Genomic DNA, 114,530 nt, shown 5'->3' on the forward strand with positions numbered 1-114,530 from the left:
CCGCCTGACCGCCGTGCCACGTGGTGCCAGGACTGCCCCGCCAACGGTTGGTCGGCGCGGGTCACGTGGTGTCAGGCACCAAGTGGCCGGGGATCGCCGGCCCCACCGGGGTGGGCAAGGCCACGTGGTGCCTGACACCAAGATGACCGTCTCCCCGCGCGCTGGGCGACATTATCGGCGCCTCAAGAGCGCACGCGGCGCAGACCGTCTCCCCGCGCGCTGGGCGACATTATCGGCGCCTCAAGAGCGCACGCGGCGCAGCCGCCTCCCCTCGGAGGCGCCGATAATGTAGGTTCTGTCAAGTAACCCCACCGGTCCGGGGTTCGATCCAGAGGGCGGCGGCCGGGCGGGCGTTGTCGAGGAGCCAGGCGATGGCTCGGCGCAGCTCGGCGGGGTCGTCGCCGGCGTCGGCCAGGTCGGCGTCGGCGTCCTCGATGGCGGCCTGCAGGCAGTACAGCGCGCCCTGGAGCTCCTCGACCGCCTGGCGGGCGACGATGACGTCGTCGTCACCGAGCCCGTGGACGGCGGCCAGCTTGCGGGCCATGTGGGCCTGCTGGCGGCACCCGGGCCGGCAGTACCTCCGGGGCCGGCCGGTGCGGGCCCGGTCCGGGAGCCGGCGGCCGCACCACCGGCAGCGCTCGTCGGCGCGAGGGTCGCGCCGGGGGGCGGATCCCCCGCCCTCGTCCCCGACCGGTCGTTTCGTCACGTGACGAAACGTAGCCCGATGCGGAGGGGCGGGCGGTGGATGCTCCGTGCGCGACTCCCTAGAGCGATCGCACCCGCGGGCCCCGGACCGCCCGCTCGACGGGCGTCAACGGCCGCTCGTCGGCGTGGTCGACCAGGTCGACCGGCTCCGGGTCGGCGTCGGACGCCGGCTCATCGGTCGGTGCTGCCGGCGCATCGGTCGGCGCCGCCGGCTCGTGCTCTGCGGCCACCTCGTCGGTCGTCGCCGCGGGCTCGTGCTCTGCGGCCACCTCGTCGGTCGGTGCCGGCTCGGCCTCGGCGACGGGCTCGGGACCGGCGCCGCCGAGCGCGGTGCCCTCCCCCGGCGCCGGGGTCTCGGCCGGGTCGGGGACGAGGGCCGTCCCCCGGATGGCGGTCTCGGTGACGACGGTCCCCTCTCCCCCGCCGTCGGTGGCAGCGTCCGTCACCTCGTCGGCCGGGGGGACCGGGGCCGGCTTGGCCAGGTCGACGCCGCCCGGGTCGTGGCCGACCTCGTGCTCGACCGGCTCGATGACCCGGTGGGCGGACCGGGCCTCGGCGTCGTCGTAGCGCTCGCGCAGGGCGACCAGCTCGTCGGTCCGACCGCTGTCCTGGTAGAGGTCGGCCAGGGTCAGGAAGAAGGTGGGGTCCAGTTGGACGCCGAGCTCGTCGACCTCGTCCTCGACCACGTCGAGCAGGCCGAGGAGGAGCTCCTCGACGGCATCGACCTGCCCGAGGGCGAACATGGTGGCGATCTCGTCCCGGTAGGTGCTGTGGTGGCGCCCGCCGAAGGTGCCGGGGGCGCCGACGCCCGTGATGCGCCGCCGGATGCGGTTGCGGGCCCGGTCGAGGGCGTCGTCCTCGGACGGCTCGTCGGACCGCCGGAGCGTCGCCGGCGGCGGGATGGGCACGTCGGTCTGGCCGCTGGCCATGGCGGCGAGCACCCCGAGGTCGACGTGGGCGGCGGCGGTGTCGCCGGCGAGGGAGTAGAGGTGCGACCGCTCCTCGAGTGCGGCGGCGATGACGGCGCCGCTGCGATCGGCGTCGGACAGGGCCTCGCACACGGCGTCGAGGGCGCCGGGCAGGTCCTGGAGCGTCCGGCAGGCGACGCTGCGGGCGACGAGGGCCAGGGCCGACAGGTCGTCGACGTTGGGCAGCGCCGAGGTGATCTCGAGGACGCGGGCGTGCTCGCCCTGGGCCAGCAGGGCGGCGGCCTTGGCCAGCACGACGGCCGACCGCGGCGGGTACGTCTCGAGGAGTGACAGGGCCTCGCCGATGCGCCCGGCGTCGACGAGCAGCTCGGCGGCCAGCAGCCCGAGCGCGGTGCGGCTCAGGCGGAGCAGGACGGGGACGCTGGGGGCCAGGTTGACCTGGACGGTCAGGTCGCCCCAGTGCTTGCGCAGGAGCTTCGACTCGGTCGGCTCGTGGGCCGCCGTGGCCAGGGGCTGGAGCAGGTCGATGGCCGACGGGCCGTCGATGGTCGCCAGTCGGAGGGCGGCCAGCACCCAGGCCGGGTCCTGGGCCGGTCCCGGCTGGGTCGCCAACCGGCCCAGGCCGTCGACGTCGTCCTTGGCCACCGCTGCGACCAGCGCCCGCTCGGCCCGGTGGGCCATCGGCGACAGCCGGAGGCCGTCGGCCGCCGTCGTCGGGTCGATGGGTCCCCGGGGCGAGGGCAGCCAGGCCCGCCAGGGCGAGGCGGGGAGGGTCGCAGGAGGCTGGCCGGGCGCGCTGAGCAGCAGGTGGACCTGCTCCCCGTGCTCCATGTGCTCCTCCATCTTCCGCGCCACGGCAGCGCGTCCGGAGGGTCCATCGGCGGCGGACCGGCCAGATCCAGGCCTCGGCGCGTCGGATTGTCGGCCCGGCGGTCGGATCACCAGGTGCCGGCCCGCCGATCGCCCGAACGGGCTACCCGGCGAGGTCGGGCTCGACCGCCTCGATCCAGTCGAACAGGGGTTGGGCGCTGAACCAGCCGGCCAGGTTGGTGCCGACCTGCGAGCGGGTCAGGGCCGCCACCTCGGGATCGATCTCGTGGGGCTCGCCGGCGGCGCGGGCCGACAGCTCGACCTCGCAGGTCCGCTCCATCGTCACGTACCAGAAGAGGGCCTCGTCGACGCTGTGGCCGACGGTGAGCAGGCCGTGGTTGGCCAAGATGGCCGCCTTGGCCCCGCCCAGGGCGGCGGCGATGCGGTCGCCCTCGGCCGGGTCGTCGACCACGCCGGTGTAGTCGTCGAAGAGGACGTGGTCCTCGAAGAAGATGCACGAGTCCTGGGTGAGGGGCCGGAGCGGGCGCCGCAGGGTGGAGAAGGCCCGCCCGTACTTGCTGTGGGAGTGGGCGGCGGCGACGACGTCTGGGCGGGCGTGGTGGATGCGGGAGTGGATGGCGAAGGCGGCCCGGTTCACCGGCCAGGAGCCCTCGACCACGTTGCCGTCGTGGTCGCAGAGGATCAGGTCCGACGCCTTGATCTGCTTGAAGCTCATCCCGAAGGGGTTGACCCAGAAGTGGTCGAGCCGCTCGGGGTCGCGGGCGGTGATGTGCCCGGCCACGCCCTCGTCGAACCCGAAGCGCCCGAAGATCCGGAACGCCGCCGCCAGCCGCCGCTTGCGGTGGGCGCGCTCCTCGTCGGGCGTGCGCTCGACGAAGGGGCTGGCGGGCATCAGGTCGGTCATGAGGTTCTCCCGGCGGGCGGAGCGATGTCGTCCACCCTACGCGAGGGCGTCAGCCGAGGGCGGTGAGGGAGTAGGTCACCGACACGGGCCCGCCGATGCCGCTGACGTTGTCGGCCACGACCACGGCGGCCGTGAGCTCCGGACCGGTGGCGGCGAGGGTGCCGCTGGGGCCGGTCGGCCCCTCGGCCAGGGAGTCGGTGTCGATCGTGAAGCCCGCCGCCGTGAGCTGGGTCTTGATGGTCTCGTAGACGGCCGGCACCTCGCCGTCGACCGATCCGACGACGTTGAGCGAGAGCACCGGCGTGTCGGTCGAGGTCGACGTGACGATGGCCAGGCCCTCGGGCACGGCCAGGTCGGCGGGCCACTCGGCGGGCAGCTCGGCGTCGCCGGAGACGCTGGCATCGAACCCGTCGCCCGAGCAGCTGCCCGACACCGCGCCCTCGTCGGCGTCGATGTCGATGTCCTCGCAGTCGCTGTTGCGCTCGATGGCCTCCTCGGCCACCTTCTCGCCGATCTTGCCGCACCCGGCCGTGCCGGCCACCAGGGCCAGGCCCACCAGGCCTGCGGCCACTCCACGGCGAACGTCCATCTCCACCACTCCTCATCGTCAGCGTCGGGCCCCGGTCGGGGCCCGACGCTCACCATGGTCGAGATCGGCGGCGGCCGGATGAGCGGTCACTACGCAACCGCCGGGGGGACCGGACCCCCGGGGGCCACCCCCCCGCTGGTACGCTCCCCGGGCTGCCGACACCGTGCGGGAGAGGCCCAGCGTCGGGCCGCCGAAGGAGCAAGTCCCTCCCCGGAATCTCTCAGGCCCCAGGACCGCACGGACGAGGCGACGCTGGAAAGCGACCGGCCCCGACCGGTCCACCCAAGGTGCAAGCCGGTCCGCCGGTGAACCTCTCAGGTGCCGATGACAGCGTGGGGAGGACGATCCGAGGCCGCCCGGCCGACCCCGTCCCACCGCCCTCCGGAGGACCCATGTCCGACCGTCCCCGCCTCACCTCCGCCGGATCCGGCGTCCCGTTCGCGGCCCGTCACATCGGCCCCACCGACGACGAGCAGGCCGCCATGCTGGCCGCCCTCGGCTACGGCTCGCTCGAGGAGCTGGTCGACGACGCCGTCCCGGCCGGCATCCGCGAGGCGGCGCCCCTCGACCTGCCCGAGGCCGTGGGCGAGGAGGAGGCCCTCGCCGAGCTGAGGGCCCTGGCCGCCCGCAACCAGGTGGTCACGTCGATGATCGGCATGGGCTACCACGGCACCGTCACCCCCCCGGTGATCCGGCGCTCGATCCTGGAGAACCCGGCCTGGTACACGGCCTACACGCCGTACCAGCCCGAGATCTCCCAGGGCCGGCTCGAGGCCCTGCTCAACTTCCAGACCCTGGTCACCGATCTCAGCGGGCTGGCCCTGGCCAACGCCTCCCTGCTCGACGAGGCGACCGCGGCGGCGGAGGCCATGACCCTCGCCCGCCGGGCGTCCAAGGCGCCGGCCGACGCCCCCTTCGTCGTCGACACCGGCTGCCACCCCCAGACCTTGGCCGTGGTCGCGACCCGGGCCGAGCCCCTGGGCATCCGCATCGTCGAGGCCGACCTCGGCGCCGGGTTCCCCACCGCCGACGAGCTGGCGAGTGGCGCAGGCAGCTCGGGCGACGCCTTCGGGGTCCTCGTCCAGTACCCCACCACCACCGGCCTGGTCCGCGACGACGCCGCCCTGGTCGCCGCGGCCCACGAGCGGGGCGCCATCGTCGCCTTCGCCGCCGACCCCCTGGCCCTGTGCCTGCTGCGCCCGCCGGGCGAGATCGGCGCCGACGTCGTCGTCGGGTCGGCCCAGCGCCTCGGGGTCCCCATGGGCTTCGGCGGTCCCCACGCCGGCTACATGGCCGTGCGCGACGGCCTCCAGCGCTCCCTGCCGGGCCGCCTCGTCGGGGTGTCGATCGACGCCGACGGCGCCCCTGCCCTGCGGCTCGCCCTCCAGACGCGCGAGCAGCACATCCGGCGCGAGAAGGCGACCAGCAACATCTGCACGGCGCAGGTGCTCCTGGCCGTCATCGCCTCGTCCTACGCCGTCTACCACGGACCCGACGGCCTGGCGGCCATCGCCGAGCGGGTCCACCGCGCCGCCCGGACCCTCGCCCGGGCCCTGGCCGACGGCGGGGCGGAGGTCGTCCACGACACCTTCTTCGACACCGTGCTGGTGCGGGTGCCGGGCCGGGCCGACGCCGTCGTCGCCGCGGCCCTCGAGGGCGGGGTGAACCTGCGCCGGGTCGACGCCGACCACGTCGCCGCGTCGTGCGACGAGCAGACCACGGTGGCCCACCTCGACGCCGTGCTGGCCGCCTTCGGGGTGCCGGCCGACGCCGCCCGCACGGCCGACGAGGTCGGCGACGGCGCCCCTGCCGTGCCCGACGGGCTGGTGCGGACGAGCGGGTTCTGCGAGCACCCGGTGTTCTCGTCGTACCGGTCGGAGACGGCGATGATGCGCTACCTGCGCCGGCTGTCCGACCGCGACATCGCCCTCGACCGGGCCATGATCCCGCTCGGGTCGTGCACCATGAAGCTCAACGCCGCAGCCGAGATGGAGCCCATCACCTGGCCCGGCTTCGCCGGTCTCCACCCCTTCGCCCCCGCCGAGCAGACCCAGGGCTACCGCCGCCTGATCGACGACCTGGAGTCGTGGCTGGTGGCCATCACGGGGTACGCGGCGTGCTCGGTGCAGCCCAACGCCGGGAGCCAGGGCGAGCTGGCCGGCCTGCTCGCCATCCGCGCCTACCACCGCTCCCGCGGCGACGAGGGCCGCGACGTGTGCCTGATCCCCTCGTCGGCCCACGGCACCAACGCCGCCAGCGCGGTCATGGCGGGCATGCAGGTCGTGGTGACGGCGTGCGACGACGACGGCAACGTCGACCTCGACGACCTCCGGGCCCAGATCGACGCCCACGCCGGCCGCATCGCCGCCCTGATGGTCACCTACCCGTCGACCCACGGCGTCTTCGAGCAGGAGATCCGCGAGATCTGCGCCGCCGTCCACGACGCCGGCGGCCAGGTGTACCTCGACGGGGCCAACCTCAACGCCATGGTGGGCCTGGCCCGCCCCGGCCGCTTCGGGGCCGACGTGAGCCACCTGAACCTGCACAAGACCTTCTGCATCCCCCACGGGGGCGGCGGCCCGGGGGTCGGCCCGGTCGCGGTGGGCGAGCACCTGGCCCCGTTCCTCCCCAACCACCCGGTCGTGCCCGAGTGCGGGTCCGAGACGGGGCCGGGGCCGGTGTCGGCCGCGCCCTGGGGGTCGGCGGGGATCCTCCCGATCCCCTGGGCCTACGTCCGCATGATGGGGGGCGAGGGCCTGCGTCGGGCCACCCAGGTCGCCATCCTCAACGCCAACCACATCGCCCGCCGCCTGGCCGAGCACTACCCGGTGCTCTACACGGGGCGGAACGGCCTCGTCGCCCACGAGTGCATCATCGACCTCCGACCCCTCACCAAGGCCACCGGCATCACCGTCGACGACGTGGCCAAGCGGCTGATCGACTACGGGTTCCACGCCCCGACCATGAGCTTCCCGGTGGCCGGGACCCTCATGGTCGAGCCGACCGAGAGCGAGGACCTGCGGGAGATCGACCGCTTCTGCGACGCCCTGATCGCCATTCGGGCCGAGGTCGACGAGATGCCCGGCGTCCTCACAGGCGCCCCGTGGACGGCCGAGTCCGTGCTGGGAGACGACTGGGAGCACCCGTTCACCCGGGCCCAGGCCGCCTTCCCGGCGTCGGTGTCGAAGGCCGACAAGTACTGGCCGCCGGTGCGGCGCATCGACGGCGGCCACGGCGACCGCCACCTCGTCTGCTCCTGCCCCCCCGTGTCCGACTACCAGTAGCGGTCGCTGCGGTCGGAGTGGGTCTGACCCACTCCGACCGGCGAGCGGCGTGACCTCGTCAGCTCGTGGTCAGGAAGGGCGTCTTCACGACGGTCGCGGGGACCTCGGTGCCGCGGACGTCGATGGCCAGCCGGTCACCGATGGCGACGTCGGGGGGCACGAAGGCGAGGGCGATCCCGTGGCCGAGGGTCGGCGAGAAGTTGCCGCTCGTGACCTCGCCGACGGGCTCGCCGTCACGGACGACGGCCTGGCCCTCGCGGGGCGGGCGCCGGCCCTCCACGACGAGCCCGCGCAGCCGGCGGGAGATGCCCCGCTCCTTCTCGGCGGCGAGGGGCTCGCGGCCGATGAAGTCGCCCTTGTCCCACCGCACGACCCAGCCCAGCCCGGCCTGGAGCGGGGTGATCCCGGGGCCCAGCTCGTGGCCGTGGAGCGGGAGCCCGGCCTCGAGCCGGAGGGTGTCGCGGGCGCCGAGGCCGGCGGGGACGACCCCGGTGCCGACGATGGCCTCCCACAGGGCGTCGGCCGCCTCGGCCGGGACGGCGACCTCGATCCCGTCCTCGCCGGTGTAGCCGGTACCGGCGGCCACGCAGTCGACCCCGGACCAGACGGTGCGGGCGACGCCGAACCGGGGCACGGCCGCGGCCTCGGGGATCACGGCGGCGACCCGGGCCCGGGCCTCGGGGCCCTGCACCGCCAGCACGGCCCGAGCGGCGGTGACGTCGACGGCCCCCTCCCCCAGCGCCCCGGTGACCCGGTCGGTGTTGGAGGCGTTGGGCATGACGTCGAAGCGCTCCTCCCCCACCCACCACACGATGATGTCGTCGAGCACGGAGGCGTCCTCGGCGTCGAGCAGGTGGGTGTACTGGGCCCGGCCCGGGCCGATGCGGCGCAGGTCGTTGGTGAAGGCGGCCTGCAGGCGGTCGAGCGCCTCGGGCCCCTCGATGCGCACGGTGCCGAGGTGGCTGACGTCGAAGACGACGGCGTCGGTGCGGCAGGCCTCGTGCTCGGCGAGGGTCCCGCTGGGGTAGCTGACCGGCATGTCCCACCCCCCGAACGGGACCATGCGAGCGCCGAGGGCGCGGTGGACGGCGTCGAGCGGGGAGGTGCGGGTCACGGCCGGAGCGTACCGGCGGACGGGATCAGGCCTGGGCGACCTGGGGGACGGCGTCGGCGGCGGGCGCGATCGTCGGCCGCAGCTGGTGCACGGCGGTGTCGAGCTCGCCCTTGAGGCCGTCGAGGGTGACCAGGTTGAGGTTGAGCACGCCCTGGCCGTGGTACCGGTTGACCACGTCGATCATCTCGACGTCGTCCTTGACCAGCACTGCGGAGGTGCCGGCGATGACGAGCCGGGCGGCGGAGATGTCGGTGCCCTCGGAGCGGAGGTAGCCGAAGGCGTCGCGCACGGACTCGAGCTTGATGCCCGAGTCGAGCATGGTCTTCACCAGCTTCAGCTCGAGCAGGTTGCGGTACGAGTAGCGCCGGCGGGACCCGCTGCCCTTGGCCTCGGCCAGCTCGGGGCGGATCAGGTCGGTGCGGGCCCAGTAGTCGAGCTGCCGGTACGTGATGCCCACGATCTCGGCCGCGGCCTTGCCGCTGAACCCGGGGTCGGTCGCGACCGCACCCGTCGTCGCTGTGTCGTCCGGCTGTCCGTCCATCCCGCTCCTCCGTGCCCCAGCGCATCACACGGTCGTAGTTACGGCGCTGTGGGCCGTCCACCGTACGCCCCGAGCGCGCGCCGGTCAACGAGGTGCGCCCCCACCAGGGGGCGGCGGGCTAGGAGGCGAAGTCCTCGGGGCTCACGTTGTCGATGAACTCCTTGAACTGCTCGACGACCTCCTCGGCCTCCTCCTCCTCGACGGCCTCGTCGTCGTCTTCGTCCTCGGCCTGGAAGGCGGCTTCGTCGAGGACCTCCTCGGCGGCGTAGATCGGGGTGCCGATCCGCACGGCGAGGGCGATGGCGTCGGAGGGGCGGCTCGACACCCGGTGGACCCCGTCGGCGGCGTGGAGCTCGATCTCGGCGTAGAAGGTGCGGTCGCGCAGCTCGGTGACGGTGACCGACTCGATGCTGACGCCGAGGTCGTCGAGCAGGTTCCGCATCAGGTCGTGGGTCATGGGCCGGGGCGTCACGACCTCCTCGAGGGCGAAGGCGATCGCCGTGGCCTCGGGTCCGCCGATGAAGATCGGGAGGACGCGGCGGGCGCCGGTGCGCTCTCGCAGGAGCGCGATCGGGGTGTTGGAGGGGAGCTCCACCCGCACGCCGACGAGATCCATCTCGACCATCCCCCGCACCCTACCGCCGCCCACCCACCGCGGGGCGGGCACCTCGGGGTGGTCTCGCCTACCCGAGGTCCTTCGACAGGGCGGTCCGGAGCAGGGCGGCGCGCAGCGACTGCGCCAGCCCGGCCAGCTCGACGACCGTCTCGTGGGCCTGCTGCTGGCCGTCGGCGTTGCGCTGCTTCACCAGCGGCATCACCAGCTGCTCGAGCAGGGCGGCCTCGCGCTCGGCCGCGGTCTTGAACATCCGGAGGTGGCGGGCCTCGACGCCGTGGGCGAGGAAGCCCGCGGACTTCTGGGCGATGACGAGGTCCTCGCCGTCGTAGTACCGGTCGTCGGCGACGGCGTGGCCCTGCACCAGGCCGTACTCCTCGAGCGAGCTCAGCTGCTGCCGGGTGAGCCCGCTGGCGGCCAGGAGCTCGTCGACGGTGAGGCTCACCGCGGTGGCCTCGTGGGCGAGCGGGTCGGGACCGTCCCCCACCGCCGGCCGTCCGGACCGGCCCCGGTCGACCTTGGCCCGGGCGGCGTCGGCCATCCAGATGGGCAGCGGGGCGGGCTCGGGCTCCGGTGGGGCCGTCGCGGGGGCGGGCTCGACCGGAGGCGGTGCGGTCGGGGTCGGGTCCGGGGCCGCTGCGGTCGGGGTCGGTGCCGTCGGGGCGCCGCTCGCCGACGGGGCGGCCGTGGCCGGCACCGCGGCCGCGGGCTCCTCGCCGCCCTGGCCCAGCGGGACGGCCGCGGAGGCCCCGTTCCCACCGTGGTCGGGCGCGGCCAGCTCGGCGTCGACGCCCTCGTCGAGGCGATCCTTGATGACCTTCAGCGGGAGGAAGTTGTCGCGCTGCTCGGTGAGGATCCACCGCAGCCGGCGGACGTCGGCCTCGTAGAACTTGCGGTAGCCCGACGGGGTCCGCTCCGGGTCGAGGAGGCCCTGGCTCTCGAGGAAGCGGATCTTGGAGATGGTGACGTCGGGGAACTCGTCCTGGAGGAGGCTGAGGACCTCGCCGATCGACAGGTGCGACCGTTCCGCCACGGTCACGCCCCCGCCCCGGCCGGCACGGGGGTCACGACGCGGCTCCGCCGGCGGCCTGGGCCCCGGCCACGAACACAAGCTTGAACTTCCCGACCTGCACGGTGTCGCCGTCGGTGAGCTCGGCCTGCTCGATGCGCTCGCGGTTGAGGTAGGTGCCGTTCAGCGAGCCCACGTCGGCCACCACGAGCCGATCCCCCTCGTTGCGGACCTCGGCGTGGCGGCGCGACACGGTGATGTCGTCGAGGAAGATGTCGCTGTCGGGGTGGCGCCCGGCGGTGATGACGTCCTTGTCGACGGCGAAGGTCGACCCCGCGTTGGGCCCGGCCCGGACGACGAGCACCCCGATGCCGGGCAGCTCGTCGAGATCGAGGCTGACCTCGTCGGACTGGCCCGAGGGACCGTCGATCTGGAGCTGGATGGTCGGGCGGTCGTGGCCGTCGTCGTGCTCGATGGGCGCGCCGCAGGAGGAGCAGAAGTTCGCGTCTGGGGCGTTGTGGTGGCCGCAACGGCCGCACTCGGTCTCGGCCACGTCTACTCCTCGATCAGGCTCCGGTAGCCGTCGGCGTCGAGCAGGTCGTCGAGCTGCGCCGTGTCGCTCACCTCGAGCTCGCAGATCCACCCCTCGCCGTACGGATCGTCGTTCAGCCGCTCGGGGGCGTCGCCCAGGTCGGCGTTGACCGCGACCACCGAGCCGGTGACCGGGGCGTAGATCTCCGACACCGACTTGGTCGACTCCACCTCGCTGATCGTGGCACCGGCGGCGACCTCGGCGCCGGCCTCGGGCACCTGGACGAACACCACGTCGCCGAGGGCGTCCTGGGCGTAGTCGGTGATGCCGATCCGCACGCGGGAGCCCTCCACCCGCACCCACTCGTGGTCCTTGGTGTAGCGCAGGTCCTCGGGGAGGTTCATGGTCGCAACCTACCTCAGCCGCGCCCTCGACCTCTCCGAGAGGGTTCGCCCCCGATCCGCCATCTCGTGCTAGCGCACGAGCTGCCGGATCCACGTCCGCCGACCCCACCCGCCGCCCTGGAGGTTTCGGCTGCGCCGACGCCGTCCCTGTTGCCGACGAAACTCCGCCATCTCGTGCTAGCGCACGAGCTGGCGGATCCGTCGGCCGTACTCCTGGGCTCGGGTGCGGGCGGCGGAGTCGGTGGCGCCCTCGGCCCAGACGTGGGTGAGGGGCTCGGCCGGGTCGGGCAGGGCCAGGGCCCAGCCGTGGTCGTGGAGCACCTTGACCCCGTCGACCAGGATCAGCCGGTCGGGGTCGGCCCGCTCCACCAGCGACCGCATGACCAGCCCCTTCTGCTCCCACGGGGTCACGACCGTCTCGTGGGCGATGTGGGGCCGGGGCAGGTCGTCGACCACCGACGAGAGCCGGACGTCGTGGCGGGCCAGCAGCTCGAGCAGCTTGACGAGCATGGCGGCGGCGTCGAAGGCGGGGAGGAAGCCGGGCAGGATGTAGCCACCGTCGGTGGTGGCGGCGAAGCCCACCCCGGGCTCCTCGGAGGCCGCCATCAGGGCCGCCGACGACATCTTCGACTCGACCACGGTGATGTCGTGGCCCTCCAGCATCTTCGCCACCTGGATGGTGGCGTTGACCGGCACGGCGATCTTGTCGCCGTCGATGTGGTCGGCCACCAGGCGGACCAGGGCGAGGAGGGCCTGGGTGTCGGTCAGGACCCGGCCCTCGTCGTCGATCAGGGTGAGCCGCTCGCCGTCGGGATCGAGGACGGCGCCGACGTGGGCCCCGGCGGCGGTCACGAGCGGGGCGGCCGCCTCGGCGCCGCGCTGGCGCACGAAGCTCATGGCGCCCTGGGTCGAGGCGTAGGGGTTCACCGACAGGACCTCGGCCCCCAGCTTGGCCAGCACGTTGGGCATGGTGAACGAGGTCGAGCCGAACCCGTAGTCGGTCACGATCTTGAACCCGGCCTCGCGCACGACCGCCAGGTCCACCGTCTGGCCCAGGGCCGTGGTGTAGTGCTCGAGCACGCGGGGCGGGAAGCCGATGTCGCCGATCTCCTCGGCCGGCACCCGTCGGAAGTCCTCCCGGGAGAACTGGCGCTCGATCTTGCGCTGCGAGGCCTCTGAGATGTCGAGCCCGTCGCCGTCGATGAACCGCAGCCCGATCGAGTCGGGGTCGTCGCCCTCGAGGCGCACGCTCACCCCGCCCGACACCACCGGCTGGCGGATGGCGAAGCGGGTGACCGGCACCGACGCCACCTCGAGGTCGAGGACGTCGACCCCGCCGGCGTTGAGCCCGGCCATCAGCGCCCGCTTGAGCATCCGCGACGCCCGGCTGGAGTCGCGGGAGGTGACGACGGTGCTGCCCCGCGGGAGCGACGTGGCCCAGGCCATGGCGATGCGGGTGGCCAGCTCGGGCGTCATGTCGACGTTGGCCAGGCCGGTGGCCCGCGAGAGGCCGAACAGGCTGCGCGCCCCGCGCGACTCCAGGATGATCGACGAGTTGACGGTGGCGCCGGCCTCGATCGTCTTGAAGGGGTACACCTTGACCCCGGCGCCGACGACGGCCTCCTCGCCCACGAAGCACTCGTCGCCCAGCACCGAGCCCTCGTCGGCGCGGGCCGCCCGGCGCAGCTCGGTGGAGCGGCCGACGACCGACCCGCGCAGGCGCGACCCCTGGCCCAGGTACACGTTCTCGTGGACGACCGACCGCTCGATCACGGCGTCGGAGCGGACCCGGGTGTTGCGCCCGAGCACGGCGTAGGGACCGACCCGGGCCCCGGCGTCGACCCGCACCCCGGCACCGACCACGGCGTTGCCGACGATCTCGGCGTCGGGGTGGACCTCGGCCCCCTCCCCCAGCCACACGCCGTCGCGCAGCTGGAAGCCGGGCACGTCGACCTTGACGGTGCCGTCGAGCACGTCGCGGTGGGCCCGGACGTAGGCCTCGAGCGTGCCCACGTCCTCCCAGTAGCCCTCGGCCACGGCGCCGATCATGGGCTTGCCCTCGGCCAGCAGCTGGGGGAAGACCTCGCCGGAGAAGTCGACGGGCCGGTCGGGCGCGATGTAGTCGAAGATCTCGGGCTCGAGCACGAAGATGCCGGTGTTGATGGTGTCGCTGAAGACCTGGCCCCAGGTCGGCTTCTCCAGGAACCGCTCGATCGAGCCGTCCTCGTGGGTGATGACGATGCCGAACTCGAGGGGGTCGTCGACGGCGATGAGCCCGATGGTGGCCAGCGCCCCCTTCTCCTCGTGCTCGGCCACGATCTTCGACAGGTCGATGTCGGTGAGGACGTCGCCCGAGATCACGAGGAAGCGCTCGTCGAGCACGTCCTTGGCGTTGCGGACCGACCCGGCGGTGCCGAGGGGCTGCTCCTCGGTCGCGTAGACCATCTCGACGCCGAACTCGGACCCGTCGCCGAAGTAGTTGCGGATCTGGTTGGCCAGGAAGGCCACGGTCACGACGATCTCGGTGTAGCCGTGGTCGCGGAGGAGGCCCACGATGTGCTCCATCATCGGCCGGTTGGCCAGGGGCAGCATGGGCTTGGGCGTGTGGGAGGTGAGCGGGCGGAGGCGTGAGCCCTCGCCGCCCGCCATGATGACGGCCTTCACGGGTCCGAACCTACTGGCCGGCGGTGGGCGTCTCGTCCCCCGGGGCGGCCGGCTCACCCGTCCGGGCGGCCCGGCCCTCGCGCAGGGCCCGCAGGCCGATGGGCACGTAGAGGCCGAGGGCGACGTAGCCGAGGACGAGCCCGGGGACGGTGAAGGCCCAGGCGAGCACCCGGGCCTGGTCGCGCCAGAACAGCTGGCCCTCGGAGGCGAGGAACATGGGGAAGGCGAACATCACGCAGAACGTGCCCGCCTTGCCGAACCAGGTGACGTCGATGCGCTTGGCCCCGGCCAGGGCCAGCCCGACGGTGGCCATCGACACGACGACCTCGCGGATCAGCACCAGCCAGGCCACCCACAGCGGGATGCTGCCGTCGATGATGATCGCCAACCCGCCGACGAAGAACAGCAGCCGGTCGGCCACGGGGTCGAGGATCTTCCCGATGTTCGAGACCTGGTGCCAGCGGCGGGCGATGTAGCCGTCGAGGAAGTCGGTGGCCCCGAGCGCGCCCAGGACGCTGGCGGCCCAGACGCGGTCGTCGCGGGCGAACAGGAGCCACAGGAACACCGGCAGCATGCAGAGCCGGACGACGGTGATCAGGTTCGGCAGGGTGACGACGCGGTCACCGCCCGGCTCGGGCGCGTCCGGCGGGGCCGGGCTCCCGTCGGGCGGGTCGGGTGCGGTGACGTCGCCCACGGGCGGACCATAGAGCGTCGTAGGGTCCGGCCCCATGGCCACGCTGTTCACGCGCATCATCGAGGGCGAGATCCCGGGACGGTTCGTCTGGCGGGACGAGAGGGCGGTCGCCTTCCTCACCATCGCCCCCCTCGCCCCCGGCCACGTGCTGGTGGTGCCGATCGAGGAGGTCGACCACTGGATCGACCTCGAGCCCGACCTGCTGGCCCACGTGATGGAGGTGGCCCGCACCATCGGCCGGGCCCAGCAGGAGGTCTTCCGGCCGACCAAGGTCGGCGTCATGGTGGTCGGCGAGGAGGTCCCCCACGCCCACGTCCACCTGGTCCCCTTCACGGGCCTCGACCAGCTCGACTTCGCCCACGCCGACCACGACCCCGATCCCGCCGCCCTCGACGACGCCGCCGCCCGCCTCCGCGACGCCCTCCGCGCCGCCGGCGCCCCCGGCGTGGCCGACGCGTAGCGGCCCGGCCTCCTCAGCGCAGCAGGAGGATGACGCCGGCGCCCTCGTAGGCGACGTCGTAGGAGAGGCCGCGGAGGTTGGCCAGCACCGTGATCTGGTCGCTGTCGGACCAGATGCGGTCGCCGTCGTCGTCGACCGCGGTGGTGTCGAGGATGATGGCCGGGACGGTCGGGCGCCAGCCCCGGTCCGGGGGCCCGACCGGTAGCTCGTGGACGGCCCACCGCTCGGCCACCAGCGCGGTCAGCTGGGGCGACACGGCGACGGCGCCGGTCAGCCCGTAGCCCTCCTCGAGGGTGTCGACGGCCTGCATGCGGCCGCCGTCGACGGCGTCGCGGCCGCCCCACGACCACGGTTCGTTGAACGGAGATGCCGGCGCGACCTGGACGAAGATGGCGACGGTCGCCAGGACCATGGCGGCCACCACGCGGTGGTCGACCCGGATGCGGCTCACGCTGGGCTGGCCGATGCGGGCCAGGGCGACCACGGCGGCGAGGGCCAAGGGGACGACGGCGAGCATCAGCACCGACGGGAGCAGGTCGGCGCCGGGGCCGGGCTCGAGCCCCTGCCGCACCGCCTCCTCCCCCACCAGGCCGAGCACGATGGGCGGGAAGGCGGGGAGGGCGAACCGGGGCACCACGAAGGGCAGGAAGAGGAACGGACCCACCAGCAGCACCAGGGCCCCGACGTTGGGCTGCAGGACGAGGTCGGTGACGAGGCGCAGCGGGTCCCGGAGGACGGCGAGCGGTGCCTCGCCGCGGGCCAGGACCGCCTCCCCCGAGGTCAGGGGCCCGCTGGGGACGGGGGGCGCGACGACGATGAGGTAGGCCGCCGTCCAGACCGTCCCGAGGGCGGCGGTCAGCGTGCCCGAGCGGCGGTCGCCCGAGGTGATCCCCAGGAGCCCGAAGGCGATCAGCAGCAGGCCGACGTCGGCGCGGGACGCGACGGCGATCACGACGCACACCCCGTAGGCGACCCAGCGCCGCCGCTGGCCGAACCACGAGGCCCACGCCAGGGCGGGAACCGCCGGGACCACCGCGCTCCAGCCGCTGAGGTTGGCGGTGTAGAGGATGGGCGCGGCGGCGTAGGCGAAGCTCAGGGCGACGGTGACGCCGAGGCGGAGGCGGGCGACCTCGCGGGCCATGCGCCAGATCGGGACCACGGCGAGGCCCAGGCACACGGGCTGCACGACGGCGAGCATCGGGCCCATGGGGATCCAGCGCCCCAACCACAGCAGGGGCAGCGACGTGAACGCCCACTGCCCGGTGATCACGTTGCCCCCGGCGATCGACGACGAGGCGCCGTGGCCGTTCTCCAGGTTCCACGCCGCCTGGGTCCACACCGCCAGGGTCGGGCCCCCGTCGAGCTGGCGCTGGACGGCGAAGCCGATCGTGGCCAGCAGGACGGCCAGCACGCCGCCGATGGCCCACGGGAGGGTCCGGTCGACCCACGGCGTGTCGAGCCGGGCCTGCCACCGCAGCGAGGACGCGTCGAGGCGCCGGCGGAGACCCATCCTCCTCCGTCCGCCGCTCATAGCCCCCCTCCCCTGGTCACCGTGGTGACCTCGGCCGTCACCCGGGGTCGCCGCCGTGCTCGACGGTGGCCTCGGCCGGGATCGCCTCGATGAGGTGCGGACCCTGGTTGCGGACGTTGCCCACGTCGGTGCTCACCGGGTGCATGGTGATGAGCGACGGCGGCGCGGGGACGAGCAGGCGGCCGAGCGTGTCGATGTCGTCGTTCTCAGGGTCGAGCCAGGCGTCCCAGGCCGACGGGGGCAGCACGACGGGCATGCGGTCGTGGATCGCCCGCATGGGCTCGTTGGCGGCCGTGGTGATGATCGTCGTCGAGCGCAGCTGCTCGGTGCTCTCGGCGGCACCGTCGTCGCCCTGGGGGCCCCGCCACACCTCCCACAGGCCGGCGAAGGCGAAGGGCTCGTCGTCGGGGCGGTGGATGAAGTACGGCTGCTTGCGCTTCTGGCCCGGCAGCTTCTTCCACTCGTAGAAGCCGTCGGCCGGGACGATGCAGCGCCGCCGCCTGAACGCCGGCTTGAAGGCACCCTTGGTGGCCAGGGTCTCGGCGCGGGCGTTGATCATGCGGTTGCCGACCTTGGGGTCCTTGGCCCAGCCCGGGACGAGGCCCCAGTGGAAGGCGTCGACCCGACGGACCCCGCCGTCGGCGTGGACCACGTAGACGTCGGTGGTGGGGGCCACGTTGTAGGTCGGCTCGAGCGCCTCGTCGACGGTGCCCTCGGCGCCGAAGTAGGAGGCCAGGTCGGCCGGCGAGCTGGAGGAGACGAACCGGCCGCACATCGGGGGCGACGCTACCGGCCCCGCCCGGCCGGGGGGCTGACGGGTCGCGGCACGCGCTGCCGTGACATCGGTCGCATCTCGCCCGAAAGGGCTTGTGCCTGGATGCACAAGCGGTGGAAGGTGGTTCCCTCCAGTCCCCCCGCCTGTCGCCGATGGAGTCGCAGATGTTCGCTCGCCTGGGTCGTTGGTGCCACGACCGCCGTTGGATCGTCCTCGGCCTCTGGATCGTCGCCCTCGTCATCGCCGGGGCGGCGTCGGGCGCGCTCGGCACCGAGTCGGAGTCGAACCCGTCGCTGCCCGGGGAGGCGCAGCGCGGCCTCGACATCCTCGAGCAGGGCTTCGACGGGGGCGGCGGGGACCAGGCCGGCTCGATCGTCTTCCGGTCCGAGACCGAGGTGACCGATCCGGCCGTGCAGGGCCCGATGGAGGACCTGCTCGCCGAGGTCGAGGAGGTCAGCGGCATCACCGTCGTCAGCCCCTACGGCGAGGGTGGTGCCCGGCAGATCTCGCAGCAGGGCGACGACGCCGGTCGCATCGCCTTCGCGTCGCTCCAGGCCCCCACCGGGTGGTCGTTCGAGGACTTCACCGCCGCCGGCGAGGAGATCCGGCCCCTGGTCGAGGAGGCCGACGTCCCCGGCACCGAGGTGTACCTGGGCGGCGGCAGCTTCGCCGAGTTCGAGGAGCCCTCGTCGGAGATCCTCGGCGTCGGCTTCGCCATCGTCATCTTGATCCTGGCCTTCGGGTCGGTGCTGGCCATGGGCCTGCCCATCGGCGTCGCCCTGTTCGGGATCGGCGTGGGCACCTCGATCGTCGGGATCCTCTCCAACGTCGTCACCGTGCCCGACTTCGCCACCATCCTCGGCGTGATGATCGGCCTCGGCGTCGGCATCGACTACGCCCTCTTCATCGTCACCCGGTACCGGGAGAACCTGCACCACGGGATGGAGCCGGCGCGGGCGACGAGCGTCGCCATCGACACCTCCGGCCGGGCCGTGGTGTTCGCCGGGGCGACCGTCGTCATCTCGCTGCTCGGCATGACCATCATGGGGCTGAGCTTCGTGACCGGTCTGGCCATCGGGGCCGCCAGCGTCGTGGCCGTCACCGTGGTCGCGTCGATCACCCTGCTCCCCGCGCTCCTCGGCTTCGCCGGCACCCGGGTCGAGGTGACCCGCTGGCGCGGCCTCGTCACCGCCGGCCTCGTCGCCCTGGCCCTCGTCCTGTTCGGCCTCGGGGTCCCGAGCGGCGTGTCCTCGGTGCTGCTGGTCGCCGGCGTGGCCGTCCTCCTGCTCGGCCTCGTCGTCCGGCCCCTCAAGCGCGAGGTCAACATGCGGTCGCGGCGGTCGGCCGAGGAGACCTTCGCCTACCGGTGGAGCCGGGTCGTCCAGCACCACCCGTGGCGGTCCGCCGTCGCCGGCACCGTGTTCCTCTGCGTCCTCGCCATCCCGGTGTTCGGCCTGCGGCTGGGCTTCTCCGACGAGGGGAACTACCCCGAGGGGACCGACACCCGGACCGCCTACGACCTGCTGGCCGATGGCTTCGGGCCCGGCTTCAACGGCCCGCTCCTCGTCGTGACCGAGATCCCCGAGGGCACCGACCCCGCCGTGCTCGAGCAGATCAGCGCCGCCCTCGCCGAGACCGAGGGCGTGGCCTTCGCCTCCCCCGCCATCCCCAACGACCCCGAGGACCCGAGCGCGGCCACGGCCGCCCTGTGGCGGGTGATCCCCACCACCTCGCCACAGGACGAGGGCACCACCGAGCTGGTCGAGCGCCTGCGCGACGACGTCCTGCCGGCGGCGGTCGGCGACTCCGAGGTCGACCCGCTCGTCACCGGCTCGGTCGCCATCCTGGCCGACTTCTCGACCTACCTGTCGGCCCGCCTGCCCTTCTTCTTCGCCGCCGTGCTGGCCCTGTCGTTCCTGCTCCTGATGGCCGTGTTCCGCTCGATCCTGGTGCCGCTCAAGGCGGTGCTCATGAACCTGCTGTCGATCGGGGCCGCCTACGGCGTCGTCGTGGCCGGGTTCCAGTGGGGCTGGCTCGGCCCGCTCCTGAACATCGACGGGGCCCCCATCGAGCCCTTCCTCCCGATGATGCTCTTCGCCATCGTGTTCGGGCTCTCGATGGACTACGAGGTCTTCCTCCTGTCCCGCGTCCGGGAGGAGTGGCTGCGCACCGGTGACAGCCACGAGTCGGTGGCCAACGGCCTGGCCGCCACCGCCCGGGTCATCACCGCCGCCGCCTTGATCATGGTGTTCGTCTTCGGTGGCTTCCTCCTGGAGGACGACCGGATCATCAAGCTGATGGGCGTCGGTCTGGCCACCGCCGTCCTCCTCGACGCCACCGTGGTCCGCATGCTCCTGGTGCCCGCCACCATGGAGCTGCTCGGCGACCGCAACTGGTGGCTGCCGTCGTGGCTCGACCGCCTCCTCCCGAACATCGACGTCGAGGGCCACGTCGAGTACGACGACCAGGACGACGCCGGCGACCCCGACGCCGCCGGCGAGCCCGAGAAGGAGCTCGCCCCGGTCTGACCGGCCGGCACCCGCCCCTCCCCCGCTGTTCACCGTGCGTTGACGCGGTGGACCAGCACGGCTCACGTCGATGGCGTAGACATCGCCGCCATGCGCACGCTGCTGACCCGGGACCTCGCGGCCTGGGGCGGGACCGCCGCCCTCGTCGCCACCTGCATCGCCCTCTGGGCGGCCGTCCTCCTCGGCTGAGGCTCGCCCTCGGGGTCTCCGTGCCCCGCGACCGCCGAAGCCGGCGCCGCCCGCCCCCGTCGTGGGAGACTGGTGCGACGCCGCTCGCTGCGCGAGGTGGACGGAGGCAGGATGTCGACGCTTCGACGTTCGATCGAGGGAGCGAGGGACCTGGTCGATGACGCCCTCGTCGAGGCGGACGAGCAGTGGCGGGTGGCCAGGCCGATCGGCCTCGCCCTCCTGGTCACGCCCCTCCTCGCCGCCGTCGCGGTCGCTGCGACGCTGGTCCATCGTCCGCTGTTCAGGTGGCTGACCGGCGAGGACGGGATCCTCGAGTGGAGCCAGTTCGTCGCCGACGTCATCGGCGTGGGTGCCGCCGTCGGGGTGGTGTCGCTGCTCTGGAGGCGGCGGGAGGTCGCTCCCGCGCTCTTGTGGGTCGCGTTCGCCGCCGCCCTGGTCTTCATCGCCGGTGAGGAGATCTCGTGGGGTCAGAGGGTGTTCGACCTCGACACCCCGGCCGCGCTCGAGGGGCGGAACCACCAGGGCGAGTCGAACGTCCACAACATCCGGGTCGTCCAGGACTCCATCAACGTCGGGTTCATGCTGGTCGGCCTCTACGGCAGCGTGGTGGCGGTGACCCTCCGCCGTCGGCTGGAGGAGGTGCGCCGCCCGCCGTGGTTCGACCTCGTCGTGCCGCCGATGGTCCTCTCGAGTGCGTTCCTGCTCGTGTTCGCCTACAAGCTCCTGCGCCTGGTCGCGCTCCAGTCGCCTCGCTTCACGATCGTCAAGTACGGCGAGGTCATCGAGCTGTGCACCGCCGGCGCTCTGTCGCTCTTCGCCATCCTCAGCGTCCGTCGCCTGTCCGGGCCCGGGGTGGCGCGTCGCGACGGGTCAGCGGGGCCGGTGACGATCGACCTCAGGGATGGCGTCGCCGCCCGGCAGGGCGCGGCGCGACCCCAGCAGCGCACGCACCGGTAGCGGAGCCCCCTCAGACGGCGTCGGCCCGGAGGGCGTCGAGCTCCTCGATGGTCCAGTCCCGCTCGCTCGTCCCCTGCCACTGCAGGCGCTGGTGCGACCGCGCTCGCGACCGGCGCCGGAGCAGCGCGCCCACGGCCACGATCACGACGAGCAGCACGGCACAGATCACCGATGGGTCCACGTCATCGCCCCGAGTCGTCGTCGCCCGCACGCCGACCATCTCACGTCCGAGCGTCGTCGTCGTCACCCGGCCGGGGGTGATGCGGATCAGCGGGGCTCCAGTCCTCCCCCCGGAACACGCTGCGTGGCGGCACCGCCGCCCGGGGTCCCGGATCGCCCCGGCCGGCGGTGCGGCGGCGACCCCGGCTCAGCCTGCGGCGAGCTTGGTCGCGATGTGGTCCATGACGGCACCGTGGCTGTCCTGCGGGCTGAACAGGACGAGCTCGGCGTCGTCGTCGACGCGCACGCTGTGACCCGCAGGCCAGTGGAAGACGTCGCCGGCCGAGCAGCTCTCGGTGCCGCCATCGGTGTAGGTGACGACGACCTGGCCCTGGATGACGTAGCCCCAGTGGGGCGAGGCGCAGGCGTCGCCGTCGAGGCCGACCAGCAGCGGGGCCAGGTCGGTGCCGGTGGCCAGGCTGAAGTACTCGGCGCCCATCGCCCCCTCGGCCGTGCCGAAGTCGGGGACCTGGCGGGCGACGGCTCCGGGGGCCTCGAGGCGGACGGGGATGTCGGTCTTGGTGATGTGCATGGTGATCTCCTGGTTCGTGAGCGGCGGGGCTCTCAGGAGAAGGACGTGATGATCGTTGTCACAATGGGACGGTGAGCGAGCCGGCAGAGATCGAGGCGGCGGTCGCCGAGGGGCGGTGGGCGGAGGCCCTGGACCTCCTGGATGCCGAGCCCGGCGCCGCCCGGTCGCCGGCCCTGCACGAGCTGCGGGCCCGGGCGGCCTACGGCAACGGCGACTTCGAGGCGTCGATCGCGGCGTGGGAGGCCCAGCACGGTCTGCTGTGCACCGCCGGTGACCACGTCGGCGCCGCCCGTGCGGCCGCCATGATCGCCATGTTCCTGATGATCGACACCGGCCTCATGGCCCCGGTCCGGGGCTGGCTGCGCCGGGCCGTGCACCTGCTCGACGGGCACGACGAGGGTCCGGTGCACGCCGTGGTCGCGGCGATCCGCGCCTACGAGCGGTTCATGTGCGGCGACATGGCCGCGGCGAGGGAGCAGGCCGACATGGCCATCGCCCTCGGCCGACGGCAGGACTCCTCGGCCGCCGAGGTCATCGGTCGGACCGCGAACGCCCGCATCACGATCCTCGAGGGCCACGTCGCCGAGGGCCTCGACCAGCTCGACGAGGTCGGCGCCGTGCTCATGTCGGGGGAGGTCGACCCGCTCACGACCGGGATGATGCTGTGCGAGCTGGTCTGCGCCGCCCAGGGCCTGGCGCTCCACGACATGGCCTCCGAGTGGACCGACGCCATGGAGCGATGGCGGCCCGACGCCGCCTTCGGGGGGCTGCACGGACGGTGCCGCGTCCACCGGGCGGAGATCCTGCGTGTGTCGGGACCGTGCGCGGCGGCGGAGCACGAGGCCCTACGGGCCTGCGACGACCTCAGGCCGTGGATGCGGCGCGAGTTCGGCTGGCCCCTCGCCGAGCTGGGGAACATCCGGCTCCGCAAGGGCGACCTCGCCGGCGCCGAGGAGGCCTACCGCGCCGCCCACGAGCACGTCTGGTGCCCCCACCCGGGCCTCGCCCTCGTCCGCCTCGCCCAGGGCGACCTCGACGCGGCGACGAGCCTGATCGCCGACGCCGTGGACCACCCGTCCCAGTCCCCGTCCAAGGAGCGGCCGCCCTTCGGTGACCTGGTCCTGGCGCCCCTGCTCGAGGCGCAGGTCGAGATCGCGGTGGCGGCCGGCGACCTGGCCACCGCTCGACGGGGGAGCACAGCCCTCCGTTCCATCGCCACCGTCTACGCCAGCCCCTGGCTGGACGCGTCGGCGTGCCTGGCCGAGGCGCGCGTCGACCTGCTGGCCGGTGACCACGACGGCGCCGTCGGTGCGAGCACCTCGGCGGCCTCCGTCTGGGCCGAGGTGGGGGCCCCCTACGAGGCGGCGGTGGCCCGGTTGGTGCTCGGTCAGGCCCACGCCCGGGCGGGGCGACAGACGACAGCCCGCCTGGAGTGGCAGGCGGCGCAGTCGGCCTTCGCCGCGTTCGGTGCCGAGCTCCAGGCGGCGAACGCTCGCCGTCTGCTCGACGGGACGGCCCCCGCGGATGCGCACCGAGGCAGCAGCCCGGTCGCCGAGGCGACGTTCCGGCTCGACGGTGACGTGCGCATCGTCGCCTTCGCCGGCCGGTCGGCGACGGTCCGGGACCTGAAGGGCTTCCGCTACCTGGTCCGGATGCTGGCCGACCCCGGGCGCGAGTTCCACGTGCTCGACCTCGTCGCCGTCGAGCAGGGATCTCTGCCGACCGGGCCGCCAGCCGGCGTGGGGCCCGGCGACGCCCTCACCTCCGGCGGCGCCGGCCTGCCGGCGCTGGACGATGAGGCCCGGCACGCCTACAGGCGGCGCCTGGCCGAGGTCGACGAGGACATCGAGGACGCGCTCCGGTGCAACGACCCGGCGCGGGCCGAGCTGGCCCAGTGCGACCGCGACTACTTGGTCGCCGAGCTCGCCTACGCCGTCGGCCTCGGCGGACGGCTGCGCGCCGTCGGCAGCGATGCCGAGCGAGCCCGGGTCGCGGTGGCCCGCACCCTCCGCTACGCGACCGCTCGGCTGGCCGAGCACGCCCCGGAGCTGGCCGCCCACCTCGCCAACTGCCTCCACACCGGCACCTACTGCTCGTACCGGCCGGACCCCCTCGCCCCCGTCGCCTGGTCGCTGTGATCGAAGCGCACGCGTGCCGACACCTCGGTGCCCTCTTCGGCCACCGCCCGAGACCGGTGCCGGACGGAGGGATGTCGAAGACAGGCGCCCGGCTCCGTCCGGGGTGTGAGCGAGGGCACCGGCCCTCGCCGTGAACCCAGGAGCCTCGATGCCTCGCACCCCCGCCCGCACGGTCGTCGCCAACATCACCCTGTCGCTGGACGGTCGGATCAACGGACCCGACGGTGAGCACGACATGGGTTGGATCGTGCCCCACGCCCTGTCCGACGGCGCCCGCGACCACATGCTGCGCGTGACTGAGCCGGCGACGACGGTGCTGCTCGGGAGGAAGAACTACTCCGGCTTCGGCGAGTTCTGGCCGAGCGTCGCCAGCATGGAGCTCGCCGATCCCCGCGACCGCGCCTTCTCGCGATGGCTCGACGCCACCGACAAGGTCGTGTTCTCGTCCACGCTGACCGACACCCCGTGGCGGGGGTCCCGCCTCGCCACCGCCGGGCCGGCGGCCACCGTCGCCGAGCTGCGGGAGGGAGCGGGCGGGGACATCGTCGTGCTGGCCTCGGTCAGCATCATCCGCCAGCTGCTCGAGGCCGACCTGGTCGACCGGCTGAGCATCATGCTCTGCCCGGTCGTGGTCGGCGGGGGCGACCGCCTGTTCGACGCCACGACCCCCGCCTCGGACTGGACCCCGGCCGGCTCCTGGCCGACCGAGACCGGGGCGACGGCGCTGCTCCTGGACCGCACCCGCACGGCCTGACCGGTGGGGTCGAGGGGGGCGGACGGACCACCGCCGCTCACGCCGGCCGGTACCGGACGGCGACCGTGCCCGACCCGAGCTCGCGGCGATCCACGAGCTCGAGCTGGATGCGCTCGCGCAGGCCGGCGAGCAGGGTCGGCCCGTGACCGGCGAGGACCGGCTGCACGAGGAACTCGTACTCGTCGATCAACCCCAGGTCCGCCAGGGCCAGAGGGAGCGTCACGCCCCCCACGAACAGGCCCTCGCCGGGCTCCTCCTTGAGGCGCCGGACCGCGTCCCCCAGGTCGCCTCGCACCAGCTCGGCGTTCCAGTCGACCCTGCTCAGCGTGCTCGACACGACGTGCTTCTCGGCCCGGTCGATGGTCTCGGCGAACGGGATCTCCCACTCGTCCATCCAGTCGGGCCACGGGCCCGCGGCCGGCCGCCGCCACGCCGACTCCATCATCTCGTAGGTCACCCGCCCGAACAGCAGGGCATCGGCCCGTCCCATCTGATCGGTCCAGTAGCGCATCGACTCCTCGTCGGGCGGGAGCCCGGCCTCGTGGTGGCAGCAGCCGTCGAGCGTGACGTTGATCGAGTAGCGGAGTGGTCTCACCTGGTTGCTCTCCCTCGAGGGCGCGACGCGTTCACCGGACCGTGCTCAGACGGGCCTCGGCGCCGCTTCTCATCGGTGTCGGGCGGGGGGAGAACCCCCTGGCCCGTGCGCGGCGTAGCGCGCCGTGAAGGTGCGGACGGCCTCGTCGATCACCTGGGCGACGCGCTCGGCGCTCACCTCCCAGCCCGGCACCAGGAGCGTCGGCCAGAAGACGTAGTTGGAGATCATGCCGAGGAACTGGGTGGCGGCCAGGTCCACGTCGTCGACCTTCACCGTCGCCGCCTCGTGCTCGGCTCGGAGGTAGACGCGCACGGACTCGAAGGCGGGCATCTTCCCCTGCGAGAACTGCGCATCGGCCAGCTCGGGGAACCGCGGCAGCTCGGCGATGACGATCCGGAACAGGTCGGTCATCTGGGGCCGCCGCAACAGCTCGGCGTAGCGGTGACCGATGGTGGTGAGCCCGTCGACGACGTTGCCTGCGGGCGGAGGATCCTCCTCGTCCGCGGTCGCCCACGACTCGGTGACGATGGCGTCGAACAGGTCGGCCTTGCTCGGGAACTGCTTGAACAAGGTGGCCCGCGAGACACCCGAGCGCTCGGCGATCCGTGCCAGCGACGTGCGGTCGTAGCCCCGCTCGAGGAAGAGCTCGGTCGCGGCCGCCACGATCACGGCGCGCTTCTCCCGGGCGACGCGCTGGTGGTACGTCGGCACGACCGTGGCCATGGATCGAGCCTACGAGGTGAGTGGGTTGTCTCACCACTGCCCCCGCCCTAGCGTCGAAGAAGAGGTGAGCCACTCGGCTCACCGCTCGTGAGAGGAACCTCCATGAACCGCTTCGACGACCAGACCGTGCTCGTGACCGGTGGGACCGGTGGCCAGGGCTCGAGCCACGTGCGCGCCTTCCATGCCGAGGGCGCGAACGTGGTGATCGCCGACATCGACGCCGAACGCGGCGTCGCCCTCGCCGCCGAGCTCGGCACCCGTGCTCGCTTCACCCGCCTCGACGTCACCGACGAGAGCTCGTGGTCCGCCGCCGTGCAGGAGGCCGAGAGCGCCTTCGGCGCCGTGCACGTGCTCGTCAACAACGCGGGCGTCCAGAACCCGCCGGTGCCGATCGAGGAGACGGACCGGGCCACGTGGTCGCGGATCCTCGACATCAACCTCACCGGGACGTTCCTCGGCATCAAGGTCGCCGCCCCCGCCCTGCGCCGCGCCACAGGGGGAGCCATCGTCAACATCGCCTCGACGATGGGCCTGGGCGGCACCGCGCACTACGCGCCGTACGTCGCCAGCAAGTGGGCCGTGCGCGGTCTCACCCAGACGGCGGCGCTCGAGCTCGGGCGCGACCTCATCCGGGTGAACACCATCCACCCGGGCGTCATCGCGACCTCCTTCATCCAGGAACCGGCCGCGGGCGCCACCGTCGCCATCGCCGACGTCTACTCCCCCGAGCCGTTCGCCATCCCGCGCCTGGGAGAGCCGAGCGACGTCACCGGGCTGCTCCTGTTCCTCGCCTCGTCGGACGCGTCGTTCATCACGGGGTCGGAGTTCGTCATCGACGGTGGGCTCCTCCTCGGGCCCGCCCTCCCGGCCGAGGCCGCATGAGCGGCCCGGACACGACCGGAGGGGACGACTCCGCCCCGGACGCGCCCTTGTCGCACCTGCCAGACCACATCCGGCGGACCATCGAGATCACACCCGCCGCCGGCACCCGCGAGAGGATCATCGACATCACGACGCGGGGGCGCCGCACCGGCCGACCACGCCGCATCGAGATCTTCTTCTACCGAGCTGCGGGCCGCACCTACCTCTGCAGCGGCGCCGGCGGGTCCGCGACCGACTGGCACGCGAACCTCCTCGCCGATCCCGACTTCACGTTCCACCTCAAGAACGGGGTCCGCGCCGACCTGCCGGCACGGGCCACGCCGGTCACCGACCCCGTCGAACGCCAGGCCGTGCTGGAGGAGATCGTCGCCGACCTCAACCAGCCCCACGACCCCGGCACCATCCGGCCGACACGGCTCGAAGACTGGGCGGACAGCCGACTGATGCGCATCGACTTCGGTCGCCGGTCGTGATCGCCTCGGCCCAGGAGGCAGGAGACGCCGGCCCGGTGGTCAGGGAGCGGCGCCCTCGTGGATCATCTCGCTCAGCCCCTGCCGCAGCTCAGGGCCGTCCTCGTGGCCGTGGACAGCGACGGCGTGGGCTGCGGCCGCGTCGAGCAGCTCCTGCTCGCTGTCGGCCGAGATCGAGAGGGTGCAGTCCGCCTCGCTCGGCATCTCACGGCAGTCGACGTACATGCGCGTCATCGCGATCTCCTCGGGTTCGCGGGCTCCTCCCATAGGCGCGCTCGAGGGGCCCCCTGTCAACCAAGGAGGATGACCGCCCCCGACCCAAGGCCGAGGCGGGCGTGAGCGCACGACAACGAGGAGAGCCCTCCGGAGAGCCACCCTCCCGTCGTCTTCCAGCCGTCGTGGTGGACGGGCTGGCGCCTTCGTAGGCGACATTGACCGCGAAGGTCCCCTCCGCATCCATCCGGCTGCCTGCGATCTTGTCCTCGCCGAGCAAGCCCTGACACGAGAACGTGCCCCTTGAGGTTCCCTTCGGCCGATGAGATCGTCGGCTACCGGGCCGCCATCCACGCCACCTGGGCACGGGGACGACGCCCCAGGGCCTGCCACCTCCCCTCGCTCGACGAAGACCCTCGCGACCACGGAGCCCGCGACGGCGCCTCGCCGGACTTCCTGGCCGGCTGGCGAACAGGGATCGACGCCGCCGGCTGGTGACGGGTCGCGCCACGCCCCCCGCTCCGAAGGCCCGAGGGATGGTGGCACGGGGTTCTACCGATGCCGTACCGGAGCTGACGCCGGCACAGTCTCCGCATGGCCCGGCTGTCCCAACCCAAGACCGCTGACCTTTGCGCCCGACACCGAGGGACGCTCCTGCGCGGACTCGCATTGGTGGCAGTTGCCGGCGTGGTGGCCTGTGGGTCAGGAGGCGACGACGTCGACCCGGTGACGGCGTACTGCGATGGAATCGACGAGTACATCGCCCGCTACGACGAGCTCGACGAAGAGGAGAGAATCCGGTTGGGGACAGAGTTCTCCAACGCGGGGGAACAGATCGAAGGTAGGCCCGCCCGGGCAGAGGCGTGCAAGGCTCGCTATGACGAGTTCCGGGAGCAGAACCGACCGCCTCTCGAAGGGCAGTGACGCGGCCTTCCAAACAGACGCGGCACCGCCCCCGACCCGAAGGCCGAGGGCCGAGGGCGGCGCAGGTGTCCGGTCTGAGACAGGTGGGACCTAGGCGCTCCCGGGACGGGTCCCTCCCTGCAACTCGCACAGGGCCCACGCCTCCTCGTTGCGAGTCGCCTGGTCGGTGTCCTGCTCCACCCATCGGGCGAACAGGTCGAGCCACTCCTGCGTCGCCGGCGTCACCTCGACGCTCGGGTCAAACGTGATGGGTGTCGTCTTGGGTGTGGTCACTGCTGCCTCCTGGCTGTAGGTGCTGACCGGGTTGGTCACCCGGTTGGTCACCTCGGCTGAGGAAACAGGAGAGCCGGCCCTTGCGGACCGGCTCTGACCTGCGGATTCGGTGGTCGGGCTGGGGAGATTCGAACTCCCGACCTCTTGACCCCCAGTTCAAAGTGCCTTGCTTTTTCTGGTGTCACTGCGTGCCGCGCAGTGCGCTGACCTGGGGTTTCATCTCTTGTTGAGTCCACCGAGACCGGTCTCGTCCACCGCTTCCGCCGGCGGCCACGTCGTCATCCCTGCGAAGGATCTCGCGCAGCTCGTCCCCGGGCGAGCGAAGGACATCGGGGCCTTGACGAAGCGGGAGCGAGAGGTCCTCCATCTCGTCGCCGAGGGTCTGACCAACCAGGCCATCGCGGCCGAACTCGTGCTGAGCGTCCACACGGTCCGGACCCACGTCCAGACGATCCTCACCAAGCTCGGGGCCCACTCGAAGCTCGAGGCCGCCGCCGTCGCCAAGCGTCGTCGCATCCTTCGCTGAAACCTCACCTACGACTGATGTCGTACTTGCGAAATGGCTCTCGCGCCGGTGTTCTCGCATCGCTCGAGGCACGAACATGAGTCATCCGCGCGCTGCTGCGTAAGCCGCGCCACACCTGCCTGCCGCGGGGAGAGACACCAATGGGACCTGACATCAGCACCGAGGCGCCAATCGGTGCCTCGCTGTCCATGGAGCTGATCGAGGCTGCCTTCCGCGCCACGCCGAACGGTGTCGTGATCCAGGATCCGTTCGGCGTGATCGTGGCGGCCAACCGGGCCGCAGAGGTGATCCTGGGTCTCACCGCCGATGAGATGCTGGGCCGCACGAGCCATGATCAGCGGTGGGGGACGATCCACGCCGACGGGACACCCTTTCCCGGCGAGAGCCACCCGTCGATGGTCGCACTGCGCACCGGTGAGCCGGTTCGCGGCGTCGTCATGGGGGTGTACACCCCGACCGCACAGCTCCGATGGCTGCGTGTCGACTCGACACCTCTGGTCATCGGGGAGGTGGTCGAAGGCGTGGCCACGTTCTTCGTCGACATCACCGAGCAGCGCCGCGCCGAGGACGGCAGGCGAGAGGCGGAGGACCACCTCAGGATCGCCACCCACGCAGGTCGTGTGGGCGTGTTCGAGTGGGACCCGGCAGAGGAGACGATCTGGGTCGACGAGGAGGCCGCTCGCATCTGTGGCTGCCCAGGACTCGCCAAGCGCGGCCCGATCGAGGTGCTCCTCACCGCAGTGCATCCCGAGGATCGGAGCCGAGCCGAGCGCCAGATGCGCGAGGCCTTCACGGGTGGGGGCCCGGCCGGGGGAGCTTTCCGAGTCGTGCACCCGGACGGGACCGTGCGGTTCGTCCTCGTGCAAGCCGACGTCCGCTCCGACGCCGAGGGTGGATCGCGGCTCACGGGTGCGGTCGTCGACGTCACCGATCTCCACGGCGCGAACCAGCGGGTGGTCGACCTGCTCGAGTCCATGCCCGAGGCCTACTTCTCCATCGACCGCGACTACCGGTTCACCTACCTGAACCCTGCTGCGGAAGCGCTGCTCGGCCGCGACCGGTCCGTTCTCTCCGGTCGAATCCTGTGGCACGAGTTCGGCGAGCTGATCGGCTCCCAGTTCGAGGAGCTGTACCGATCGATCATGGACGAAGGAGGTATGGGGGAGGTCGAGGCGTACTACCCGCCGCACCGCCGGTGGTACGAGGTCCGCGCGCACGCCATCCCCGAGGGAGTGGCCGCGTACTTCCACGACGTGACGGATCGCCGGATCGCCGCCGCTGAACGCGACCGCCTGCTGGCTGCGGAACGGGAAGCCCGCGTCGTCGCCGAGCATGCTCGCGTCGAGCTCGCGTTCAGAGCGACCCACGACAGCCTCACCGGACTCCCGAACCGGGACAACCTCCACACCTGGATCGTTGGGCGGCTGGAGCTCAAGCGTCCCACCCGTGAGTTCTGCGTGTGTCCGTTCGACCTCGGCGGCCGGCAGATCGTCGTCACCGCCAGCGCCGGCCTCGTCTTCGCGCACTCCCACCGTGACGCCGAGTCGCTCATCAGGGACGCCGACGCTGCGCTCTTCCGCGCCAAGGACGCGGGGAGGGATCGGATCGTCGTCTTCGACGACGAGATCCGAGCGGCAGCGCTCGCCCGCGTCGAGATCGAGGCCGATCTCCGCGAGGCCCTCGGTCGCGGCGATCTCGTCGCCCACTACCAGCCGGCCTTCTCGATGAGTACCGGTGCCGTCCTCGGCCTGGAGGCACTCGCCCGATGGACCCATCCTCTTCACGGGCTCATCCCTCCGAGCAGGTTCATCCCGGTCGCATCCGAGACCGGACTCATCAACGTGCTGACGACCCGGATGCTCGACCAGGCAGCGCGCGACGCGGCGGAAGCAGCAGCGATCACGGGCAACCCCGAGGTCGTGATGTGGGTGAATGTCACCCCGCAGCAGCTCACCGAACGGTGCTTCGCCGACGCAGTGCTGGGAGGGCTCGACGAGCGCGGACTTCCCGCACGGCGGTTCGGGATCGAGGTCGTGGAGACCGCGCTCCTCGACGACTCCGACTCCGTCGCGGTCACGCTGCGCCGTCTCGCCTCGAGCGGGGTGCAGATCGCAATCGACGACTTCGGTACCGGTCACTCGTCGCTCCACCGCCTGCACGAGTATCCGGTCGATCTGCTCAAGATCGATCAATCGTTCGTCGCTCGTCTCGCCGACCCGGCGGGCCGTCCGATCGTCGCCACCATCGTCCACCTCGCTCACGCGATCGGCGCGAGGGCGTGCGCCGAAGGCGTCGGACCGAGGAGCAGCTGCGTCTCCTGGGTGAGCTCGGTGTCGACTGCGTATCTGGTTTCCACCTCGCCGCGCCCGACCGCCTCGAGAACCTCTGGTAGCAGCGCGGACCCGGCGGCCCGAGCGCGCCGCCGACGGGGGGTTCGACCGGCTGGAGCTACGGCAGATGCAGTACCGGCGAGTTGGTGCGCACAGCGCTGTCTCGAGCGACGCCATCTCCTGATCCAAGTGGGAGCACCTCGCGAACACAGGAGACAGCCGTGAGCATCTTGCGATCAGCGCGACAAGCGTCCGTGGCCACGAACGGTCACACGGAACGTCCGCAGCAGCGGACGAGCGGTGGGAGTCCGGCGGCACGTGCCGGTGGTCACCGCGCAACCGTGAGCGTCCCCCTCATCGTGGCCGCCGACGTCGCTCCGATCCACGATCGGCGAACCATTCATCTGGGTGAGACGCTCGAGATCAGCCCAGCAGGCGTCGAGTGCGTCCTGCCTGAACCGATCCCGGCGGGCGAACGCGTCCGGTTCCGATGTGAGATCCCTGGACGCAGACAACCCCTCGCAGTGGATGTCGAAGGCACCATCCGATGGTGTCGCACCGTGCGTGCGAACCACCTCGTTCTCGGCCGCGACGTCGTTCACCACTACGTCGACTTTGCCCCGATGGCGAGCTCGGTCGAGGACGCCATCGTGTCGGCGCTCTTCTTCCTCGAGACGAACCGATCGTGATGATCCGGGTCAGGGAAGTCCCCTGCCGGTGTGACAGGGGCTACGGAAGCTTGGATGCGAGGACGTCGGCGGGGAGGATCTCGGGCGCCTGGGCGAGGAGCCTGTCGGCGTTCTCGGTCAGGGCATCGACGATCGCGCCGGTGGCGTGGGCGTTCCGGTCGTCCTGGGTCGGGAACGCATCGAAGATCCAGAACGTGGACTCGTCGGTGCGCACCGCGAACCACACGATGGTGCCGGGCTCGTCGTTGGCGAGGGTGAGGGCCCCTCGCAGCAGCTCGGCGAGTGCGTCTCCTTGGTCGGACTTGGCGACGATCTTGGCGACGAATGCGTAGGGGAGATCAGTGGGTGCGGACATGGTGTGCTCCTTGTCGTGCCGGGAGGCTGTCTCCCGAGCGATGTCCTGACCGTACGACGGACCAGCCTCGGGTGATAGTGGCGCATCCGGCAGGATTGCTACCATTTGCGCCATGCGGATTGGCATGGTCGTCCAGGACGGTTGCTTCGGTTCCGCGGTGGCGTCGGTGATCGACATCCTGGGTGTGGCAGATGCGGTCCGAGGCGACGTCGACCCGAGGACCGCACCGATCACGCTTGCGATCGCCGGGCCCAAGCGGCGGGTGGTCACGACGACGTCGATGACCTTGGCGGTGGAGCACCCCCTGTCGGATGTCGCCGACTTCGACGTGGTGATCGTGCCCGCGCTCGGCACGCTCACCGCCACCGACACGGCGCAGGCCCTCGAGCAGCGGGCCGCGAGATCGGTCGTCGAGGCACTCGGCCGACTCGATGACTCGACCACCCTGATCGCTGCCGCGTGCACCGGCGTGTTCGCCGTCGCGGAGGCCGGCCGCCTACATGAACGCCGAGCGACGACGAGCTGGTTCCTTGGGCCAGCGTTCCGGCGGCGCTACCCGACGGTCGACCTCGATCTCGACACGATGGTCGTGTCCGACGGAAACCTCATCACCGCGGGCGCTGCGTTCGCTCACATCGATCTCGCACTGTCGATCGTTCGATCGGTCAGCCCTGACCTCGCGCAGCACGTCGCAAAGCTGCTCCTGATCGACGAGCGCCCTTCCCAGTCCGCGTACGTCGCGTACGAACACCTCAGCCACGAAGATCCGATCGTGATCGAGTTCGAACGCCACGTCCGAGCCAGTCTCGACGAACCCTTCGACGTCGCCCGAGCGGCTCGAGCGATCGGAACCAGCCGACGCACGCTCGAGCGACGACTCCGGTCCGCTCTCAACCTGACACCGCTCGCGTTCGTGCAGCGCCTCCGCCTCGAACGGGCCCGGCACCTCAGCGCGACCACCCAGCTCAGCACCGCCGACATCGCACAGAGGGTCGGCTACGCCAACGCAGAGACACTGCGAGCGCTCATGCGCAGAGAACAACGATCGTCCTAGCTGAACCACCGGCGGCGCGCACGGGCCAGATCTGCTTGCCTTCCGAAGAGAACGAAGGGGCTCATACCGAGGCTGGCGGCATGGCCGTCTCCTATCGCCGGTTGCGCGACAGGGGTGGGACGCTCGGACTGTCCCCGAACTCCGCCTGCGAGCGTCCCTCATCTGCGGCCGAGCCGACGACGAAGTCACCTGCCGAGGCCAAGGCTGCGGCCGAGCGAATGGTCGCTCGGCGGATTGAGCTCTCGGCCGGCGAAGCGGGCGTCCTGGACAACGCGTTGGTAGTCGGCGGCGAGGTCAGGATCGTCGTGGTGTGCTCCCAGGAGCGTGTCGGTCGTCGTGACGCCAGCCTCGATGCGGTACGTCTCGATCTTCGCGACCTCTCGCCACCACCATGCTGCGGCTTCTTTCCTGTCGGGGATCGGACCGAGGACTCGGGTGAGGTATCCGTGCGGATGCCGGCCGATCTGAGCGAGGTGGACGCTGAGCTTGGCGTCGATCAGCTGATCCAGCGCCTCGCGGCGCTCGGTGTCGGAGCGGTGCTGCTCCTCGAAGGAAGCGAAGGCCGCGCGCTGGCCGTCGATCTGCGCGATGGCTACGTCGATTCGCTGCAGCGCCGTGTGTGCGCGTTCGACACGGTTCTCTGCCACGACGCGGGCGGGGTCGGTTCGCCCGACGCGTTCGCGCAGCCGGAGTGGGCCGACCGCCTGGAGCTGTCGTTCGGCGTCCCGGATCTCGCCGAGGGCCATGTCCCGTCGCTCGGTGAGGGCCGCGTCCTCGATCGTCGGGTCCACCGGAGACGCGGCGAGGATCCGGTCGAGCCGGCGGCGCTCGACCAGCAGCTCCCTCAGATCATCCGTGCTACGCCCCCGGTCGTTCTGGGCGACCACTTCGGTGTCGATGGCGAGGGTCTGCGCGGTGGATCGCCGGAGGGCGGCGGCGACGAGTTCGAGTGGGTCTTGTCGGTCGCCGCGGGTGCGGGTGGCGGTGTCGTCGCGGTCGGGGTTGACGACGTAGAGGTGGTTGCCGAGCCGGCCGCGGGACATGCCGACGTAGCCGAGCTCCCGGTACAGGGAGTCGTTGCCGAGCAAGAGTGCCCGGTCGCAGGTCAGGCCCTGGGCCTTGTGGGCCGTGGTGGCGTAGCCGTGCGCGAGGTGGCCGGCGTCCAGGTACTTGGTCGTGACGGTGGCCAGGTCGCCGGTGTCGAGCCGCACCCGGAGGGTCCGCTCGGCTGGGGCAAGGTCGGTGATGGTGCCGAGGCTGCCATTTGTCAGTCCGCGGCGCTTGTCGTTGCGCAATGCGAGCACCCGATCGCCGACTTGGAAGACCCGCTCCCCTGCTTCGAGTTCGGGGCCGGCGAGTTGGTCGGTGGCGAGCATGCGAGCTCGGGCGCGGTGGTTGAGGTCGTCGACGTCGGCCCACCGGGCGGCGATCATCAGCGCCTGTTCGCCGGCCAGACCAGCGGCCCACCAGTCAGCGACGAGCCGGTCTCGCACATCGGGTGCCGTGGCGGCGGTGACGACCCGACCCTGCTCCGCGTAGGCCGCCAGTGCCGCGTTCACGTCGCCGGAGCGGAGCTCGGCGAGCGCGTCGCGTTCCCATGGGTGGATCTGTCGTCGGTTCTGCTCGAGCGTGTACGCGCCCAGTCGCCGGGCGAGTCCACGGAAGGCGCCTCCGGGGCCGATCTCGTGGAGCTGCTTCTCGTCGCCGACCAGCACCACCTTGGCCCCGGCACGCTCGGCGTGGTCGAGAAGGCGGGCCAGGGTTCGGGAATCGACCATCGCGGCCTCGTCACAGACCACGACCGTGTTCGGCTCGAACCCTCCGGAGCGGTCCAGGTCGCCGAGGAGGCGGGCCAGCGTGGATGACGGGATCGAGGCGGAGTCTTCGAGCTGCGCCGCGGCCCGGGCGGCGAGCGCGCAGCCGACCACGCGGCGGCCGGCCTTCTCCCAGGCTTCGCGGTCGGCGTCGAGACAGAACGTCTTGCCGGTCCCCGCCGCCGCCGACACCACCTCGACCCCCGCGCCGGATGTCGTGAGTCCGGCAACCAGCGCGGCCTGCTCGTCGGCCAGAGTCGGACGGGCACGCAACGCTGCGGCCAAGTGCGACTCGTCGACGAGGCCGACCGTGTCGAATCGGCGGGACACGGCACCGGACACCATCCGCTCCTCGAGCGCGAGCAGGTCACGGGTCGAATACATACCCGCCTTCGCATCCCCTGCCGACGCCGGGTCCGAACCATCGGACACGGTGACCAGTGACACGACCTCGGGCCGGGCGAGGAACGCGTCCGCCGATGCCTCGACGAACTCGACGGGCGCGCCTTCGGGAAGGTGGTCGGTCCAGGCCATCACGATCTTGCGGCGATCGAAGGTCGACGCTCTCCCGGTCAGGCCGTCGGGGCTCTCGAGGAACCGCTGGACGGCCTCGACCTCGGCGGCCGACAGCGTCAGGGCCTCTTTCCCCGGCCCCATCGCCTGGTCGAGTACGGCGAGGTCAGCGCCGGCGTCGGTGGCCTCGGTTCGCCAGACCTCGCGGAGCGACACGGTGGCGGTGCCGGGGGTCTTGGCCCGACGGGTGTCGAGCGCAGCGATCTCCGCCGCCCGCGGTGAGGTGAAGCCGAGCTGGTCGAGCTGGGCCTTGATCTGCTTGCTCCGCTTCGAGAACAGCCCGAGCAGTTCCTCCGGCACACCGGCGACATCCGCGATCCCGTTGATCACCGGACCCCACTCCACCCCCAGCCGCTCGGTGAGCCGCATCCGTAGCTCGGCCTCGTACAGGCACCCGGCGGTCTTGGCGTGGGCCCAGAACAGCTGGGAGTGCAGCGTCCCCCAGCTCCCGTCCTCGGTGCGGGTCAGGTTGGCCGCGACGGCGTGGGTGTGCAGATGCGGGTCTGCCTCCCGGCTCGTGCGATGTCGGAATGCCGCCACGACCAACTCACCGGTCTGTACGTGCCGGACACCGTTGCGGCCCTTCCGGGTCCATGTGACCGACCGCTCCAGATACCCGAGGGCAGCGTCGACGGATTCGTCGTGGCACTCCCCCACGATCCGGGCCGTGTCCGGATCACCGAGTCCGAACAACACCGACACCGACTTCGGCGCCCGGAAGCACAGGTCGTAGCCGGCGTTCTTCCGGTTGGCCGCCGCCAGCATCTCGCCCGTGTTCGGATCACGGCCCTCGATCAGCGCGCGGAACACGTCCTCGTCGACCTCGCCGGCCAGTCCGAACACGGCCTCGGCCGAGCCGGTCCAGCGGCCCGCGGCTTCACCGTGTCCGAGGTAGTACTCCTCGGGGCTCCGGGCCAGAGACGAGATCGGGTACTCCGCATCCACGAGTACGCCGATGCTCAACATGATGAGCCGTCCTCGTGTTCACCTTGGCGCTCACGCTCGAGCGCAGCATCCGAGGATGCAAATTCGTGTATGGCTCTTCGGTCGGGTGACGGCGCCGTGTGAGTCACGTCCTCGCGCTTCGGGTCGGGGCAAGGTGAGCCGGCTTCGGCGGGCTCGGCGGCCGGGATGAGCGACAACTGCTCGACGGGTTCCAGGGCGCTCGGTTCGGGTCTCGGCCTGAGCGGTCGCCGGGTTGTCGGCATCGGGGTCGACGTCGGGTCGGTGGAGGCGAGGGTCACCCCGGCCGGCAGCGCGACCCGAAGGCTCGCGGCGCCGAATCGACCGTGCCGTCGAGCCTGCGGCCGCCGAGCGACCAGCCCCAGCGCCGCGAGCCGTCGGATCGCCGCGGCTGCCGTGTCCTTGCTCACCGACACGGCAACCCCAATGGACCGGGCCGTCGCCGAGGACTCGAGGTCGTCATCCGCGGCCAGGGCCAGGTGCTCGAACACGAGCCACGCCGTGGGCCCGACCGCTCGCTTCACGAGGTCCGCGTCGCTCGTCACGACGAGGCCCGCGGTCACGACGCGGACCTCACCGCCTCGTCCAGCCACCGGTGGAACGCTCGGCACGGGATGAGTACCCGTCGGCCAAGGCGGATCGACGGGAGCTCCCCGCGGTTCACCATCTCGTAGGCGAGCCCTCGGGAGATCCCGAGCATCTTCGCCACCTCGTCGACGGTGTAGGTCAGTCGGTCATCGGGCATCAGTCAGTCCTCCCAGACGTGTCCTGTTGCCCCACTAGGCTTTTTCAGACCCCAAAATCGATCACGCGATCTGCGATCGTCACAGAACTGCAACGTCCCCGTGCCGTCTGGTACTGCCCCATGTCGTCCTGTTCGGACGGCGATCGGGCCGGGGAGCAGCCAGCGGGAGCCCCAGACGCCAGTCTGGGATGCCACACACCGCGAGTCAGCTCGAGACCGCAGCGATGAAGGCGTCAGCCTCTTCCGGCGTGAGGTCATCGATGACATCAACCCCGTACGGCGGATGAATCGGGGCTCGTCGAAGGAGCTCCTCGACGGGAAGCTCCAGGTGCTCGTTCGGTTCGGGATCCGAGTCGCTGGTGAACATCTCGAGGATCAGGCTACGGGCAGCTGGGCCTACCTGGCCGAACGCCGAGCAACTCCCGATGAAGGTCGGCGTCGCCCGGGAGGACGCGCAGCAGGATCACACCTTCAGCGGATACGGACACGACCCGCGCCACAGCGGGATCGGCGTCCGCGTCACCCACGACGAGATACTCCACAAGGTGGGCCTCGGCGTCAGACGACAGATCGTCGACGTGGGCGTGGGTGAGCCCGTCGACGTCAACCCATTGGAAGTCGACCAACAGGTCCCAGGCCGTCGTCGGATGTCTCCGTCAGCTGTGGGCGAGCCGGTCGCTGACCAGTCGGTTCAGGCTCACCCGTTGTTCAGCCGCCTCGAGGACGAGGTCGCGATGCAACGCTTCGGGCACGCGCACATTGAACTTGCCGGAGAAGCTCCGCTCCGCGATCGGCTCGGGCACCGGCTCGCCCGATGCCTGCATGTCTTCGATCACGTCGGACACGAGGGCCACCAGGCCACGAAGTGCCTCGGCCTGGTCCTCGTCCAGCCACGACAGCGAGGGAAACTCGGCAACGGTGGCGACGAACTCGCCATCGTCGGCCGACCACCGAACCCGGTAGGCGTAGTGCGTCGTCTCGGTCACTTGGTCTCCTCCTTGCTGAGCTTGTCAATGGCCTTCAGAACCTGCGTCACCTGATACGGCTTCGCCTTGCCGCCCTTGGACCGTTGGATGTTCACCCGCGGATCGCCGGGCCACGGCGTCTTGAACACGGCATGCGAAGTGCCGCTCTGACGAGCCGCACCGAAGTAGTGCTCGCACACGGTCTCCAGATCCGAGTACTTCACATTGGTCTGCGAGTTCTGCATGGCGGCCACGAGCTTGTCGATCTTGGCCACGACGAGATGGTACCGCTATTGGTACCACTCGACAATGGTCATTCGAACACCCCGTCGATGAGGTCGCCAGCCGCCCGGTGCTGCTCGGAAACGAGGTGCGTGTACGTGTTGAGCGTCACCCCGATGTCGGCGTGGCCGAGGCGCTCCTGCATGATCTTGTCGTCGCCTACAACGACCCGGCCGATCGACTGGGCGGTGTGGCGCATCCCTTTCGGGGTGAGCTGGAGTACATCTTCCATACATCGACCGAATCTGCCCGGGAAACAGAAGAGCCGGTTTCCGAAGAAACCGGCTCTGACCTGCGATTTTCCGAGTCGGGCTGGGGAGATTCGAACTCCCGACCTCTTGACCCCCAGTCAAGCGCGCTAACCAAGCTGCGCCACAGCCCGTGGAAGGGACCACCATAGGCGGCCCGGGTGGCGGGGGCCGAACCCGTTCGCCGGCCCGGACGGGGTCAGAAGATCCAGCGGATCAGGGCATCGATCCCCTGGAGCAGGCGCCACCCGAGGTACACCACCACGCAGACGACGAGCACGTAGAAGTGCCACGGCGCCCGGCTGCTCTCGGTCTCCTCGGGCTCGTCGTCGATGCTGGCGATGAAGCGCCCGCACTGCTGGCAGGTCCCGTCGGGCCCGAGGCTGCTCGGGTTGTAGAAGCGGTCGCAACCCTCGCACCACGGCACGGCGACACCCTGCCCCAGCCCCCGGGGGCCGAGCCATTCGGGGTCAGCCGGCGGCCCGGGTGCGGGGTCCGGCGTGGGCCACGCCGCTGGGCACCGGACGCCCGACGAGGGCCTCGACCCGCAGGGCGACGCCGGCCAGGGCCTCGACGTCGATGCCGGTGGCGACGCCGAGGTCGTCGAGCAGGGCGACGAGCTCCTCGGTGGCGAGGTTGCCGCCGGCCCCGTGGGCGAAGGGCGACCCGCCCAGCCCGCCGACGGCGGTGTCGAAGCGGGTGAAGCCCAGCCCGAGTGCGGCGTAGGCGTTGACCAGCGCCGTGCCCCGGGTGTCGTGCAGGTGGAGCCCGACGCCGTCGACCGCGCCGCCGAGGGCGCCGTGGAGCTCGGCCACCCGGAGCGGGGTGGCCATGCCGGTGGTGTCGGCGTAGGTGACGTGGGTCGCGCCGCCGTCGGCCAGCCGCCGGCCGAGGGCCACGGCGTCGGCCGGGGTGAGGTCGGCCTCGTAGGGGGAGCCGAACCCACAGGAGACGACGGCGTCGACGGGGACCGCACCGGCGGCGGCGACGACCGAGGCGATGACGGCGACCGACTCCTCGACCTCCATCCGCACGTTGCGGCGGTTGTAGGTCGGCGAGGCCGAGATGGTGACGGTCAGCTCGTCGACACCGGCCTCCAGCGCCATCTCGGCGCCCCGGAGGTTGGGCACGAGGGCGGCGTAGGTGACCCCCGGGCGGCGCTCGATGCCCGCCACCACGTCGGCCGCCCCGGCCATGGCCGGCACCGCCTTGGGCGACACGAAGGCGGCGACCTCGACGCGGGTGAGCCCGGCGTCGACCAGGGCGTGCACCAGGGCGATGCGGTCGGCGACGGGGATCGGCTCCTCGGGCTGGAGGCCGTCGCGGGGCCCGACGTCGCGGATCGACACCCGCGCCGGCAGCTCCGGGAGGGCGGGGCCGAGGCCGGACATCAGACCGGGGGGACGCCGTGGCGGCGGTCGGAGAAGTGCCGGTCCTTGCGCTCGGCCCGCTCCAGCCGGCGGACGAGCTCGTCGCGCAGGGCCTCGGGCTCGACGACGGCGTCCACGACCATCTCGGAGGCGAGCCGGACGATGTCCACGTCGGTCTCGTAGATGGCGCGCTGCTCGGCCACGAACGCCTCCCGTTCCACGGGGTCCTCGATGGCGGCGATCTTGTTGGCGAAGACGGCGTTGACGGCCGCCTCCGGCCCCATCACCGCGATCTTGGCCGTGGGCAGGGCGAGGGTGGCCTCGGGGTCGAAGGCCGGCCCCGACATGGCGTAGAGACCGGCGCCGTAGGCCTTGCGCAGGACCACGCACACCTTGGCGACGGTGGCCTCGGAGATGGCGGTGACCATCTTGGCGCCGTGGCGGATGATGCCCTGGGCCTCGACCTGGGTGCCGATCATGAAGCCGGGCACGTCGGTGAGGAACACCAGCGGGATGTTGAAGGCGTCGCAGCACCAGACGAACCGGGCCGCCTTGTCGGCCGAGTCGACGAACAGCACGCCGCCCTTGACCGCCGGGTTGTTGGCCACGATGCCGACCGGGCGCCCGTCGAGCAGGCCCAGCCCGACGACGAGCTCGGGGGCGAACAGCGGCTTGAGCTCGAAGAAGCTCTCGGCGTCGACGATCCCGTCGATCACGGCGTGGACGTCGTAGCCGGCCCGCTCGTCGTCGGGCACCACCCCGGTCACCAACGGCGCCGACGGGGGCGCCGGGGCGAAGTGGGGCGGCTCGTCCTTCCACGACGAGGGGAAGTAGGTGAACCAGGCCTTGGCCTGCTCGATGGCGTCCTCGTCGTCGTGGGCCAGGTTGTCGCCGCACCCCGACACGGTGGCGTGCATCCGGGCCCCGCCGGTCTCCTCGAGCGTCGCCGTCTCCCCGATGACCATCTCGGCCATCCGGGGCGAGCCCAGGTACATCGAGGCGTTGCCCTCGACCATGATCACGATGTCGCAGAAGCTGGGGATGTAGGCGCCGCCGGCGGCGCTGGGGCCGAACAGGCAGCAGATCTGCGGGACCCGCCCCGACAGCTTGATCTGGTTGTAGAAGATGCGCCCCGCGCCCCGCCGACCCGGGAACAGCTGCACCTGGTCGGTGATGCGGGCGCCGGCCGAGTCGATCAGCCAGAAGATCGGGAGGTCCTGGCGCAGGGCCAGCTCGGTGGTGCGGATCATCTTCTCGACGGTCCGGGCGCCCCAGGAGCCCGCCTTCACCGTCGGGTCGTTGGCGACCACGCACACCGGCCGACCGTCGATGCGGCCGGTGCCGGTGACGACGCCGTCGGCCGGCAGGTCGGCGGCCGAGGTGTTGGCCAGCAGGGCGTCCTCGACGAACGACCCCGGGTCGAGCAGGAGGTCGAGCCGGTCGCGCACGAACAGCTTCCCCTGCTGCTCGAGCTTGGCGCCGCCCTTGGCCAGGTTGCCGGCCAGGGCCCGCTCGGCGGCCGCGGCGACGCGGTCTGCCGCGCTGGGCTCGTCATCGCCGGCGAGGTCGCTCTGCTCCACGACCCGAGACTACCGAGAGGTCTGGAGCCACCTCGGTATACTGCGGGTATGGCGACGACCATCAAGCTCAGCGTCGAGACGCGGGATCGGATCAAGGCCATGGGCGGCGAGACCTACGAGGACACGATCATTGAGGCCCTCGACGCCCTCGACAAGCAGCGGTTCTGGGCCGAGGCCGACGCCTACGCCGCGTGGCTCCGCAGCCTCCCTGCCGAGGAGCAGGCGCGCATCCAGGAGGCCGAGCGGCAAGAGTCGGCGGCTCTCGACCGGGCGTTCGACGGCCTCGGCTGATGGACACCGGCGACGTCTACTGCGCTGATCTGGGCGAGGAGACCCGTCGTCACGTGCTCGTGCTCTCGGGAGCCCAGTTCCACCGCCGGTCGTCCCGGGTGCTCGTCGCCCCGGAGTTCCGAGGAGCGGACGTCGAGGAGCTCCTGCCGTGGCGCATCCGGGTGGGCGAACTCGTCTTCGCCGTCGACCACATCCGCACCGTCGAGGCCGATCTCCTGCTGGACGAGCGTGGCGCAGCCCCGTTCCAGGCCGTCGCGCGGGCGCGGCGGGCGTTGCTCGCCATCACCTGACGGCGGCCCCTACAGGCGACGGAGGGCGAGGATGGCGACGTCGTCGTCGAGGGGTCGGGTGGCGAAGTCCTTGGCCGCCTCCAGGAGGGTCTTGCAGAGGACGTCGGGGGCGATGCCGGGGTCGCGCCGGAGCAGGTTGCCGATCCGCTCCTCGCCGTACTGGTCGTCGCCGGCGCGGGCCTCGGCCAGGCCGTCGGTGTAGAGCAGCAGCAGGTCGCCCCGGTCGAGGGGGAGCTCGCGGCTGAGGAACGTGCCGTGGGGGTCGAGCATCAGCAGGGGCCCGGTGTGGCGGAGGGGGCGGACCTCGCGGTCGTGCCACAGCCACGCCGTGGGGTGGCCGGCCGAGGCCCACCGGAGGGTGCCGGCCTCGGTGTCGAACACGACGACGCACAGGGAGATGAACTCCTCCAGCCGCTCCAGGGCCGACATGCGGTCGTTGAGCTCCTCGAGCGCCTGGCCCGGGTCGCGGTACTGGCGCAGGAACACCCGGAGCAGGTACTTGGCCTGCAGGGCGGTGATCGACGGTTCGATCCCGTGCCCGGTGACGTCGCCGATGACGGCGGCCACCCGCCCCCGACCGAGGTCGTACACGTCGAAGAAGTCACCGGCCATGAGCCCGGTGCCGGCCTTGTACACCCGCCCGATCTCGAAGCCCGGCAGGGTCGGCAGCACGTCGGGGGCGAGGCGTGCCGCCCAGCGCTGGGGCGCCAGCTGGTCCTGGTCGAGGACCTCCTCGGCCCGGCGCTCGATGTCGTAGCGGTCGTCGGCCAGGCGGGACTCGCGCACGAAGTCCCGGGCCGACAGGACTGACACGACGACGGGCACGAGGATGAGCCCGAACATCAGCTCCACCCCGGCCGACCGGGACAGGGCGAGGGCGGCGCAGGAGAACGACAGGACCGCGTAGAGCGTGGTGGTGTGGACGTCCTTGCGGTAGGCGGAGCGGGCCAGCACCGAGGCGTCGGCCGCGCTCCCCCGCTCCAGGGCGACCCGCCGGTGGACCCGGCCGAGGCGGCGGGCCGAGCGGGCCCACACGAGCGCGGCGATCCCGCACGCGACGGCGGTGATGGCGAGGATGACGGTGGCCATGGGTCAGGTCCCGGGACGGCAGCGGCCGCCATCCGGTCGCGGGATCGTACCGGGTGCACATGACGGCCACCGGTCGATCGGGTGTCGATGCGTCAGAGCAGGACGTGGGGGTTCATGACCCCGTCAGGGTCGAGCGCCGCCTTGACCGCGGCCATGGCGGCCACCGCGTCGCTCCCCCGCTGGCGGGCCAGCCAGGCCCGCTTGGCCGTCCCCACCCCGTGCTCGGCGCTGATGCTCCCGCCCCGGTCGAGCACCAGGGCGAGCACGGCGTCGTCGACGGCGTGGTCGTCGGGGTCGACCCCGGACACGTTGACGTGGAGGTTGCCGTCGCCCAGGTGCCCGAACAGCCAGGTGCGCGCCGCCGGGGCGACCTCCGCGACCCGGGCCGGCACCTCCTCGGCGAAGGCGGCCAGCGCGGGAGCGGGGAGGGAGACGTCGAGCTTGTGGTGGGGGCCGAGGGTGGCGATGGCCTCGGTCAGCGACTCCCGGTGGCGCCACAGGGCGGCCCGCCGGGGGCCGTCGGTGGCGACCACGGCGTCGACGACGCCGTCGAGGCCCGCCACCGCCGCGGCCAGCTCGTCGACGGGGTCGTCGTGGCCCGCCGCCTCGACCAGGACCGTCACCGGCGGCGGCGGGGCCAGGGCCGGCGCCACCCCCAGGTGGCCGGCCACGAGGTCGGCCTCGGCGGCCCGGTAGGCTTCGGCCGCCTCCAGGCCCGGGAGGCCCCGGCGCAGCGCCCCCACGGCGACGACGGCGTCGGCCATCGAGGCGAAGGCGAGGGCCGCCAGGGCCCGCTCGGGAAGGTGGGGCACCAGCCGGAGCCTCGCGGCGGTGACCAGGCCGAGGGTGCCCTCGCTCCCGCAGAGCAGGCCGGACAGGTCGTACCCGGTGGCGTCCTTCTCCAGGCGCCCGAGGTCGTCGAGCGGTGCGCCGCTGCCCCACACCGCCTGGACGCCGAGGACCTGGGCGCGGGTCGGGCCGTGGCGGACGACGTGCAACCCCCCGCCGTTGGTGGCGATCGACCCGCCGACGGTGGCCGAGTCCCGCGCCGCCCAGTCGACCCCGTAGGCCCACCCCGCGGCCCGGGCCGCGGCGTGGACGGCGGCGATGGTGGTGCCCGCCCCCGCCGTCAGCAGGCCGGCGTCGGGGTCCACGGCCGTGACGCCGGCCAGGCGGGCGGTCGACACCACCACCTCCCCCGCCAGGGGCACGGACCCGCCCACCAGGCCGGTGTTGCCGCCCTGGGGCACGAGGGCCAGGCCCTCCTCCCGGGCCACGGCGACGATCGCCGCCACCTCCCCGATCGACCCGGGTCGGACGACGGCGGGCGTGGCGCCCCGGAACCGGCCGGTCCAGTCGACGGCGTGACCGGCCGTGACGGCGGGATCGGTGAGGAGGTGCTCGGGTCCGACGACGGCGGCCAGGGCCCGCGCCGCCGATGGCGCCAGCGGCCTCACGGGCTGGCCTGGGCTCGCTCGCGGCGCTCGTTCACCGTGGGTCGGTGAACCTCGGCGGCCGGCCCTCCATCTCGGCCATGACCGCCTCGACCTGGTTGGGGCTGCCCATCAGGGCTTCCATCCGGCGCGACTCGTCGACGAGCGAGTCCTCCAGCGGGCGGGTGCCGGCCAGGTTGAGGAGGACCTTGGCCCCCTGCACGGCCTCGGGGTTGCGCCCGGCGATCTCGGCCGCGAGGGCGCGGGCGGCGGCGACCGGGTCGTCGACGACGTGGGTCACGAGCCCGAGGGCGTGGGCCTCGTCGCCGCTGATGCGTCGGGCGGTGAAGACCAGCTCCTTGGCCACGTCGAGCCCGCACAGCCGGACGAGGGCCTGGGGCCCGGTCATGTCGGGCAGCAGCCCCCACCGCACCTCCATGACCGACAAGGTGGCGTCGGGGGTGCTGAAGCGGATGTCGGCGCCGAGGGCGACCTGCAGCCCGCCGCCCAGGACGTGGCCGTGCAGGGCGGCGACCACGGGCTGCGGGAGCGACTGCCAGACGTTGGCCGCCTCCTGCGGGAGGTTCGACGGCCGGCCCGGCATCCGGTCGACGATCGACGAGCCGACGACGTCGGACGCGCCCCCGCCACCGTCGCTGCCGCCGCCCTCGCCGGACGCAGCCATGGCCGAGAAGGCCCCGAGGTCGAGCCCGGCGCAGAACGACCGGCCCTCACCCCGCAGCACCACGGCCCGCACCGACCGGTCGGCGGCCACCTGGTCCCCGGCGGCGACCAGCGAGGAGAACATGCGCCCGTCGAGGGCGTTCATCTTGTCGGGCCGGGACAGGACGACCTCGGCCACCCCGTCGGTGACGGTCACGGTGACCCGGTCCGGGTCGGGGCCCCGGGCGGCGGTGGACGAGGGCGACGAGGACGGGCTGGCGCTCACCACCGGAAGGGTAGGCGGCACCGCGCCGCCCACCGCCGAGCAGGAGCGGAGGGCCTGTCGTCGTAGGTGTGGGGGGCCGTCCGGTCGTGCTCGTCCACCCTCAAGACCAGGGGCGTCGCGGCCGACAGGACCTGAGTCGATGTCACGCCGCAGCCCGCTCCGCCCCCTCCGTCCCGGCCCTCGTGCCGCGGCCCGCGCCCTCGTGGCCGTGGTCGCGGTGTCGGCCCTGGTCACCGCGGTGCAGCCCGCCGGCGCCGCCCGGCTCTCCGCCCAGGCCGACCCGACCACCCCGGTCGACCCCACCACCCCGACCGTCCCGGAGGAGCTGCCCCCGCTCGGTGAGCTGCCTGCGATCAGCCCCGCCCTGGCCGAGGTGGAGCTCACCAGCGACACCTACGACTCCGTCGCCGCCCGGCGGGACCGGGTCGCGGAGCAGCGCGAGGACGCCGCCCGACGCAAGGCCGACGAGGAGGCCGCCATCGCCGCCCACACCGCCCGCGACGCCGAGCTGACCGAGCAGATCGCGGCGGTCCGCGAGGAGGCCGAGCACTGGGAGGGCGAGGCCGCCCGCCTCGACGAGGAGGTGCGGGCCGTCGCCGTGGGCTCGTTCGTCCGGGGCGCGGGGGCGAACCTCGACCCGCTGTTCGAGCTCGACCCCGCCGCCCACGACCTGGAGGCCACCGCCGCGGTGACCTCCGACAGCCTCGCCCGCCGCCAGATCCGGGAGCTGGAGCGGGCCCGGGACCGGGCCCGCCGGGCCCGCAGCGAGGAGGAGCTGTCGCTCGCCATCCGTGGCGGGGTCCGCGACGCGCTGGCCGCGGCCCGGATCGCCCGGGACGAGGCTCGGGCCGAGGAGGTGCGCCTGGACGCCGAGCTCCTCGAGGCCACCGCCGCCCTCGAGGACGAGCGCCGGCTGGCGACGGTCGTCGGCACCGACTTCCCGCTCGTCGTGCTCGACGCCTACTGGAAGGCGGCCGAGCTCATGAGCCTGCTGGCGCCGGGGTGCGGCATCTCGTGGTGGGCCCTCGCCGGCATCGGCAAGGTCGAGTCGGGGCACGGCACCTACGGCGGGGCCGAGGTCCGGGCCGACGGGAGCCTGACCAAGCCGATCATCGGCATCCCCCTCACCGGCTCCGGGGGCACCGCCGCCATCGGCGACTCCGACGGTGGCCTCATCGACGGTGACCCCACCGTCGACCGGGCCGCCGGGCCCATGCAGTTCATCCCCCAGACCTGGGTCGCCCACGGCGTCGACGGTGACCAGGACGGCGAGGTCCGCATCCAGGACATCGACGACGCCGCCGCCAGCGCCGCGGCCTACCTGTGCGCCGCCGCCGGGTCGATGACCGACGTGGCCGGCCTGCAGCGGGGCTACTTCTCCTACAACCACTCCGGCGAGTACGTGGCATCGGTGCTCGGCCACGCCATCCGCTACGGCAACGCCGTCGAGATCGAGGGCGCCCCGCTCCCGCCGGTCCCGCCCCCGCCGCCCCCAGCGCCGGTCGTCCCACCGGCCGGCGGCCCACCCGCCGACGGCGCGACCACGACCGCACCCGCCCCGCCAGGCTGAGTCAGGCGTCGCTCGGGGGCCTCGGCGGGACGTCGTCGCCGAGGTCGACCGTCTGCTCGGGATCGAGGTCCTCGGGGGTCAGGGCGGCCTCGGGGGCCACCTCCGCCGGGACGGCGGGCACGCCGCTCGGGTCCGTCGGCGGGTCGAGCCGAGCCGCCACGCCGATCAGCTCGGGCGGGACCTCACCGAGGTCGCGGAGGACCGACAGCTCGGCCGTGTCCGGGTCGACCAGGCCGTCGAGGACGTCGAGGTCGTGCTCGGCCTGCTCGGCGTCACGGTCGCGACCGAGGTCGCGGAACACCGACCGGGCCCGCCGCAGGGCCCGCCGGGCCTCGTCGGAGCGCCCGACGGCGTGGAGGGCGACACCGAGGTTGAGATCGCAGCTGGCCTCGTCGCCCCGGCGCCCCAGGGAGGTGAAGATGCCGCGGGCGCCGAGGAAGCGCTCGATGGCGTCATCGGCCCGACCCCCGTCGAGGAGGGCGACCCCGAGGTCGAAGTCGCCCACGGCGGCGAGGTCCGGGCGTCGGTGGTCGAGGAACGTGGAGCGGGCGGCGTCGAGCAGGGCGATGGCGTCGGCCACGTCGCCCTCGTCGTGGTGGAGGACGGCCCGGTCGAGGACGCACATGGCGGCCCGCACGGGCATCCCCGAGGCGCTGTAGCCGCGCTCGGCCCGGTGCAGGGCGCGGCGGGACTCCTCGACGTGGCCCAGCGCCCGCAGGCTGCGAGCGGCGGCGGCCTCGGCCCCGGCGGCGTCGGGCCCGCTCGGGTCGGCACGCACGAAGGCGCGTCGGGCCCGCTTGAGCAGGGCGAGGGCGTCCTCGTGGCGGTCGGCGTCGGCCAGGCTGTCGGCCGCCAACCGCTGGGCCCGGGCCGCGGCCAGCTCGTCACCCTCCTCGCGCCAGACGGCAGCGGCCCGACCCGCGGTCTCGGCGGCCTCGAGCGGACGCCCGTCGGCGCGCTGGTGGCGGGCCTGGTCGATGAGGTCACGGCCGTCCGGGACGGCGGTGAGCCTCACGCTCTCCTGGGCATCATCGACCGGTCCGGCCACGGTCCGGAGACTAGGGCCGACGAGCGGGTCGGGCCCCACGCACCCGCTCCGACCAGCATTGTTGACGCCGTGCCAACCCGGGGCCTAGGTTGCCGCCGCGCTGGCGTCATGACGCCGGTCACAGACAGATCCCGCCCGGCTCACGGTCGTCCGAGCCGCTCCAACCCGCAGGGGGAAACCCAGTGATCCACGCTCGACGGCGCTCTCGCCGGTACCTGGCCCTGGTCGTCGTCTTGGCTCTCGTGGCCGGAGCCTGCGGCGGCAAGAAGGGCGGAGGAGGCGGCGGCAGCGGCGAGGACGCGGCCGACGTCGAGCCCGTCCGCGGGGGATCGGCCACCTACGGGGTCGAGGCCGAGACCGGCGACGGGTGGTGCCTCCAGGAGGGCCAGCTGGCCATCTCCGGCATCCTCGTGGCCCGGTCGATCTACGACACCCTCACCGCCCCCAACGAGGACGGCGAGTACGTGCCGTACCTGGCCGAGGCGGTCGAGCCCAGCGAGGACTACACCCAGTGGACCATCACGGTCCGCGAGGGCGTGACCTTCCACGACGGCACGCCCCTCACCGCCGAGGTGGTCAAGAACAACCTCGACGCCTACCGCGGCGCCGAGGGCCAGCACGCCCGGTCCCCGCTGCTGTTCCTGTTCGTCCTCGACAACATCGAGAGCGTCGAGGTCACCGGCGAGCGCGACGTCACCGTCACCACCAAGGTCCCGTGGGTCGGCTTCGACGGGTTCCTCTACTCCAGCGGTCGCCTCGGCATCACCGCCCAGGCCCAGCTGGACGACACCGAGAGCTGCAACACCGACCTGATCGGCACCGGCCCGTTCATGCTCGAGGACCCCTCCGACTGGGTCGAGGGTCGTGAGTTCCGGGCGGTGAAGAACCCCGACTACTGGCAGGAGGCGCCCGACGGCGAGCCCTACCCGTACCTCGACGAGCTCGTCTTCCAGCCCATCATCGAGTCCGAGCAGCGGGTCAACGCCCTGCTGAGCGGGGACATCGACCTGGCCCACTTCTCCGGCGCCCAGGACATCCTCGACCTCCGCGAGGAGGCCGAGGCCGGCACCGTCCGGGCCTACGAGACCAACGCCAACGGCGAGGTCGGCTTCCTCCAGCTGAACAACTCGAAGCCCCCGTTCGACGACGTGCGGGTGCGGCGGGCCATGGCCCTGGCGATCGACCGCGACGACTACCGCGAGGTCATCAACAAGGGCGCCGACTTCGAGAACGCCTCCGGCCCGTTCGCGCCCGGCTCGCCCGGCTACGTGGAGGACAGCGGCTTCCCGATGGCCCAGGACCTCGAGGAGGCCAAGCGCCTCATCGCCGAGTACGAGGCCGAGGTCGGCCCGATCCCGTCGCTCACCTACCAGGCGACGCCCGGTGCGGCGACCCAGGAGCTGGCCCTGTACCTCCAGCAGACCTTCGCTGAGATCGGGCTGGAGATCGACCTCCAGACGGTCCAGCAGGACGCCCTCATCGACAACGCCATCAGCGGCAGCTACGACATGATGGGCTTCCGGAACTACCCCGGTGGCGATCCCGACGAGCTCTACGTCTGGTTCAAGGGCCAGTCCCCGGTGAACTTCAGCCGGTTCGACGACCCCGAGGTCAACGAGCTGCTCGACCGGGGCCGGTCCGAGACCGACCCCGAGGCCCGCGCCGAGATCTACCAGGACCTCAACCGGCGCATGGGTGAGCAGGCCTTCAGCCTCTGGTCGACCTACACCACGTGGATGATCGCCTCGCAGCCCGGCGTCTACGGCTACGACGAGGCGACGATGCCGGACCTGCCCGACGGCAGCCGTCCGTCGCTGGGGCTGGCCGCCGGCCATCCCATGTACGGGCTCTGGATCACCGAGTAGCTCCGGCTCGACGCACGGAACCAGACCATGAGCCCCACCGCCTCCCGCATCCTCAAGACGATCGCGCGCAAGCTGATCCAGCTGTTCGTCGTGCTCTTCGCCGTCACCTTGTTCACGTTCCTGCTCGTGCGCTTCCTGCCCGGTGACCCCGAGGACCTGCTGGTCCCCGGGGCCGACAACACCGAGGACGAGCGGGCGAACCAGATCATTCGTGAGCAGAAGGAGGAGGTGCGGGAGGACATGGGGCTCGACGAGCCCCTCCCGGTCCAGTACCTCCAGTGGGTCGGTGGGGTGGCCACCGGGGACCTCGGCTTCGAGTACGGCAAGCAGAGCAAGGAGCCGGTGAGCGAGCGGGTCGGCCTGGCCCTCCCCTCGACCCTCCAGCTCGTCATCTACTCCCAGATCCTCGCCCTCGGGATCGCCATCCCGTTCGGCGTGCTGTCGGCCTACGGCCAGGCGGGGGTCAACTCGAAGTCGAAGGCGGTCCGCAAGGCGGGCAAGGTCTTCGACCGGGTGGCCAACGCGACCGCCTTCGGCATGCTCTCGCTCCCGAACTTCGCGGTGGCCCTGCTGCTGGCGTTCTGGGTGGGCGTCAAGCTGAACCCGTCGCTCCCGGAGTGGATGGACATCAGACCCCAGGGCTACGTGGCCTTCGGGAAGGATCCCCTGGACCACATCTTCTCGATGCTGCTGCCCTCCCTCAGCCTGGCCATCGGGCAGATCGCCGTCTACATGCGGGTCCTGCGCAGCGACCTCATCCAGACGCTGCAGGAGGACTTCATCCTCATGGCCAAGTCGAAGGGCATCTCGAACCGCCGGGTGCTCTGGCGCCACGCCCTGCGGCCCTCGAGCCTCACCCTCGTCACCATCGCCGGGTTGCAGATCGGCACGCTCATCGGCGGCACGGTGGTCATCGAGGTCATCTTCAACATCAAGGGCATGGGCTACCTGATCTTCGAGTCGATCCTGACCCGCCAGTACCTGATGCTGCAGAGCTGCGTGGCCATCGTCGCCGTGGGCTTCGTGCTGATCAACGCCCTCCTCGACATCCTCTACACCGCCCTCGACCCCAGGATCCGCCATGCCGGTTGACGCTCCGCCCGCCGCCGTCGACGCCGACGCCGCCGTCGGGGGCACCGGCGACGCCGCCGCCCCCGAGGGGTCCTCCAGCAAGCGGGGCCTTGGCACCGTGGGCTGGATCGCCGCGGCCTGGCTGATCTTCGTCGTGCTCATGGCGCTGCTGGCGCCGGTGCTGCCCATCGACGACCCCATCAAGCCCGACGCCGAGGCCGGCGCCGGTGCCCCGATCCTCACCGAGGGCCACCCCCTCGGCACCGACAAGAGCCGCCGCGACGTCCTCTCCCGCCTCGTGTGGGGGGCGCGGACCTCGCTCATCGTCGGCGTCGGCGCCGTGGCCGTCGGCCTGCTGATCGGGGGCGCCCTGGGCCTGGTGTCCGGGTTCCGCCGGGGCCGGGCCGACACCGCCCTGTCGAGCCTGTTCGACATCTTGCTGGCGTTCCCGCAGCTGGTGCTCGCCCTCAGCCTCGTCGCCTTCTTGAAACCGCCACCCCCTCAATCGGTGGGCGAGGGGGAGGCGGTCGAGGCCGCCGGCGGTCTGACCGCCGTCCAGATCCTCATCATCGCCATCGGGATCGTCGCCATCCCGCTGCTGGCCCGCATCACCCGGGCCACGAGCCTCACCTGGTCCCAGCGCGAGTTCGTCCTCGCCGGGCGGGCCCAGGGCGCCCGCGGCCTCCGCCTGATGATCCGCGAGGTCCTGCCCAACGTGCTGCCGGCCATGTTCTCGGTGGCCCTGCTCAGCATCGGCATCGCCATCATCGCCGAGGGCGGGCTCAGCGTCCTCGGGGTGGGCATCGAGGCCCCGCAGGCGTCGTGGGGGAACATGATCGCCGAGAACCGCAGCGTGTCCCGTGACCCGCTCAACGCCCTGTTCGCACCGATGTTCGTGGTGTTCCTCACGGTGATGGCGCTCAACTACCTGGGCGACGCCGTCCGCGAGCGCTTCGACGTCCGGGAGAGTGCACTGTGAGCGAGCATGCGAGCGTCCGGGAGACAGACACATGAGTGAGCCGATGCTCGTGGTCGACTCGCTGTCGACGACCTTCTCCAGCCCCAAGGGGCCCATCCGGGCCGTCGAGGACGTGTCGCTCGACCTCCGACGGGGCGAGACCCTCGGCATCGTGGGCGAGTCGGGGTCGGGCAAGTCGGTCCTGTCCCGCTCGATCATGGGCCTCGTCCCCGGCTACGCGACCCGCACGGGGAGCATCCGCTACGAGGGCACCGAGATGCTCGACGCCGGGCCCAAGGAGCTCCGCAAGATCTGGGGCGCCCAGATGGCGATGGTCTTCCAGGACCCGATGACGGCGCTGAACCCCGTGCAGAAGATCGGGGCCCAGATCACCGAGTCCATCCGCGAGCACCTCGACTACTCGAAGACCCAGCGCAAGGAGACGGCCATCGCCCTCCTCCGCTCGGTCGGCATCCCCGAGCCCGAGCGGCGCCTCAAGCAGTACCCGCACGAGCTCTCGGGCGGCATGCGCCAGCGCGTCGTCATCGCCATCGCCCTCGCCTGCGGGCCCCACCTGCTGTTCGCCGACGAGCCGACCACGGCCCTCGACGTGACGGTGCAGGCCCAGATCCTGGACCTGCTCGAGGCCCAGCAGGCCGAGCGCAACATGGCCGTGATCCTCGTGACCCACGACCTCGGCGTGGTGGCCACCCGAGCCGACCAGATCGCCGTGATGTACGGCGGTCGCATCGTCGAGCAGGCGCCGACCCGGGTCCTGTTCCGCCAGATGCGCCACCCCTACACCGAGGCCCTCCTGCGCTCGATCCCGCGCCTCGACCTGCCCAGCCACACCCGGCTGGAGGCGATCAGCGGCCGGCCGCCGGACCTGCTCAACCCGCCCCAGGGCTGCCGGTTCGCCGCCCGCTGCCCCCATGCCCAGCCCCAGTGCGTCGCCGAGGAGCCTCCTCTGATGGAGGACAGCCCCGGCCACTTCCACCGCTGCTGGTTCCCCGTCGGGATCGCGTCGGAGCAGACGACGATCGACTCCGTCGCCGCCGAGGCCCACGTCCGCCACGTCGGCGACGACATCGCCCGGGACTCCGACGTCGCGGGCGGGGGCGTGGCCCCGGGCCCCGCGGTCGACGGTCGCCCGCCTGCGGCCCCGGCCTCCGGGAAGGTCCCGATCGCCAAGGACAGCAACGCCGACACCACCCCCGAGGAGAACGCCTGATGGCCGGACGAGGACATGCCCACCTGGGCGATCCGGCCGAGGCGCTGCTGCGGGTGGAGGACCTCCACGTCCGCTTCCGCACCGGCCGGGGCACGGTGTACGCCGTCACCGACGTGTCGCTCGACATCCGCCGGGGGGAGACCCTGGGCCTCGTCGGCGAGTCGGGCTGCGGCAAGTCGACCACCGGTCGGGCGGTCATGCAGCTCCCCCCGCCGACCGAGGGCCGTGTGCTCTACGAGGGCGAGGACCTGGCCCAGCTCAGCGGCGAGGACCTGCGGCGGAGCCGCACCAAGCTGCAGATGATCTTCCAGGACCCGATCTCGTCGCTGAACCCGCGGCGCAAGGTCGAGGACATCGTGGCCGAGGGGCTCAAGATCTGGCAGCCCACGGGGTGGACGACCCTGGCGATCGCCGCCCTCGTCTTCACCGTGGTGGGGGCGCTGGTGACCCTGTCGATGTTCCTCGGCGGCGGCATCAGCACCATCGGCTTCTTCGGGGTCGTGGCCCTGCTGATCGGGATCGCCCTGGGGCTGATGCACTTCGCCGGCTTCGGGCAGGCGGAGGATCCGGGGATGGCACACCTCGTCGACGAGATCCTCGACGCCGTCGGGCTCGACCCGACCACCGCCCGGGGACGGCGCCCGCACCAGTTCTCGGGCGGCCAGTGCCAGCGCATCTCGATCGCCCGCGCCGTGGTGACCGAGCCCGACCTGATCATCTGCGACGAGCCGGTGTCGGCCCTCGACGTGTCGGTCCAGGCCCAGATCCTGAACCTGCTCGAGGATCTCAAGGCCCGCTACGGGCTGACGCTGGTGTTCATCGCCCACGACCTGGCCGTGGTGAAGAACGTCAGCGACCGGCTGGCGGTCATGTACCTGGGGCGCCTGTGCGAGGTCGGGACCCCCGACGTCATCTACTCCAACCCGGCGCACCCGTACACCAAGCTCCTGCTCGAGGCGATCCCCGAGCCCGACCCGGACCACCGGGACAAGGAGCGGGCGCCGCTGCAGGGCGAGCTGCCCTCGCCCCTCGCCCCCCCGAGCGGGTGCCACTTCCGCACCCGCTGCCCCCGGGCCGAGGAGGACTGTGCCGAGCTGGTCCCGGAGATGGCCCCCACGGGCGACGGACGCTTCGTCGCCTGCCACCACCCGCTGGTGGAGACGGTGGTCGACATCGGCTCGGCGACGCGCCAGGCCTGATCGAGCCATCGGGGTCGTGGAGGGCGCCAGGCGATGACGACACGGAGGGGCCACCGCGCGACCCGCCTCGATCCCGAGGTGCGCCGGGAGCTGATCCTCGACGCGGCCGAGCGGGTCCTCACGTCTCGGCTGCCGGCCGAGGTCACCTTCGAGGAGATCGCCGACGCCGCCGACGTGTCGCGCGGCCTCGTCTACAACTACTTCAAGGACCGCACCGGGCTGCTGGTGGCCCTGGCCGAGCGGACGCTGGTGCGCCTCGACCGGGAGGTCGACGGGGCCCTCGACCCCGGCACCGACCTGTCCGAGCAGGTGATCGCCCTCGGCCGGGCCTACGCCCGCCACGCCCGGACCAACGCCGACACCTGGAAGATGCTCTCCCGCAGCGGCCTGCTCGACCACCCGTCGGTCGTCGGGGCCCGCATGGTGCGGGTGGAGCGGATCGCCGTCCGCTGGGGCGGCACCCCCGAGGCGCACCTGGCCGCCTGGTCGGTGACCGGGCTCTACGAGCTCACCGGCTTCAACCCACTCCCCTCCGAGGTCTCCGGCGAGGACCTGGCCCACTTCCTCTGCGACCTGCTCGCCCCCCTCGAGGCCCGCGGCGTCGTCCCGACGTAGGCCGCGGACCCGCCCGTCGCGGCGGGGTCAGGTGATCTCGGTGCCGTCGGGTCTGGTGATGTGCCAGGTGCCGGTGGGGTCGCGCCAGGTGGTGTAGCCGTGGGTGCGGAGTCGGTTGTGCCTCCCGCAGGCGGGTCCCCCGTTGCGGGGGTTGGTACTCCCGCCACCGTCTCCGTTGCGTCCTCCCTGGTCGCTCCAGGGGGTGAGGTGGTCGCTTTGGCAGTCGGTGACCGGGACGTGGCAGCCGGGCCAGTAGCAGGTGGTCGATGAGAGCTTGACGGCCAGGGCGGCGGGGCCGGTGAAGAGGCGGCTCTTGCGGCCGAGGTCGATCACGACCGAGTCGGAGCCGACCACCACCCGCCGGACGTGGCCGATGAGGGCCTGGGCGACGGCGGCGGTGGCCTCGATGGGGTTGCCGTCGAGGGTGGAGCACCGCCGGCCGATGGCGGGGAACAGCTTGAAGGCGTCGTCGACGGGGGTGGGGTCGATGCCGGCGAGGCGGGCGGCGATGTGTTCGAAGGTGCGGTGGTCGATGACCACGTTGGTCACCACCTGCGACCCACCGGTGCTGGTGGCGTGGTGGGCGGCGGCGGAGCGGAAGATCTCCTCGAGGGCGTCGAAGCGGCGCTGGGCGTCGGTGCGGGGCAGGTCCGCCTGGGTGGCGGCGTCGCCGTGCTCGGCCCGGGCCTTGTCCCAATCAGCGAGGGTCTCGGCCTTGAGCTGGGCCTGGAAGATCGACCACAGCTCGGCCCCGACCAACGAACCACACCGCCCGGTGATCTCCCAGCCGCCGTCGAAGTTCTGGTGCAACCGGGCGTCACGCTTGTCGTGGGCGGCCTGGTCGCGGTCGCGGGTGCCGTCCTCGTCGACGAGGCTCACCCACTCCCGGACCTTCTGATCGAAGACCCGGTACGTGTTGGTCTGGGCTTCGGTGGCGAAGGAGGCCTCGTTGGCCTCCACCGCATCCCGGACCCGCGGGTTGGCATGAGCGCGAGCGATCCGCTCGACCTGGCAGCGACCGATCGCCCCCTCGGCGAACGCGGCCCCGACGGTGGGCAGGGACCGGAGGGCCTTGGCACACGCGGCCCGCCGGGCCGCCTCCCGGGTCGAGAGGTTGGCGTGATGGCGGACCATCACCTTGGCCGACGCATGCCCGTCGCCGGCATGGAACCCGCTGCGGTCGATCTCGGCCACCAGGTCGATCTGGACGGACTGGACCTTGCGGCCCAGGGTCTCCACCCCGACGGTCAGGGCCCGGGCCTCGGCGACATCGTCCGGGGCCACCCCGACCCGCTGGAGGGTGTCGACCGCCGCGATGGCAGCCGCGAGCGCCTCCGCCCTCGTCGGATCGCACACCGTCTCCATGCCCCCGACCCTACGCCAGGGGTGTGACAGTCAAGCGGCCGCAAACCCAGTCCCCACAAGGGTTTGGGGTGAACCAACACCCCACCCGGGACCCGGGACGTGAAGGCCCGCTCGACGTCCGCCGACCACCTCGTCGCACGACCCCGATCCGGCGATAGGGGACGGTCGGGCCGGGTCTCGAGTCGGTGGCTGGCGTTGTCGGGCGCACGTTCGCCGATTCCCACGCAGGCACGCGCGACCCGGCGTCTACTGTCCGAGCCGTGACTCCCGAAGAGGTCCTCGTGCTCTATGGCCGAGCCTGGTTCGAGCGCGATCGGGACCAGCGCATCGAGGCCCTGCGGAAGGCGTGCACCGAGGACATCCTCTTCGTCGATCCCCAGCTCGGGCGGCTCCACGGGTTGGAGGCTGTGGCCGACATGATCGGTGGCTACATGAACGCGCCAATGGAAGGCCATGAGGCCGAGGATCGAGAGTAGCGCGCTCGAGGGATGTCGGGCTCCGGGGTCTCGGTCGAGGTTGTCACTCCGATCGAGTCGTTCCACGACTTCTACCGCTACTCGTACATCTGGCACTTCCCCGACGGCTCCAGCTCGGGCGGCACGTCGTTCTGCGAGCGCGCATCCGATGGGCGGATCCGTCTGATCACGGTCTGGCCGGGGTCACGCCACTTCCCCATCCCGCCGTCCTCGCGGACGGACGATCCAGAGGTCTGAACTCAGCCGATGCGGCGGCGCCACGCCCACCGAACCGACGTCATGGGGCAGCGACGAGGCCGAGAGAAGGCAGGTCCGCTCGAAGCTTGTCGTCGTCGACGAACCAGTAGCCGGCGCCGCCGAGTGCCTTCCATGCCTCGACGAGGTCGAGGCGGTTGTCGATGAGCAGGGCTTTCGATCGCGAGCCGGTGAAGGCGAGTCGTTGGAGGGCGATGTTGCAGAGTGCGGACTTGTCCGCGGTCCCCTCGGCAGCGGAGGTGACGATGACGTCGAACACCACGTCGAGCCTGTGCGCGGGCACCACGACGTCGGTGAGGAGGTCGGGGTTCACGGTCACGAGGGCTTGCGGCAGAAGGCGCGCCGATGCCATGCGCCAGGCTGTCTCGTTGAAGTCGATGCTCTCGCAGCAGCGACGGGCGTGGGATCTGACCGCGGTGGCGGTCATGCCACTGCGGTCTGCGAGCTCCCGGAAGATCTCGTCGGCTCCGATCTGTCCGATGTTCCAGGCGTCAGCTTGAGCCGCCATCACATCCATCCAGACGGAGTCCCAGGTCGGACACTCGAGTGGTGCACGGCGCATCCACCGCTCGTCAACGAGAGTGTCTCCGAAGTCCCACAGCAAAGCAGCCGGAGTCATGGAGGCAACGTCCCACGCAGGACCCTCGAGGGCGACCACCCGATACGGTCCCGGGCTCGGCGGTCGTCGATAGCGAGGTGCCGGGGCCGGTTCGCCGACAGCGGAGTGCCCTCCGCTCTGATCGCGGTCGCGTCGAGATCCAGTGCTGCGATCACCCGCTGCGCGATCTCGTAGCGGCTCAGGGTCTCCGGGCCCGGCAGGTGCCATGCTCCCGCCCGGTCGGCGGGAGCGAGCAGGGCGATCCGCCACAGCGCGTCGGCGAGCTCCGGCGCAGCGGCGGGCTGACGAAGCTCATCGTCGAACCAGGCCGTTGGCTCGTCGAGGGCTGCGCCGCGACGGATGCGCGCCACGACGTGATCGTCGGGGTCGATCGAGACGATCAACGGCAGGCGCACGATGGCTGACCCCTCGGCACGCTCGGCCACGACCGCTTCGGCCTGCGCCTTCCACCTGCCGTAGCTCCAGATCGGGTCCGGCCTGGCGTCTTCACCCCGTGGTGAGCCGTCTCCAGAGAACACGGCGTCGCTCGAGACGAAGAGAACTGCTGCCCCCGCTCTCTGGGCCGCGTCGACGACGTTCTCGGTCGCGCCGACGATCGATTCCTGATCGTGCGAGTACGCCGCATGGAGCATGAGCGACGGTCCAACCGTGTTCACAGCAGAGACGACGGCGATCGAGTCTCGCAGGTCGGCGATGACACCTCCGGCCGATCCCAGGCCCGTGCGGTGGGTCAGCCCGACCACCTCAACCCCCTCGGGGGCCTTCCGGCGAAGCCATGTCCCCAACAGTCCGGAAGCGCCCGTCAACAACACGGCCCCGGTCATCGCCAACCAACCTACGAGGCGGGCTTCAGCGCGGGCGGTCAAGCGCTCGACCGAGGGCGTCGACGACCGGTGCGTCCACTCAGTCTGGCTGTTGCCCCACCCGCGGCAGGAGACTGCTAGGGGTGTCCCCCATGTGCCGTTGGGGGACGGCCCGGGCGTTGGCTGACGCGGCGCTCGACACAGGTGACGGCGGGCCGTCTGCGGACGTCGCCTAGATGCCGAAGCTGGCTTCTTCGACTCGGGCGAGGGCATCGGGCTCGCCGGTGAGGGTCACGTCGGCCTGGGGCTTGCGGCCGTAGAGGTAGAGCAGGATCTCGACGGGGTCGCCGGTGACCACCGCTCCCCCGTCGCCCTTGCCGCTGGCCTGGACCGGGTCGGACCCGGGGCGCACGAGGCGGAGGCCCGTCCCACCCAGCTTCCCGGGGGCGACGAGCAGCCGGGCCCCTCGGCGCAGGAGGGCCCACACGGCGTCCTGGAGCTCGACGTCGTCGGGGCGGGGGCCGAGGCCGGCCGGGCGGCGAACGTCCTCGTGGTGGACGACGTACTCGATCGTGTTGGCCAGCCTGCCTACGGGGCGCAGGGCCATGGGGCCGATCGGGGGGCCGGTGCGCACCCGCTCGACGACGCCCTCGTAGCCGTGGCGGTCGAGCTCGCGGGCCATGAGCTTCTCGGTCGTGCCCTCGAACCGGCCGCCGAGCAGGATCCCCGGGGCGGAGAGGGGGTTGCGCTCGCGCACCACCAGGTGGGCCGCCAGGTCTGCCGTGGACCACTCGCCGCACAGGGTGGGGGCATCGGGCCCCTGGGCCAGGAACAGGTCGCAGAGCGCCGCCCGTTCGCGCTGGTCGACGTCGGCTGCCATGGGGGGAGCGTACGGCGCACGTGGCAGGATCGACAGATGGCCAAGCAGCCCGACATGCAGATCGACGAGAGCACCCGCTACCAGGTGGTGATCGCCACCGACAAGGGTGACATCACCATGGTCCTCGACCCCGCCCTCGCCCCCGTGACCGTCAACAACTTCGTGGTCAAGGCCCGCGAGGGGTTCTACGACGGGCTCACGTTCCACCGGGTGGTCCCCGGCTTCGTCATCCAGGGCGGCGACCCCAAGGGGACCGGCACCGGCGACGGCGGCTACAAGTTCGCCGACGAGCCGGTGCGGGCCGACTACATCCTGGGCGCCGTGGCCATGGCCAACGCCGGGCCCAACACCAACGGCACCCAGTTCTTCATCTGCATCGAGGACTGCACCCGCAAGCTCGACAAGCTCTACAACCTCTTCGGCTTCGTCACCAGCGGCATCGAGGTCGCCCAGGCCATCGAGAAGGGCGACAAGATGAACACCGTGACCGTCACCGAGAAGACCGACTGACGGACCGAGGCCGTGAGCGGTCTGAACCTGGCGGCGGCGCAGCACGCCATCGCCGCCGCCGTCCCTGACCGGCCGGCGCTGATCTGGCGGGGCACGACGTGGACGTGGGCCGAGGTGGCCCACCGCACGGCGTGCCTCGCCCGGGTCCTGCGCGCCCACGACATCGGCCTGCGGGAGGCGCCGGCGGGCGAGGGGTGGGAATCGCCCCACGACCACGTCGCCCTCGTCCTCCTGAACGGGAACGAGTACCTCGAGGGCATGGTCGGGGCCTGGCGGGCGCGGGCCGCGGCCGTCAACATCAACTGGCGCTACACCGCCCCCGAGATGGCCGAGGTCCTCGCCGACGCCCGGGCCGCGGCGGTCGTCTACCACGGGCGCTACGCCGAGGTCGTGGGCGAGGCCCTCGCCCTGCTCCCCGAGCAGCCCCGCCTGCTCCTGCGCGTCGCCGACGGCACGCCCGGCTCGCTCCTCCCCGGAGCGCTCCCCTACGAGGACGCCCTCGCCACCGCCATCCCCCTGGCCCCCGACCCCGCCTGGTCGGGCGACGACCGCTACATCGTCTACACCGGCGGAACCACGGGACGGCCCAAGGGGGTCCTGTGGCGCCAGGACGACTTCGCCGCCACCTGCCTCGGGGTCCGGGGGACGCCCCAGGACCTGGCGGCCCGGGCCGCCGCCCGAGGGCCGCTGCGCACCCTCCCGGCCGCCCCGTTCATGCACGGCGCCGCCCACTGGAACGCCCTGAGCGCCTGGCTCGCCGGCGGCACCGTGGTGGTGCAGGACGTCGTCGACCGCTACGACCCCGCCGACGTGATCGCCACGTGCGTCCGCGAGCAGGCCACCGCCCTGTTGATCGTGGGCGACGCCTTCGCCCGGCCCCTGGTCGAGGAGCTCCGGGCCCGCCCGGCGTCGCTGCCCCTGCGCCACCTGCTCACCGGCGGGACGATCCTCTCGGCCCCGGTCAAGCAGGCCCTGATCGAGCTGATCCCCGGGGTGCGGATCGTCGACGTGCTGGGCTCCTCGGAGACCGGGCGCCAGGCGGTCACGTCCTCCGACGAGCGGGCCGCGGCCACGTCGGGGACGTTCCGACCCGAGGAGACCACCGTCATCGTGTCCGAGGACCGGACCCGCGTCCTCTCCCCCGCCGAGGACGACATCGGGTGGATGGCCCAGGCCGGGCGGGTCCCGCTGGGCTACCTGAACGACCCGGAGAAGTCCGAGGCCACCTTCCCCACCATCGACGGCGTGCGGTACTCCGTGGCCGGGGACCGGGCCCGGTGGCGCCCCGACGGGACCCTCGAGCTGCTCGGCCGGGAGGCGGTGGTGATCAACACCGGTGGCGAGAAGGTCTACGCCGAGGAGGTCGAGATGGCGCTCGCCCACCACCCCGGCGTGGCCGACTGCCTCGTCGTGGGCCGACCCCACGAGCGCTTCGGCAGCGAGATCGTCGCCGTCGTCGCCCCCCGCCCGGGGGCGACGGTGGACGTCGAGGGGCTCCGCGCCACCGCTGCCGACCACCTGGCGGCCTACAAGCTGCCCCGCGCCGTGGTGCTGGTCGACGCCATCTCCCGGAGCCCCAGCGGCAAGCCCGACTACGCCTGGGCGCGCGAGCAGGCGGTCAGCACCGCTCGTAGAGGACGTAGTAGTCGTCGGGGTCGTTGAGGGGGCAGAACTGCTCGGCGACGACCTGGTTGGGGGCGTCGGAGCCGAACAGGCGGGAGTCGTTGGGCTCGACCCAGGCGTCCCAGACGTGGGAGAGCACCAGCCAGTCGGCGCTGGCCACCTCGTCGGCCAGCCCGGAGTCCTCGGCGTTGGCGATGCCCGGGTCCATCTCGATGTAGTACGTCGCCGGCGTCGTCTCGGGGAACAGGAAGTAGAAGTAGGCGTCGCTGTAGGGCGTCTTGCGGAGGTCGGCGGTCCCCACGAACAGGCGGTCACCGGGCTCGACGCGGGCGGCGAGGGCGTCGGTCACCTGCTGGGCCGACTCGGCGATCTCGGGGGCCCCCAGGTAGAAGGTGCGGTCGCCGTTGCGGACGGCCCAGCCGAAGTAGTCGCCCTCGAGGTTCTGCCGGGTGAGGTCGACCCAGGTGCGGGTCGTGTAGGCGGGGAGCACCAGCACGACGAGCAGCAGCGGCAGCAGGGCCAGGGCCGCCCGGCTCGGGCCGCGCAGGCGGCGGGACCGGGCCGCGGCCCACCACTCGCCCCACTGGACGAAGGCGACGGGCAGGAAGACCATCGACACGCACGAGACCCAGGCCAGGTGGGTGGTGTCCGGGCGCTGCACGGCCTGCGGCAGCAGCCCGACGCCGAAGGCGCCGACGACCACCAGGATGCGGCTGCGCCGGGAGGCGGGGTCGCGGCGGACGGCCACGATGCCGGTGACGAGCAGCGCCACCGCCGCCAGCGGCAGGGCCAGGAACCACAGCGTGACCTGGGCCGACGCGTCGACCATGGGGATCGGCCAGTCGGGCACGCGCAGCTGGGCCACGGCCTGGAGGACGCCGTCGTTGCGGTCCCACGACGGGGGGATGGGCAGGTGGCGCCCGCCTCGCAGGTCGAAGACGGGCTGGAGGAACATGCCCTCGACCACGTTGCCCGGCCCGGCCATGGCCAGGTGCACGACGATCGGGGCCACCCCGGCGAGCACGCCGACGACGAGCGGCACGAGCAGGTCGCGCCCCCACCGCCGCCAGAGCAGCGCCAGGCCGGCCAGCCCGATGGCCAGGACCAGGTCGGGCCGCCACAGCAGCGCCAGGCCGAGCACGACGCCGCCGAGGACGAGCCGCAGGCGGGCACCGCTCTCCCCCGCCTCCAGGCGCCGGGCCCCGGTGAGGGCGACGGCGATGCCGAGCAGCCCGAGGGCCACCCCGCCGTTCCAGGCCAGGGCGGTGAGGCCGATCGGCGTCACGACCAGCAGGACGCCGAGCACCCCGCACACCGTCGCCACCCGCCGCCCCCACGGCAGGGCCAGGTGGAACAGCCCGAAGATGATGCCCAGGTGCTGGACCAGGCCGTAGAACCGCTCGGCGGCCAGGGTCGTGCCCGCCACCTCGAACCAGGCCGCCAGGCTCCAGAGGCTGGCCGGGCCGTAGAGGTGCAGGAAGTCCCGGTTGGGGACGTCACCCGCCAGCACCCGCTCGGGGAAGACGAGCATGAAGCCCTCCTCCATGGGCGGGCCCTGGTACTGGAAGAGGGTGGGCAGCGGGAGGGCGACGGCCAGCCCGACGAGGACGACGGCGAGGACGGTGCCGCGGCGCCCGGCGACCAGCGAGGTCCGCACCCGTCGAACCGCGTCCCACGCGGCGCGGGGCGCGACGGTCTCGGGGACGTCGTCGCGCCGACGGTCGAGCGGGCCGGCCGCCGTGTCGGTCACGACGCCACCCGGCGGTCGGCCACGTGCACGATGGCCACGGCGGCGGCGATGAGGAGGGCCAGCTCGAGCGGGGTGCGGAAGCGGATCGCACCGTAGGCGTAGACGGTGGTCACCAGGACCATCAGGCCGAGGGCCACCAGGGGCCACACCAGGACGTGGCGCCGCCGCAGGAGGACGAGACCGGCGACGCCGATCGGGGCCGTGGCCCACCACGCCCACTGGCCGACCCGCGACGCCTCGTCGGGTCGGCCCTCGATGCGGAGCAGCACCACGTTCTGGCCCGGGCGGAACAGGTCGACCTCGCGCAGGATGCGGGCCGCCACCACCGTGGGGATGCGGTCCAGGTTGTCCCGGGCGTAGGCCTCGCCCTTGTCCCGCCAGTAGCGGGCCTTCTCGGCCTCGTTGCCCTCCGGCTCGCCGGTCCGGGCCCGCTCCTGCTCCTGGCAGTTGAACGACCAGTAGCCGAGCAGCGGGCCGTGGTAGCTCTCGGGGCAGTTGGCGTAGTACAGCACCTCGTCGCCGTTGGTCGACAGGATCACGAAGGACCCGAAGGCGCGCTGGTTGCGGATCGTCCAGGGGGCGAACAGCACCAGGCCGATCAGGCCGACGAGGGCGATCGAGCGCACCTTGGGCCCCCAGCCCAACCCCCGGCGCACCAGGACGAGGGGGGCGACGAGGAGGGGGTAGAGGAACAGGGCTTCGCCCCGGGTGAGGGCGGCGAGGGCGATGGCGAGCCCGAGGAGGCCGGCCCGGGGCAGGTCCGGGCGCTCCCACCAGTGGTAGGCGGCCAGCACGGCGAAGCCCACGAAGGCGGAGTACACCCCCTCGGGCCACAGGGCCCCGTCGATCACCCACAGGTTCGGGTAGGCGGCGACGAGGACGGCGGCGACGATCCCGGCGCGGTCGCCGGCCAACCGGCGGGCGATCAGCCCGGCGGCCACGACGACGAGGACGCCCAGCAGGGCGGCCATGGTCTTGTGGGCGAGGTAGGTGCGGGCCCCGGCCATCGACGCCGTGGCCAGCCAGGTGGACATCAGCGGCGGGTGGATCGCCGACGGGATGGCCAGGCCCTGCTCGACCCAGCGGAACGGCTCGGAGTAGCCGACCCGGTCGGCGAGCATGTTCGCCTGGTGGTGGTAGTAGTACGGGTCCCCGCCGGTGGGGTTGGCTCGGTTGATCGAGACCAGGGTGAGGAGCCGCCAGGCCAGGGCGCCGCTGGTGACGAGGGCGAGCCTCCCGCCGAAGGGGGGCCAGACCCGACCGAGGTCCGCCCCGAAGAGGCGGCGTCCGAGGCCGCCCACGACGAGCCCGGCGGCGACGGCGCCGGCCACGGTGACGATGACCAGGGGCCCGAGCCGCTGGGTGCCGGGGGCGCCGCCGGCGCGCAGGGCCCAGAGCTGGGCGACGAGGGGCACGGCCAGGAGGGCCGGCCACGCGGCGCGGCGCGCCGCGGCGACCAGCGGGGCGGCCCGGAGCGGGGGCCGGGCGGTCAGGCCCAGGAGCGCCAGCCCCCCGCCGAGGGCGACGAGCAGCACCCGGGCCAGCGCCGTGCGCCCCACGCCCCCGGGGTCGAGGACCGTGCCCAGGTCCGGGCTGGTGACCCCGACGACCAGCACCACCGTCACCACCGCGACCCCCGCGGCCACCGGCCGCCGGTCGACGGCGGCCAGCGGGCCGGTGCCCCTCCGGGCGGCGGCGACGAGGGCGCCCACCACGATCCCGGTGCCGACCAGGTCGAGCTGGGCCGGCGGCATGACCCGGAGGACCACCCCCCAGCGCTCGGCGTCGGTGGCGGCGACCAGGACCCGCCCGGCCAGGCCGAGCCCGGCGAGGATCGCGCCCGCGCGCACGGCCAGGGCGACCGGGTCGCCCCCGATGCGGCGCAGGCCCCGCTCCCACAGCGGCAGCAGGAGCGCCCCGGCGGCGACCGTGGTCGCGATCCACCCGAGGCCCAGCCGGCCGGCCGAGGCCGGCGGCCACCCGCCCCGGCCGTCGGGCGGGGCCAGGCTGCCGGCCAGGAGCCACTCCCGCACCACCACGACCCAGGTCGGGACGGCGGCATCGGTCGGGACCAGGGCCCCGGCGGCGGTCGGGAACAGGAACAGGGCGACGGTGACGACGAGCCACCAGGGCACGAGCACCCCGCGGGCCGCGCCCACCCCGGCGGCGCGCAGGCCGCGGACGGGCCGGCCGGCCAGGGCGCGGGTGGTGACACCGAGCTGGGCGGCGGCGGCGGCGGCCACGAGCAGCACCGCGGCCCCGCCGTCGAGGCGCCCGAGGACCCGCCCCAGGGTCGTCGTCGACGCCCCCGACCGTCCGGCCGCCCAGGCCACGGCCACGGCCACGACGGCGCCCCCGGCCACGAGCCACAGGCCGTCGGTGACCCCGCCCGGGCGGTCGGACCCGGCCGGCGCCGACGCGCGGGACGGGGTCGAGGCGGTCACGGGCACGGTGCCCGATCCTACGAGCCGCCCTCGCCCCGACCCGGCATCACCGGGCGGCGCGGGAGGACCCCCGGCTCCCGGCGCCGAAACCCCTCCCACGTCCCACCCCGGAGGCCCGATGCCCGTCCCACCCCTGCCCGACATGGTCGACGTCCTCGACCGCTCGATGGCGATCGACGTCCGCCCCGGCTTGCGCGACCACGCCCGGCTCTGGCTGCTCTGGGGGCCCGGCGCCCGCGCCCGGGTGGCCGAGGAGGCCGCCCTCCTGGCCCAGGCCTCGCTCCGGCCCCGGACGCTCCACGCCGTGGGCCGCACCGGCGTCGACCTGGCCCGCGGGGTCGCCCCCGGGCTCCGGGAGGATGCCCGCCGGCGGCTCCTCGACGGGCCCCTCGAGGAGGGGGCCGCCATCCGCCACGTGCAGGAGCTGGTGCGGGCCGGCGGATCGACCTACATCAAGCTGGGGCAGTTCGTGGCCACCGCCCAGGGGCTCCTCCCCGACGAGTGGGTCGACGCCTTCGGCTGGTGCCGGGACACGGCCACACCGCTCCCGGAGGGCATGGCCGAGGAGCGCTTCGAGCGGCGCTTCCAGGTGCCCGTCGATCGGGTCTTCGCCGAGCTCGACCCCGAGCCCATCGGGGCGGCGTCGATCGCCCAGGTCCACGCCGCGACGCTCCACGACGGCACGCCGGTGGTGGTGAAGGTCAGGCGACCCGGTCTGCGGACCCAGTTCGACCGCGACCTGCGGGCCATGGCCCTCGCCGCCGCGGCCGCCGAGCGGGCGTCGAAGGCGGCGCGGGTGGCCAACCTGACCGGGTTCGTCCAGCTCTTCGCCCAGATGGTGCTGGAGGAGGTCGACTTCCGGTTCGAGGCCCTCAACCAGATCGAGATCGCCCTGGCCTCGGAGGCGGCCGGCCACCACTTCACCCACCTGCCCCACCCGATCCCCCACCTCACCGCCGAGGACGTCCTGGTGATGACCCGGCTCGAGGGGGTGCCCTACACCGACGCCCTGACCGCCTACCCCGACGTCGTCGACGGCGAACGGCTGCTCAACCTGGCCATCACCGCCACCCTCGAGCACATGATCGCCTACGGGATCTTCCACGGTGACCTGCACGCCGGCAACGTGCTCATCAACGCCCAGGGCGACTTCTCCCTGATCGACTTCGGCATCGCCGGCCGGATCGACGCCGAGCAGCGGGCGGCGACGGTCCGGTTCCTGTTCGGCTTCGCCCGCAACGACACCCTGATGCAGCTCGAGGGCCTCCAGGCCTTCGGCGCCGTGCCCCCCGGCTGGGACCTCGAGGTCCTCCGCGACCAGGTCGAGGGGGAGCTGGACGCCATCGACCCGGCGATCCTGGCCCGCACCGGCACCATGACGGTCGAGTCGCTGGGCCAGGCGCTCGGCGCCATCATCCGGGTGCTGGCCCAGAACGGGTTCACCCTGCCCAAGGAGCTGGTGCTGTTCTTCAAGAACCTGCTCTACCTGAACGGGTTCGCGGCGACGCTCACCCCCGACGCCGACCTGTTCAGCCAGATCGAGCCGGCCTTCGGCTACTTCGTCACGAAGTACCCGCAGGAGCTGAGCCAGATCGTCGCCGACGTGCTGTGACGGTCTCGACGCCGACTACTGTGGTGCCCCCGTCCGAACAGTCGTTCGCCAGTCGCCGCCACCACCCGCCCCGCGAGGCCGATGCCACCGAACCCCGACCTCCGGCAGACGATCGACGTCGCCCCCGGGCTCGACCTGGCCGCCACCTTGGGCCCGCTGCGCCTGGGCGTGTCGGACCCCTGCTGGCGGGTCGAGGCGTCGGGACCCTGGTGGTGGGCGACGCGGACACCGGCCGGGCCCCTCACCGTCCACCTCGTCCCCGGTGCCGGGGTCGTCGGCGTGGAGGCCTGGGGCGAGGGCGTCGAGTGGCTCCCCCGCCACCTCGGCCGCCTCCTCGGGCTCGACGCCGACGGACCGCCGGCCGCCCGCACCGAGCTCGTCCGGGCCCTGGCCCAGCGCGTCCCGGGCTTCCGGGTGGCCGGCCACGGTCGGGTGGCCGACGCGGCCATCGACGGCATCTGCCGCCGCGGCGTGTCGGCCTTCGAGGCCGCCCGCTCCTGGCTTCTGATGGTCGAGGCCATGGGCGACGACGCCCCCGGCCCCGGGGGCCTGCGCCTGCCCCCGGCCCCCCGGCGGGTGGCCTCGTGCGATCCCTACGAGCTGCACGTCATGGGCCTCGAGCAGGGGCGGGCCGACGAGGTGCGCCGGGTCGCCTCCCACGCCTCTCGGCTGGAGGCCGGCACCCACGACGGCGGCGCCGAGGCCATCGCCCACCTGGCCGGGATCGCCGGGATCGGGACCGACGCCGTCGAGCACGCCCGCGCCGTCGCCCTGGGCGACCCCGACGCCGTGCCGGTCCTGGACGCGCACCGCACCGCCGCGGTCGTGCGCGCCCTGTGGACCGGCGCCGGCGCCGACGACACGGTCGACGTCCGGTCGCTCCTGGAGCCCCACCGCCCCGAGCGGGGCCTGCTGGTGCGGCTGATCGCCCTGGTCGAGGCGGCCGACGCCGCCGACGACGACGGGGGCCTCACCCCCTGAGCGTCAGCTCACTCCTTGAGGGCCACGGCGTTGGGCGTGACGTTCATCTTGGGCACGTAGTCGTGCTGGGCGACCGAACGGGCCTCGCCGGCGAGGTCGGCGCGCAGGGCCGCCCGGCACGCCCCGCAGGGGCCGTAGGCCGGCTCCTCGACGGCGGTGCCGCACCGGGGACAGGGGAAGGCCAGGTCGCCGGGGGGCGCCTCGGGGGGCACGACCGCGGATCGCCACGGCTCGGGCGGGAACGACGTCTCGACCGGCGGGGTGCTCACCGCCCCAGCCTGCCAGACGCGCCCGCCCGGGTGGTCGACCGCGTCGTCCCCAGGGTCGTCCCCAGGCGGGGGCGGTCCTCCCCCGCGAGATCCACACGTCGCGCCCCTTCCTCCTCACAGGGCGACGGTCGTACGGTCGTCGCATGGCTTGCTTCGAGGTCACGCTCCGAGACCGGACCACCGAGCAGGTGGGCGACGCCGACGCCTACCAGCAGGAGGGGCCGATGACGACGTTCTTCCGCACCGGTGACGGCGGCCGGGTCGACTCGTGGAGCACCCGGGTGGCGTCGGTCCGCACCGCCGACGTCCTCCTCATCCGCCGGGCCACCGAGGCCGAGCCCGTCAGCGTCCTCCGCACGGCCTAGCGCGGGTAGTGGTAGGCGTTGTCCTGCTCGTAGGCGTCGGGGTCGGCCAGGACCACCGGCGTGCCGGCCGGGCGGGCGACCTGGAGCTCGTTGGCGACCGTCTCGCAGGTGCCCTCGTGGGTCGTGTAGGTGCCGGACCACACCAGCCAGATGTCACGGTCGCCGGCGCGGCGCACGGCCTCGGCGGCGAAGTCCACCGGTGAGGCGCCGGCGAGGCGCTCGGCGTAGTCCACCCAGTCGACCAGCTCCGGGGCCTCGAACCGGGGGTAGGTGGCGATGTCGGTGGCGTCCGGCAGCTCGCGGCTCAGCGCCGGGCCCAGCTGGTCGGGGCACACCAGCACCAGCGGGCCGTCCGGGCCCGTCGTCGGGCCGGCGGCCTCGATGGCCTCGGCGGCCTGCCGGGCCTGGGTGCGGGGCCGGCTCACCGCGGTGCGCACCCCCGACGTGACGCCGAGGACGAGCACGGCGACCAGGACGATGCGGAACGCCACGGCGCTGCCGATGCGGGCCAGCCCCACCCCGGCCAGCACCAGCACCAGGGCGGCGACGACGGAGAAGTACCGGGTGGCGTAGGCGGCGCCGGCCACGAACGACGCCGCCGCCGCGACGGCCAGCGTCCCGACGATGACCAGGCCCAACCGGCGGACCTCCGGGCGGGTGCGCAGGTCGAGCTCGACCCGGGTGCCGGAGCCCGGCGCCGCCACCAGCCCCAGGGCGACGAGGATGGCCAGGGCCACGGCCAGCAGGATCGACTCCCCCGCCGCCCCGCCCCCCAGGTCGATCAGCGACGTCGCCGCCACCTCGGTGGGGATCGACGGCTCGGCCCACGGCGTGCCGGTGTGGGCGGCCTGCTCCAGCAGGGTCGGCACCCACGGCAGGAACGAGACGCCGCCGACGACGAGGGCGCCGGCGACCCGCAGCGACGACCGGACCCTCTCGCGGTCGCCCCGGCGGTGGCCCAGGTACGCCCGGACCAGGATCCCCACCCCCGACGCCGCGGTGAGCCACAGGCCCCAGTAGTGGGTCCAGAGCAGGGCACCGGTGAGGAGGGCGAGCAGCGCCAGCCGGGGCAGGTCGGGCCGGCGGAGGGCCCGGTCGGCCACGAGCCAGCCCGCCACCGACAGCACCAGGACCAGCTCGTACATGCGGGCCTCGGTGGCGTACCGCAGCACGTAGGGGTTGAGGGCGACCAGGAGGGCGGCGGCCCACGCCGCCCGACGGCCACCGATCCGCCCGGCGGCCACGAAGACCAGGGGGAGCAGGGCCAGGCCGATGACGCCCGAGAGGAGGCGGACGGCCACGTCGCCCTGGCCGAACACCTCCTGCCACCCCCGGAGGAGCACGTAGTAGAGCGGCGGGTGGCCGTCGCGCTCGAGGGCCGCCGGGATGTCCCCGAGCGGCAGGGCGGCGATGTTCGAGCTGAGGGCCTCGTCGAGCCACAGCGGCGAACGCTGCACCACCCGGAGGGCCAGGCCGGCGACGGCGATGACGGCCAGCCCGACGATGTCGAGGGCGCGGCCGGCGCGCCACGGCAGCGGGGCGACCTCGATCGCCGGCCAGGGAGGAGGGGTCGTCGGGCCGGGGACGGCCGGCCGATCCGAGTCGCCCACCTACGGGGCGACGGGGACGGGCTGCCCGGTCGGACCGCCGGCGGGCGTGGCGTCGGGCTCGTCCTCGTCGGGTCGCGCTCCGGGGCCGCCCGCGGCGGTGACGGCGTCGGCGCTCGTCATCAGGCTCCGCAGGGCGATGACGGCGACGGCGTAGACGCAGAGGGCGACGACCATCACCACCCGGAAGCCGAAGGTCATCGACAGGAGCGTGGTCAGCACCGACCCCATCACCGAGGCGAACCCGTTCACCGCCCAGCCCCACGCCACGTACTCCCGCGACAGCGACGTGAGCCGGCCGACGGCGCCGAGCCCGAGCGGCATGAACATGCCGAGGCACAGCCCGAGGGGCGCCATGAGCAGGAAGGCCACGATGACCCGCAGGGCGAGGCTGAGGCCGAACAGGCCGTCGACGATGCCGGGCAGGGCCAGCTCGTAGAAGAGCGTCAGCACGGCCAGGGCCCCGAGCAACCAGAGCCCGACCGTCCACCCCCGGTGGACGACCCGCTCGCTGAGCAGGGCGCCGACGCCGGTGAAGATCAGCACCGACGCCAGGGTCACCGTGAGCGAGTAGGTCGGGTACCCCAGGAACAGGGTGAGCCGCTGGATCAGGGTGATCTCGAAGAACAGGAAGCCCATGCCCAGGCACGAGAAGTAGAGCGCCGAGATGGGCTTGCGGGGCAGGGCCTTCCAGTCCTTGCGGATGGCGAGGAACGGGAGGATCAGGAAGGTCACCGCGAACAGGGCCGAGATCCCGAGCAGGAGGAGCAGCACCCGCTCGCCGATGCCGCTCTCGGGGTCGACGGTGTCGGACGGCTGGAGCGACTGGTCCATGTCGCGGAGGACCGACCCGGGCCGGGCGAAGTTCCAGAAGTAGGGCGCGTCGTCGGTGATCGGCTCGACGTCGTAGGCGAAGTCGTCGTACCACTCGTCGAGCTCGTCGTCGGGCAGGGTGAGGATCTCCGACACCGGGCTGCCGTCGGGCGGGATCCCCGGGGCGTGGCGGAGCACGACGGCGCTGGTGTTGGCCGGGTCGGCGGCCGCCACGCCGGTCATGAAGTCGACCTGCTGGGTGAACCGCTCGACCTCCTCGTCGGTGAAGGGCGTGTCCTTCACCAGCACCGTGGAGTAGGCGGTGGCCCCGACGGCGGTGGGGCTGGTGGCCACGAGCACGTGCTCGCTCGGGTCCTCGACGCCTCGGTCCTCGAGCGCCTTGCGGACCGTGCTCACGTAGCGGGCCGTCCGGTAGGGCCGGTTCTCGTAGTCGATCTCGCCGAACTGGGCGGCGAGGATGCCGTCGTCGGTCAGCTTGTCGAGGGAGGCGTCGACGGCGTCGGCGGTGTAGAGGTAGCTCTCGGACAAGACGAACGCGCCGGCGCTGGCCGCGTTCGAGGCCGCGTAGCTGTCGGGGGCCGGGAACCAGACGAGGTCGAACTCCTTGTCGCTGCGCTCGACGAACGACCGGCCGTCGCCCAGCTCGTAGTTGACGTTGGGCTCGTAGGCGACCCGCCCGGAGTACTCGGCGTACTCGTCGAGGAGGAGGCCGTGGGTGACGGGGTTGAGCTCGATGGCGTCGATGTGGTCGGCCCCGAAGGCGAGCGAGGTGAGGATCTCGTTGCCGCCGGCGGCGCCGACGATCACGACGTTGCCAGGGCCGCCCTCGGTGTCGAGGATGCCGTCGTCGCTGAGCACCGCGAACGGGAGCGAGCGGGCGTCGGCGATGTACTTGGTCTCCAGGCTCTCCAGCTCGCCGTCCCAGGCGTGGATGCTCGAGCCGATCAGCCCGTCGTGGAACAGGATCACGTTGGCCCCGACGTCCTGGGTGTCGACCCGGAAGATGGGGCTCCACCGCGACTCCTGCACGGCGTCGGAGTCGGGCGACTGCTTGCTCTCGTCGGGGATGACGTGGATGGCGTCGACGGCGAGGACGCCCACCACCAGCAGCACGGCCACCAGCCCCGCCGGCACCAGCTGGCGCGGCGAGCGGTCGGGCAGGAACCGGCCGACCGAGACCCCGGCCAGGATCAGCCCGGCGATCATGATCGCCGTGGGCGGGCCGAGGAACCGGATCATGAAGACCACTGCGGCGCAGGCCAGCCCGGCGCCGATGAGGTCGGCGAAGTAGAGGCGGCCGATGCCCTGGCTCTCGCGCCCGAAGAACGTCGAGATGATCACCCCGACCATGGCGAAGGGCGCGAACAGGGCGACGCACACGACGATCAGCAGCGCCAGGTTCTTGAACGAGGTGCCCGTGCCGTACTGCCAGATGTTGGCCACCGTGACCGGCGTCCAGGCCACGACCACGTAGCCCACCGCGGTGAGGAGGGCGGCCAGGCCCGCGCACCACCCGACGACGGTCGACAGCCGGGCCTGGCGCAGCCTGGGCGACAGCGCCACCGCCACCCCGCCGGCGCCGATGCCGAGCAGGGCCAGGCCGATGATCAGGTACGTGTAGTAGTAGAAGAACTTGAACGAGAAGATGCGGGTGTAGCTGATCTCCAGCAGGAGGCCGGCCCCGGCCACGAGGAACATGTCGACGAGGTCGTGACGGGGGATGACCGTCCGGCCGCTGTCGGGGGGCGCGGCGGAGGAGCGTTCAGGGGCGTCGACGGCCATCCGCCGACCTTAGAGGGCCGGCCCCGGAGGACCCCATCACCGCCGGCGCGACGGCGCTCAGCGCGCCGGGCCGGGGGTCCCGGCGGCGGCGGCCACGTCCGCGCCGGTCTCGGGGGCCACCGGGGTGCGGGCGAAGGGGACGATCCGCTCGGCCAGCCACGCCCAGACCGGCGTGCTGGCCCCGGCGGCGTAGTGGCTGCCGTCGGGACGGAGCTCCACGCCGTCGATCTCCTCGAGGAACCGCCCGCCGGGGCACACCAGCTCCCCCGGGTCGATGAACGTGGCCCGCGGTCCCAGGTCGGCGGCGTAGTCCGCCATCACGTCGTTGACCCACGCCACCCGCTCGGGGTCGTTGCGCTCGCTGTCGGGCCCGCCGAGGCGCAGGGAGCGCTCGCGCATGCACGGCGTCCCCATCACCACGAAGCGGACGTCGGGGCGGACGGCGAGCAGGGCGCTCACCCCCCGGTCGAGGCCCTCCCGCACCAGGTCGCGCATCTCGTCGGTGCCGCTCTCGACCCGCTCCCCGTCGACGAGGTGGTCGTAGACCTCCCACGCCCCGAACTGGATCATCACCACGTCGGGCTCGAGCTCCGACGCCCGCACCTGCCAGTACTCGGTCCACAGGTCGCACTGCTCGGACTGGTCCTCGACCTGACCGCCCGGGAGGGGCGCGCCGTCGACGACGCCGCACCCGATCAGCGCCCCCGTCCCGAGGTCGATGGTCGGCGGGACGACGTGGGTGCCGAACGAGAGCGTCCACGCCACCGAGTCGCCGACGACCAGGACCCGCACCGGGCGGCCCTCGGGGACCGGCGGGAGGCCCTGCTCGGACACGACCCGGCGGATCTCATGGGGGATGGTGGGCGGTGGTGCCGGCGGCAGGTCGGGCACGCCCCGGGGGGCGGTGACCAGCTCCGGCGGGAGCCCGGCGGCCGTGGCGGTGGCGCCCTGGGGCACCCGCAACGTGCCGGCGACGAGGATCCACACGACGAGGCCGGCGAGCACGGCCGCCGTCGCCGGGCGGCTGCGGGCCGCGCCGGGGATCCGGAGCTTGAGGCCGTCGAGCCCGTGGCGGCGCACCGGCTCCTCGATCCAGCGGTACGAGGCCACGGCGGCGGCCACCGCCACCGCGGTCCGCAGGGCGAGGAGGGCCGGCTGCTGCCAGGCGGCGGCACCGTCGAGCCCGGTGCGCTCCGGGGTCAGGGCGACGTCGACCGGCCAGTGCCACAGGTAGAGGCCGTAGGAGATCCGCCCCACGGCGACGAGCGGCCGCCAGCCCAGGGCGGTGGCGAGGGGCCCGGGGCGGTGGGGCAGGGCGACGGCGGCGACGACCGCGGCGCTGGCCAGGGCCAGCCCGAGGAAGCCACCCCGGTACATCCACCGGTCCGCCTCGCTCACCAGCACGAAGGCGGCGACGACGACTCCGGCGCCGAGCGTCCCCAGCCCCGCCAGGAGGCGCCGGGCGCGGTGCACCGGCCACTGGGCCGCCACCACCGCCAGCACGGCGCCCACCAGGAGGGAGTGGGCCCGGGCGTCGGTGCCGTAGTACGCCCGCGACAGCTCGACCGGCCCCGACGACAGGTGGGCCATCCACAGCGCCGAGGCGATGGTCGCCGCCACCAGGCCGGCGCAGACCAGCCGGATGCGCCGGACCGAGCGCACGAGGGCGGCCACCACCAGGGGGAAGACCAGGTACCACTGCTCCTCGACCGACAGCGACCACAGGTGCCGGAGCGGTGAGGGCGTGCCCGCGAAGTAGGACTGCTCGGTGACGATGAAGCGCCAGTTGGCGACGTAGCCGAGGGCGGCGAGGCCGTCACCCCGGACCGAGGCCCGCTGGGTCCCCTCGATGAGGAACGGGGCGGCGACGCCGACGGCGGCTAGCAGGACCAGGAGCGCAGGAGCCAGCCGCCGGAGGCGACGGATCCAGAACGCCCGCAGGTCGATGGCCCCGGTCGCGACCCGCTCGCGCAGCAGCAGCGTCGTGATCAGGTACCCCGACAGCACGAAGAACACGTCGACGCCGAGGAAGCCACCGGGCATCCACGACACGCCGCCGTGGAAGAGCAACACGCCGGTGACGGCGACCGCCCGCATGCCGTCGATGGCGGGCACGTTGCGCATGAGCGGGCGCCGGGGCGGGGGGAGCGTGGGGCGCTCGGGTGGGTGCGTCGCCATGCGGCCGGTCACGCTATCCCGAGTTCACCGGCGGATCGGGACCTCCTCCCCCGCTCCCCCATGAGGTGGATGGCGGACGCCGACGAGTACCCTCGACGGGTCCGTCGACACGGGTTCCCGCGCGCCCGGAAAGAGATCCCACACCCACGATGTCCGACACCCCCGCCCCCCCGGAGACCTCACCGTCCCAGCACGAGGTCGTCGTGATCGGCGCCGGCCCTGCCGGTCTGACCGCCGCCTTCCAGCTCCACAAGCACGACGTCGCATCCACCGTCCTCGAGGCCGACGACATGGTCGGGGGCATCTCCCGGACGGCCCAGCGCGACGGCTGGCGCTTCGACATCGGTGGCCACCGGTTCTTCACCAAGGTCCAGCCCGTCGAGGACCTCTGGCACGAGATCCTCCCCCAGGAGGACTTCCTGATGCGGCCCCGCAAGAGCCGCATCTTCTACAAGGGCAAGTACCTCGACTACCCGCTCCGGGCCTTCAACGCCCTCCGCAACGTCGGCCCCGTCGAGGCCACCGGGTACGTCCTGTCGTACGCGTGGGCCCGGGTCCGCCCCCCGAAGGACCAGACGAACTACGAGGGCTGGCTCGTCGCCCGGTTCGGCTGGCGCCTCTACCGCGCCCTGTTCAAGACCTACACCGAGAAGCTGTGGGGCGTCCCGGTCAGCGAGATGCCGGCCGACTGGGCCGCCCAGCGGGTCAAGGGCCTGTCGCTCGGCAACGCCATCGTGAACGCCCTGCTGCCGAAGCGGAACCAGAAGGACATCACCTCGCTCATCGAGGAGTTCCAGTACCCGAAGTACGGCCCCGGGATGATGTGGGAGTCGTGCCGCGACCAGGTCGTCGCCAAGGGCTCCAAGGTCGTGATGGAGACCACCGTCACCAAGGTCCGCCACGAGGGCGGCCGGGCCGTCTCGGTCACCGCCGAGCACAAGGGCGGCGGATCCACCGAGTACCCGTGCACCGAGGTCATCTCCTCGATGCCGATGTCGCACCTGCTCGAGGCCATGGACCCGCCCGTGCCCACCGAGGTCAAGGAGGCCTGCGAGGGGCTGCGCTACCGGGACTACATGATCGTCGCCCTGGTGCTGCCCGAGGCGACCGTCGACTTCGACGACAACTGGATCTACATCCACGACCCGAGCGTCCGCACCATGCGGATCCAGAACTTCGGCTCGTGGTCTCCCTACATGGTGAAGGAGGGGTTCAACACGCTGGGCCTCGAGTACACCGTGTGGGAGGGCGACGACGAGTGGAACGCCGACGACGAGTGGCTGATCCAGCGGGCCAAGGAGGAGCTCGAGGCGCTGGGCCTGGCCCGCATCTCGGAGATCCGCGAGGGCTACGTCGTCCGCCAGGCCAAGGCCTACCCGATCTACGACGACCACTACCGGGCCAACGTCGACGTCCTCCGCGGCTGGCTCGAGGAGAACGCGCCGAACGTGCACCCCGTGGGGCGCAACGGCATGTTCCGGTACAACAACCAGGACCACTCCATGTTCACGGCCATGCTGACGGTCGAGAACATCTGCACGGGCACCACCCACGACGTGTGGGAGGTCAACGTGGAGGAGGAGTACCACGAGGAGGCGGCGGCCATCCCCGAGCCCGGCGAGCGGGCGCCCGGCAGCCACGGCACCGGGCGCGACGCCCCGGTGATCAAGCGCGAGGTGATCGAGGCGGCCCGGGCCGAGCGGTCCGCCGGCGGCCCTCCGGCCTGAGCCGGCCGATCCCGTCGCTGACCAGGGCGGCAGCGGCGATCACCAGCAGGGGCACGACGGGGACCTTGAACCGGGCGTCGCCGAAGGTCAGCAGGGGCACGGCGAGGACCGCCGCCGTGGTCACGGCGAGGGCCACCCCGTCGCGGTCGCGCCGCCACACCAGGCGGACCAGACCGACCAGGCCGACCACCCCGATCACCGCCCACAGCCCGTCGCTGACGTCGTAGAGGAGGGTGCGGGTCCGCTCCCCCATCCACGAGTCCTCGCGGTAGGACTCGACGGCCACGATGGCGTCGTGGTCGTCCCGGAGGGTGTAGCGCATCCGATCAAGCGCCAGCCCGGGCTGGTCCCGCCAGCGGTCGAGGGCGTACTCGATCGCCAGGTCGCGCTTGGCCGCGTCGCCCTCGACCTCGCCTCGCGGTCCGTCGGTGATGTCAACGTCGACGGCGCAGGCCTCCAGGAAGCGGAACGCGCCGACGGACCCGGGGGCGTGCCCGATGCAGAGGTTGTCCCCGGTGTTGGTCGACAGGGGCACGAACCCGTCGAGGCGCACGGCGTTGCGGATCGTCCACGGCGCCACGCAGAGCAGCCCGACACCGACCACCGCGCCGGTGCGGGTGAGCACCGTCCGCCACCCCGACCGGTCCAGGGCCCAGACCACGACGACGGCGACCAGCACCCCGGCGATGACCGGCCGGACCAGCAGGATCGCCCCGAAGAGAAGACCGGCGCCGACGAGGCGGCCGCGGCCCAGCGTCCCCCCGGCGGCCGGCACGGCGACGAGCAGGAACGCCAGCATGAGGGCGATCGACACCGTCTCGCTGAGCACCACCGCGGCGTGGACGACGAGGTTGGGCAGCAGCGCCACCACGACGGCGGCGGCCGCCCCGGCCGGCCCCCCGGCGATGCGCCGGCCCAGCACCCCGACCATCAGCACCGTCAGCCCGCCGACGACGGCCTGGCCCGAGCCCAGGACCTCGGGGAGGCTCCCCTCGGCACCGATCGCCTGGCACAGGGCCAAGGCCGCCCCCACCAGGTAGGGGTAGCCGGGCGGGAAGTAGGCCGTCGGGTTGTGGGTGAAGGGGTCGATCATCCCCTTGCCGTCGGCGATCGACTGGGCGTAGCCCACGTAGCGGGCCGGGTCGTACAGGCCCGCCGGCCAGCGGGCCCACACCACCGCCACCACCAGCCGGACCACGAGCCCGACGGCGGCGGCGGCGAGGATCACGGTGCCGCTGCGGTCGCGACCCACCCCGTCGTGCACCCGACCGACCAGGTCGCGCACCCGGCCCGGAGGGCCGCCCGGTGTCACCGGCGGGTCCGCCCCAGCCGCCCCCGGACCCCCCACCAGGTCACCCGGGCCATCGACTCGGCGATGATCCGCCCCGACATCTTCGAGATCCCCCGCTCCCGGTCCCGGAACTCGATGGGCACCTCGCCGATCCGGGCCCCCTGGGCCTCGATCCGCACCGCCAGCTCGGTCATGAAGGCGTAGCCCGAGGCCCGGGTGGTGGCGTACTCGATGGCCAGGAGGGTGGTGGCCCGGTAGGCCCGGAAGCCGGAGGTGATGTCCCGGACCGGCAGGCGCAGGACCCACCCCGTGTAGCGGTTGCCGTAGCGCGACAGCGCCCGCCGGTGGGCGGGCCAGTTCGGCGTGCTGCCCCCGTCGACGTAGCGCGACCCGATGACCAGGTCGCAGCCGTCCTCCAGCGCCTGCAGCAGCACCGGGATGGCGGCGGGGTCGTGGGAGAAGTCGGCGTCGAAGGTGACGAGGACGTCGTAGCCCTGGGCCAGGGCGTGGGCGAACCCGGCCCGGTAGGCGTTGCCCAGCCCGTCCTTGCCCGCGCGGCGCAGGACGTCGACCCGGCCCAGCTCGGCGCCGACCGCCTCGGCGGCGTCGGCGGTCCCGTCGGGGCTGGCGTCGTCGATCACCAGCACGTCGACCTCGGGCGCCTTGGACCGGATCGCTCGCAGCAGGTCCTCGATGTTGTCGCGCTCCTGGAAGGTCGGGACCAGGACCGCGGCGCGCATCGGGGGGACGGTAGTCGTCCCTCCCTGCGGGCTCCGCCCCCGGCACCACGGGTCGTAGAGTGGCCGGGATGTTGCCGTACGAGCGTCGGGTCGTGGACGCCCTCCTCACCTCCGACGACCCGGGCCGGCGGCAGGTGGTCACCGACCACACCAGCGCCGCCCTGGCCGCCATGCCCGAGGTGATCCGGGCCGGGATCGCCAGCGAGACCGTGCTCCTCGCCTCCTGGTCCGCCGCTCGGCGCCGGGGCCGGCCCCTCGATCCCGCCGACGAGGTGGCCTGGCTGGAGGGGCACCCCCTCGGGATCGTCCGCCAGTGGGTGCGGGCCCTGCGGTCCCTCGTCCTCTTCGCCGAGCAGGAGCTGGCCGCCGACGACACCCTCGTCGCCCCGTGAGGACGGTCTCGACCGACGTCCTCGTCATCGGCTCCGGGGCCGGTGGCGCGACCATCGCCTGCCGGCTGGCCGAGGCGGGCCGGTCCGTGACCGTGGTCGAGGAGGGACCCTGGGTCGACCCCGACGCCCACGAGCCCTTCTCCCTCGGCGAGATGGCGGCCCAGTTCCGCCACCGGGGCGGGGCCGCCGCCCTCGGCACCCCCCCCATCGCCTACGCCGAGGGCCGGTGCGTCGGCGGCAGCACCGAGGTCAACAGCGGGCTGTGGCACCGGCTCCCGCCCACCCTCACCGAGGACTGGCGGACGCTCTACCGGATCGACGAGTTCACCCCCGAGGCCCTCGACCGCTACGCCGAGGGCGTCGAGGCCGACGTCGGCGTGGCCACCGTGCCCGGGGCCCCGCCGCGCAGCTCCGGTCTCATCGAGGAGGGGGCGGCCAAGGTCGGCTGGCGCTCCACCGAGTTCCCCCGGGCGTTCCGCTACGACGAGCGGGGCCGGGGCACCAAGCAGACGATGGCCCGGACGCTCCTGCCCCGCGCCGTGGCCGCCGGGGCCGAGATCCTGCCCGACACCCGGGTCCAGCGGCTCGTCGGGTCGGCCCCCCGGGTCACCGGGGCCCGAGCCCGGCAGACCCGACCCGACGGCACCGTGGAGGACCTGCTCATCCGGGCCGAGGAGGTCTTCGTCTGCGGCGGGGCCATCCAGACGCCGACCCTGCTCCAGCGGAGCGGTGTCCGCCGCCGGATCGGGCGGGGCCTCAAGCTCCACCCCACGATCAAGGTCGCGGCCCGGTTCCCGTTCACCGTCGACCACGGCGACGTGCCCATGCACCGGATCACCGACTTCTCCCCCCACCTGACCATCGGTGGCTCGGCCAGCCGGCGGGGTCACGTGGCCATGGCCCTGGCCGAGTCGGGCGAGCCCGTGGCCGAGGCCATGGAGGACTGGGAGAGCATCAGCGTCTACTACGCCGCCATCCGCAGCGAGGGCTCCGGCCTGGTCCTGGCCCTGCCCGGGCTGACGGCGCCGCTGGTGACCTACCGGCTCACGCCGGGCGACATGAGCCGCCTGACCCGGGGGCTCCTGCACCTGGGCGAGCTGCTCCTCGCCGCGGGCGCCACCGAGCTGTACCCGTCGGTCGTCGGCGGCGGCGTCGCCCGCGAGCCGGCCGACCTGGCCCGGTGGTGGGACGCCGTCACCCCGGCGACGGCCAACCTGATGACGATCCACATGACGTCCAGCGTCCGCATGGGCGAGGACCGCACCCGCACCGGCACCGACAGCTTCGGCCGGGTCCACGGGTTCACCAACCTGCACGTCGCCGACGCATCGCTCCTCCCCGACGCCCCCGGCGTCAACCCCCAGGCCGGGATCATGGCCATCGCCGCCCGCAACGCCGCCCACTTCCTGTCCCGGTAGTCGCCGGCTCGGCCCTCCTGCGGCAGGGCCGGGCCGTCTCGTCCCCGCGGTGCCAGCTGAGCGTGGGGAGCGGTACGGGTCGCCGGATGGGGTGGGACTAGCATCGGCGGCGGCCTGCGGCCGAGCGCGAGCCGACCGCCCGACCCCCGAAGGGACGCACCACGTGCCCAGCGCACGGACCGATGACGAGGCCGCGGCCGAGGACGACACCACAACCGCACCCGCCTCGTCCCCGTGGGCTCGGGTGCTGAGCGCACGGAGCCTGGCCGACGCCGGGACCGTCAGCGACAGGGTCCGCCTGGTCGGCCTCAGCTTCCTGATGCTCTTCGTGGAGCTGGCGCTGATCCGCTGGACCGGCTCGAACGTCGTCTACCTCTCGTACTTCTCCAACTTCGTCCTGCTGGGCAGCTTCCTGGGCATCGGCATCGGGTTCCTCCGGGCCCGGGCCAAGGTCGACCTGTCGGGCTGGGCCCCGCTGGTGCTGGGCGCCTTCGTGCTGGTCATCGCCGTGGCCCCGGTGAAGATCACCCAGGACAACGCCGACGTCTTCACCTTCAGCAGCCTGAGCGCCGGCGGCCCGCCGCGCGAGGTCGTCCTGCCCCTGATCTTCCTGGCCTCGGCCGCCGTCCTCGCCCTCATCGCCGAGGGTGTGGCCCGGACCTTCGCCCGCTTCGACAACCTCGACGCGTACAAGTACGACCTCCTCGGCAGCATCCTGGGCATCGTCGCCTTCTCGGCCCTCAGCTTCCTGCGCCTGCCCCCGCTGGCGTGGGGCCTCGTCGCCGGTGCCGTGGTCGTGGCCATGGTGCTGCCCCGGGTCCCGACCGTCCCCCAGGTCGTCGGCATCGTGATCCTGGTGGTGGTGCTGGCGGTGGAGTCGTTCTCGCCCAACCTGGCGTGGTCGCCGTACTACAAGGTCAAGGCAGCCCCGAACCCCGATCTCGACGACAACCTCCAGGTCGACGTGAACGGTGTGCCCCACCAGGTGCACCAGACCCCCGAGTTCGCCCCCGGCAAGGGCGTCTACGACGTCGTGCGCCCCCCGTCGCTCGACGACGTGCTGATCATCGGGGCCGGCGGCGGCAACGACGTCGCCGTGGCCCTCGAGCGGGGCGCGCAGCACGTCGATGCCGTCGAGATCGACCCCAAGCTCTACGAGCTGGGACGCGACCGCCACCCCTCCCGCCCCTACGACGACCCCCGGGTCGACATCCACATCGACGACGGGCGGGCGTTCCTGGAGCGCAGCGAGCGGGAGTACGACCTGATCCTGCTGGCGCTCCCGGACTCGATCACCCTGATCGGCGGCCAGTCCGCGCTCCGCCTGGAGAGCTACCTCTTCACCGAGGAGGCCATGGAGTCGGCGCGCGACCGGCTCAAGCCCGACGGCGTGTTCACCATGTACAACTACTACCGCGAGGACTGGTTGATCGACCGGTACGGGTCGATGCTCGAGGGCGTCTACGGCCGGGCCCCGTGCCTCCAGGACGTGCTCCCCGCCTACGGCCCCAACGGCGTCGCCCTCACCGGGTTCTCCGCCAGCCGGGAGGAGAGCTCGATCGAGTGCACCGAGGCCGGTCGGGCCCGTACGTGGCAGGCGTCGGGGGAGATCCCGGAGCCCGCGACCGATGACCACCCCTACCCGTACCTCCGGACGCGGTCGCTGCCGACGATCTACGCCGTCAGCCTGGCGCTCATCTTGCTCGTGTCGCTCCTGGCCGTCCGGGGCGTGGCCGGGCCGATGCGCCCCATGACGCGGTTCGCCGACCTCTTCTTCATGGGCGTGGCCTTCCTGCTCCTCGAGACCAAGAACGTTGTCCAGTTCGCCCTGCTGTTCGGCACGACGTGGTTCGTGAACGCCCTCGTGTTCGGTGGCGTGCTGTCATCGGTCCTGCTCGCCATCGCCGTCTCCCGGCGGGTCACGTTCAAACGGCCCGAGCTGCTCTACGGGCTGCTGCTCGCCTCGCTCGTCGTGGCCTTCTTCCTGCCGCCCGAGCTGCTGCTGGACCTCGCCCTGGTCCCCCGCTTCCTGGCCGCGGTGACCATCGCCTTCACGCCGATCTTCACCGCCAACCTGGTCTTCACCCAGCGGTTCAAGGACACGGGCGACTCCACCACCGCGTTCGGGGCCAACCTGCTGGGCTCGATGGTCGGCGGCGTCCTGGAGTACCTCGCCCTCGTCACCGGCTACCGCTCGCTCCTGGTCGTCGTCGCCGTCCTCTACGGCCTGGCGTTCCTCTTCGGGCGTCGTCACCTCGGCGTGCGGGCGGCGGCGTGACGGCCGAGCCGGAGGCGGTGCGCACCGACACGGTCGTGGTCACCGGTGCCGCCGGCTGGCTCGGCCAGAACCTGGTCCGGGCCCTGGCGCCCGAGCGCCGCCGGGTGCGCGCCCTCGTGCTCGGCGCCGACGAGGCACCGCTGCTGGAGCTGGCCGGGCCGTCGGTCGAGGTCGTGGTGGGCGACGTCCGCGACCCCGTCGTGGTCGACGAGCTCTTCGACGAGGTGGCGGGGGCGACGGTGGTCCACGCCGCCGGCGTCATCCACCCGACGGGGCGGACCCGTCCCTTCTTCGACGTGAACGTCGGTGGGACCCAGCTGGTCCTCGACCGGGCCCGCCGCGCCGGGGTCGGACGGTTCGTGCACGTGTCGTCCAACTCGCCCTTCGGCGCCAACGCCCGGCCGACCGACCGCTTCACCGAGGACTCCCCCACGAACCCGTACATGGGCTACGGGAAGTCGAAGCTCGAGGCCGAGTCGATCGTCGCCCGCGCCGCCGACCGGGGCGACGTCGACGCCGTCATCCTGCGGCCGCCGTGGTTCTACGGACCGTGGGGCCCGGGGCGCCAGGCCCAGTTCCTGGGCGCCATCCGGAAGGGCCGCTTCCCGCTGGTGGGCGACGGCCGCCAGCAGCGCTCGATGATCTACACCGGCAACCTGGTGGACGCCTGCCTGTGCGCCGAGACGGCCGTGGACGTCACCGGTCGGGCCTTCTGGGTGGCCGATGCCGAGCCCTACGAGCTGCGGGAGATCTGGAGCGGGATCCGGGAGGCCCTGGCCGCCGAGGGCCTCCCCGTCGCCGGCCGGAGCGTGCCGGCCCTGCCTCGGTTCGCCGCCGAGGTCGCCACCCGCCTCGACGCCGCCCTCCAGGGTGCCGACCGCTACGTCCAGCCCCTCCACGTGCTGGGCGAGCTCAAGGACACCATCGCCTGCGACATCTCCTCGGCCCGTCTCCACCTGGGCTACGAACCCCGGGTGGCCCTCGTCGAGGGCATGCGCGAGGCCATCCGCTGGACCCTCGCCCGCGGCGAGGCGCTGTGAGCGCTCGGGAGTCGGCGTGAGCAGGACCTACCTCGTCACCGGGGGATCGGGGTACTTCGGCTCGCTGCTCGCCGACGTGGCCCTGGCGCGGGGGGATCGGGTGCGGATCTTCGACCTCGAGCCGCCCGTCGAGCCCACCGCGGCCGAGGTCGTGATCGGCGACGTGCGCGACCGGGCCTCCCTCGCCGAGGCGTGCGACGGCGTCGACGTCATCCTCCACAACGTGGCCCAGGTGCCCCTGGCCAAGGACCACGACCTGTTCTGGTCGGTCAACGTGGTGGGCACGGCCAACGTCCTGCTGGCGGCCCGCGACGCCGGGGTCGCCAAGGTCGTCCACACCAGCTCGAGCGCCATCTTCGGCATCCCCGAGTCCAACCCCGTCACCGAGGACACGCCGGGCCGGCCGCTCGAGGCCTACGGCCGGGCCAAGCTCACGGCCGAGACGCTCTGCCACGAGGCCGCCTCCACGGGGGTCGACGTCAGCATCGTCCGACCCCGCACGATCCTGGGCCACGGACGGCTCGGGATCATGGCCATCCTGTTCGAGTTCGTGCAGGAGGGGGCACCCGTCTTCGTCCTCGGCGGCGGCCACAACCGCTACCAGTTCGTCCACTCGTCGGACCTGGCTGACGCCATCCTCCGGGCCGGTGACCGCGAGGGGCCGCGCACCTACAACATCGGCTCCGACGCCCCGGGCACCATGCGCGAGACCATCCAGGCCCTGGTCGACCACGCCGGGACGGGGTCGAAGGTGCGCTCGCTCCCGACGGGTCCGGCAGCCACCGCCATGCGGAGCCTCGCCGGCGTGGGCCTGGTGCCGTTCGCCCCGTACCACTGGCTCCTCTACGCCGAGTCGCTGTGGTTCGACACGACCCGGGCCCAGGAGGAGCTGGGGTGGCGCTCAACGCGGTCGAACGCCGAGATGCTGATCGAGTCCTACGAGTGGTTCCTGTCGCACCGGGAGCAGGTCGACGCGGGTGGTGGTTCGCACCACCAGTCGCCGGTGCCGCTCGGCGTGCTGAGGCTGCTCAAGCGGTGGCCGTGACCGAAGCGTCGTCGCCGGCACGCGACGACGGGGGCACCGCACCACCGCCCGGGCGCCGTCCCCTGGTGGTGGGCATCGGGCTCCACCTGCTGCTCACCATCCCGCTGGGCCTCTCGCTGGTCGCGTTCCACCGGCCCCATTGGCACCCCATCGCCGACCTGGCCCAGACCGAGCTGCGGGTGCGCGACGTCGGTGGCCGGGACTCGCCCCTGGTCGGCCTGGCCGGCCGGATCGGCCCGTGGACCGACCCCGGCAGCCACCCCGGCCCCCTCAGCTTCTGGGCCATGGCCCCCGTCTACCGGCTGCTCGGCAGCACCGCCCTCGCCTTCAGCGCCGCCGCCCTGACCCTGCACCTCACCGCCTACGCCGCCATCCTCTGGATCGCCCACCGTCGGGGCGGCGTCCGCCTCATGGTCGTCGTGGCCGCCGCCACGGTGCTGGTGGCCCGGGCCTACGGCGCGGTGGTGTTCCTCGAGCCGTGGAACCCGTACCTGCCGGTGCTGTGGTGGCTGGTGTTCCTGCTGGCCCTCTGGTCGGTCGTCGACGACGACCCGCCGATGCTGGTCGTGGCGGTGGTGGCGGGCTCGTTCTGCGCCCAGACCCACCTCCCCTACCTGGGGTTGGTCGGGGCGTCCGCGGCGGCGGCCGCCCTGGTCTCGGCCTACTGGATCTGGCGGGGCCGGGAGGGCGACCCCCCCGGGGCCCGGGCCCGGCGCGTCCGCTTCGTGGTGATCGCCGCCGTCGTGGGCCTGGTGCTCTGGGCGCCGCCTCTGATCGACCAGGTCGACGGTGTGGGGAACCTCGGGCGCATCAGGGAGTCGCTCCAGGAGCCCGACCAGCCGCCCGTCGGTGTGCGGCGCGGGGCCATCGAGGTGGTCGACCGGTTCGGGGTCGACCGGTGGATCAGCACCCAGGACACCGCAGCGGCGCCGGGACCGGCGGACTGGGATCCGCTCGGCCTGCTCACCCTCGCGGCGTGGGCCGCGTCCGCGGTGGCCTGCTGGGCCGGCGCGGTCGGGCCGACCGCGCTGCGGAGGCTGCACGGCGTGCTGGCCACGGGGATCGTCCTCGCCCTCGTCAGCTCGAGCCGTGTCAGCGGCGAGCTCTGGTACTACCTCTACCTCTGGTGCATCGGGTTGGCCGCCCTCTGCCTCGTCGCCATCGGGTGGACCCTGGCGCAGGCGATCGACGATCGCCTCGCCGCCGGGTCGTCCCGTGCCCGCTGGCGGCGGGCCGCCACCGTCACCCCGGCGGCGGTCGCGGTCGCCCTGGCGCTCCTCCTCACCGCGGCGGCACCGGGGGCCGAGCCGTCCCGTCCCGACCTGTCCGACGACCTGGGCGACCTCGCCGACCAGACCGCCCGGGCCCTGCACTCCGGGGCCGCCGCCGGAGGCGGCGACGACGGCCGCTACTTGGTCATCTGGGACGACCCCGTCGCGATCGGGTCCCAGGGCATCGGGATGGTGAACGAGCTGGAGCGGGCCGGCTTCGAGGTCGGCGTCGATCAGGGCCAGAGGGTGGGCGGCACCCGTCACCGGGTGATGGCCCCCGACGAGGCCACCGCCGTCGTGGTCGTGGCCGTCGGCCCCGCCATCGCGACCTGGGAGCAGCGCGGGCTCGACCCGGGCGCTCGCGTCGCCGAGGTCGACTCCCGATCACCGGCCCAGCGGGAGGACGCGGAGGCCCTGGCGACGAGGATCGACGAGGGCCTGCGAGCCGAGGGCTTCGACCAGCTGGCCGACGAGTGGCGCAGAAGCGTGTTCACCGCAGCCCTCACCCCCGGCCTGTCCCCCGACCTCAGCGAGGACCTGCTGGCGTACGTCGACCTCAGGTCCCCGGTCGCGGTCTTCGTCGTCGAGCCCGCCGAGCTCGCCGGCTAGGGCGTCACGGGCAGGCCCGGTCCGGCGACGGGGGTTCCTCCGGCGGGGCGTCGACGACGAACGCCGCCGTGGGGACGCCGGCCTCGACGAGCCGGCTGGCCAGGGCCACGACCTCGGGCGGTTGGGCCGGGTCGAGCACGAGGACGCTGAGGAGGCCGTCGATCTGGTCGGGGTCGACGACCTCACCCTCGGTCGACAGGGCTCGGGCCAACGCTTCGCGGTCCCGCTCGCCCGCGCGCTGCTCGGCCGGCGACCGGACGTCGGCCAGGCCCACCTCGCGGGCATCAGGCCGGGCCCGCCATCGGTCGATGCCGTCCTGGCCGGTCACGACCATGACCACGGCGTCGTACTCGCCCGGGCACAGCACCCGGTGGGGCTCGGCCGCGGCCGAGAAGGCGGGGTCGACGCCGACCCTCACGCCGTCGCGCTCGAGGGCGAGGACGAGCCCGAAGCCCAGCCCGCCGAGGTACACCTGGTCCTCCCAGCGGACGAGGTAGGTGCGGTCGTCGCCGGCGAGGGCGGGCACGACCTGGCGGGCCAGCTCGGCCTCGGCCCGCCAGGCCCGGCGGTACGGGATCTCCTCGCCGACCAGTCGGACGGCGGTGAGGGCGCTGAGGGCGACGAGGGCGGCGACCGCCACCGCACCCAGCCGGCGAGCACCCCGGGCATCCGGGGGCCGGAGGCCCTGCGCCCGGGCCACGACGGCGACGCCCCAGCCGAGGGTGAGGACCACGACGGCGACGAGGACCACGATCCACCGGAACGTGTACAGGTACAGGGCGCCGAACACACGTGACACGGCGAGGGTGCCCAGCACCAGGGCGGCGCCGAGCACCACGTTCAGGCGGGTCAGCGTGGGGTGGAGCCGGCGGACGGCCACGACCACCGCGACCGTGGCCCAGGCGCCGAGGAGCGCGAGGCCGGGCAGCACCGACCCACCGACGCCGGTGGTGCCGCGCAGCCACGGACCGAGGGGGTCGGACGCCTGGAGGACGGCCCGGATGCCGTCGGCCGGGCCGAGCACCTCCTCGCCCGCGTCGGGGCTGCCGAAGCTCTCGAGCAGGATGCGCACGTTGCTCGGGTCGTTCGTCACGGCGTCGACGAGCGGGCCCGACCAGAGGACGAGGCCGACGAGCACGGCGACCGGGAGCGGGGCCAGGCGCCGGGCTGCGGCCCCGACGTCGGCCCGGTCGCGGGGCCGCTCGCGGACCACCAGGACGACGGTGGCGAGGAGCAGCAGCGGGGGCACGAGGGGGGCGTAGCCGGCGTGGCCCTGGAGGGCGTAGCTGCCGCCGGCGACGGCGAGCACGAGCGGCCACCGGTCGCCGTCGAGGACGGCCCAGCACGACAGCAGCAGCAGGAGGAACGGGACGAGCGCCACCCACGGGTTCCACGGCTGGCTGACGGCGTCGAGCCCGAACCCGCCCACCATCACCAGGGCCACGGCGCCCCAACCCAGGGTGACGGCGCGCCCGCCCCGCCGGGCCACGACGGCCACCGACGCCGCCAGACCGGCCGCATTGACCAGGGCGGTGGCGGCGGCGAAGGCCCACGACGAGCCGCCCAGCAACCGGTACAGGGGCCAGGTGGTCCAGAACATCAGGGGCCCCGGGTGGTTGCCCTGGGTGCCGTCGTCGGCGACGATCCGCCCGGCCGCCCCGACGAGGGGCACGTGTTCGGGCAGAGACAGCATCCGCAGCTCGGCCTGGGCCTGGTCCCCCGTCGGGTACCACGTCCGCTGGGCCAGCGCGCCCACCAGCACGACGACGGGGACGACCACCAGGACGGCCACGACCCACCACGGGACGGGCCCGGAGGCCGGGCCGTCGTCGACGGCGGCCTCGTGGTCCATCAGTGTCGGATCTTCCCCGCCCGCAGCCTGATCTTGAGGAGGATCCAGAGGGCCTCGACCCCATCGGTCCACTGGATCTTCTTGCCCTCCTCGCGGCCGCGGGCCCGGTAGGAGATCGGCACCTCGAAGATGCGCTCGCCCCGGGCCAGGAGCTTGCCGGTCAGCTCGGCCTCGATGCCGAACCCGGAGCTGGTGATGCCGACCTCGCGCCACATGTGGGTCGGCGCCAGCTTGAGGCACGTCTCGACGTCGGTCAGCCAGGCGTCGAAGAGCATGCTGGCCCAGAGGGCCACCATCTTGTTCCCGAGCACGAACCAGAACGAGTAGGCGGCGTGGCCGCCGTAGGACCGGGCCCCGTAGACGACCTTGGCCTCGCCCGAGAGGGCCGGGTCGCACAGGGTGGGGATGTCGGCCGGGTCGTACTCGAGGTCGGCGTCGAGGATCGTGAGCAGGTCGCCGCGCGCCTCGTCGAAGCCCCGGACGAGGGCCGCGCCCTTGCCCTGGTTGGGGTCCTGGCGGAAGAGCCGCACCCGCTCGTCGTCGACCAGGTCGGCGATGAGGTCGGTGCACCCGTCGGTGGACCCGTCATCGACGATGACGACCTCGGTCGGCAGCGGCATCTCCACGGCGAGGAGCCGCTCGAGGGCCACCCGCAAGGTGGCGGCCTCGTTGTACACCGGCATCACGATGGACAGGCGCTCGTAGGTGTGCGGGGGCATGGGGCTCGCAGTCGTCGAGGGTCGGTCGGCGGCGGGACGGCCGCTAGTACGGCCACACCGAGGGGTCGTGGCCCAGCAGGCGGGTCAGGCGGCCCAGCCGGACGGTGATGAGCACCTTGATGAGAACGTTGCGGGCGAACCAGGGCAGCTCGAGGGCCTGGTGGACGAAGTTGGCCACCCGGGCCTTGGGCCGCAACCGCTCCCGGCGGTACTCGGTCATCGACTCGGACCGGCCCACGTAGCGCCAGCGGCCCCCGGCGAACAGCTCGCGGAGGATGGCGAGGGTGACGCCGATCGAGCTGAACGAGTCGTGGATGAGCATGGTGCCGCCGTCGGCGACCCGGCTGCCCCACTCCCGGACGTCGGTGCGGGCCGGCCCGTAGCGGTGGGCCCCGTCGATGTAGAGCAGGTCGATGGGGTCGTCGACGTCGCCGTGGGCGGCGTCGCTGAAGGCCCGGACGTGGCGCACCCGTTCCCGCACGCCCGCCATCTCGAGGTTGGCGTTGAAGACGTCGTGGTCCTCGGCCGCCTCGTCGACGAAGCCGTCGATCTCCTGCGGGCCTCGGTCGTTGCCGGCGTGGGGGTCGATGGCGACCAGCTCGACGGTCGGGTCGGCGGCCCGGGCCAGCACGACCATCGACCGGCCTCGGAAGCTGCCGATCTCGACGATCCGGCCCCCCGGCGCGACCCGGCGGGCGGAGTCCCAGAGCAGACGCGCCTGGCCGTCGGTCATCCACCCCTCGACCTCGGCCACGTCGGCCAGCGTCGTCGAGAAGTCGGTGGTCGGGGGCGTCATGCTGGTCGCGCTCACGGGGTCAGAGGGGTGGGGGCACAGGACGAGGGTGGGGGCCAGGGCGCACCGGGGTGATCCGCCCGCCCCGGGGTGGGTGCTCTATCGTGGCGCGGGCTGCCCGGAGCCGGGTGGCGGGGGCCCACCCTAGCGGCGGGCCCCGACCCGACCGATGATCCGCTGCCCCGTGCGAGCCCCGTGACGATCCCCTCCGCGCCCCTGCCCAAGCTGGGCGACATCGCCGCCGCCGCCGGCCTCCATCGGGTCCACATGATCGCCTGGCGGGATCTCGACGACGTGGAGGCCGGTGGGTCCGAGGTCCACGCCGCCACCGTCGCCCGCCTGTGGTCCGAGGCCGGGCTCGACGTCCTCATGCGGACGTCGTGGGCCCAGGGCCACCCCAACCACGACCGCCGCGACGGCTACGAGGTGATCCGCAAGGCCGGGCGCTACCAGGTCTTCCCGCGCACCGCTCTGGCCGAGATCCGACGCGCCTACGGACGGCCCGACGGCCTGGTCGAGATCTGGAACGGCATGCCGTTCTTCTCCCCCCTCTGGGCGACGGTGCCGCGCGTCGTGCTCCTGCACCACGTCCACGGCGACATGTGGAACATGGTCCTGCCGCCCAACCTGGCCCGGGTGGGCGACACCGTGGAGCGCCGCATCGCCCCGCTGATCTACCGGCGCAGCCGCATGATCACCCTGTCACCGTCGTCCAAGGAGGAGATGGTCGAGCTCGGCTTCCGGCCCGATCGCGTCGACGTCGTCCCGCCCGGCGTCGACCCCCGGTTCACGCCCGCCCCGCCGGGCACGCCCCGCAGCGAGCACCCGCTGATCGTCGGCGTCGGTCGGTTGGCACCGGTCAAGCGGTGGGACCGCCTGATCCGAGCCGCGGTCGTGGCCCGGGAGACGGCCCCGGACCTCGAGCTCGTCATCGCCGGAACCGGGCCCCAACGCACGGAGCTGCAGGACCTCATCGACGGGCTCGACGGCCGGAGCTGGATCACCCTCCCCGGACGGGTCAGCGACGACGAGCAGCTCGACCTCTACCGCCGGGCGTGGGCCGTGGCCTCCTCGTCGGTGCGCGAGGGCTGGAACATGACCCTCACCGAGGCGGCCGCCTGCGGCACGCCCGCGGTGGCCACCCGGATCGCCGGCCAGGTCGACGCCGTCGCCGACGGCACCAGCGGCCTCCTCGCCGACGACGACGCCGAGCTGGCCCGCCACCTGGTCGCGATCACGTCGGATCCGGCGGTCCGCGACCGTCTCGCCGCCGGCGCCCTCGCCCACTCGGCCCAGTTCACCTGGGAGGCGACGGCGCGATCCATCCTCACCGCCCTGGCCGAGGAGGCCGAGCGCTGGCGTGACCGACCGTGGCGGTCCTGGCGCGCCCGATGACCACGCCCTCCGGACCCGGGGTCCACCAGGGGTGACGACCGACGGATCGTTGCGCGCGCGCTTCACGCCCGTCCGACCGTGGTCGGCCGTCGTGGCTCTGGCGGTCACCTGCTACCTGCCCCTGCTGCTGACCCATCGGGGCCAGGTCGGTGCCGACACCAAGTCGTACCTCTACCTCGACCCCGACCGGCTGCTCGGCCGGGCCTGGTCGATGTGGGACCCGAACGTCGGCATGGGCACGGTCCCCCACCAGAACATCGGCTACCTGTGGCCCATGGGCCCGTTCTACTGGGCCTTCGAGCAGCTCGGTGTGCCCGACTGGATCGCCCAGCGCCTCTGGCTGGGCTCGATCCTGTTCCTCGCCGGCCTGGGCGTCCGGTACCTGATGCGCACCCTCGGCCAGCAGGGCCCGGGGGTGGCCGCCGCCATGTTCCTCTACGCCCTGTCGCCGTACGTGCTGACCCTCGGCGCCCGCATCTCGGCCCTCCTCCTGCCCTTCACGGCCCTGGGGTGGATGCTCGGCCTGGCCATCCGGGCCACCCGGGAGCGGACGTGGGTGCACCCGGCCCTCTTCGCCCTGGCGGTGCCGACCTTCGGCTCGGTGAACGCCACCGCCCTGCTGCTGGTCGGCCTGGCCCCGGCGCTGTGGTTCCCCTACGCCACCTTCGTGCTGCGGGAGATCCGCCTGCGCCCGGCCCTCGCGGTCGCGGCGCGCATCGGTGTGCTGACCGTCGGCACGTCGGTGTGGTGGATCGTCGGCCTCTGGGCCCAGGGAGCGTTCGGCATCGACGTCCTCCGCTACACCGAGACGGCCCGCACCGTCGCCGACGCCTCCGCCGCCCCGGAGCTCCTCCGGGGCCTCGGCTACTGGTACTTCTACGGCGACGACAAGCTCGGAGCCTGGATCGAGCCGTCGCAGGCCTACACCCAGAACCCAGCCCTGATCCTGGTGACCTACGCCATCCCGGTGCTCGGCCTCCTGGCGGCGGGCGCCGTCCGCTGGCGGTACCGCGGCTTCTTCGTCGTCCTCGTGGTCGTCGGCCTGGTGGTGGCCGTCGGCGCCCACCCGTGGGGCGAGGGCGCGCCCATCTCGGCGGGGTTCGAGGTGTTCCTCCGATCGCAGGCCGGCCTGGCCATGCGCAGCCTGCCCCGGGCCGTGCCCCTGGTCGCTCTGTCGCTGGCGGTGCTGGTGGGCGTGGCCGTCACCGCGGTGGGCGAGCGCCTGCCCCGCCTGGAGCGCCCCCTGGGGACGGGCCTCGCCCTCCTCGCCGTCGTGGCGCTGCCCCCGCTCTGGCTGGGACAGATGGTCGCCGACAACCTCCAGCGCGACGAGGACCTGCCCTCCTACTGGACCGAGGCCGCCGCCGCCATCGACGCCCGGGGCCGGGGCGAGGCGGGCTGGACCTCGCGGGTGCTCGAGGTGCCGGGCTCGGACTTCGCCTCCTACCGCTGGGGCAACACCGTGGACCCGATCACCCCGGGCATCACCGACCGGCCCTACGTCGCCCGGGAGCTCATCCCCTACGGCTCGCCCGCCTCGGCCGACCTGCTCAACGCCCTCGACCGCCAGATGCAGGAGGACACCCTCGACCCCGACGCCATCGCCCCGGTGGCCCGCCTGATGGGTGTCGGCGACATCGTCCTGCGCGGCGACCTGGCCTACGAGCGCTTCAACCTGGCCCGCCCCCGCCAGGTGTACGAGCTGCTCCACGAGGCGCTCGGCGTGGGCGACGACACCGGCTTCGGCGGCGCCGCCCCCAACGTGCCCGACCCCCGGCTCCCGATGCAGGACGAGCTCGAGCTCGGGGCCGACCCCGACCTCCCCGACCCACCGCCGGTCAGCCTCTTCCCGGTCGAGGGCGACCCGAGCATCGTGTCGGCCAAGCCCGCCGGGTCGACCGTGGTCCTCGCCGGCAACGGCGACGGGCTCCTCGCCGCCGCCGCGGCCGGGCTCATCGACGGCTCGGAGCTGGTCCGCTACTCCGGGTCGTCGGAGGCCCTCGGCGGCGGGGGGCCCGAAGCGCTGCGCGATGCGGTGGCCGAGGGCGGCGGGCTCGTCGTGACCGACACCAACCGGCGCTCGGCGCGCCGCTGGGGCACCGTGCGTGAGACCGACGGGGCCACCGAGACCGTCGACGAGGGGCCGTCGCGGGACGACCCGAGCGACAACCGCCTGCCTGTGTTCGAGGGGGCGGACAGCGACAGCCAGACCGTCGCCGTGCACCAGGGCGGGGTGAGCGTGGAGGCCACCAGCTACGGGAACGGGATCACCTACACACCCGAGGACCGCGCCAGCATGGCCCTCGACGACGACCCCGAGACGGCATGGGTCACCGGCGCCTTCGCCGACGCGCGCGGCGAGCGCATCGCCGTCACCTACGACGAGCCCCGCACGACCGACTCGATCCGGCTCGTGCAAGCCTCTGCGGGGATCCAGAACCGGTGGATCACCGCGGTGCGACTGCGCTTCGACGGCGACGAGGCCATGACGGTGGAGCTGGGCCCGGAGTCCCGGGGCGGCGAGGGCCAGGTGGTCGACATCGGCGAGCGGACCTTCTCCGAGCTGTCGATCGAGATCACCTCCACCGATCCCGGCACCCGCAACAGCTACGCGGACCTCAGCGCGATCGGCTTCGCCGACATCCGCCTCGGTGACGGGGACCTCCGACTCGAGGAGTCCTTCCGGCCACCGACCGACCTCCTCGACGCCCTCGGCGAGGACTCCCACGACCTGCCCCTGGCCCTCGCCCTCACCCGCCTCCGCGCCCGGGCCACCGCCCCGCTGCGCTCCGACCCGGAGCCCCGCATGATCCGCGACCTCTCGATCCCGACGGCCCGCTCGTTCGGCCTCTCGGGCACCGCCCGCCTGGCCGACCGGGCGACCGACGAGGTGATCGACCAGCTCGTCGGCCTCCCCAGCGTCGAGGAGGGCGGCGTCGCCACCGAGGCCTCCCGCCACCTGACCGGTGACCTGGAGGGCCGGCCGACCGCCGCCGTCGACGGCGATCCCACCACCCACTGGAGCCCGGGCTTCCTCGGCCAGGACGGGGACTGGGCCGCCTACACCCAGGCCGAGCCGATCACCTTCGACCACATGGACCTCCGGGTCGTGGCGGACGGGCGCCACACGGTCCCGACCCGGCTGCGCATCGTCGCCGACGGCGAGACGACGCTGGTCGACGTCCCCTCGGTCACCGACCAGGCCGAGCTCGACGCCACCGTCACCGTGCCCATCGACCTGCCCCACCCGGTGACGGGGCGACGCATCGAGATCCACATCGACGCCTCCCGGGAGGCGAGCACCATCGACTGGATCTCGGTCGCCCCGGTGACCATGCCGGTCGGCATCGCCGAGTGGGGCATCGAGGGCATCTCCGAGCCGATCCCGACGGGGCCCTTCGACAGCGGCTGCCGCTCCGACCTCGTGGCCGTGGACGGGGCGACCGTCCCGGTGCGGGTCACCGGCACCGTGGAGGACGCCCTCGACGGGCGGGCGCTCGACGTCGCCCTCTGCGGCGCCGACGCGGTCGACCTGCCCGCCGGCGCCTCGCAGCTCACGACCGGCGCGGGCCGCGACACGGGCATCCACGTGGACACCGTGACCCTGCGGTCGGCGGCCGGCGGCGAGGCCGACACCTCGGCGGAGACCCTGCTCGATGCCGCCGGGGCCCAGCCCGACCCGGTCCCGGCGGCGGTGACCGCCGACGACCGGTGGCGCCAGACCATCGCGGTCGGTCCCCGGGCCGAGCCGACGTGGCTGGTGATCGGCCAGAGCCACAACGAGGGGTGGCGGGCCCGCGTCGACGGCGAGGACCTGGGCGACCCCGTCCTGGTCGACGGCTACTCGTCGGGCTTCCTCCTCCCGGCCGGCGACGACCCGGTCGTCGTCGACCTCGAGTGGCGGCCGCAGCGGGTCGTGCTGGGCGGGCTCCTCCTGTCCCTGCTGGCCGCCCTGGCCTGCGCCGTCGTGGCCCTCCGGCCCTGGCGGTGGCGCCGCCGGGGCGTGGCCCGGGTCGCGCCCGCGCCCCCGCCCGACGAGGCGCCCCGACCACTCGACCTGGGCCTCGTGCGACGCGGGCCGGGCCGGGCGCCGGGCTGGAGGCCCAGCCTCGCCCTGGCCCTGGGGGCAGGTGTGCTCGGCCTGGCCGCCATCAACCCCGTCGCCGGGATCGTCCTCGCCGTCGTCGCCCTGGCCGCGGTGCGCCACGCTGCGGCCCGACCGATCCTCGTGCTCGGTCCGTCCGTGCTGCTCGCGGCCAGCGGGACCTTCATCGTGGTCCACCAGGTCCGCCACCGTCTCCCGGCGGGCTTCGAGTGGCCCACCCGCTTCACGGAGATCCACGGCGTGGCCTACACCGGCGTGCTGCTCCTCGGCATCGGCCTGGTGGTCGACCGCCTGCGCACCGGGTCCTGGGTCGACGCCGACCCTGTGGCCGACGACCAGGCCGCGCCCTAAAGGCCCACCCCCGCCGGCCGATGTGACGCCGGTGGGGACGCCGTCCCCCTCGCGCGAAGGGGCGCAGCCATCACCACCAGGGCCTCCACTCGGGATCGGGACGGGCGCGCCGGGTTCGACCTGGCGCTGATCGTCGCCGTCAGCACCCTCGCCGCCGTCGCCTGCGTGAGCTTCGCCGTCGTCGACCGCGTCGGGACCGCCCTCGAGGGCCTGGGCCCCGTCGACCTCAACGGGGTCGTGGCCCTCGCCGTGTTGATCCCGGTGGCGACCACGGTGTACGCCACCCGCCGGTACCGCGACGCCATGCGCGTCCGGGGCGAGCTGGCCCGGCTGTCGCTGCGCGACGGTCTGACCGGCCTCCCCAACCGCCTCTTCCTGTCCCAGTGGCTCGAGACCCAGCTGGAGGCGGCCCGGCGGTCCGGCTCCCGCATCTCGGTGATCTACGTCGACCTCGACCGCTTCAAGGTCGTCAACGACACCCACGGCCACGACATCGGCGACGCCCTGCTGGTCGCCGTGGCCGGGCGGCTGCGGGGCTGCACCGAGGACGAGGGCGACCGGGTGGTCCGCTGCTCGGGCGACGAGTTCGTCGTCGTGTGCGGAGACGACGCCATGCGCCCGGCGGTGACGATCCGCACGGCACGCCGCATCCTCGCCGCCCTCGACCAGCCCTTCGCCATCGGCACCGAGAGCCTGCGCGTCACCGCCAGCGTGGGCATCGCCTCGAGCCACCGTGGCAGCACACCCGAGGAGCTCCTGCGCCAGGCCGACGCCGCCATGTACGACGCCAAGGGCCGCGAGGGGAACGACCCGGTGATCTACGACGAGGTGGTCCACGGTCGGCGCTTCACGCCCGCCACCCTCGAGCCGCACCTGCGGGCCGCAGCCGAGGCTGGCGCCTTCCGGGTGGTGTACCAGCCCGTGGTCGACGTCCGCAGCGGCGACATGGTGGCGGTCGAGACCCTCCTGCGCTGGGACCACCCGACGCGCGGACCGGTCCCGCCGAGCGAGTTCGTCCCGGTCCTGGAGGAGTCGGGCCTCATCGTCCCCGTCGGGGCGTGGGTGCTGGCCGAGGCGCTGCGCCAGGCCCGCGAGTGGAACCACGCCAACCCCCACCGCGAACCCCTCAGAGTCACGATCAACGTGTCGGCCCGGCAGCTGGCCCACACCGGCTTCGAGGCCACGGTCCGGGCCGCCCTGCGCGAGAGCCCCGTCCCCCCGTCGACGATCTGCCTGGAGATCACCGAGGGCGCCCTCATGGTCGACATCGACCAGGCGTGGAGCACGCTGCGGGTGATGAAGGGCCTGGGGCTGAAGCTGGCCCTCGACGACTTCGGGACCGGGTACTCGTCGCTGTCCTACCTGCGCCAGCTCAGCCTCGACATGCTCAAGGTCGACAAGTCCTTCGTCGACGGGCTGGGCACCTCGGCCGAGGACGCCGCCATCGTCGAGCACGTCATCGGGATGGCCCGGGCCCTGGGCATGGTCACCGTCGGCGAGGGGGTCGAGACGCCGCTCCAGCTGGCCGAGCTCCACCGCCTCGGCTGCCAGCTGGTCCAGGGGTACCTGCTGAGCCCGCCCGTGGCTGCGGCCGAGATCGGCGCCATGCTCACCCGGGGCACCAGCCTCCGGACGGCCCCGACCGACGCCGATCCCGCGCGCGACGCCGGCGCGTCCCAGCTCCTCCTCTAGACGGCGACCGGGGCGCCCCCGGCCGCGGCCGAGCGGTAGGCGGCGTCGACCAGGCGGTGGGCCCGCAGGGCGACGGTGACGTCCGGGTGGGCCGGCGTCCCGTCGCGCACGGCCCGGGCGAAGTCGCCGTCGGGGTTGGGGGTGGCGATGCCCCGCTCGGCGCACGCCGCCAGCAGGGCCTCGCCCGTGACCGTGACGGGTGGGGCGTCGGCGTCCTGCCACGTCACCGGGCCGAACCAGTCGTCCTCCACCGCGACCCAGCGGGTGCGGCAGAAGATCTCCACCCGACGGAGGCTCGGCCGGGTGAGGACGTCGTGCCACACCGAGGTCAGCGTGCCCAGGGTCCCGTCGGCGAAGGTGAGCGAGGCGCTGAGCACGTCCTCGATCCCGTCGTGGCCGTGGTGGTTGGCCGACCGGGCGGCGACCTCGCGCACCGGCCCGATGAGGTGCTCGAGCATGTCGACGTCGTGGATCGAGTGCTCGATGAGGGTGCCGGCGCCGGCCCTGGTCCGGTCGGCCCGCCACGTCGACGCGTACTGCCCCTGGGTGGGGATGTACTGGTCGTCCCGGAACACGACGGCCATGGTCCGCCCGGCCGCCGGGTCGGCCACCAGCGCCCGGGCCAGGTTGAACGCCGGCGAGCGGCGGAGCACCAGACCGACCTGGTTCACCACGCCGCGGGCCACCACCTCGGCGGCCAGGGCCTCGGCCCCGGCCAGGTCCGGCGCCAACGGCTTCTCGCAGAACACGGACAGCCCCCGCCGCACCGCCGCCGCCACCAGGCGCGGGTGCTCGGAGGTCCAGGTGCAGACGTAGACGGCGTCGCAGGAGTCGAGGACCTCGTCCTCGGTGCCGCACACCGTCGCCCCGCTGGCGGCGGCGAAGGCCTCGGCCCGGGCCCGGTCGGGGTCGTGCACGCCGGCCCAGGCGACGTCCTCGCCGCTCCCCCGCAGCATCTTCGAGTGGAACGTGGCGATCAGCCCCGCCCCCAGGAACCCCACGCGCACGGTCATCGACGGTCGACCGTACCGGTCAGCTCACCCCGCTCGATGGCAGCCAGGTCGGGGCGGACCCTGAGGAGGTACCAGAGCGAGATGCCCAGCCCCACCACGGTGAGCAGGACCCCGGCGGCCACGGCCGCCATCCACGGCGTCTGCGGGTGGCGGCTGAGGGCCCACACCCACCGGGGGCGGCGGGCGGCGTCGAGCAGGGCCCACAGGGAGATGCCGATGGGGATGCACGCCAGGGCCGTGACCACCACGGCCCCCAGGACGTCGCCCGTCCCGACCGGGTCGGCGACGGCGGACCCGATCACCCCGCAGGGTACGGCGGTCAGACCGAGGCGCGGGAGAGGGCGTGCTGGACCAGCTCGATGAGCGTCGTCTTGGTGGCGAGGCGGTCGCGGGCGTCGGTCAGCACGATCGGCGTGTCCGGCGAGATGCCGAGCGCCTCGCGCACGGCCTCGGGGCTGTGGGCGGCGGTCCCGTCGAAGCAGTTCATGGCGACCACGAACGGCAGCCCGGCGTCCTCGAAGTAGTCGACCGCCGGGAAGCAGTCCTCGAGGCGGCGGGTGTCGATCAGCACCACGGCGCCGATGGCGCCCCGGACCAGGTCGTCCCACATGAACCAGAACCGGTCCTGGCCGGGCGTGCCGAAGAGGTACAGCACGAGGTCCTGGCCCAGGCCGATGCGGCCGAAGTCCATGGCCACCGTCGTGCTGGTCTTGGTGGCGACCTTGCTGATGTCGTCGACGCCCTCGCTCACCTTGGTGAGGGCGGCCTCGGTGGTGAGGGGCTCGATCTCGGAGATCGAGCCGACGAAGGTGGTCTTGCCGACGGCGAAGCCGCCGGCGATCACGATCTTGACGGGGAGGGGCCCGGACCCGAGCGTCCCGGCGCCGGAGGCGCCAGGAGCGGGAAGCCCGTTCCCCTCCTGACCGGCGTCGGCCGGGTACGTCTCAGAGGGCCTGGAGACCATCGAACACCCTTTCCAGGAGGCGGAGGCTGGGACGGTCGCTGGTGGCGTGGTCCCGGTTGAAGTCGAGGAGCCCCTCGTCGCAGAGATCGCCGGCGAGGACGCGGGCGACGCCGAGGGGCAGGTGGAGGTGGGCCGAGATCTCGGCCAGCGACGAGGGCTCCCGGCACAGCCGGAGGATCGCGCCCCGCTCCATGGGCATGCGCTCGGCGCGCACGTCACCGGATGCGGTGCGGACGAGGATCGTCTCGATGGCGATGTCGGTCTGGGCCCGCGTCCTCCCGCCCGTGAGGGCGTAGGGGCGGACGCGCAGGCCGGCACCGTCGGGGCCGGGGGGGCTCATGGCAGGCACCTCATCGGGGCAGGGCTCCTTGCAGCTCGGCGCGCAGCTCGGGCGTCAGCACGGCCCCGCACCGCTCGACCAGCACGGCCATCTCGTACCCGACCAGGCCGACGTCCGAGGACGCGTCGGCCACGACGGCGAGGCAGCTGCCGTCGCTGATGCCGGTGACGAACAAGAAGGCGTGCTCCATCTCGATGATGATCTGCGTGACCTGGCCCCCGCCGAAGCGGCCGGCGGCGCCGTAGGCGAGGCCGATGAGGCCCGAGGCGACGGCGGCGAACCGGTCGGCGGCGTCGCGGTCGAGGCCCTGGGAGACGGCCATGGGGAGGCCGTCGGCCGAGACGACCACGGCCTCGCTGACGCCGGGGACCCGCTCGACGAAGCTCGTGAGGAGCCAGTTCACGTTGCGGGCTTCGGTGCTGATCTGCATCACAGGTCCTCAGGGGGAGACGGTGGTGTGTCGGGGACGGGCGGGGCGGCGCCGGGCGCCTGGCCCGCCTGCTTGCCGGAGTGGAAGCGGGACAACATGGCCCGCACCTCCTCGGGCGAGCGGCTGGAGGTGGTCGCGGGGCCGCGGCCGGGGCCGTCGGACCCGGGGACGGCCCGGGTCGCACCGGCCCGCCGGGGGACCCGCTTGACCAGTCCCGACGACGTGACCTCGGGCGGGGCGAGCCCGTCGCCGGAGCCGTTCCCGGACCCGTTGCCGGCCGGGGGGACGGCGGCCGCGGCGCCGGGGGCCGAGGCGACGGGGGCCGGCGCCCGGACGGGCAGCGCCGGTGGGGCGGCCGGGGTGGGCACCGCCACCCGGCTCGGGAGGGGCGGGGCCACGGGCGGTGTCCGGGTCGGCAGCGGGGCGACGGGCGGTTCGCCCGGCAGGGGGGCGTGCGGCGCCGGGGGGGCGGCCGCACCCGAGCGGGCCCGGGTGGGCAGGGGCGCGGGGCCGGCCCCGTCGGCCGGGGCGGCGGTGCGGGTGGGGGGCGACGGCACCGGGCCGGGGCCACGGGTGGGCCCGGTGGGAGCCGACGGCGCCCGGTCGGCCGGCGCCCGGTCGGCCGGCGCCCGGTCGGCCCCGGGCGAGCGGAAGAGGTGGGCGCCACCGGGCGCGGGTCGACCGGTGGCGAGGGAGCCCTCGGCCGAGCGCGACCCGCTGCCGAACAGACGGGGCCCGGGCGCCGGGCCGCTGCTGGCGCGCTCGGGGTCGGTGGGCGGGGCCTCGGCGCGGACGGGGTCGGCCGGCGGCGGGCCGAACAGGGGTCCGGACGACGCCCGACCCTCGTCGGCCCGGGCCCCGGCGGAGAGCAGCGGCTCGGGGCCGGCCGTGCTCGAGGGGGCGAGGGCGTCGTGGTCCGAGGCCGAGAGCAGGGCGTCGTCGAGGGCCGAGCCCGTCGGCAGGGCCTCGGCCAGGGTCGCCGGCGCGTCGGCGGGCTCGGGGTCCGCGCTCGGGTCGTCCGCCGGGCCGCTGTAGAGCTCGAAGGGCGGGAGGATCGACGACGGCGTGCTGATCGTCTCCCGGGGGGCCTCCCCCGCCGGCGCCGACGGGCCCCGGTCGCCCACCGGGTCGCTGAGGTCCACGGTGTCGAGCTGGGGCACGAGGACGTTGGACGGGATGGTGACGATGCTGGTCACGCCGCCGGCCGGCGACGGGACCAGGCGCACGGCGATGCCGTGGCGGGCGGCCAGGCGGCCGACGACGATGAAGCCCAGGCTCCGCGAGAGGGCCAGCCCGAGCAGGGGCGGCCGGGTGAGGAGGGCGTTGGCCTCGGCCAGCTGGTCGGCCGACATGCCGATGCCCTGGTCGGTGATGGAGACGGTGTACCCACCGCCGTTGTTGCCGTGACCCACCACCTCGACGCGCGAGTCGGGCGGGGAGAACTGGGTGGCGTTCTCCATCAGCTCGGACAGGAGGTGGGCGAGGTCGGCGGCGACCGTCGAGATGACCTCGCTCTCGTCGACGTCGAGGAGGTCGATGCGGGCGAAGTGCTCGATCTCACCGACGGCGGCGAGGGCGACCTTGGTGAGCGGCACCGGCTTGCCCCGGCGACGGCCGGGCTCGACGCCGGCGAGGACCAGGAGCGACTCGGCGTTGCGGCGCATCCGGGTGGCCATGTGGTCCAGCTTGAAGAGGTGCTCGAGCTGGTCGGGGTCGTCCTCCTGGGCCTCGAGCTCGTCGATGAACTCCAGCTGGCGGTCGAGCAGGCCCTGGTTGCGGCGGGCCAGGTTCACGAACATGTCGCCGATGCCCTTGCGGAGGGTCGTCGCCTGCTCGGTCGCCACGTTGACGGCGGTCTCCTGGATCTGGCTGACCGCCGCGCTCAGCTGGGCCAGCTCGCGCCCGCCCCTGACGTCGATCTCCTCGATCTCGGGCCGGAGGTGCTCGGTCTCCCCGTCGGACGGGTTGCGCAGGGCGTCCACCAGCCTCGGGAGCTGCTCGTGGGCGACGCGGTCGGCGGCGGCGGTCAGGTTGAGCACCGGGCGGGCGATCGAGCGGGACACGGCGATGGCCACCAGGAGGGCGGCGAGCACGGCGATGAGGGCGCCCCCCAGGAAGAGGCGGGCGGCCCGGTCGGCGTCGTCCACCCGCTCGGCGGCGGCGCCGAGCACGGTCGCGACCTCGGCCCCGGCGATGCTGCGGAGCTCGTCGAGGGTGGCCTCGACCGCGCTGGTCCACTGGTCGGGGTCGATGGTGATGGTGGCGTCGGCGGCGAGCTGGCTGACCCGGTCCACATTCTCGGAGAAGTAGGTGAGGTCACCACCGACCATGCGGTTGCGGAGCAGCGAGCGGATGCGGCTGCCGGCCTGGGAGCTGACCACCGCCAGCTCGACCTCGGCCTGCTCGACGGCGTCGAGGAAGACCGAGCGGCTGCTGACGCCCTCGGAGGGCTGGCCCGTCACCGGGTCCGTCTCGACCCCGGTGGCCTCGTCGGCGTCGGTGTCGTCGCCGGCGTTGGAGTCGATCTCGGGGAACCGCCCCTCGCCGGCGGCCCCGGCCAGGATCACGCCGATGCGGGCCTGGGAGGTCGTGTACTCCCCGAGGGCGACCACGGTCCGCGCGCCCTGGGCGAGCGAGCCCTCGTTGATGGAGGCGACCAGGCGGTTGCTGACCGGCGGCAGCGAGTTGAGGGCGTTGCGGTAGAGGCTCTCCACCCACGCCCACTCGAGCGAGCGGGCCGCGACCTGGTCGCGGAGGCTGTTGGCCACCTGGGCGACCGCCCGCTGGGCCGACACGTTGGCCGCCGCCGCGGTGTCGTCGCCCTCGACCGCCCCGATGGCCCGGTCGAGCTCCTCGGCGGCGGCGTCCACCCGGGCCTGCTGGGCCTCGAGGTCCTCCAGGGCCTCGGCCGGGGCGTCCTCCGGGCCGGCCAGGTAGGCGACGCTGTAGAGCGCCTCCAGCTGGACCTCGTGCTGGAGGGACTGGGCGGCGACGATCGCCTGGAGGCGGACGGCGTCGGCGCGGGTCGTCGACGCCTCGTCGCTGCGCTGGGTGTAGCCCAGGCCCGCGAGGCCGATGATCACCGCGAGGGGTGCGGCGACGATGGCGATGAGCTTGGTCCGGATGCTGAGCCTGTCGAACACCTGGGCGATCCAGTCGGGAGGGCTGCGAGGCGGGGTACGTGCCGACGACCGCGGGGCGTGCACCGCCACGAGCGTCCCGCCCCTCGTCGGCAGTTCCCCGCCCGGTTCAAGGCATCCCGCCACCGTCCGCGCGCACGCGTGCGTGCACAGCCGTGGTCATGGCTCATCGCCGCCGGCCGACCATCTACGCTGCCAGCGACCCCAAGGAGGTCGTGCATGACCAACGTTCCCCCGGGCGGTGGGTTCCCTCCCCCGCCCAGCGGCCCGCCCCCCGGCGGCTTCCCCCCTCCCCCCTCAGGTGGTGGCGGCTTCCCGCCCCCCGGTGGCGGTGGCGGCTTCCCGCCCCCCGGTGGCGGCTTCGGCGCCCCCGGTGGCGGCCCTCCCGGCCTGCCCGGCCCCCTGGCCGAGTGGCAGGACCGCCTGCTGTCAGGGGTGATCGACTTCTTCGGCCTCTGGTTCGTCGGCTGGCTCCTCGCCACCATCGGCAACGGCTTCTCGTTCGGCTACGCCAACGACGCCGGCGCCCTGTGGCTCCTCGGCACGCTGCTCCAGGTGGTCGCCGTGGGCTGGGCCCTGTTCAACGGCTACCAGGCGGGCCAGACCGGCCAGAGCATCGGGATGAAGCAGTCCGGCCTCCGCCTGGTGGGCGAGCAGACCGGGCAGCCCATCGGCGGCCAGCAGGGCCTGGTGCGCAACCTGCTGTTCGTCGTCACCGGCTGCTGCTGCGCTCCCGTCGGCCTGGTCGACAACCTGTTCCCGCTGTGGGACAGCAAGAAGCAGACCCTGCGCGACAAGATCGGCAAGTCGGTCGTCGTCAAGGCCGGCTGATCACCTGAGCTGACCGGGACGGCGGCCCCGACCCACCTCACCGGTGGGCCGGGGCCGCCGTTCTCGCGTCCGGGCTAGGCCAGGGGCCGGTCGGTCGGGACCACGGGCGCCGGGAGCAGCGTCTCGCCCATCAGGTGGCGGTCGACGGCGGCCGCCGCCGCCCGGCCCTCGGCGATGGCCCACACGATCAGGCTCTGGCCCCGGCCCATGTCGCCGGCGACGAAGACGCCGGGGACGTTGGTCGCCCAGGTGTCGTCGCGGGCCACGTTGGAGCGGCCGTCGAGGTCGACGCCCAGGTCGTCGAGCAGCGGCGTCTTCTCCGGGCCGGTGAAGCCCATGGCCAGCAGGACGAGGTCGACCTCGAGCTCGGTGTCGGTGCCCTCGACCTTCTCGAAGCGGCCGTCGACCAGCTCGACCTGGTGGAGGCGCAGGGCCCGCACCCGGCCGTCGTCGTCGCCCAGGAAGGCCTCGGTGTTGACCGAGAACAGGCGCTCGCCGCCCTCCTCGTGGGCCGAGGAGGTCCGGAACATCAGTGGCCAGGTCGGCCACGGGGTGCTGTCGGCCCGCGCCTCGGGCGGCCGGGGCATGATCTCGAGCTGGTAGACGACCTCGGCCCCCTCGCGGTGCGCGGTGCCCAGGCAGTCGGCGCCGGTGTCGCCACCGCCGATGATCACCACCCGCCGGCCCCGGGCCGACAGCTTGGCGCTCAGGAGGTCACCCTCCTGCACCCGGTTGGCGTCGGGGAGGTAGTCCATCGCCTGGAGGATGCCGTCGAGCTCGCGACCCGGGATCGGCAGGTCGCGGGCCTGGGTGGCGCCACCGGCGAGCACGACGGCGTCGAAGTCGCGCTGCAGGTCGGCGGCGGTGAGGTCGGTCCCGACGTCGACACCGGCGCGGAAGACGGTGCCCTCGGCCTGCATCTGGGCGATGCGCCGGTCGAGGTGGCGCTTCTCCATCTTGAACTCGGGGATGCCGTAGCGGAGGAGTCCACCGATGCGGTCGGCCCGCTCGAACACGGTCACCTCGTGGCCGGCCCGGGTGAGCTGCTGGGCGGCGGCGAGGCCGGCGGGGCCGGAGCCGACGACGGCGACCTTCTTGCCCGTCTGCACCGTGGCGCGCACCGGGGTCACCCAGCCCTGCTCCCAGGCGTGGTCGATGATCGACACCTCGACCTGCTTGATGGTGACCGCGTCCTGGTTGATGCCGAGGACGCAGGCCGCCTCGCACGGCGCCGGGCACAGGCGGCCGGTGAACTCCGGGAAGTTGTTGGTGGCGTGCAGCCGGTCGATGGCCTCGCGCCAGCGGTCGCGGTAGACGAGGTCGTTCCAGTCGGGGATCAGGTTGCCCAGCGGGCAGCCCTGGTTGCAGAACGGGATGCCGCAGTCCATGCACCGGCTGGCCTGGGTCTGGAGGGCCTCGTCGGGGAACGGCTCGTAGACCTCCTTCCAGTCGCGCAGGCGCACCGGCACCGGTCGCCGCGTCGGCAGCGCCCGGTCGTGCTTCAAGAACCCCTGGACATCACCCATTGTCAACCTCTTCGAGAGTCAGGCTTCCTCGGTCTCCGAGGGTTGCCGAACGGATCTCCGGCACGGCGACGACGTTCCGGCTGGGCCTGGCGGCAGCCCCAGGGGCTGTCGATGTGGGCGCCAGCCCGAGCCGGCGCCGAAGGCGCTTCGGCGGGAAGGGGGCGATGGGACGACTGTCGATCACCCGCGTGCCGCCAACATGATGGCTTCGTCGATGTCGCGGCCCGACTCCTCGGCCGCCTTGATGGCGAGCAGCACCCGCTTGTAGTCGCGGGGCATGACCTTGGCGAACTGGTCGACGTTGAACTGCCAGTCGGCCAGGAGGCGCCCGGCCACCTCGGACCCGGTGGCCTCCTGGTGGCGGAAGACCGCGCCGACGAGCCAGTTGCGGTCGAGGTCGTCAAGAGGCTCGAGCTCGACCATCTCCCGGTTGAGCAGGGCGCCGAGGGTGCGGTCCGGATCCCACACGTAGGCGATGCCGCCCGACATCCCGGCGCCGAAGTTGCGCCCGGTCGGTCCCAGGACGACCACCCGCCCGCCGGTCATGTACTCGCAGGCGTGGTCGCCGACGCCCTCGACCACCGCAGTGGCCCCGGAGTTGCGGACGCCGAAGCGCTCCCCCACCAGGCCCCGGATGAAGGCCTCGCCACCCGTCGCCCCGTAGAGGATGACGTTGCCGGCGATGACGTTGTCCTCGGCCACGAACTCGTCGTGGACCTCGAGCGGCGGGCGGACGATGAGACGACCGCCCGAGAGGCCCTTGCCCACGTAGTCGTTGGCGTCGCCGTGCAGGCGCAGGGTGATCCCCTTGGGCACGAAGGCGCCGAAGCTCTGGCCGGCGGAGCCGGTGAAGGTGATGTCGATGGTGTCGTCGGGCAGCCCGGCGCCACCGTGGGCCTTGGTGACCTCGTGGCCGAGCATGGTGCCGACGGTGCGGTTCACGTTGCGGATGGGGCGGTCGAGGGTGACCGGTGTGCCGTCGGCGATCGCCGGCCGGCAGGCCTCGATCAGCTCCACGTCGAGGGCCCGCTCGAGACCGTGGTCCTGGCCCTTGGTGCAGTGCAGGTCCTGGTCGGGGAAGGCCGAGGTGGGCTGGAGGAGGATCGGGCTCAGGTCGAGGCCCTTGGCCTTCCAGTGATCGACGGCGGCCCGGGTGTCGAGCAGCTCGACGTGGCCGACGGCCTCGGCCAGCGTCCGGAAGCCGAGCTCGGCGAGCAGCTCGCGCACCTCGTCGGCGACGTACTCGAAGAACGTCTCGACGAACTCCGGCTTGCCGCTGTAGCGCTCCCGCAGCACCGGGTTCTGGGTGGCGATGCCGACCGGGCAGGTGTCGAGGTGGCAGACGCGCATCATGATGCAGCCCGACACGACCAGCGGAGCGGTGGCGAAGCCGTACTCCTCGGCGCCGAGCAGGGCGGCGATGATCACGTCGCGGCCGGTCTTCATCTGGCCGTCGGTCTGGACGACGATCCGGTCGCGCAGCCCGTTCAGGAGCAGCGTCTGCTGGGTCTCGGCCAGCCCCAGCTCCCACGGCCCGCCGGCGTGCTTGAGCGAGGTGAGGGGGCTGGCGCCGGTGCCGCCGTCGTGGCCGGAGATGAGGACCACGTCGGCGTGGGCCTTGGACACGCCGGCGGCGACCGTCCCGACGCCGACCTCCGACACCAGCTTCACGTGGATGCGGGCCTCGGGGTTGGCGTTCTTGAGGTCGTGGATCAGCTGGGCCAGGTCCTCGATCGAGTAGATGTCGTGGTGCGGCGGCGGGCTGATCAGGCCCACGCCGGGGGTGGAGTACCGGGTCTTGGCGACCCAGGGGTACACCTTGTGGCCGGGGAGCTGGCCGCCCTCGCCGGGCTTGGCGCCCTGGGCCATCTTGATCTGGATGTCGTCGGAGTTGGTCAGGTACTCCGAGGTCACGCCGAAGCGGCCCGAGGCGACCTGCTTGATGGCCGAGCGGCGCGGGTTGGGCGAGCCGTCGGGCAGGGGGGTGAAGCGCTCGGCGTCCTCGCCGCCCTCCCCCGTGTTCGACTTGCCGCCGATGCGGTTCATGGCGATGGCCAGCGTCTCGTGGGCCTCGGCCGAGATCGAGCCGTAGCTCATGGCCCCGGTGGAGAACCGGGCGATGATGGCCTCGCGGGGCTCGACCTCGTCGATCGGGATCGACGGCCGGTCCTCGGTCCGGAGCTCGAACAGGCCCCGCAGGGTGGCCAGCCGCTTGGACTGGTCGTCGACCATCTGCGAGTACTCCTTGAACACGTCGTAGCGCTTGGCGCGGGACGCGTGCTGGAGCTTGAAGACCGTCTGCGGGTTGAAGAGGTGGTGCTCGCCCTCGCGCCGCCACTGGTACTCGCCGCCGACCTCGAGCTCGCGGTGGGCCCGCTCGGTGGGGCGGGCGGCGTGGGCGACGGCGTGCCGGGCGGCGACCTCCTGGGCCACGACGTCGAGGTCGATGCCCCCGAGCCGGCTCGAGGTGAGGGTGAAGTACTCGTCGACGAGCTCCTGGCCCAGCCCGATGGCCTCGAAGACCTGGGCGCCGGTGTAGGAGGCGACGGTGGAGATGCCCATCTTCGACATCACCTTGAGCACGCCCTTGCTGGCGGCCTTGATGTAGTTGGCCACGGCGGCGTCGAGCCCGGTCCCGTCGAGGGCGCCGCGGGCGCACATGTCCTCGAGGGTCTCGAAGGCCATGTAGGGGTTGATGGCCGACGCCCCGTACCCGAGGAGCAGGCACATGTGGTGCACCTCGCGGGCGTCGCCCGCCTCGACCACCAGGCCCACCTGGGTGCGGGTCTTCTCCCGCACGAGGTGGTGGTGGACGGCGCTGGTGAGGAGGAGCGACGGGATGGGGGCCAGGTCACGGGTGACGCCCCGGTCCGACAGCACGATGATGCGGGCCCCGTCGGCGATGGCCGCGGACACCTCGGCCCGGACCCGCTCGATGGCGGTGCGCAGGCCCGCACCGCCCTCGGCGACCGGGTACAGGCCGGTGACGACGACCGAGCGCAGGCCGGGCATGTCGCCCTCGTCGTTGATGTGCACCAGCTTGGCCAGCTGGTCGTTGTCGATGATCGGGCGCTCGACCAGGATCTGGCGGCACGAGGCGGCCGACGGGTCGAGCAGGTTCCCCTCCGGGCCGAGGACGCCCAGGAGGCTGGTGACCAGCTCCTCGCGGATGGCGTCGAGGGGCGGGTTGGTGACCTGGGCGAACAGCTGGGTGAAGTAGTCGAACAGCAGCCGGGGCCGGTCCGAGAGCACGGCGACGGGGGTGTCGGTGCCCATCGAGCCGAGGGCCTCGCCACCCGTCTTGGCCATGGGCGCCATCAGGATGCGCAGGTCCTCGTTGGTGTACCCGAAGGTCACCTGCCGGCGGACCACGTCGGCGTGGGGGTAGCGGATGTGGGGCCGATCGGGCAGCTCGTCGAGGGGCACCAGGCCGGCGTGCAGCCACTCGTCGTAGGGGTGCTCGGCGGCGAGGGTGGACTTGATCTCCTCGTCGCCGACGATGCGGCCCTGGGTGGTGTCGACCAGGAACATGCGGCCGGGCTGGAGCCGGCCCCGCTGGACGATGGTGGCGGGGTCGAGGTCGAGGACGCCGACCTCGGAGGCCATGACCACCAGGCCGTCGGTGGTGACCCAGTAGCGGGAGGGCCGCAGGCCGTTGCGGTCGAGCACGGCGCCGATCACCGAGCCGTCGGTGAAGGCCACCGACGCGGGACCGTCCCACGGCTCCATCAGCGAGGAGTGGAACTGGTAGAACGCCCGCCGCTTCGGGTCCATGGCGTCGTTGTTCTCCCACGCCTCGGGGATCATCATCAGCACGGCGTGGTGCAGGGGCCGGCCGGCGAGGTGGAGCAGCTCGAGGACCTCGTCGAAGCTGCCCGAGTCGCTCTGCTCGGGGTCGCAGATGGGGAACGCACGGTCGAGGTCGGAGGCGCCGTCGGGGCCGGCGAACACGTCGCTGGCCAGGAGCGCCTCGCGGGCCCGCATCCAGTTGCGGTTGCCCTTCACGGTGTTGATCTCGCCGTTGTGGGCGATGTAGCGGTACGGGTGGGCGAGCGGCCAGGCCGGGAAGGTGTTGGTGCTGAACCGGGAGTGCACCAGGGCGATGGCGCTCTCCATCCGGGGGTCGCGGAGGTCGGCGTAGAACTCGTCGAGCTGCCCGGTGGTGAGCATGCCCTTGTAGTTGAGGGTGCGGCACGACAGCGACGCGAAGTACACGGTGCCGCCAGGGGTGACGGTGCCCTCCCGGGGCGGCTCGGCGGCCTCGTCGGGGTCCGAGTTGACGCCCTGGTCGAGGCGGTCGAGGCCGCCGTCGACGACGCCGATCTCGTGCTCGGCCCGCTTGCGGGCGATGAAGGCCCGGCGCTCGAGGGCCAGGCCGGACAGGTCGCCGTCGGCGCCGGCCACGAACAGCTGGCGGAACGTGGGCATCACGTCGCGCGCCATGGTGCCGAGCATCGACCCGTCGACCGGGACGTCGCGCCAGCCGAGCACCTCGAGGCCCTCGCTGGCCATGATCTTCCCGACCGCCTCGGCGGCGGCGTCGGCCTCGGCGGCGTCCTGGGGCAGGAAGCCGATGCCGGTGGCGTAGGAGCCGGCCTCGGGGAGGGCGAAGTCGACGACCTCGCGGAGGAAGCGGTCCGGGACCTGGAGGAGGATGCCGGCCCCGTCGCCGGTGTTGACCTCGGCCCCCGATGCACCGCGGTGCTCGAGGTGGCACAGCGACAACAGCCCCTTGTCGACGATGTCCCGGCTGGCGCGCCCGTGCATGTCGACGACGAAGGCGACACCGCAGGCGTCGTGCTCGTTCGCGGGGTCGTAGAGGCCCTGGGGGCCCGGGGTGGCTCGCATGCGTCCCTTCCATCGTGAGATGGGATCGATCTCGTACCGGGACGTCGCTGGCCCGAGGGGGTGGTCTGGAGACTCTACAAGCCCTCCGCCGACGCTCTCCAACCGTGTTCCTGCCATCGTCGCCACTAGCGTCGACCCCCGTGACGGACGAGATCTCGCTGGTCGTGCTGGCCGCGGGGATGGGCCGGCGGTTCGGGGCGCTGAAGCAGGTCGCACCGGTGGGCCCGGTCGACGAGGCGCTGGTCGACCACACGATCCGCGACGCCGCGGCCGCGGGCGTGGACCGGGTGGTGGTCGTCGTCCGCCCCGAGATCCGGGCCGAGGTGGTGGAGCACCTCGAGCGGCGGACCACCCTCCCCCTCGTGGTGGTCGAGCAGGAGGGCCCGGCGGGCGGGCGCACCCGGCCGTGGGGTGCGGCCGAGGCCGTCGCCCTGGCCCTCGCCGCCTGCCCCGGGCCCGCCGTCGTCGTCAACGCCGACGACCACTACGGCGCCGACGCCGTGGCCGCCGTCGTCGCCTGGCTCCGCTCGCCCGCCGCCGGCGACGGGCGCGCCGCCCTCGTCACCTGGCCGCTGGCCGCCACCCTCTCGCCCCGAGGGCCGGTGTCGCGGGCGGTGTGCCGGGTCCGTGGGGACGGCACCCTGGCCGGGATGGTCGAGCACCACGACCTCTCCCCCGAGGACCGCGGACCGGAGCCAGGCACCGGTCGGCGGTTCGACCCCGACGCCCCGGTCTCGATGAACCTCTGGGGGCTGCCCGCCGCCGTCGGGCCGGCGCTGGCCGAGACCGTCGCCGCCTTCCGGCGGGCCCACCCCGACGATCCCGACGCCGAGCTGCCCCTGCCCACCGCCGTCGACGGCCTGCTGGCCGCCGGGACCCTCGTCGTCGACGTCCTGCCCGCCGGGACCACCTGGGTCGGCGTCACCCACCCCGACGACCTGGCGCCCGCCCAGGCGGCCATGGCCCGGCTCGCCCCCGTCCCCGAGCGGAGCGCGCCCCCCGTCTCCTCCCCCGCCCGAGAGGTGTCCCGATGACCGCCGCCATCACCGACCTGCTGGCCTACCTCGACGCCTCCCCCAGCCCGTACCACGCCGCCGAGGAGGCCGGCCGCCGTCTCACCGCCGCCGGCTCGACGGCGGTGGACCTGGTCGGCTCGTGGGCCGACGTCCCGGCCCGCGGACACGTCGTCGTCGACGGTGCCGTCGTCGCCTGGTCGCTGCCCGAGGGCGGGCCGGCCCTGCCCCCGCTGCGGATGGTCGGCGCCCACACCGACAGCCCCGGCCTCCGGCTCAAGCCCCGGCCCGACACCGGGGTGGCGGGCTGGCGCCAGCTCGCCGTCGAGGTCTACGGCGGGGCCCTCGTCAACTCGTGGCTGGACCGCGACCTGGGCCTCTCGGGGTCCGTGGCCGTCCAGACCGGGGGGCGGACCGAGGTGCGGCTGGTGCGGGTCGACCGGCCCCTCCTGCGCGTGCCGCAGCTGGCCATCCACCTCGACCGGGAGATCTCCTCCCGCGGCCTCCAGCTCGACCGCCAGCGGCACCTCACGCCGGTGTGGGGCGTGGGCCCGGTGGACGTGGGCGGCTTCCGCACCCTGCTGGCCGAGGAGCTCGGCGTCGACGCCGGCACCCTCGCCGGCTGGCAGGTCATGGTCCACGACCTCACCCCGGCCGCGCTCGTCGGGGCCGACGAGAGCCTGGTCAGCAGCGGCCGCCTCGACGACCTGTGCTCGTGCTGGGCCGGGCTGGTGGCCATGGAGGAGGTGGGCCCCCTCGGTGCCGACGCCCCCGTCGGGGCGCTGCTCGTCCTGAACGACCACGAGGAGGTGGGCAGCGTGTCCACCCGGGGTGCCGGCGGGGCCTTCCTCACCCACCTCCTCGAGCGTCTGGCGCTCGCCCGCGGCGGCACCCGGGCCGACCTGCTCGCCGCCCTCCCGGCCTCCGCCCTGGCCTCGGCCGACATGGCCCACGCCACCCACCCCAACCACCCCGAGAAGCACGAGCCCGGCCACTGGGTCGCCGTGGACGGGGGCCCGGTGGTGAAGGTCAACGCCAACCAGCGCTACGCCACCGAGCCGGCCACCCAGGCCCGCTTCGCCGCCGCCTGCGCCCGGGCCGGCGTCCCCGTCCAGCACTTCGTGGGCCACAACGAGGTGCCCTGCGGGTCGACCATCGGCCCCATCACCGCCGCCGAGCTGGCCGTGCCCACCGTCGACGTCGGCGTGGCCCAGCTGGCCATGCACTCGGCCCGGGAGCTGTGCGGGGCGGTGGACCCCGTCCGCATGGCCGCCG

The 114,530-nt window shown here is 73.2% G+C and carries 100 protein-coding genes, 1 tRNA gene and 1 riboswitch (2 of these 102 only partly in view); of the genes, 42 read left to right on the forward strand and 59 right to left on the reverse strand.

Translation table 11 applies throughout. From position 1 onward, the window contains the following. Positions 1–8: the end of an excinuclease ABC subunit UvrA gene (locus HC251_RS11205; RefSeq protein WP_219945368.1), read on the forward strand. 2,353 nt of this gene lie to the left of the window's left edge; the window shows 8 of its 2,361 coding nt (coding positions 2,354–2,361); its start codon lies off the left edge, out of view; the stop codon is at positions 6–8. 290 nt (positions 9–298) lie between these two features. Here HC251_RS11205 and HC251_RS11210 read toward each other — a convergent pair whose 3' ends face one another. The 4 genes from HC251_RS11210 to HC251_RS11225 all read right to left on the reverse strand — a co-directional run bounded on the left by HC251_RS11210 (position 299) and on the right by HC251_RS11225 (position 3,958). After that, on the reverse strand, positions 299–706 hold the full coding sequence (locus HC251_RS11210; RefSeq protein WP_219945369.1) for a hypothetical protein: 408 nt from the start codon (positions 704–706) through the stop codon (positions 299–301). Between the two features lie 58 nt (positions 707–764). Then, positions 765–2,489, reverse strand: coding sequence for a hypothetical protein (locus HC251_RS11215; protein ID WP_219945370.1), 1,725 nt, complete (start codon positions 2,487–2,489; stop codon positions 765–767). A gap of 118 nt (positions 2,490–2,607) precedes the next feature. Continuing rightward, the gene (locus HC251_RS11220) at positions 2,608–3,369 is read right to left on the reverse strand and encodes a class II aldolase/adducin family protein (RefSeq protein ID WP_219945371.1); all 762 of its coding nucleotides are present in this window, start codon (positions 3,367–3,369) and stop codon (positions 2,608–2,610) included. A 49-nt stretch (positions 3,370–3,418) separates the two neighbouring features. Beyond that, complete coding sequence (locus tag HC251_RS11225) at positions 3,419–3,958, reverse strand: hypothetical protein (RefSeq protein WP_219945372.1); 540 nt, start codon at positions 3,956–3,958, stop codon at positions 3,419–3,421. 156 nt (positions 3,959–4,114) lie between these two features. Next, a riboswitch (glycine riboswitch) is annotated at positions 4,115–4,204 on the forward strand. A 146-nt stretch (positions 4,205–4,350) separates the two neighbouring features. Here HC251_RS11225 and gcvP point away from each other — a divergent pair. Next, a complete protein-coding gene (gene gcvP, locus HC251_RS11230) occupies positions 4,351–7,242 on the forward strand; it encodes an aminomethyl-transferring glycine dehydrogenase (protein WP_219945373.1) in 2,892 nt (963 codons plus the stop codon). A gap of 58 nt (positions 7,243–7,300) precedes the next feature. On the opposite strand, the gene gcvT is transcribed toward gcvP, so the two are convergent. The 8 genes from gcvT to HC251_RS11270 form a co-directional block, all read right to left on the reverse strand. Further along, positions 7,301–8,356 (reverse strand): glycine cleavage system aminomethyltransferase GcvT, encoded by a 1,056-nt coding sequence (gene gcvT / locus HC251_RS11235; RefSeq protein WP_255566690.1) that lies wholly within the window; start codon positions 8,354–8,356, stop codon positions 7,301–7,303. Positions 8,357–8,381: 25 nt separating this feature from the next. Continuing rightward, positions 8,382–8,897, reverse strand: a complete 516-nt coding sequence (locus tag HC251_RS11240; protein ID WP_219945374.1) for a MerR family transcriptional regulator — start codon at positions 8,895–8,897, stop codon at positions 8,382–8,384. A 118-nt stretch (positions 8,898–9,015) separates the two neighbouring features. After that, positions 9,016–9,522, reverse strand: coding sequence for a bifunctional nuclease family protein (locus tag HC251_RS11245; RefSeq protein ID WP_219945375.1), 507 nt, complete (start codon positions 9,520–9,522; stop codon positions 9,016–9,018). 58 nt (positions 9,523–9,580) lie between these two features. Continuing rightward, the gene (locus tag HC251_RS11250) at positions 9,581–10,549 is read right to left on the reverse strand and encodes a MerR family transcriptional regulator (protein ID WP_219945376.1); all 969 of its coding nucleotides are present in this window, start codon (positions 10,547–10,549) and stop codon (positions 9,581–9,583) included. 25 nt (positions 10,550–10,574) lie between these two features. Then, entirely contained in the window at positions 10,575–11,072 is a 498-nt protein-coding gene (locus tag HC251_RS25995; protein WP_304608311.1) for an FHA domain-containing protein, read from the reverse strand. Between the two features lie 2 nt (positions 11,073–11,074). Then, complete coding sequence (gcvH, locus tag HC251_RS11260) at positions 11,075–11,455, reverse strand: glycine cleavage system protein GcvH (RefSeq protein ID WP_219945377.1); 381 nt, start codon at positions 11,453–11,455, stop codon at positions 11,075–11,077. A gap of 177 nt (positions 11,456–11,632) precedes the next feature. Further along, positions 11,633–14,119, reverse strand: a complete 2,487-nt coding sequence (locus HC251_RS11265; protein ID WP_219945378.1) for a sugar phosphate nucleotidyltransferase — start codon at positions 14,117–14,119, stop codon at positions 11,633–11,635. A gap of 10 nt (positions 14,120–14,129) precedes the next feature. Beyond that, on the reverse strand, positions 14,130–14,813 hold the full coding sequence (locus tag HC251_RS11270) for a CDP-alcohol phosphatidyltransferase family protein (protein ID WP_219945379.1): 684 nt from the start codon (positions 14,811–14,813) through the stop codon (positions 14,130–14,132). A 34-nt stretch (positions 14,814–14,847) separates the two neighbouring features. Here HC251_RS11270 and HC251_RS11275 point away from each other — a divergent pair, with 34 nt between their 5' ends. After that, positions 14,848–15,273 carry an HIT family protein gene (locus tag HC251_RS11275; protein ID WP_219945380.1) on the forward strand — a complete coding sequence of 142 codons (426 nt, stop codon included), beginning with the start codon at positions 14,848–14,850 and terminating at the stop codon, positions 15,271–15,273. 13 nt (positions 15,274–15,286) lie between these two features. Here HC251_RS11275 and HC251_RS11280 read toward each other — a convergent pair whose 3' ends face one another. Together HC251_RS11280 and HC251_RS11285 are read right to left on the reverse strand one after the other, a co-directional pair. After that, a complete protein-coding gene (locus HC251_RS11280) occupies positions 15,287–16,783 on the reverse strand; it encodes a DUF2079 domain-containing protein (RefSeq protein ID WP_219945381.1) in 1,497 nt (498 codons plus the stop codon). A gap of 58 nt (positions 16,784–16,841) precedes the next feature. After that, positions 16,842–17,579, reverse strand: coding sequence for an SOS response-associated peptidase (locus tag HC251_RS11285; protein ID WP_219945382.1), 738 nt, complete (start codon positions 17,577–17,579; stop codon positions 16,842–16,844). 164 nt (positions 17,580–17,743) lie between these two features. Here HC251_RS11285 and HC251_RS11290 point away from each other — a divergent pair, with 164 nt between their 5' ends. Both HC251_RS11290 and HC251_RS11295 read left to right on the forward strand, forming a co-directional pair. Next, on the forward strand, positions 17,744–20,107 hold the full coding sequence (locus HC251_RS11290) for an MMPL family transporter (RefSeq protein WP_219945383.1): 2,364 nt from the start codon (positions 17,744–17,746) through the stop codon (positions 20,105–20,107). Positions 20,108–20,407: 300 nt separating this feature from the next. Next, complete coding sequence (locus HC251_RS11295) at positions 20,408–21,253, forward strand: hypothetical protein (protein ID WP_219945384.1); 846 nt, start codon at positions 20,408–20,410, stop codon at positions 21,251–21,253. 10 nt (positions 21,254–21,263) lie between these two features. Here the strand turns inward: HC251_RS11295 and HC251_RS11300 are convergent, their stop codons facing one another. Then, on the reverse strand, positions 21,264–21,434 hold the full coding sequence (locus tag HC251_RS11300; protein WP_219945385.1) for a hypothetical protein: 171 nt from the start codon (positions 21,432–21,434) through the stop codon (positions 21,264–21,266). 186 nt (positions 21,435–21,620) lie between these two features. Continuing rightward, positions 21,621–22,004 (reverse strand): hypothetical protein, encoded by a 384-nt coding sequence (locus HC251_RS11305; protein ID WP_219945386.1) that lies wholly within the window; start codon positions 22,002–22,004, stop codon positions 21,621–21,623. A gap of 71 nt (positions 22,005–22,075) precedes the next feature. Here HC251_RS11305 and HC251_RS11310 point away from each other — a divergent pair, with 71 nt between their 5' ends. Continuing rightward, on the forward strand, positions 22,076–24,142 hold the full coding sequence (locus HC251_RS11310; protein WP_219945387.1) for a hypothetical protein: 2,067 nt from the start codon (positions 22,076–22,078) through the stop codon (positions 24,140–24,142). 148 nt (positions 24,143–24,290) lie between these two features. Continuing rightward, positions 24,291–24,896, forward strand: a complete 606-nt coding sequence (locus tag HC251_RS11315; protein ID WP_219945388.1) for a dihydrofolate reductase family protein — start codon at positions 24,291–24,293, stop codon at positions 24,894–24,896. A 37-nt stretch (positions 24,897–24,933) separates the two neighbouring features. Here HC251_RS11315 and HC251_RS11320 read toward each other — a convergent pair whose 3' ends face one another. Both HC251_RS11320 and HC251_RS11325 read right to left on the reverse strand, forming a co-directional pair. Next, positions 24,934–25,491: a dihydrofolate reductase family protein gene (locus tag HC251_RS11320; RefSeq protein ID WP_219945389.1), complete on the reverse strand. Its 558-nt coding sequence runs from the start codon at positions 25,489–25,491 to the stop codon at positions 24,934–24,936. A gap of 69 nt (positions 25,492–25,560) precedes the next feature. Continuing rightward, complete coding sequence (locus HC251_RS11325) at positions 25,561–26,214, reverse strand: TetR/AcrR family transcriptional regulator (protein WP_219945390.1); 654 nt, start codon at positions 26,212–26,214, stop codon at positions 25,561–25,563. 102 nt (positions 26,215–26,316) lie between these two features. Between HC251_RS11325 and HC251_RS11330 the strand changes: the two genes are divergently transcribed. Further along, complete coding sequence (locus tag HC251_RS11330) at positions 26,317–27,096, forward strand: glucose 1-dehydrogenase (RefSeq protein WP_219945391.1); 780 nt, start codon at positions 26,317–26,319, stop codon at positions 27,094–27,096. Beyond that, positions 27,093–27,569, forward strand: a complete 477-nt coding sequence (locus HC251_RS11335; protein ID WP_370651280.1) for a nitroreductase/quinone reductase family protein — start codon at positions 27,093–27,095, stop codon at positions 27,567–27,569. The genes HC251_RS11330 and HC251_RS11335 overlap by 4 nt, the downstream gene beginning before the upstream one ends. 39 nt (positions 27,570–27,608) lie before the next feature. Here HC251_RS11335 and HC251_RS11340 read toward each other — a convergent pair whose 3' ends face one another. Next, a complete protein-coding gene (locus tag HC251_RS11340; RefSeq protein WP_219945393.1) occupies positions 27,609–27,800 on the reverse strand; it encodes a DUF1059 domain-containing protein in 192 nt (63 codons plus the stop codon). Positions 27,801–28,451: 651 nt separating this feature from the next. Between HC251_RS11340 and HC251_RS11345 the strand changes: the two genes are divergently transcribed. Continuing rightward, the gene (locus tag HC251_RS11345) at positions 28,452–28,703 is read left to right on the forward strand and encodes a hypothetical protein (RefSeq protein ID WP_219945394.1); all 252 of its coding nucleotides are present in this window, start codon (positions 28,452–28,454) and stop codon (positions 28,701–28,703) included. 90 nt (positions 28,704–28,793) lie between these two features. On the opposite strand, the gene HC251_RS11350 is transcribed toward HC251_RS11345, so the two are convergent. Then, positions 28,794–29,027 (reverse strand): hypothetical protein, encoded by a 234-nt coding sequence (locus HC251_RS11350; protein ID WP_219945395.1) that lies wholly within the window; start codon positions 29,025–29,027, stop codon positions 28,794–28,796. 286 nt (positions 29,028–29,313) lie between these two features. Here HC251_RS11350 and HC251_RS11355 point away from each other — a divergent pair, with 286 nt between their 5' ends. The 3 genes from HC251_RS11355 to HC251_RS11365 all read left to right on the forward strand — a co-directional run bounded on the left by HC251_RS11355 (position 29,314) and on the right by HC251_RS11365 (position 32,521). Further along, a complete protein-coding gene (locus tag HC251_RS11355; protein WP_255566691.1) occupies positions 29,314–29,502 on the forward strand; it encodes a response regulator transcription factor in 189 nt (62 codons plus the stop codon). Positions 29,503–29,690: 188 nt separating this feature from the next. After that, entirely contained in the window at positions 29,691–32,057 is a 2,367-nt protein-coding gene (locus HC251_RS11360) for an EAL domain-containing protein (protein ID WP_219945396.1), read from the forward strand. 134 nt (positions 32,058–32,191) lie between these two features. Beyond that, entirely contained in the window at positions 32,192–32,521 is a 330-nt protein-coding gene (locus HC251_RS11365) for a PilZ domain-containing protein (protein WP_219945397.1), read from the forward strand. Between the two features lie 40 nt (positions 32,522–32,561). Here the strand turns inward: HC251_RS11365 and HC251_RS11370 are convergent, their stop codons facing one another. Next, positions 32,562–32,876, reverse strand: a complete 315-nt coding sequence (locus HC251_RS11370; protein WP_219945398.1) for a putative quinol monooxygenase — start codon at positions 32,874–32,876, stop codon at positions 32,562–32,564. Between the two features lie 112 nt (positions 32,877–32,988). Between HC251_RS11370 and HC251_RS11375 the strand changes: the two genes are divergently transcribed. Beyond that, on the forward strand, positions 32,989–33,930 hold the full coding sequence (locus tag HC251_RS11375; protein WP_219945399.1) for a GlxA family transcriptional regulator: 942 nt from the start codon (positions 32,989–32,991) through the stop codon (positions 33,928–33,930). A 185-nt stretch (positions 33,931–34,115) separates the two neighbouring features. Here the strand turns inward: HC251_RS11375 and mobF are convergent, their stop codons facing one another. From mobF to HC251_RS11430, 11 genes are all read right to left on the reverse strand, one after another. After that, on the reverse strand, positions 34,116–37,283 hold the full coding sequence (gene mobF / locus HC251_RS11380) for a MobF family relaxase (protein ID WP_219945400.1): 3,168 nt from the start codon (positions 37,281–37,283) through the stop codon (positions 34,116–34,118). After that, entirely contained in the window at positions 37,277–37,843 is a 567-nt protein-coding gene (locus HC251_RS11385) for a hypothetical protein (RefSeq protein ID WP_219945401.1), read from the reverse strand. The genes mobF and HC251_RS11385 overlap by 7 nt, the downstream gene beginning before the upstream one ends. After that, complete coding sequence (locus HC251_RS11390; protein WP_219945402.1) at positions 37,840–38,025, reverse strand: helix-turn-helix domain-containing protein; 186 nt, start codon at positions 38,023–38,025, stop codon at positions 37,840–37,842. The genes HC251_RS11385 and HC251_RS11390 overlap by 4 nt, the downstream gene beginning before the upstream one ends. 205 nt (positions 38,026–38,230) lie before the next feature. Next, entirely contained in the window at positions 38,231–38,392 is a 162-nt protein-coding gene (locus HC251_RS11395) for a hypothetical protein (protein WP_219945403.1), read from the reverse strand. A 289-nt stretch (positions 38,393–38,681) separates the two neighbouring features. Next, positions 38,682–39,011, reverse strand: coding sequence for a type II toxin-antitoxin system HicB family antitoxin (locus HC251_RS11400; RefSeq protein ID WP_219945404.1), 330 nt, complete (start codon positions 39,009–39,011; stop codon positions 38,682–38,684). After that, a complete protein-coding gene (locus HC251_RS11405; protein WP_219945405.1) occupies positions 39,008–39,265 on the reverse strand; it encodes a hypothetical protein in 258 nt (85 codons plus the stop codon). Before HC251_RS11405 ends, HC251_RS11400 begins: the two co-directional genes overlap by 4 nt. A gap of 38 nt (positions 39,266–39,303) precedes the next feature. Beyond that, the gene (locus HC251_RS11410; protein WP_219945406.1) at positions 39,304–39,471 is read right to left on the reverse strand and encodes a hypothetical protein; all 168 of its coding nucleotides are present in this window, start codon (positions 39,469–39,471) and stop codon (positions 39,304–39,306) included. A 108-nt stretch (positions 39,472–39,579) separates the two neighbouring features. Continuing rightward, positions 39,580–39,654 (reverse strand) — tRNA-Pro (locus tag HC251_RS11415). A 65-nt stretch (positions 39,655–39,719) separates the two neighbouring features. Next, a complete protein-coding gene (locus HC251_RS11420; RefSeq protein ID WP_219945407.1) occupies positions 39,720–39,947 on the reverse strand; it encodes a hypothetical protein in 228 nt (75 codons plus the stop codon). A gap of 43 nt (positions 39,948–39,990) precedes the next feature. Continuing rightward, complete coding sequence (locus HC251_RS11425) at positions 39,991–40,881, reverse strand: hydroxymethylglutaryl-CoA lyase (RefSeq protein ID WP_370651294.1); 891 nt, start codon at positions 40,879–40,881, stop codon at positions 39,991–39,993. A 29-nt stretch (positions 40,882–40,910) separates the two neighbouring features. Beyond that, positions 40,911–42,470, reverse strand: a complete 1,560-nt coding sequence (locus HC251_RS11430) for an acyl-CoA carboxylase subunit beta (protein WP_219945409.1) — start codon at positions 42,468–42,470, stop codon at positions 40,911–40,913. 48 nt (positions 42,471–42,518) lie between these two features. Between HC251_RS11430 and HC251_RS11435 the strand changes: the two genes are divergently transcribed. Together HC251_RS11435 and HC251_RS11440 are read left to right on the forward strand one after the other, a co-directional pair. Beyond that, positions 42,519–42,761, forward strand: a complete 243-nt coding sequence (locus tag HC251_RS11435; protein WP_219945410.1) for a Ykof family thiamine-binding protein — start codon at positions 42,519–42,521, stop codon at positions 42,759–42,761. Beyond that, a complete protein-coding gene (locus HC251_RS11440; protein WP_219945411.1) occupies positions 42,761–43,051 on the forward strand; it encodes a type II toxin-antitoxin system PemK/MazF family toxin in 291 nt (96 codons plus the stop codon). The genes HC251_RS11435 and HC251_RS11440 overlap by 1 nt, the downstream gene beginning before the upstream one ends. Before the next feature lie 9 nt (positions 43,052–43,060). Here HC251_RS11440 and HC251_RS11445 read toward each other — a convergent pair whose 3' ends face one another. The 3 genes from HC251_RS11445 to HC251_RS11455 all read right to left on the reverse strand — a co-directional run bounded on the left by HC251_RS11445 (position 43,061) and on the right by HC251_RS11455 (position 46,522). After that, the gene (locus HC251_RS11445) at positions 43,061–44,140 is read right to left on the reverse strand and encodes a PP2C family protein-serine/threonine phosphatase (protein ID WP_219945412.1); all 1,080 of its coding nucleotides are present in this window, start codon (positions 44,138–44,140) and stop codon (positions 43,061–43,063) included. Between the two features lie 92 nt (positions 44,141–44,232). Beyond that, complete coding sequence (locus HC251_RS11450; RefSeq protein ID WP_219945413.1) at positions 44,233–45,597, reverse strand: FAD-binding oxidoreductase; 1,365 nt, start codon at positions 45,595–45,597, stop codon at positions 44,233–44,235. Positions 45,598–45,628: 31 nt separating this feature from the next. Further along, positions 45,629–46,522 (reverse strand): crotonase/enoyl-CoA hydratase family protein, encoded by an 894-nt coding sequence (locus HC251_RS11455; RefSeq protein ID WP_219945414.1) that lies wholly within the window; start codon positions 46,520–46,522, stop codon positions 45,629–45,631. Between the two features lie 139 nt (positions 46,523–46,661). Here HC251_RS11455 and HC251_RS11460 point away from each other — a divergent pair, with 139 nt between their 5' ends. After that, positions 46,662–48,092, forward strand: a complete 1,431-nt coding sequence (locus tag HC251_RS11460) for a lytic murein transglycosylase (RefSeq protein ID WP_219945415.1) — start codon at positions 46,662–46,664, stop codon at positions 48,090–48,092. A gap of 1 nt (position 48,093) precedes the next feature. On the opposite strand, the gene HC251_RS11465 is transcribed toward HC251_RS11460, so the two are convergent. After that, positions 48,094–49,140, reverse strand: coding sequence for a tetratricopeptide repeat protein (locus HC251_RS11465; protein WP_219945416.1), 1,047 nt, complete (start codon positions 49,138–49,140; stop codon positions 48,094–48,096). Positions 49,141–49,382: 242 nt separating this feature from the next. Here HC251_RS11465 and HC251_RS11470 point away from each other — a divergent pair, with 242 nt between their 5' ends. The 6 genes from HC251_RS11470 to HC251_RS11495 are packed head-to-tail and all read left to right on the forward strand — an operon-like array spanning position 49,383 to position 56,079. After that, positions 49,383–51,005: an ABC transporter substrate-binding protein gene (locus HC251_RS11470; RefSeq protein WP_219945417.1), complete on the forward strand. Its 1,623-nt coding sequence runs from the start codon at positions 49,383–49,385 to the stop codon at positions 51,003–51,005. A 27-nt stretch (positions 51,006–51,032) separates the two neighbouring features. Then, positions 51,033–52,097 carry an ABC transporter permease gene (locus HC251_RS11475; protein ID WP_219945418.1) on the forward strand — a complete coding sequence of 355 codons (1,065 nt, stop codon included), beginning with the start codon at positions 51,033–51,035 and terminating at the stop codon, positions 52,095–52,097. Further along, positions 52,087–53,055, forward strand: a complete 969-nt coding sequence (locus tag HC251_RS11480) for an ABC transporter permease (protein ID WP_219945419.1) — start codon at positions 52,087–52,089, stop codon at positions 53,053–53,055. Before HC251_RS11475 ends, HC251_RS11480 begins: the two co-directional genes overlap by 11 nt. Positions 53,056–53,086: 31 nt before the next feature. Beyond that, positions 53,087–54,265: an ABC transporter ATP-binding protein gene (locus HC251_RS11485; protein WP_219945420.1), complete on the forward strand. Its 1,179-nt coding sequence runs from the start codon at positions 53,087–53,089 to the stop codon at positions 54,263–54,265. Further along, positions 54,265–55,464, forward strand: a complete 1,200-nt coding sequence (locus HC251_RS11490) for an oligopeptide/dipeptide ABC transporter ATP-binding protein (RefSeq protein ID WP_219945421.1) — start codon at positions 54,265–54,267, stop codon at positions 55,462–55,464. Before HC251_RS11485 ends, HC251_RS11490 begins: the two co-directional genes overlap by 1 nt. 33 nt (positions 55,465–55,497) lie before the next feature. Further along, the gene (locus HC251_RS11495) at positions 55,498–56,079 is read left to right on the forward strand and encodes a TetR/AcrR family transcriptional regulator (RefSeq protein WP_219945422.1); all 582 of its coding nucleotides are present in this window, start codon (positions 55,498–55,500) and stop codon (positions 56,077–56,079) included. Positions 56,080–56,106: 27 nt separating this feature from the next. On the opposite strand, the gene HC251_RS11500 is transcribed toward HC251_RS11495, so the two are convergent. Next, entirely contained in the window at positions 56,107–57,444 is a 1,338-nt protein-coding gene (locus HC251_RS11500) for a DUF222 domain-containing protein (RefSeq protein ID WP_219945423.1), read from the reverse strand. Positions 57,445–57,704: 260 nt separating this feature from the next. On the opposite strand from HC251_RS11500, the gene HC251_RS11505 reads away from it, so the two are divergent. Then, positions 57,705–57,920: a hypothetical protein gene (locus tag HC251_RS11505; protein WP_219945424.1), complete on the forward strand. Its 216-nt coding sequence runs from the start codon at positions 57,705–57,707 to the stop codon at positions 57,918–57,920. Positions 57,921–58,197: 277 nt separating this feature from the next. On the opposite strand, the gene HC251_RS11510 is transcribed toward HC251_RS11505, so the two are convergent. The 3 genes from HC251_RS11510 to HC251_RS11520 form a co-directional block, all read right to left on the reverse strand. Further along, positions 58,198–58,794: a hypothetical protein gene (locus HC251_RS11510; protein ID WP_219945425.1), complete on the reverse strand. Its 597-nt coding sequence runs from the start codon at positions 58,792–58,794 to the stop codon at positions 58,198–58,200. After that, positions 58,791–59,618: a sugar nucleotide-binding protein gene (locus HC251_RS11515; RefSeq protein ID WP_219945426.1), complete on the reverse strand. Its 828-nt coding sequence runs from the start codon at positions 59,616–59,618 to the stop codon at positions 58,791–58,793. Before HC251_RS11515 ends, HC251_RS11510 begins: the two co-directional genes overlap by 4 nt. 211 nt (positions 59,619–59,829) lie before the next feature. Next, a complete protein-coding gene (locus tag HC251_RS11520) occupies positions 59,830–60,477 on the reverse strand; it encodes a TIGR03085 family metal-binding protein (RefSeq protein WP_219945427.1) in 648 nt (215 codons plus the stop codon). Positions 60,478–60,513: 36 nt separating this feature from the next. Between HC251_RS11520 and HC251_RS11525 the strand changes: the two genes are divergently transcribed. Beyond that, positions 60,514–60,987 (forward strand): peptidylprolyl isomerase, encoded by a 474-nt coding sequence (locus HC251_RS11525; RefSeq protein ID WP_304608312.1) that lies wholly within the window; start codon positions 60,514–60,516, stop codon positions 60,985–60,987. A 12-nt stretch (positions 60,988–60,999) separates the two neighbouring features. After that, positions 61,000–62,649, forward strand: coding sequence for an AMP-binding protein (locus HC251_RS11530; RefSeq protein WP_219945428.1), 1,650 nt, complete (start codon positions 61,000–61,002; stop codon positions 62,647–62,649). Here HC251_RS11530 and HC251_RS11535 read toward each other — a convergent pair. Further along, on the reverse strand, positions 62,606–64,360 hold the full coding sequence (locus HC251_RS11535; RefSeq protein WP_219945429.1) for a hypothetical protein: 1,755 nt from the start codon (positions 64,358–64,360) through the stop codon (positions 62,606–62,608). The genes HC251_RS11530 and HC251_RS11535 overlap by 44 nt on opposite strands. Beyond that, complete coding sequence (locus HC251_RS11540) at positions 64,357–66,810, reverse strand: glycosyltransferase family 39 protein (protein WP_219945430.1); 2,454 nt, start codon at positions 66,808–66,810, stop codon at positions 64,357–64,359. The genes HC251_RS11535 and HC251_RS11540 overlap by 4 nt, the downstream gene beginning before the upstream one ends. Positions 66,811–66,922: 112 nt before the next feature. Between HC251_RS11540 and HC251_RS11545 the strand changes: the two genes are divergently transcribed. Both HC251_RS11545 and HC251_RS11550 read left to right on the forward strand, forming a co-directional pair. Continuing rightward, positions 66,923–68,416, forward strand: coding sequence for an AarF/ABC1/UbiB kinase family protein (locus HC251_RS11545; RefSeq protein WP_219945431.1), 1,494 nt, complete (start codon positions 66,923–66,925; stop codon positions 68,414–68,416). A gap of 81 nt (positions 68,417–68,497) precedes the next feature. Further along, on the forward strand, positions 68,498–69,397 hold the full coding sequence (locus tag HC251_RS11550) for a DNA-3-methyladenine glycosylase (protein ID WP_219945432.1): 900 nt from the start codon (positions 68,498–68,500) through the stop codon (positions 69,395–69,397). 8 nt (positions 69,398–69,405) lie between these two features. On the opposite strand, the gene HC251_RS11555 is transcribed toward HC251_RS11550, so the two are convergent. Further along, the gene (locus HC251_RS11555; RefSeq protein ID WP_219945801.1) at positions 69,406–69,666 is read right to left on the reverse strand and encodes a hypothetical protein; all 261 of its coding nucleotides are present in this window, start codon (positions 69,664–69,666) and stop codon (positions 69,406–69,408) included. A 143-nt stretch (positions 69,667–69,809) separates the two neighbouring features. On the opposite strand from HC251_RS11555, the gene HC251_RS11560 reads away from it, so the two are divergent. Then, positions 69,810–70,031, forward strand: coding sequence for a hypothetical protein (locus tag HC251_RS11560; protein ID WP_219945433.1), 222 nt, complete (start codon positions 69,810–69,812; stop codon positions 70,029–70,031). Here the strand turns inward: HC251_RS11560 and HC251_RS26000 are convergent. From HC251_RS26000 to HC251_RS11580, 3 genes are read right to left on the reverse strand one after another with little or no spacing between them, the layout of a single operon-like run. Continuing rightward, positions 70,028–71,641 carry a glycosyltransferase family 39 protein gene (locus tag HC251_RS26000; protein ID WP_304608313.1) on the reverse strand — a complete coding sequence of 538 codons (1,614 nt, stop codon included), beginning with the start codon at positions 71,639–71,641 and terminating at the stop codon, positions 70,028–70,030. The genes HC251_RS11560 and HC251_RS26000 overlap by 4 nt on opposite strands. Continuing rightward, positions 71,642–74,254 (reverse strand): MFS transporter, encoded by a 2,613-nt coding sequence (locus HC251_RS11575; RefSeq protein ID WP_219945435.1) that lies wholly within the window; start codon positions 74,252–74,254, stop codon positions 71,642–71,644. Positions 74,255–74,311: 57 nt separating this feature from the next. Beyond that, positions 74,312–76,432: an acyltransferase family protein gene (locus HC251_RS11580; protein ID WP_219945436.1), complete on the reverse strand. Its 2,121-nt coding sequence runs from the start codon at positions 76,430–76,432 to the stop codon at positions 74,312–74,314. A gap of 149 nt (positions 76,433–76,581) precedes the next feature. Here HC251_RS11580 and HC251_RS11585 point away from each other — a divergent pair, with 149 nt between their 5' ends. Beyond that, positions 76,582–78,159, forward strand: a complete 1,578-nt coding sequence (locus HC251_RS11585) for an NAD(P)/FAD-dependent oxidoreductase (RefSeq protein ID WP_219945437.1) — start codon at positions 76,582–76,584, stop codon at positions 78,157–78,159. On the opposite strand, the gene HC251_RS11590 is transcribed toward HC251_RS11585, so the two are convergent. Then, the gene (locus HC251_RS11590) at positions 78,098–79,471 is read right to left on the reverse strand and encodes a glycosyltransferase family 39 protein (protein WP_219945438.1); all 1,374 of its coding nucleotides are present in this window, start codon (positions 79,469–79,471) and stop codon (positions 78,098–78,100) included. The genes HC251_RS11585 and HC251_RS11590 overlap by 62 nt on opposite strands. After that, a complete protein-coding gene (locus HC251_RS11595) occupies positions 79,468–80,190 on the reverse strand; it encodes a polyprenol monophosphomannose synthase (RefSeq protein ID WP_219945439.1) in 723 nt (240 codons plus the stop codon). The genes HC251_RS11590 and HC251_RS11595 overlap by 4 nt, the downstream gene beginning before the upstream one ends. A gap of 68 nt (positions 80,191–80,258) precedes the next feature. Here HC251_RS11595 and HC251_RS11600 point away from each other — a divergent pair, with 68 nt between their 5' ends. The 6 genes from HC251_RS11600 (at position 80,259) to HC251_RS11625 (ending at position 88,243) form a co-directional block, all read left to right on the forward strand. After that, positions 80,259–80,582: a hypothetical protein gene (locus HC251_RS11600; RefSeq protein WP_219945440.1), complete on the forward strand. Its 324-nt coding sequence runs from the start codon at positions 80,259–80,261 to the stop codon at positions 80,580–80,582. After that, the gene (locus HC251_RS11605) at positions 80,579–82,000 is read left to right on the forward strand and encodes an FAD-dependent oxidoreductase (protein WP_219945441.1); all 1,422 of its coding nucleotides are present in this window, start codon (positions 80,579–80,581) and stop codon (positions 81,998–82,000) included. Before HC251_RS11600 ends, HC251_RS11605 begins: the two co-directional genes overlap by 4 nt. A 244-nt stretch (positions 82,001–82,244) precedes the next feature. Next, entirely contained in the window at positions 82,245–84,278 is a 2,034-nt protein-coding gene (locus HC251_RS11610; RefSeq protein ID WP_219945442.1) for a spermidine synthase, read from the forward strand. Beyond that, on the forward strand, positions 84,275–85,318 hold the full coding sequence (locus tag HC251_RS11615) for an NAD(P)-dependent oxidoreductase (protein WP_219945443.1): 1,044 nt from the start codon (positions 84,275–84,277) through the stop codon (positions 85,316–85,318). Before HC251_RS11610 ends, HC251_RS11615 begins: the two co-directional genes overlap by 4 nt. A 16-nt stretch (positions 85,319–85,334) precedes the next feature. Next, entirely contained in the window at positions 85,335–86,363 is a 1,029-nt protein-coding gene (locus HC251_RS11620) for an NAD(P)-dependent oxidoreductase (RefSeq protein WP_219945444.1), read from the forward strand. Continuing rightward, positions 86,354–88,243, forward strand: coding sequence for a hypothetical protein (locus HC251_RS11625; protein WP_219945445.1), 1,890 nt, complete (start codon positions 86,354–86,356; stop codon positions 88,241–88,243). The genes HC251_RS11620 and HC251_RS11625 overlap by 10 nt, the downstream gene beginning before the upstream one ends. A gap of 4 nt (positions 88,244–88,247) precedes the next feature. Here HC251_RS11625 and HC251_RS11630 read toward each other — a convergent pair whose 3' ends face one another. Genes HC251_RS11630 through HC251_RS11640 form a run of 3 tightly spaced genes read right to left on the reverse strand, consistent with a single transcriptional unit; the run spans position 88,248 to position 91,625 of the window. After that, entirely contained in the window at positions 88,248–90,095 is a 1,848-nt protein-coding gene (locus HC251_RS11630; RefSeq protein ID WP_219945446.1) for a hypothetical protein, read from the reverse strand. Then, positions 90,095–90,814, reverse strand: a complete 720-nt coding sequence (locus tag HC251_RS11635) for a glycosyltransferase family 2 protein (RefSeq protein WP_219945447.1) — start codon at positions 90,812–90,814, stop codon at positions 90,095–90,097. Before HC251_RS11635 ends, HC251_RS11630 begins: the two co-directional genes overlap by 1 nt. A 43-nt stretch (positions 90,815–90,857) precedes the next feature. Then, positions 90,858–91,625: a class I SAM-dependent methyltransferase gene (locus HC251_RS11640; protein ID WP_255566692.1), complete on the reverse strand. Its 768-nt coding sequence runs from the start codon at positions 91,623–91,625 to the stop codon at positions 90,858–90,860. A 177-nt stretch (positions 91,626–91,802) separates the two neighbouring features. Here HC251_RS11640 and HC251_RS11645 point away from each other — a divergent pair, with 177 nt between their 5' ends. The 3 genes from HC251_RS11645 to HC251_RS11655 all read left to right on the forward strand — a co-directional run bounded on the left by HC251_RS11645 (position 91,803) and on the right by HC251_RS11655 (position 99,150). Continuing rightward, positions 91,803–93,002 (forward strand): glycosyltransferase family 4 protein, encoded by a 1,200-nt coding sequence (locus HC251_RS11645; RefSeq protein WP_219945448.1) that lies wholly within the window; start codon positions 91,803–91,805, stop codon positions 93,000–93,002. Positions 93,003–93,093: 91 nt separating this feature from the next. Further along, complete coding sequence (locus tag HC251_RS11650; RefSeq protein ID WP_219945449.1) at positions 93,094–97,458, forward strand: alpha-(1->3)-arabinofuranosyltransferase family protein; 4,365 nt, start codon at positions 93,094–93,096, stop codon at positions 97,456–97,458. Between the two features lie 165 nt (positions 97,459–97,623). Beyond that, positions 97,624–99,150 (forward strand): bifunctional diguanylate cyclase/phosphodiesterase, encoded by a 1,527-nt coding sequence (locus HC251_RS11655; RefSeq protein ID WP_219945450.1) that lies wholly within the window; start codon positions 97,624–97,626, stop codon positions 99,148–99,150. Here HC251_RS11655 and HC251_RS11660 read toward each other — a convergent pair. From HC251_RS11660 to HC251_RS26005, 6 genes are read right to left on the reverse strand one after another with little or no spacing between them, the layout of a single operon-like run. Then, complete coding sequence (locus tag HC251_RS11660) at positions 99,147–100,163, reverse strand: Gfo/Idh/MocA family protein (protein ID WP_219945451.1); 1,017 nt, start codon at positions 100,161–100,163, stop codon at positions 99,147–99,149. The genes HC251_RS11655 and HC251_RS11660 overlap by 4 nt on opposite strands. Then, a complete protein-coding gene (locus tag HC251_RS11665) occupies positions 100,160–100,465 on the reverse strand; it encodes a hypothetical protein (protein ID WP_219945452.1) in 306 nt (101 codons plus the stop codon). The genes HC251_RS11660 and HC251_RS11665 overlap by 4 nt, the downstream gene beginning before the upstream one ends. Positions 100,466–100,482: 17 nt before the next feature. Beyond that, positions 100,483–101,127: an ATP/GTP-binding protein gene (locus HC251_RS11670; protein WP_219945453.1), complete on the reverse strand. Its 645-nt coding sequence runs from the start codon at positions 101,125–101,127 to the stop codon at positions 100,483–100,485. Continuing rightward, entirely contained in the window at positions 101,108–101,467 is a 360-nt protein-coding gene (locus HC251_RS11675; RefSeq protein ID WP_219945454.1) for a DUF742 domain-containing protein, read from the reverse strand. Before HC251_RS11675 ends, HC251_RS11670 begins: the two co-directional genes overlap by 20 nt. Positions 101,468–101,477: 10 nt before the next feature. Then, a complete protein-coding gene (locus HC251_RS11680) occupies positions 101,478–101,897 on the reverse strand; it encodes a roadblock/LC7 domain-containing protein (protein WP_219945455.1) in 420 nt (139 codons plus the stop codon). Beyond that, positions 101,897–105,040, reverse strand: a complete 3,144-nt coding sequence (locus tag HC251_RS26005; RefSeq protein ID WP_219945456.1) for a nitrate- and nitrite sensing domain-containing protein — start codon at positions 105,038–105,040, stop codon at positions 101,897–101,899. Before HC251_RS26005 ends, HC251_RS11680 begins: the two co-directional genes overlap by 1 nt. 216 nt (positions 105,041–105,256) lie before the next feature. Between HC251_RS26005 and HC251_RS26010 the strand changes: the two genes are divergently transcribed. Further along, positions 105,257–105,868: an RDD family protein gene (locus HC251_RS26010; protein ID WP_219945457.1), complete on the forward strand. Its 612-nt coding sequence runs from the start codon at positions 105,257–105,259 to the stop codon at positions 105,866–105,868. Between the two features lie 74 nt (positions 105,869–105,942). Here the strand turns inward: HC251_RS26010 and HC251_RS11695 are convergent, their stop codons facing one another. Together HC251_RS11695 and gltB are read right to left on the reverse strand one after the other, a co-directional pair. After that, a complete protein-coding gene (locus HC251_RS11695; protein WP_219945458.1) occupies positions 105,943–107,394 on the reverse strand; it encodes a glutamate synthase subunit beta in 1,452 nt (483 codons plus the stop codon). A 180-nt stretch (positions 107,395–107,574) separates the two neighbouring features. After that, entirely contained in the window at positions 107,575–112,242 is a 4,668-nt protein-coding gene (gene gltB, locus HC251_RS11700; RefSeq protein ID WP_219945459.1) for a glutamate synthase large subunit, read from the reverse strand. A 140-nt stretch (positions 112,243–112,382) separates the two neighbouring features. On the opposite strand from gltB, the gene HC251_RS11705 reads away from it, so the two are divergent. Continuing rightward, positions 112,383–113,276 (forward strand): NTP transferase domain-containing protein, encoded by an 894-nt coding sequence (locus HC251_RS11705; protein WP_219945460.1) that lies wholly within the window; start codon positions 112,383–112,385, stop codon positions 113,274–113,276. Continuing rightward, positions 113,273–114,530, forward strand: partial view of a M18 family aminopeptidase gene (locus HC251_RS11710; protein ID WP_219945461.1) — the 5' portion only. 41 nt of this gene lie beyond the right edge of the window; only the first 1,258 of its 1,299 coding nucleotides appear in the window; the start codon lies at positions 113,273–113,275; the stop codon falls past the right edge of the window. Before HC251_RS11705 ends, HC251_RS11710 begins: the two co-directional genes overlap by 4 nt.

The sequence above is a fragment of the Iamia sp. SCSIO 61187 genome (assembly GCF_019443745.1).
Lineage (GTDB): Bacteria > Actinomycetota > Acidimicrobiia > Acidimicrobiales > Iamiaceae > Iamia.

What these genes read in the sequence shown, in the direction of transcription:
- HC251_RS11390 (WP_219945402.1), bottom strand. Translation starts at nt 38,025, where the DNA reads ATGCCCGATGACCGACTGACCTACACCGTCGACGAGGTGGCGAAGATG.
- HC251_RS11545 (WP_219945431.1), top strand. Translation starts at nt 66,923, where the DNA reads ATGCCCGTCCCACCCCTGCCCGACATGGTCGACGTCCTCGACCGCTCG.
- HC251_RS11305 (WP_219945386.1), bottom strand. Translation starts at nt 22,004, where the DNA reads ATGCACATCACCAAGACCGACATCCCCGTCCGCCTCGAGGCCCCCGGA.
- HC251_RS11585 (WP_219945437.1), top strand. Translation starts at nt 76,582, where the DNA reads ATGTCCGACACCCCCGCCCCCCCGGAGACCTCACCGTCCCAGCACGAG.
- HC251_RS11460 (WP_219945415.1), top strand. Translation starts at nt 46,662, where the DNA reads ATGTCACGCCGCAGCCCGCTCCGCCCCCTCCGTCCCGGCCCTCGTGCC.
- HC251_RS11375 (WP_219945399.1), top strand. Translation starts at nt 32,989, where the DNA reads ATGCGGATTGGCATGGTCGTCCAGGACGGTTGCTTCGGTTCCGCGGTG.
- HC251_RS11670 (WP_219945453.1), bottom strand. Translation starts at nt 101,127, where the DNA reads ATGGTCTCCAGGCCCTCTGAGACGTACCCGGCCGACGCCGGTCAGGAG.
- HC251_RS11525 (WP_304608312.1), top strand. Translation starts at nt 60,514, where the DNA reads ATGGCCAAGCAGCCCGACATGCAGATCGACGAGAGCACCCGCTACCAG.
- HC251_RS11510 (WP_219945425.1), bottom strand. Translation starts at nt 58,794, where the DNA reads ATGACTCCGGCTGCTTTGCTGTGGGACTTCGGAGACACTCTCGTTGAC.
- HC251_RS11370 (WP_219945398.1), bottom strand. Translation starts at nt 32,876, where the DNA reads ATGTCCGCACCCACTGATCTCCCCTACGCATTCGTCGCCAAGATCGTC.
- HC251_RS11435 (WP_219945410.1), top strand. Translation starts at nt 42,519, where the DNA reads ATGGCGACGACCATCAAGCTCAGCGTCGAGACGCGGGATCGGATCAAG.
- HC251_RS11550 (WP_219945432.1), top strand. Translation starts at nt 68,498, where the DNA reads ATGCCACCGAACCCCGACCTCCGGCAGACGATCGACGTCGCCCCCGGG.
- HC251_RS11495 (WP_219945422.1), top strand. Translation starts at nt 55,498, where the DNA reads ATGACGACACGGAGGGGCCACCGCGCGACCCGCCTCGATCCCGAGGTG.
- HC251_RS11660 (WP_219945451.1), bottom strand. Translation starts at nt 100,163, where the DNA reads ATGACCGTGCGCGTGGGGTTCCTGGGGGCGGGGCTGATCGCCACGTTC.
- gcvH (WP_219945377.1), bottom strand. Translation starts at nt 11,455, where the DNA reads ATGAACCTCCCCGAGGACCTGCGCTACACCAAGGACCACGAGTGGGTG.
- HC251_RS11295 (WP_219945384.1), top strand. Translation starts at nt 20,408, where the DNA reads ATGTCGACGCTTCGACGTTCGATCGAGGGAGCGAGGGACCTGGTCGAT.
- gcvP (WP_219945373.1), top strand. Translation starts at nt 4,351, where the DNA reads ATGTCCGACCGTCCCCGCCTCACCTCCGCCGGATCCGGCGTCCCGTTC.
- HC251_RS11340 (WP_219945393.1), bottom strand. Translation starts at nt 27,800, where the DNA reads ATGACGCGCATGTACGTCGACTGCCGTGAGATGCCGAGCGAGGCGGAC.
- HC251_RS11440 (WP_219945411.1), top strand. Translation starts at nt 42,761, where the DNA reads ATGGACACCGGCGACGTCTACTGCGCTGATCTGGGCGAGGAGACCCGT.
- HC251_RS11595 (WP_219945439.1), bottom strand. Translation starts at nt 80,190, where the DNA reads ATGCGCGCCGCGGTCCTGGTCCCGACCTTCCAGGAGCGCGACAACATC.
- HC251_RS11330 (WP_219945391.1), top strand. Translation starts at nt 26,317, where the DNA reads ATGAACCGCTTCGACGACCAGACCGTGCTCGTGACCGGTGGGACCGGT.
- HC251_RS11490 (WP_219945421.1), top strand. Translation starts at nt 54,265, where the DNA reads ATGGCCGGACGAGGACATGCCCACCTGGGCGATCCGGCCGAGGCGCTG.
- HC251_RS11410 (WP_219945406.1), bottom strand. Translation starts at nt 39,471, where the DNA reads ATGCGCCACACCGCCCAGTCGATCGGCCGGGTCGTTGTAGGCGACGAC.
- HC251_RS11335 (WP_370651280.1), top strand. Translation starts at nt 27,093, where the DNA reads ATGAGCGGCCCGGACACGACCGGAGGGGACGACTCCGCCCCGGACGCG.
- HC251_RS11445 (WP_219945412.1), bottom strand. Translation starts at nt 44,140, where the DNA reads ATGGCCACCGTCATCCTCGCCATCACCGCCGTCGCGTGCGGGATCGCC.
- HC251_RS11675 (WP_219945454.1), bottom strand. Translation starts at nt 101,467, where the DNA reads ATGAGCCCCCCCGGCCCCGACGGTGCCGGCCTGCGCGTCCGCCCCTAC.
- HC251_RS11290 (WP_219945383.1), top strand. Translation starts at nt 17,744, where the DNA reads ATGTTCGCTCGCCTGGGTCGTTGGTGCCACGACCGCCGTTGGATCGTC.
- HC251_RS11245 (WP_219945375.1), bottom strand. Translation starts at nt 9,522, where the DNA reads ATGGTCGAGATGGATCTCGTCGGCGTGCGGGTGGAGCTCCCCTCCAAC.
- mobF (WP_219945400.1), bottom strand. Translation starts at nt 37,283, where the DNA reads ATGTTGAGCATCGGCGTACTCGTGGATGCGGAGTACCCGATCTCGTCT.
- HC251_RS11480 (WP_219945419.1), top strand. Translation starts at nt 52,087, where the DNA reads ATGCCGGTTGACGCTCCGCCCGCCGCCGTCGACGCCGACGCCGCCGTC.
- HC251_RS11630 (WP_219945446.1), bottom strand. Translation starts at nt 90,095, where the DNA reads ATGGACCACGAGGCCGCCGTCGACGACGGCCCGGCCTCCGGGCCCGTC.
- HC251_RS26010 (WP_219945457.1), top strand. Translation starts at nt 105,257, where the DNA reads ATGACCAACGTTCCCCCGGGCGGTGGGTTCCCTCCCCCGCCCAGCGGC.
- HC251_RS11695 (WP_219945458.1), bottom strand. Translation starts at nt 107,394, where the DNA reads ATGGGTGATGTCCAGGGGTTCTTGAAGCACGACCGGGCGCTGCCGACG.
- gltB (WP_219945459.1), bottom strand. Translation starts at nt 112,242, where the DNA reads ATGCGAGCCACCCCGGGCCCCCAGGGCCTCTACGACCCCGCGAACGAG.
- HC251_RS11315 (WP_219945388.1), top strand. Translation starts at nt 24,291, where the DNA reads ATGCCTCGCACCCCCGCCCGCACGGTCGTCGCCAACATCACCCTGTCG.
- HC251_RS11280 (WP_219945381.1), bottom strand. Translation starts at nt 16,783, where the DNA reads ATGGGTCTCCGCCGGCGCCTCGACGCGTCCTCGCTGCGGTGGCAGGCC.
- HC251_RS11240 (WP_219945374.1), bottom strand. Translation starts at nt 8,897, where the DNA reads ATGGACGGACAGCCGGACGACACAGCGACGACGGGTGCGGTCGCGACC.
- HC251_RS11395 (WP_219945403.1), bottom strand. Translation starts at nt 38,392, where the DNA reads ATGTTCACCAGCGACTCGGATCCCGAACCGAACGAGCACCTGGAGCTT.
- HC251_RS11275 (WP_219945380.1), top strand. Translation starts at nt 14,848, where the DNA reads ATGGCCACGCTGTTCACGCGCATCATCGAGGGCGAGATCCCGGGACGG.
- HC251_RS11220 (WP_219945371.1), bottom strand. Translation starts at nt 3,369, where the DNA reads ATGACCGACCTGATGCCCGCCAGCCCCTTCGTCGAGCGCACGCCCGAC.
- HC251_RS11575 (WP_219945435.1), bottom strand. Translation starts at nt 74,254, where the DNA reads ATGGCCGTCGACGCCCCTGAACGCTCCTCCGCCGCGCCCCCCGACAGC.
- HC251_RS11500 (WP_219945423.1), bottom strand. Translation starts at nt 57,444, where the DNA reads ATGGAGACGGTGTGCGATCCGACGAGGGCGGAGGCGCTCGCGGCTGCC.
- HC251_RS11520 (WP_219945427.1), bottom strand. Translation starts at nt 60,477, where the DNA reads ATGGCAGCCGACGTCGACCAGCGCGAACGGGCGGCGCTCTGCGACCTG.
- HC251_RS11515 (WP_219945426.1), bottom strand. Translation starts at nt 59,618, where the DNA reads ATGACCGGGGCCGTGTTGTTGACGGGCGCTTCCGGACTGTTGGGGACA.
- HC251_RS11600 (WP_219945440.1), top strand. Translation starts at nt 80,259, where the DNA reads ATGTTGCCGTACGAGCGTCGGGTCGTGGACGCCCTCCTCACCTCCGAC.
- HC251_RS11360 (WP_219945396.1), top strand. Translation starts at nt 29,691, where the DNA reads ATGGAGCTGATCGAGGCTGCCTTCCGCGCCACGCCGAACGGTGTCGTG.
- HC251_RS11560 (WP_219945433.1), top strand. Translation starts at nt 69,810, where the DNA reads ATGGCTTGCTTCGAGGTCACGCTCCGAGACCGGACCACCGAGCAGGTG.
- HC251_RS11580 (WP_219945436.1), bottom strand. Translation starts at nt 76,432, where the DNA reads ATGGCGACGCACCCACCCGAGCGCCCCACGCTCCCCCCGCCCCGGCGC.
- HC251_RS11285 (WP_219945382.1), bottom strand. Translation starts at nt 17,579, where the DNA reads ATGTGCGGCCGGTTCGTCTCCTCCAGCTCGCCGGCCGACCTGGCCTCC.
- HC251_RS11325 (WP_219945390.1), bottom strand. Translation starts at nt 26,214, where the DNA reads ATGGCCACGGTCGTGCCGACGTACCACCAGCGCGTCGCCCGGGAGAAG.
- HC251_RS11635 (WP_219945447.1), bottom strand. Translation starts at nt 90,814, where the DNA reads ATGCCCCCGCACACCTACGAGCGCCTGTCCATCGTGATGCCGGTGTAC.
- HC251_RS11225 (WP_219945372.1), bottom strand. Translation starts at nt 3,958, where the DNA reads ATGGACGTTCGCCGTGGAGTGGCCGCAGGCCTGGTGGGCCTGGCCCTG.
- HC251_RS11680 (WP_219945455.1), bottom strand. Translation starts at nt 101,897, where the DNA reads ATGCAGATCAGCACCGAAGCCCGCAACGTGAACTGGCTCCTCACGAGC.
- HC251_RS11485 (WP_219945420.1), top strand. Translation starts at nt 53,087, where the DNA reads ATGAGTGAGCCGATGCTCGTGGTCGACTCGCTGTCGACGACCTTCTCC.
- HC251_RS11475 (WP_219945418.1), top strand. Translation starts at nt 51,033, where the DNA reads ATGAGCCCCACCGCCTCCCGCATCCTCAAGACGATCGCGCGCAAGCTG.